The organism is Nonomuraea maritima, from assembly GCF_900100395.1.
Classification (GTDB): domain Bacteria; phylum Actinomycetota; class Actinomycetes; order Streptosporangiales; family Streptosporangiaceae; genus Nonomuraea; species Nonomuraea maritima.
In genome coordinates, this window is the sequence record NZ_FNFB01000008.1 from 172,618 (window position 1) to 286,311 (window position 113,694).

Annotated in this window: 108 protein-coding genes (2 of these 108 cut by a window edge); 67 read left to right on the top strand and 41 right to left on the bottom strand. The window is 72.0% G+C overall.

All coding sequences use genetic code 11. From position 1 onward, the window contains the following. From BLR04_RS16430 to BLR04_RS41350, 4 genes are all read right to left on the bottom strand, one after another. A protein-coding gene (locus BLR04_RS16430; protein ID WP_090765257.1) for a glycosyltransferase crosses the window boundary here: on the bottom strand, positions 1-477 show its 5' end (the start). Its footprint begins 711 nt before the window's first position; 477 of the gene's 1,188 nt are visible here — the first part of the coding sequence; the start codon lies at positions 475-477; its stop codon lies beyond the left edge, outside the window. Further along, complete coding sequence (locus tag BLR04_RS16435; protein ID WP_218129013.1) at positions 474-1,457, bottom strand: glycosyltransferase family 9 protein; 984 nt, start codon at positions 1,455-1,457, stop codon at positions 474-476. The genes BLR04_RS16430 and BLR04_RS16435 overlap by 4 nt, the downstream gene beginning before the upstream one ends. 131 nt (positions 1,458-1,588) lie before the next feature. Beyond that, complete coding sequence (locus BLR04_RS41345) at positions 1,589-2,530, bottom strand: glycosyltransferase family 2 protein (protein WP_218128997.1); 942 nt, start codon at positions 2,528-2,530, stop codon at positions 1,589-1,591. Further along, on the bottom strand, positions 2,527-4,158 hold the full coding sequence (locus BLR04_RS41350) for a carbamoyltransferase family protein (RefSeq protein WP_218128999.1): 1,632 nt from the start codon (positions 4,156-4,158) through the stop codon (positions 2,527-2,529). Before BLR04_RS41350 ends, BLR04_RS41345 begins: the two co-directional genes overlap by 4 nt. A 182-nt stretch (positions 4,159-4,340) precedes the next feature. On the opposite strand from BLR04_RS41350, the gene BLR04_RS16445 reads away from it, so the two are divergent. The 3 genes from BLR04_RS16445 to BLR04_RS16455 are packed head-to-tail and all read left to right on the top strand — an operon-like array spanning position 4,341 to position 6,165. After that, a complete protein-coding gene (locus tag BLR04_RS16445) occupies positions 4,341-4,937 on the top strand; it encodes a D-glycero-alpha-D-manno-heptose-1,7-bisphosphate 7-phosphatase (protein WP_176903116.1) in 597 nt (198 codons plus the stop codon). Further along, positions 4,934-5,854 (top strand): glycosyltransferase, encoded by a 921-nt coding sequence (locus tag BLR04_RS16450; protein ID WP_176903117.1) that lies wholly within the window; start codon positions 4,934-4,936, stop codon positions 5,852-5,854. The genes BLR04_RS16445 and BLR04_RS16450 overlap by 4 nt, the downstream gene beginning before the upstream one ends. Positions 5,855-5,883: 29 nt before the next feature. Continuing rightward, complete coding sequence (locus BLR04_RS16455) at positions 5,884-6,165, top strand: WhiB family transcriptional regulator (RefSeq protein WP_090765566.1); 282 nt, start codon at positions 5,884-5,886, stop codon at positions 6,163-6,165. Here the strand turns inward: BLR04_RS16455 and BLR04_RS16460 are convergent. Next, positions 6,104-6,586, bottom strand: a complete 483-nt coding sequence (locus tag BLR04_RS16460; RefSeq protein ID WP_090765264.1) for a peptide deformylase — start codon at positions 6,584-6,586, stop codon at positions 6,104-6,106. The two genes, BLR04_RS16455 and BLR04_RS16460, sit on opposite strands and share 62 nt — an antisense overlap. 229 nt (positions 6,587-6,815) lie before the next feature. On the opposite strand from BLR04_RS16460, the gene BLR04_RS16465 reads away from it, so the two are divergent. Together BLR04_RS16465 and BLR04_RS16470 are read left to right on the top strand one after the other, a co-directional pair. Then, the gene (locus tag BLR04_RS16465; RefSeq protein ID WP_090765568.1) at positions 6,816-7,982 is read left to right on the top strand and encodes a uroporphyrinogen-III synthase; all 1,167 of its coding nucleotides are present in this window, start codon (positions 6,816-6,818) and stop codon (positions 7,980-7,982) included. Positions 7,983-8,260: 278 nt separating this feature from the next. Continuing rightward, positions 8,261-8,956, top strand: a complete 696-nt coding sequence (locus BLR04_RS16470) for a sirohydrochlorin chelatase (RefSeq protein ID WP_090765267.1) — start codon at positions 8,261-8,263, stop codon at positions 8,954-8,956. Positions 8,957-9,180: 224 nt separating this feature from the next. On the opposite strand, the gene BLR04_RS16475 is transcribed toward BLR04_RS16470, so the two are convergent. After that, complete coding sequence (locus tag BLR04_RS16475; protein WP_090765270.1) at positions 9,181-10,035, bottom strand: PAC2 family protein; 855 nt, start codon at positions 10,033-10,035, stop codon at positions 9,181-9,183. Between the two features lie 483 nt (positions 10,036-10,518). Between BLR04_RS16475 and metH the strand changes: the two genes are divergently transcribed. The 8 genes from metH (at position 10,519) to BLR04_RS16515 (ending at position 21,597) form a co-directional block, all read left to right on the top strand. Then, entirely contained in the window at positions 10,519-13,983 is a 3,465-nt protein-coding gene (gene metH, locus BLR04_RS16480) for a methionine synthase (RefSeq protein WP_090765571.1), read from the top strand. Positions 13,984-14,147: 164 nt separating this feature from the next. Further along, positions 14,148-14,792 carry an HAD family hydrolase gene (locus BLR04_RS16485; protein WP_090765272.1) on the top strand — a complete coding sequence of 215 codons (645 nt, stop codon included), beginning with the start codon at positions 14,148-14,150 and terminating at the stop codon, positions 14,790-14,792. A gap of 106 nt (positions 14,793-14,898) precedes the next feature. Further along, positions 14,899-15,399 (top strand): cellulose synthase, encoded by a 501-nt coding sequence (locus BLR04_RS16490; RefSeq protein ID WP_090765277.1) that lies wholly within the window; start codon positions 14,899-14,901, stop codon positions 15,397-15,399. Between the two features lie 240 nt (positions 15,400-15,639). Further along, positions 15,640-16,632 (top strand): ABC transporter permease, encoded by a 993-nt coding sequence (locus tag BLR04_RS16495; RefSeq protein WP_090765280.1) that lies wholly within the window; start codon positions 15,640-15,642, stop codon positions 16,630-16,632. A 52-nt stretch (positions 16,633-16,684) separates the two neighbouring features. Then, positions 16,685-18,451, top strand: coding sequence for an ABC transporter substrate-binding protein (locus BLR04_RS16500; protein WP_176903118.1), 1,767 nt, complete (start codon positions 16,685-16,687; stop codon positions 18,449-18,451). An 88-nt stretch (positions 18,452-18,539) separates the two neighbouring features. After that, positions 18,540-19,553, top strand: a complete 1,014-nt coding sequence (locus BLR04_RS16505) for an ABC transporter permease (RefSeq protein WP_090765282.1) — start codon at positions 18,540-18,542, stop codon at positions 19,551-19,553. Beyond that, positions 19,550-20,575 (top strand): ABC transporter ATP-binding protein, encoded by a 1,026-nt coding sequence (locus BLR04_RS16510; RefSeq protein WP_090765285.1) that lies wholly within the window; start codon positions 19,550-19,552, stop codon positions 20,573-20,575. Before BLR04_RS16505 ends, BLR04_RS16510 begins: the two co-directional genes overlap by 4 nt. Before the next feature lie 32 nt (positions 20,576-20,607). After that, positions 20,608-21,597 (top strand): ABC transporter ATP-binding protein, encoded by a 990-nt coding sequence (locus BLR04_RS16515; RefSeq protein WP_218129014.1) that lies wholly within the window; start codon positions 20,608-20,610, stop codon positions 21,595-21,597. Between the two features lie 45 nt (positions 21,598-21,642). Here BLR04_RS16515 and BLR04_RS16520 read toward each other — a convergent pair whose 3' ends face one another. From BLR04_RS16520 to BLR04_RS16530, 3 genes are all read right to left on the bottom strand, one after another. Continuing rightward, a complete protein-coding gene (locus tag BLR04_RS16520; RefSeq protein WP_090765292.1) occupies positions 21,643-22,326 on the bottom strand; it encodes a response regulator in 684 nt (227 codons plus the stop codon). Then, complete coding sequence (locus BLR04_RS16525; RefSeq protein WP_090765296.1) at positions 22,323-23,501, bottom strand: sensor histidine kinase; 1,179 nt, start codon at positions 23,499-23,501, stop codon at positions 22,323-22,325. The genes BLR04_RS16520 and BLR04_RS16525 overlap by 4 nt, the downstream gene beginning before the upstream one ends. 84 nt (positions 23,502-23,585) lie before the next feature. After that, positions 23,586-24,446 (bottom strand): RecB family exonuclease, encoded by an 861-nt coding sequence (locus BLR04_RS16530; RefSeq protein ID WP_090765299.1) that lies wholly within the window; start codon positions 24,444-24,446, stop codon positions 23,586-23,588. A 115-nt stretch (positions 24,447-24,561) separates the two neighbouring features. Here BLR04_RS16530 and BLR04_RS16535 point away from each other — a divergent pair, with 115 nt between their 5' ends. Both BLR04_RS16535 and BLR04_RS42355 read left to right on the top strand, forming a co-directional pair. Beyond that, positions 24,562-25,698, top strand: a complete 1,137-nt coding sequence (locus tag BLR04_RS16535; RefSeq protein ID WP_090765302.1) for a site-2 protease family protein — start codon at positions 24,562-24,564, stop codon at positions 25,696-25,698. A gap of 344 nt (positions 25,699-26,042) precedes the next feature. Next, positions 26,043-27,521: an FHA domain-containing protein gene (locus BLR04_RS42355; RefSeq protein WP_090765304.1), complete on the top strand. Its 1,479-nt coding sequence runs from the start codon at positions 26,043-26,045 to the stop codon at positions 27,519-27,521. A gap of 484 nt (positions 27,522-28,005) precedes the next feature. On the opposite strand, the gene BLR04_RS16545 is transcribed toward BLR04_RS42355, so the two are convergent. Next, positions 28,006-29,118 (bottom strand): GNAT family N-acetyltransferase, encoded by a 1,113-nt coding sequence (locus BLR04_RS16545; protein WP_090765307.1) that lies wholly within the window; start codon positions 29,116-29,118, stop codon positions 28,006-28,008. A 55-nt stretch (positions 29,119-29,173) separates the two neighbouring features. On the opposite strand from BLR04_RS16545, the gene BLR04_RS16550 reads away from it, so the two are divergent. The 7 genes from BLR04_RS16550 (at position 29,174) to BLR04_RS16580 (ending at position 37,180) form a co-directional block, all read left to right on the top strand. Further along, the gene (locus BLR04_RS16550; RefSeq protein WP_090765310.1) at positions 29,174-30,025 is read left to right on the top strand and encodes a tRNA (adenine-N1)-methyltransferase; all 852 of its coding nucleotides are present in this window, start codon (positions 29,174-29,176) and stop codon (positions 30,023-30,025) included. 204 nt (positions 30,026-30,229) lie between these two features. Beyond that, positions 30,230-31,993, top strand: coding sequence for a proteasome ATPase (gene arc, locus BLR04_RS16555; RefSeq protein WP_090765313.1), 1,764 nt, complete (start codon positions 30,230-30,232; stop codon positions 31,991-31,993). Positions 31,994-32,113: 120 nt separating this feature from the next. Further along, complete coding sequence (locus BLR04_RS16560) at positions 32,114-33,142, top strand: pyridoxal-phosphate dependent enzyme (RefSeq protein ID WP_218129001.1); 1,029 nt, start codon at positions 32,114-32,116, stop codon at positions 33,140-33,142. Positions 33,143-33,163: 21 nt separating this feature from the next. Beyond that, entirely contained in the window at positions 33,164-34,288 is a 1,125-nt protein-coding gene (locus tag BLR04_RS16565; protein WP_090765321.1) for an acyltransferase family protein, read from the top strand. A gap of 86 nt (positions 34,289-34,374) precedes the next feature. Beyond that, positions 34,375-35,889: a depupylase/deamidase Dop gene (dop, locus tag BLR04_RS16570; RefSeq protein WP_281191484.1), complete on the top strand. Its 1,515-nt coding sequence runs from the start codon at positions 34,375-34,377 to the stop codon at positions 35,887-35,889. A gap of 206 nt (positions 35,890-36,095) precedes the next feature. After that, on the top strand, positions 36,096-36,305 hold the full coding sequence (locus BLR04_RS16575; protein ID WP_090765327.1) for a ubiquitin-like protein Pup: 210 nt from the start codon (positions 36,096-36,098) through the stop codon (positions 36,303-36,305). Between the two features lie 59 nt (positions 36,306-36,364). After that, positions 36,365-37,180: an endonuclease VII domain-containing protein gene (locus BLR04_RS16580; RefSeq protein ID WP_090765330.1), complete on the top strand. Its 816-nt coding sequence runs from the start codon at positions 36,365-36,367 to the stop codon at positions 37,178-37,180. Here the strand turns inward: BLR04_RS16580 and BLR04_RS16585 are convergent. Then, on the bottom strand, positions 37,159-38,196 hold the full coding sequence (locus BLR04_RS16585; RefSeq protein WP_090765333.1) for a DNA polymerase IV: 1,038 nt from the start codon (positions 38,194-38,196) through the stop codon (positions 37,159-37,161). The genes BLR04_RS16580 and BLR04_RS16585 overlap by 22 nt on opposite strands. A 193-nt stretch (positions 38,197-38,389) precedes the next feature. Here BLR04_RS16585 and prcB point away from each other — a divergent pair, with 193 nt between their 5' ends. The 7 genes from prcB (at position 38,390) to BLR04_RS16620 (ending at position 45,536) form a co-directional block, all read left to right on the top strand. Next, complete coding sequence (prcB, locus tag BLR04_RS16590; protein ID WP_090765336.1) at positions 38,390-39,238, top strand: proteasome subunit beta; 849 nt, start codon at positions 38,390-38,392, stop codon at positions 39,236-39,238. Between the two features lie 21 nt (positions 39,239-39,259). After that, entirely contained in the window at positions 39,260-40,054 is a 795-nt protein-coding gene (gene prcA, locus BLR04_RS16595; RefSeq protein ID WP_090765576.1) for a proteasome subunit alpha, read from the top strand. A 788-nt stretch (positions 40,055-40,842) separates the two neighbouring features. Then, on the top strand, positions 40,843-42,201 hold the full coding sequence (gene pafA, locus BLR04_RS16600) for a Pup--protein ligase (protein ID WP_090765338.1): 1,359 nt from the start codon (positions 40,843-40,845) through the stop codon (positions 42,199-42,201). A 262-nt stretch (positions 42,202-42,463) separates the two neighbouring features. Continuing rightward, positions 42,464-43,360: an FKBP-type peptidyl-prolyl cis-trans isomerase gene (locus tag BLR04_RS16605; RefSeq protein ID WP_143022068.1), complete on the top strand. Its 897-nt coding sequence runs from the start codon at positions 42,464-42,466 to the stop codon at positions 43,358-43,360. A gap of 77 nt (positions 43,361-43,437) precedes the next feature. Continuing rightward, positions 43,438-44,328: an FKBP-type peptidyl-prolyl cis-trans isomerase gene (locus BLR04_RS16610; RefSeq protein ID WP_090765344.1), complete on the top strand. Its 891-nt coding sequence runs from the start codon at positions 43,438-43,440 to the stop codon at positions 44,326-44,328. A 28-nt stretch (positions 44,329-44,356) separates the two neighbouring features. Next, positions 44,357-45,025 carry a helix-turn-helix transcriptional regulator gene (locus BLR04_RS16615; protein ID WP_245740288.1) on the top strand — a complete coding sequence of 223 codons (669 nt, stop codon included), beginning with the start codon at positions 44,357-44,359 and terminating at the stop codon, positions 45,023-45,025. A gap of 31 nt (positions 45,026-45,056) precedes the next feature. After that, entirely contained in the window at positions 45,057-45,536 is a 480-nt protein-coding gene (locus tag BLR04_RS16620) for a DUF3291 domain-containing protein (protein WP_090765351.1), read from the top strand. Here the strand turns inward: BLR04_RS16620 and BLR04_RS16625 are convergent. Continuing rightward, complete coding sequence (locus BLR04_RS16625; protein ID WP_090765354.1) at positions 45,482-46,549, bottom strand: DUF3866 family protein; 1,068 nt, start codon at positions 46,547-46,549, stop codon at positions 45,482-45,484. The genes BLR04_RS16620 and BLR04_RS16625 overlap by 55 nt on opposite strands. A 38-nt stretch (positions 46,550-46,587) precedes the next feature. Here BLR04_RS16625 and BLR04_RS16630 point away from each other — a divergent pair, with 38 nt between their 5' ends. The 9 genes from BLR04_RS16630 (at position 46,588) to BLR04_RS16665 (ending at position 56,674) form a co-directional block, all read left to right on the top strand. After that, positions 46,588-47,538: a helix-turn-helix transcriptional regulator gene (locus BLR04_RS16630; RefSeq protein ID WP_090765579.1), complete on the top strand. Its 951-nt coding sequence runs from the start codon at positions 46,588-46,590 to the stop codon at positions 47,536-47,538. Between the two features lie 64 nt (positions 47,539-47,602). After that, positions 47,603-48,583 carry a helix-turn-helix transcriptional regulator gene (locus BLR04_RS16635; RefSeq protein WP_090765357.1) on the top strand — a complete coding sequence of 327 codons (981 nt, stop codon included), beginning with the start codon at positions 47,603-47,605 and terminating at the stop codon, positions 48,581-48,583. Further along, positions 48,580-48,732 (top strand): hypothetical protein, encoded by a 153-nt coding sequence (locus tag BLR04_RS40655; RefSeq protein WP_176903119.1) that lies wholly within the window; start codon positions 48,580-48,582, stop codon positions 48,730-48,732. The genes BLR04_RS16635 and BLR04_RS40655 overlap by 4 nt, the downstream gene beginning before the upstream one ends. Before the next feature lie 70 nt (positions 48,733-48,802). Beyond that, the gene (gene tatA / locus BLR04_RS16640) at positions 48,803-49,111 is read left to right on the top strand and encodes a Sec-independent protein translocase subunit TatA (RefSeq protein ID WP_090765360.1); all 309 of its coding nucleotides are present in this window, start codon (positions 48,803-48,805) and stop codon (positions 49,109-49,111) included. A 28-nt stretch (positions 49,112-49,139) separates the two neighbouring features. After that, the gene (tatC, locus tag BLR04_RS16645; protein WP_090765363.1) at positions 49,140-50,027 is read left to right on the top strand and encodes a twin-arginine translocase subunit TatC; all 888 of its coding nucleotides are present in this window, start codon (positions 49,140-49,142) and stop codon (positions 50,025-50,027) included. 44 nt (positions 50,028-50,071) lie between these two features. Beyond that, positions 50,072-50,959: a diacylglycerol/lipid kinase family protein gene (locus BLR04_RS16650; protein ID WP_090765582.1), complete on the top strand. Its 888-nt coding sequence runs from the start codon at positions 50,072-50,074 to the stop codon at positions 50,957-50,959. A gap of 74 nt (positions 50,960-51,033) precedes the next feature. Continuing rightward, complete coding sequence (locus BLR04_RS16655) at positions 51,034-53,766, top strand: DEAD/DEAH box helicase (protein WP_176903120.1); 2,733 nt, start codon at positions 51,034-51,036, stop codon at positions 53,764-53,766. 534 nt (positions 53,767-54,300) lie between these two features. Then, on the top strand, positions 54,301-55,980 hold the full coding sequence (locus tag BLR04_RS16660) for an ABC transporter ATP-binding protein (RefSeq protein WP_245740289.1): 1,680 nt from the start codon (positions 54,301-54,303) through the stop codon (positions 55,978-55,980). A gap of 133 nt (positions 55,981-56,113) precedes the next feature. After that, the gene (locus BLR04_RS16665) at positions 56,114-56,674 is read left to right on the top strand and encodes a TetR/AcrR family transcriptional regulator (RefSeq protein WP_090765369.1); all 561 of its coding nucleotides are present in this window, start codon (positions 56,114-56,116) and stop codon (positions 56,672-56,674) included. Here the strand turns inward: BLR04_RS16665 and BLR04_RS16670 are convergent. Further along, positions 56,671-58,092 carry an RNB domain-containing ribonuclease gene (locus BLR04_RS16670; RefSeq protein WP_176903121.1) on the bottom strand — a complete coding sequence of 474 codons (1,422 nt, stop codon included), beginning with the start codon at positions 58,090-58,092 and terminating at the stop codon, positions 56,671-56,673. The two genes, BLR04_RS16665 and BLR04_RS16670, sit on opposite strands and share 4 nt — an antisense overlap. Before the next feature lie 48 nt (positions 58,093-58,140). After that, positions 58,141-59,043, bottom strand: coding sequence for a siderophore-interacting protein (locus BLR04_RS16675; protein WP_090765371.1), 903 nt, complete (start codon positions 59,041-59,043; stop codon positions 58,141-58,143). Positions 59,044-59,270: 227 nt separating this feature from the next. Between BLR04_RS16675 and BLR04_RS16680 the strand changes: the two genes are divergently transcribed. Beyond that, on the top strand, positions 59,271-61,334 hold the full coding sequence (locus BLR04_RS16680; RefSeq protein ID WP_090765374.1) for an alpha-galactosidase: 2,064 nt from the start codon (positions 59,271-59,273) through the stop codon (positions 61,332-61,334). A gap of 132 nt (positions 61,335-61,466) precedes the next feature. Here BLR04_RS16680 and BLR04_RS16685 read toward each other — a convergent pair whose 3' ends face one another. Further along, positions 61,467-62,345, bottom strand: coding sequence for a haloalkane dehalogenase (locus BLR04_RS16685; protein ID WP_090765376.1), 879 nt, complete (start codon positions 62,343-62,345; stop codon positions 61,467-61,469). A gap of 123 nt (positions 62,346-62,468) precedes the next feature. Here BLR04_RS16685 and BLR04_RS16690 point away from each other — a divergent pair, with 123 nt between their 5' ends. After that, on the top strand, positions 62,469-63,329 hold the full coding sequence (locus BLR04_RS16690) for a MarR family winged helix-turn-helix transcriptional regulator (protein WP_245740290.1): 861 nt from the start codon (positions 62,469-62,471) through the stop codon (positions 63,327-63,329). Between the two features lie 102 nt (positions 63,330-63,431). On the opposite strand, the gene BLR04_RS16695 is transcribed toward BLR04_RS16690, so the two are convergent. The 8 genes from BLR04_RS16695 to BLR04_RS16730 form a co-directional block, all read right to left on the bottom strand. Next, positions 63,432-64,787, bottom strand: a complete 1,356-nt coding sequence (locus BLR04_RS16695) for an aminopeptidase P family protein (protein WP_090765378.1) — start codon at positions 64,785-64,787, stop codon at positions 63,432-63,434. Then, complete coding sequence (locus BLR04_RS16700; RefSeq protein WP_090765381.1) at positions 64,780-66,069, bottom strand: alpha/beta fold hydrolase; 1,290 nt, start codon at positions 66,067-66,069, stop codon at positions 64,780-64,782. Before BLR04_RS16700 ends, BLR04_RS16695 begins: the two co-directional genes overlap by 8 nt. A 145-nt stretch (positions 66,070-66,214) precedes the next feature. Beyond that, the gene (locus tag BLR04_RS16705; protein ID WP_090765384.1) at positions 66,215-66,841 is read right to left on the bottom strand and encodes a hypothetical protein; all 627 of its coding nucleotides are present in this window, start codon (positions 66,839-66,841) and stop codon (positions 66,215-66,217) included. Beyond that, positions 66,838-67,587 (bottom strand): hypothetical protein, encoded by a 750-nt coding sequence (locus tag BLR04_RS16710; RefSeq protein WP_090765386.1) that lies wholly within the window; start codon positions 67,585-67,587, stop codon positions 66,838-66,840. Before BLR04_RS16710 ends, BLR04_RS16705 begins: the two co-directional genes overlap by 4 nt. After that, a complete protein-coding gene (locus BLR04_RS16715; RefSeq protein WP_090765389.1) occupies positions 67,584-68,288 on the bottom strand; it encodes an ABC transporter ATP-binding protein in 705 nt (234 codons plus the stop codon). Before BLR04_RS16715 ends, BLR04_RS16710 begins: the two co-directional genes overlap by 4 nt. 52 nt (positions 68,289-68,340) lie before the next feature. Then, positions 68,341-69,006 (bottom strand): response regulator transcription factor, encoded by a 666-nt coding sequence (locus tag BLR04_RS16720; protein ID WP_090765392.1) that lies wholly within the window; start codon positions 69,004-69,006, stop codon positions 68,341-68,343. Continuing rightward, entirely contained in the window at positions 68,999-70,099 is a 1,101-nt protein-coding gene (locus tag BLR04_RS16725; protein WP_090765395.1) for a sensor histidine kinase, read from the bottom strand. Before BLR04_RS16725 ends, BLR04_RS16720 begins: the two co-directional genes overlap by 8 nt. 23 nt (positions 70,100-70,122) lie before the next feature. After that, positions 70,123-70,863 carry a GntR family transcriptional regulator gene (locus tag BLR04_RS16730; RefSeq protein ID WP_090765398.1) on the bottom strand — a complete coding sequence of 247 codons (741 nt, stop codon included), beginning with the start codon at positions 70,861-70,863 and terminating at the stop codon, positions 70,123-70,125. Between the two features lie 86 nt (positions 70,864-70,949). On the opposite strand from BLR04_RS16730, the gene BLR04_RS16735 reads away from it, so the two are divergent. After that, entirely contained in the window at positions 70,950-71,723 is a 774-nt protein-coding gene (locus BLR04_RS16735; RefSeq protein ID WP_090765401.1) for an inositol monophosphatase family protein, read from the top strand. On the opposite strand, the gene BLR04_RS16740 is transcribed toward BLR04_RS16735, so the two are convergent. The 3 genes from BLR04_RS16740 to BLR04_RS16750 all read right to left on the bottom strand — a co-directional run bounded on the left by BLR04_RS16740 (position 71,657) and on the right by BLR04_RS16750 (position 74,055). Then, entirely contained in the window at positions 71,657-72,415 is a 759-nt protein-coding gene (locus BLR04_RS16740) for an HAD family hydrolase (protein WP_090765403.1), read from the bottom strand. The two genes, BLR04_RS16735 and BLR04_RS16740, sit on opposite strands and share 67 nt — an antisense overlap. Positions 72,416-72,465: 50 nt before the next feature. Next, positions 72,466-73,221: a hypothetical protein gene (locus BLR04_RS16745; RefSeq protein ID WP_090765405.1), complete on the bottom strand. Its 756-nt coding sequence runs from the start codon at positions 73,219-73,221 to the stop codon at positions 72,466-72,468. A gap of 162 nt (positions 73,222-73,383) precedes the next feature. Next, positions 73,384-74,055 carry a GntR family transcriptional regulator gene (locus tag BLR04_RS16750; protein WP_245740291.1) on the bottom strand — a complete coding sequence of 224 codons (672 nt, stop codon included), beginning with the start codon at positions 74,053-74,055 and terminating at the stop codon, positions 73,384-73,386. A 49-nt stretch (positions 74,056-74,104) separates the two neighbouring features. Between BLR04_RS16750 and BLR04_RS16755 the strand changes: the two genes are divergently transcribed. From BLR04_RS16755 to BLR04_RS16795, 10 genes are all read left to right on the top strand, one after another. Beyond that, a complete protein-coding gene (locus BLR04_RS16755) occupies positions 74,105-75,292 on the top strand; it encodes a CaiB/BaiF CoA transferase family protein (protein WP_090765408.1) in 1,188 nt (395 codons plus the stop codon). Next, positions 75,289-76,116 (top strand): HpcH/HpaI aldolase/citrate lyase family protein, encoded by an 828-nt coding sequence (locus tag BLR04_RS16760; protein ID WP_090765411.1) that lies wholly within the window; start codon positions 75,289-75,291, stop codon positions 76,114-76,116. Before BLR04_RS16755 ends, BLR04_RS16760 begins: the two co-directional genes overlap by 4 nt. A 101-nt stretch (positions 76,117-76,217) precedes the next feature. Further along, positions 76,218-77,609, top strand: a complete 1,392-nt coding sequence (locus tag BLR04_RS16765) for a sensor histidine kinase (protein ID WP_090765413.1) — start codon at positions 76,218-76,220, stop codon at positions 77,607-77,609. A gap of 50 nt (positions 77,610-77,659) precedes the next feature. Continuing rightward, on the top strand, positions 77,660-77,800 hold the full coding sequence (locus tag BLR04_RS40660) for a hypothetical protein (RefSeq protein ID WP_176903122.1): 141 nt from the start codon (positions 77,660-77,662) through the stop codon (positions 77,798-77,800). Then, positions 77,797-78,321: an NADPH-dependent FMN reductase gene (locus tag BLR04_RS16770; protein ID WP_090765597.1), complete on the top strand. Its 525-nt coding sequence runs from the start codon at positions 77,797-77,799 to the stop codon at positions 78,319-78,321. The genes BLR04_RS40660 and BLR04_RS16770 overlap by 4 nt, the downstream gene beginning before the upstream one ends. Before the next feature lie 290 nt (positions 78,322-78,611). Further along, complete coding sequence (locus BLR04_RS16775) at positions 78,612-79,124, top strand: flavin reductase family protein (RefSeq protein WP_090765416.1); 513 nt, start codon at positions 78,612-78,614, stop codon at positions 79,122-79,124. A 70-nt stretch (positions 79,125-79,194) separates the two neighbouring features. After that, positions 79,195-80,013 (top strand): ABC transporter permease, encoded by an 819-nt coding sequence (locus BLR04_RS16780; protein ID WP_090765419.1) that lies wholly within the window; start codon positions 79,195-79,197, stop codon positions 80,011-80,013. Next, the gene (locus tag BLR04_RS16785; RefSeq protein ID WP_090765421.1) at positions 79,989-80,735 is read left to right on the top strand and encodes an ABC transporter ATP-binding protein; all 747 of its coding nucleotides are present in this window, start codon (positions 79,989-79,991) and stop codon (positions 80,733-80,735) included. The genes BLR04_RS16780 and BLR04_RS16785 overlap by 25 nt, the downstream gene beginning before the upstream one ends. Continuing rightward, positions 80,732-81,721: an ABC transporter substrate-binding protein gene (locus BLR04_RS16790; protein WP_090765423.1), complete on the top strand. Its 990-nt coding sequence runs from the start codon at positions 80,732-80,734 to the stop codon at positions 81,719-81,721. Before BLR04_RS16785 ends, BLR04_RS16790 begins: the two co-directional genes overlap by 4 nt. Next, positions 81,718-82,803, top strand: a complete 1,086-nt coding sequence (locus BLR04_RS16795; RefSeq protein WP_090765426.1) for an LLM class flavin-dependent oxidoreductase — start codon at positions 81,718-81,720, stop codon at positions 82,801-82,803. Before BLR04_RS16790 ends, BLR04_RS16795 begins: the two co-directional genes overlap by 4 nt. On the opposite strand, the gene BLR04_RS16800 is transcribed toward BLR04_RS16795, so the two are convergent. Together BLR04_RS16800 and BLR04_RS16805 are read right to left on the bottom strand one after the other, a co-directional pair. Further along, positions 82,796-83,125: a DUF3140 domain-containing protein gene (locus BLR04_RS16800; protein ID WP_090765429.1), complete on the bottom strand. Its 330-nt coding sequence runs from the start codon at positions 83,123-83,125 to the stop codon at positions 82,796-82,798. The two genes, BLR04_RS16795 and BLR04_RS16800, sit on opposite strands and share 8 nt — an antisense overlap. After that, positions 83,122-83,355: a hypervirulence associated TUDOR domain-containing protein gene (locus tag BLR04_RS16805; protein WP_090765432.1), complete on the bottom strand. Its 234-nt coding sequence runs from the start codon at positions 83,353-83,355 to the stop codon at positions 83,122-83,124. The genes BLR04_RS16800 and BLR04_RS16805 overlap by 4 nt, the downstream gene beginning before the upstream one ends. A 163-nt stretch (positions 83,356-83,518) precedes the next feature. On the opposite strand from BLR04_RS16805, the gene BLR04_RS16810 reads away from it, so the two are divergent. The 7 genes from BLR04_RS16810 (at position 83,519) to BLR04_RS16835 (ending at position 91,066) form a co-directional block, all read left to right on the top strand. After that, the gene (locus BLR04_RS16810) at positions 83,519-84,496 is read left to right on the top strand and encodes a sugar ABC transporter substrate-binding protein (RefSeq protein ID WP_090765435.1); all 978 of its coding nucleotides are present in this window, start codon (positions 83,519-83,521) and stop codon (positions 84,494-84,496) included. Positions 84,497-84,512: 16 nt separating this feature from the next. Beyond that, positions 84,513-85,544: an ABC transporter permease gene (locus tag BLR04_RS16815; protein ID WP_090765438.1), complete on the top strand. Its 1,032-nt coding sequence runs from the start codon at positions 84,513-84,515 to the stop codon at positions 85,542-85,544. Next, a complete protein-coding gene (locus BLR04_RS16820) occupies positions 85,541-86,296 on the top strand; it encodes an ATP-binding cassette domain-containing protein (RefSeq protein ID WP_090765441.1) in 756 nt (251 codons plus the stop codon). Before BLR04_RS16815 ends, BLR04_RS16820 begins: the two co-directional genes overlap by 4 nt. Before the next feature lie 608 nt (positions 86,297-86,904). Next, complete coding sequence (locus BLR04_RS40665) at positions 86,905-87,840, top strand: hypothetical protein (protein ID WP_176903123.1); 936 nt, start codon at positions 86,905-86,907, stop codon at positions 87,838-87,840. After that, on the top strand, positions 87,837-88,868 hold the full coding sequence (locus BLR04_RS40670) for a DUF917 domain-containing protein (RefSeq protein WP_176903124.1): 1,032 nt from the start codon (positions 87,837-87,839) through the stop codon (positions 88,866-88,868). The genes BLR04_RS40665 and BLR04_RS40670 overlap by 4 nt, the downstream gene beginning before the upstream one ends. 13 nt (positions 88,869-88,881) lie before the next feature. After that, positions 88,882-90,414, top strand: coding sequence for a PucR family transcriptional regulator (locus BLR04_RS16830; RefSeq protein ID WP_090765447.1), 1,533 nt, complete (start codon positions 88,882-88,884; stop codon positions 90,412-90,414). Between the two features lie 31 nt (positions 90,415-90,445). Further along, positions 90,446-91,066 (top strand): YigZ family protein, encoded by a 621-nt coding sequence (locus BLR04_RS16835; protein ID WP_090765450.1) that lies wholly within the window; start codon positions 90,446-90,448, stop codon positions 91,064-91,066. Between the two features lie 63 nt (positions 91,067-91,129). On the opposite strand, the gene BLR04_RS16840 is transcribed toward BLR04_RS16835, so the two are convergent. Then, positions 91,130-92,359, bottom strand: a complete 1,230-nt coding sequence (locus BLR04_RS16840) for an isochorismate synthase (protein ID WP_090765453.1) — start codon at positions 92,357-92,359, stop codon at positions 91,130-91,132. Between the two features lie 206 nt (positions 92,360-92,565). On the opposite strand from BLR04_RS16840, the gene BLR04_RS16845 reads away from it, so the two are divergent. Then, on the top strand, positions 92,566-93,402 hold the full coding sequence (locus tag BLR04_RS16845) for an SGNH/GDSL hydrolase family protein (protein ID WP_090765458.1): 837 nt from the start codon (positions 92,566-92,568) through the stop codon (positions 93,400-93,402). Positions 93,403-93,405: 3 nt separating this feature from the next. Here the strand turns inward: BLR04_RS16845 and BLR04_RS16850 are convergent, their stop codons facing one another. Next, positions 93,406-94,119 (bottom strand): HNH endonuclease family protein, encoded by a 714-nt coding sequence (locus tag BLR04_RS16850; protein ID WP_090765460.1) that lies wholly within the window; start codon positions 94,117-94,119, stop codon positions 93,406-93,408. A gap of 72 nt (positions 94,120-94,191) precedes the next feature. Here BLR04_RS16850 and BLR04_RS16855 point away from each other — a divergent pair, with 72 nt between their 5' ends. Beyond that, complete coding sequence (locus BLR04_RS16855; RefSeq protein ID WP_090765463.1) at positions 94,192-94,653, top strand: fluoride efflux transporter FluC; 462 nt, start codon at positions 94,192-94,194, stop codon at positions 94,651-94,653. After that, the gene (gene crcB / locus BLR04_RS16860; protein WP_090765466.1) at positions 94,650-95,006 is read left to right on the top strand and encodes a fluoride efflux transporter CrcB; all 357 of its coding nucleotides are present in this window, start codon (positions 94,650-94,652) and stop codon (positions 95,004-95,006) included. The genes BLR04_RS16855 and crcB overlap by 4 nt, the downstream gene beginning before the upstream one ends. Before the next feature lie 52 nt (positions 95,007-95,058). Here crcB and BLR04_RS16865 read toward each other — a convergent pair whose 3' ends face one another. The 4 genes from BLR04_RS16865 to BLR04_RS16875 form a co-directional block, all read right to left on the bottom strand. After that, complete coding sequence (locus tag BLR04_RS16865) at positions 95,059-96,402, bottom strand: glycosyltransferase family 4 protein (RefSeq protein ID WP_090765469.1); 1,344 nt, start codon at positions 96,400-96,402, stop codon at positions 95,059-95,061. A 153-nt stretch (positions 96,403-96,555) separates the two neighbouring features. Continuing rightward, positions 96,556-99,666 carry a S41 family peptidase gene (locus BLR04_RS16870; protein ID WP_090765472.1) on the bottom strand — a complete coding sequence of 1,037 codons (3,111 nt, stop codon included), beginning with the start codon at positions 99,664-99,666 and terminating at the stop codon, positions 96,556-96,558. Between the two features lie 114 nt (positions 99,667-99,780). Beyond that, positions 99,781-99,903 carry a hypothetical protein gene (locus BLR04_RS42360; protein ID WP_281191487.1) on the bottom strand — a complete coding sequence of 41 codons (123 nt, stop codon included), beginning with the start codon at positions 99,901-99,903 and terminating at the stop codon, positions 99,781-99,783. An 87-nt stretch (positions 99,904-99,990) separates the two neighbouring features. After that, positions 99,991-101,985: an elongation factor G gene (locus BLR04_RS16875; protein WP_090765475.1), complete on the bottom strand. Its 1,995-nt coding sequence runs from the start codon at positions 101,983-101,985 to the stop codon at positions 99,991-99,993. 292 nt (positions 101,986-102,277) lie between these two features. Between BLR04_RS16875 and BLR04_RS42760 the strand changes: the two genes are divergently transcribed. Together BLR04_RS42760 and BLR04_RS16885 are read left to right on the top strand one after the other, a co-directional pair. Beyond that, positions 102,278-102,724 (top strand): SUKH-4 family immunity protein, encoded by a 447-nt coding sequence (locus BLR04_RS42760; RefSeq protein WP_245740292.1) that lies wholly within the window; start codon positions 102,278-102,280, stop codon positions 102,722-102,724. A 63-nt stretch (positions 102,725-102,787) separates the two neighbouring features. Beyond that, on the top strand, positions 102,788-103,429 hold the full coding sequence (locus tag BLR04_RS16885) for a class I SAM-dependent DNA methyltransferase (protein ID WP_090765481.1): 642 nt from the start codon (positions 102,788-102,790) through the stop codon (positions 103,427-103,429). Between the two features lie 8 nt (positions 103,430-103,437). Here the strand turns inward: BLR04_RS16885 and BLR04_RS41355 are convergent, their stop codons facing one another. Both BLR04_RS41355 and BLR04_RS16895 read right to left on the bottom strand, forming a co-directional pair. After that, positions 103,438-103,611: a nitroreductase family protein gene (locus tag BLR04_RS41355; protein WP_218129008.1), complete on the bottom strand. Its 174-nt coding sequence runs from the start codon at positions 103,609-103,611 to the stop codon at positions 103,438-103,440. Between the two features lie 218 nt (positions 103,612-103,829). Next, positions 103,830-104,861, bottom strand: a complete 1,032-nt coding sequence (locus tag BLR04_RS16895) for an Rv2578c family radical SAM protein (RefSeq protein ID WP_090765484.1) — start codon at positions 104,859-104,861, stop codon at positions 103,830-103,832. Between the two features lie 134 nt (positions 104,862-104,995). Between BLR04_RS16895 and BLR04_RS16900 the strand changes: the two genes are divergently transcribed. From BLR04_RS16900 to BLR04_RS16910, 3 genes are all read left to right on the top strand, one after another. Next, positions 104,996-105,274 carry a DUF3040 domain-containing protein gene (locus BLR04_RS16900; RefSeq protein WP_090765486.1) on the top strand — a complete coding sequence of 93 codons (279 nt, stop codon included), beginning with the start codon at positions 104,996-104,998 and terminating at the stop codon, positions 105,272-105,274. Positions 105,275-105,596: 322 nt separating this feature from the next. After that, a complete protein-coding gene (locus tag BLR04_RS16905) occupies positions 105,597-106,244 on the top strand; it encodes a PadR family transcriptional regulator (protein WP_090765600.1) in 648 nt (215 codons plus the stop codon). 136 nt (positions 106,245-106,380) lie between these two features. Further along, a complete protein-coding gene (locus BLR04_RS16910) occupies positions 106,381-107,241 on the top strand; it encodes an alpha/beta fold hydrolase (protein WP_176903126.1) in 861 nt (286 codons plus the stop codon). Here the strand turns inward: BLR04_RS16910 and BLR04_RS16915 are convergent. From BLR04_RS16915 to BLR04_RS16930, 4 genes are all read right to left on the bottom strand, one after another. Continuing rightward, positions 107,236-108,837: a penicillin-binding transpeptidase domain-containing protein gene (locus BLR04_RS16915; RefSeq protein ID WP_090765492.1), complete on the bottom strand. Its 1,602-nt coding sequence runs from the start codon at positions 108,835-108,837 to the stop codon at positions 107,236-107,238. The two genes, BLR04_RS16910 and BLR04_RS16915, sit on opposite strands and share 6 nt — an antisense overlap. 53 nt (positions 108,838-108,890) lie before the next feature. Next, entirely contained in the window at positions 108,891-109,550 is a 660-nt protein-coding gene (locus tag BLR04_RS16920; RefSeq protein ID WP_245740293.1) for a lysophospholipid acyltransferase family protein, read from the bottom strand. A 283-nt stretch (positions 109,551-109,833) separates the two neighbouring features. Next, positions 109,834-110,430: an NUDIX hydrolase gene (locus BLR04_RS16925; protein WP_090765497.1), complete on the bottom strand. Its 597-nt coding sequence runs from the start codon at positions 110,428-110,430 to the stop codon at positions 109,834-109,836. 12 nt (positions 110,431-110,442) lie between these two features. Continuing rightward, positions 110,443-112,443, bottom strand: a complete 2,001-nt coding sequence (locus BLR04_RS16930) for a HelD family protein (protein ID WP_090765500.1) — start codon at positions 112,441-112,443, stop codon at positions 110,443-110,445. Positions 112,444-112,508: 65 nt separating this feature from the next. Between BLR04_RS16930 and BLR04_RS16935 the strand changes: the two genes are divergently transcribed. After that, positions 112,509-113,123 carry a TetR/AcrR family transcriptional regulator gene (locus tag BLR04_RS16935; RefSeq protein WP_245740294.1) on the top strand — a complete coding sequence of 205 codons (615 nt, stop codon included), beginning with the start codon at positions 112,509-112,511 and terminating at the stop codon, positions 113,121-113,123. 62 nt (positions 113,124-113,185) lie between these two features. Here the strand turns inward: BLR04_RS16935 and BLR04_RS16940 are convergent, their stop codons facing one another. Continuing rightward, positions 113,186-113,694: the 3' portion of a tyrosine-type recombinase/integrase gene (locus tag BLR04_RS16940; protein ID WP_090765506.1), read on the bottom strand. Its footprint extends 463 nt past the window's final position; 509 of the gene's 972 nt are visible here — the last part of the coding sequence; its start codon lies off the right edge, out of view — the gene reads right to left on this strand; it ends in the stop codon at positions 113,186-113,188.

Here is a 113,694-nt window from a genome sequence, read left to right on the forward strand (position 1 = left end):
CCGCCGGCCGATCTCCCGCTCGGTCGCGACGCGGTGCGCGGGGCTGGTGTCGGCCGCGCCCTGCCAGCGCCGCTTGACCGTCCCGAGCGCGTGGAAGGTCTGCACCACGGGCAGGTCGCGGGCCGCCCGCAGCGCCACCTGGCCGCTCATCCAGAAGTGCGCGTGCACGACGTCCGGGGGCCGCTCCGACCACCGCTGGGCCAGCCGTTCGGTGAACTCCGGCAGGTACGGCGGCAGGTCGTCCTTGGGGACGGGGGCCGCGGGGCCCGCCGTGACGTACTCGACCGTGACGCCGGGGGCCAGGGGCACCGACTCCGGCTGCGCCGGCGAGGTGCGGCGGGTGTGGACGGCGACGATGTGCCCGCGCTCGGCGAGGGCCGTCGCCAGCGCGGCCACGTGGACGTTCTGGCCGCCGGAGTCCACCCCGCCCGGCCTGGCCAGCGGGTCGGCGTGCTCGGAAACGAGATCGACCTTCACTGCGTCAGCTCCCTCACTGCCTTGACCACCTGCTCACTCGTCACCTGGGACAGGCACGGGTGCCCGGGGACCGGGCAGAGACGCGCCCGGCTGCCGCGGCAGGGCGCGTCCTGGTCTCCCAGCAGCACGGACGGGACGCCGTAGGGCGCCCATCGCGCCGCCGGGACGACGGGGGCGAACAGGCTCACGACGGGGGTGCCGACCGCCGCGGCGAGGTGCGCCGGACCGGTGTTGCCCGCCACGAGCACGCCCGCGCCCTCGATCACGGCGGCGAGTTCGGCGAACGTGGTCCGGCCGCCGAGGTCGACGGCGTGCCGGCCGGCCACGAAGGCGGTGAGGTCGCGTTCGTGGCCGGTCACCACCACGTGGTGGCCGTCCTCGGCGAGCTCGCGCACGGTTCGCCGGTGCCGCTCCGCCGGCCAGGCGCGGGCGGGGGCCGAGGCGCCCGGATGGACCACGACGTACGCGCCCACGTTCCGCACGAGTTCCGCGACGTCCGGCAGCGGCCGGCGGACCGCGAGCCTGGCGTCGTCGCCGTCCGGCGGCTCGAACCCGGCCGCCCGGGTGAGCGCCAGCATCCGCTCGGCCTCCGGGACGTCGGCGTCCTCGTCCACCTGGTGGCGGACGTCGAGCAGCGAGCCGGGGTAGTCGTTGCTGATCGCGGCGATCCTGCCGACCCCGGCCAGCCGGAGCAGCAGCGCCAGCGGGAGCGCCGACTGGTGGAAGGAGGTGAGGATCACTGCCTCGTCGACGTCCCGCACCTGGCCGGTCAGGGCCGCCACATGCTCCTGCGAGACGGGTGGCGGGGGATGGGCGATCCACGGCGCGTGCCACTCGGCCACCCGGTCCACGCCGGGCAGCAGCTCGGCGGCGGCCCGGCCGTCCGGGCCGGCGAGGAAGACCACCTCGGCGGCGTGCGCCCGCACGGCCCGCACCGCGGGCCCGGCCAGCAACACGTCCCCCGCACCGTCGAGCCGCACCACGAGCACCCGCCCCCGCCCACGCGCCGCGTCGCCGCGCCCGCGCGCTGCGCCCTTTTGCCCGGGCGCGGTGGCGCGCCCGGGCGCGGGGGCGGGCTCGCGTCCGGGAGCGGTCTCGCGGTCGCGGCGGGTCACCGGCGCAGCTCCCCGCGCAGCCGGTGCGCGCAGGCGACCGGTGGGATCAACACGCTGGTGACCGCCATGCGCAGTACCTCCTCCGGCGTACGCGGCCCCGGGGCCACCCGCCGCCACGCGAACTCGGCGGTGAGCATCGCCCAGGCGGCCCCCGCCACCCCGGCGAGGACGAGCGGCGCCCGCCGCGACCGCGCCGCCCCGGCGAGGAGCGCGGCCGCGAGGCCCGCCGCGGTCGTGACGGCGTGCCTGCGCAACCGCCCGGGTCCGTCGCCGGCCACCGCACGCCACCCCGGCCCGTGCAGCCGCCGCATGAGCACGTCGTCGGCGTTGCCCCGCTGGAAGCGCACGCTGGACCAGAAGCCGTCCGCGCGCACCGGATGCTCGGTCACCCGCTCGCCCCTGACCAGCCGGTGCCCGGCCCGCAGCGCCCGCAGCGCCAGGTCGGAGTCCTCCCGGTACGCCCCGGGGAAGCGCTCGTCGAACCCGCCGAGCGACTCCAGCACCCGCCGCCGGTAGGCCATGTCGGCCGTCACCCACAGCGCGTCCTCCAGCCCGGCCGTGTGCCGCTCGGCGTCGGTGGGAGGGCGGCCCCTGGGCAGCGGCACCACGATGCGCCCCTGGCTGCCGGCCACGTCGCCGGGCAGCCCCGCCAGGTCCGTACGGACCGCCTCGGCCCACCCGGGACCCGGCACCACGTCGTCGTCGAGGAACACCACCCACGGGGTGTGCACCGCCCGCCACCCGGCGTTGCGCGCCGCCGCGGGCCCACGCCCGCCCGACCGCACCACCCGCACGTGCGCGGGCAGCGACTCCAGCACGCCGCTCGCACCAGCGGCCCGCCGGTCGTCCACCACGACCACCGGCACGTCAGGCCCGACGGCCGCCACGGTGTCGCGCAGGCTCGGCCGCCCCACGGTGGGGATCACCACGGTGATCACGACGCGAACACCTCCCCCCGCCGCACCAGGTACGGCCCCAGCGCGAGCACGTCCACCGGCGCGGACCCGAAGCACTCGAGCGCGTCGCGCGGATCGTCCACCATGGGCCGGCCCGCGGTGTTGAGGCTCGTGTTGACCACCACCGGCAGCCCCGTGCGCGCCTCGAACTCGGCCAGCACCCGCGCCATGAGCGGCTGCGCGTCCGGCGAGACGGTCTGGACGCGCGCGGTCCCGTCCACGTGCACGACCGCGGGGATGCGCGGCGCCCAGTCCGGGCGCACGTCGTGCACGAACAGCATGTACGGCGACGGCACCGGACCCCGCCCGAAGATCGCAGCGGCCCGCGACTCCAGCACCATCGGCGCGATCGGCCGGAACTGCTCGCGTCCCTTGACGTCGTTGAGCCGCTCGGTGTTGCGCGCGTGCCCGGGATGCGCCAGCAGCGACCGCTGCCCGAGCGCCCGCGGCCCGTACTCGGAACGGCCCTGGAACCAGGCCACGATGCGGTCGGCCGCCAGCTCGGCGGCCACGGCGGCGGCCAGGTCGGCCGGCCGCGAGTACGGCACCTTCGCCACGTCGAGCCAGGCGCCCAGCTCCTCGTCGGTGAAGCCGCGCCCGAGCGCCGCCCCCGCCATCGGCCCGGCCGGCTCGCCGTACGCCTGCGCCAGGTGCAGCGCCCCGCCCAGCGCGGTGCCTGAGTCGCCGGCGGCCGGCTGCACCCACAGCTCCTCGAAAGGCCCCTCGTCCAGCAGCCGGGTGTTGGCGACGCAGTTGAGCGCCACGCCGCCGGCCAGCGCCAGCCGCCGCTCGCCGGTGCGAGCGTGCAGCCAGCGCACCAGCTCCAGCAGCACCTCCTCCAGCCTGGCCTGGACGCTCGCGGCCAGGTCGGCGTGGTCGGACGTCCACGTGCCGCCCCTGGGCAGCGCCTTGGCGTAGGCGTTCCAGTCGACCGGCTCGACCCGGAACCCGCCGTCGTCGGTGGTGTAGATCGCCTCGCGCAGCGCGTCGAGGTGGCGCGGGGAGCCGTACGAGGCCATCGCCATGACCTTGTACTCGTCGCTGGACCGCAGGAAGCCGAGGTGTTCGGTGACCTCCTCGTACATCAGCCCCAGCGAGTGCGGCAGCTCCTGGGCGGCGAGCACCTCCAGCTCGCCGTCGCGGTAGACGCCGGCGAGGTGCGAGACGTCCTCGCCGCGCCCGTCGCACACCAGCACCGCGCAGTCCCGCCACGGCGAGGCCAGCCCGGCCGAGGCGGCGTGCGCCACGTGGTGCGGCACGTACGCGACCCGGCCAGGATCCAGGCCGGGCAGCGCGGTGGCGAGGAAGGCGGGGGCGCGCACCGCGTACCGGGTGCGCAGGTCCTCCCACTCGCCCTCCGGGCGGCGCAGCACCAGGGACGGGTCGTAGGAGTAGGCCACCGCGTCGACGTCCTCGGGGGACAGGCCCGCCTCGCGCAGGCACCAGGCGGCGGCCTGCTCGGGCAGCTCCCAGGCGGAGAACGCCAGCGGCCGCTTGCCGTGCTTGCGCCGGCTGAAGCGTTCCTCCTCCGCGGCGGCCACGATCCTGCCGTCGACCACCAGCGCCGCGGCGGGGTCGTGGAAGATCGCGTTGATGCCGAGAAACCTCATGCTTCCTCCCCCTCAGGACGCCCCTGCGGACGTTGAGAACCGCTACCGAGAGAAGCGGCTCCCAAACCTGACGTAACCCCGGGAGGTGTGAAAACAGGTCAGCGCTGCTGCGATTGGTCACGCTCAGTAGTTGTTTGCCCGAGGGGGTGCCGGGTAGCTGCCGGACACGCCAACGGAGGTGAATGGTGTTCGACAAGCGACGTCCTGGCGCGGTGCTCTTCGACAGGGACGGAACCCTGATCAGGGACGTGCCGTACAACGGGGATCCCGGCCTCGTCGAGCCCATGCCGGGCGCGGTCGAGGCGCTGTGCCGGCTCAGAAGAGCCGACGTGCCGGTGGCCGTGGTCACCAACCAGTCGGGCGTCGCCAAGGGCCTGCTGTCGCCGGACGACATGGACCAGGTCAACGCCAGGGTGGAGGAGCTGCTGGGGCCGTTCGACGCGTGGGCGATCTGCGTCCACGACGAGGGTGACGGCTGTACCTGCCGCAAGCCCGCTCCGGGCCTGGTGATCAGGGCGGCCGCCGTGCTCGACGTCAGCCCCCGCGACTGCGTGGTCGTGGGCGACATCGGCCGCGACATGGACGCCGCCCGCGCCGCCGGGGCGCGCGGCATCCTGATCCCGACCCCGCACACGCTGCCCGAGGAGATCGAGCAGGCCCCCGCGATCGCGCACGACCTCGGCGACGCCGTGGAACTCGTGCTCGGCGGCGCGACGGAGGCCCCCGTGCCGGCCGCGTCGGGGCCCTGGGCCCGCGCGCTCGGCTGGAGCCGCTGGTGAGGATCCTGCTCTGGCACGTGCACGGCTCGTGGACCAGTGCGTTCATCCGGGGGACGCACGACTACGTGCTCCCGCTCGTACCCGGACGCGGGCCCGACGGGCGAGGCAGGGCGGCCACCTTCGACTGGCCCGAGCGCGCCCGCGAGGTGCCCTGGGACCGGCTGCGCGACGAACCCGTCGACGTCGTCGTCTACCAGCGCCCGCACGAGATCGACCTGGCCGGCGAGTGGCTCGGCCGCGACGTGCCCGGCGTGTACGTCGAGCACAACACCCCCGCCGGCGACGTGCCGCGCACCCGCCACCCGCTCGCCGGCCGCGACGACATCACGCTCGTCCACGTCACCCATTTCAACGAGCTCTACTGGGACAACGGCAGGGCCCCCACCCGCGTCATCGAGCACGGCGTGCCCGACCCAGGCCACCTGTACACCGGAGAGCTGCCCAGGGCCGGCGTCGTGGTCAACGAGCCGGTACGGCGCACCCGCGTCGCCGGGACCGACCTGCTGCCCCGCTTCGCCGCCCGCGTCCCCCTGGACGTGTTCGGGATGAAGGTCACCGGGCTGCCGTACGCCACCCACGAGGACCTGCCCCAGCACGTCATGCACGCCGAACTGGCGAAAAGACGCGTCTACCTGCACCCCTACCGCTGGACGTCGCTCGGCCTGGCCCTGATCGAGGCGATGATGCTGGGCCTGCCCGTGGTCGCGCTCGCGGCCACCGAGGCCGTCGAGGCGGTCCCGCCGGAGGCCGGCGTGCTGTCGACCAAGGTCCACGTGCTGGCCGACGCCCTGGAGGCGTACGTACGCGACCCCGAGACCGCCCGCCAGACCGGCAAGGCCGCGCGGTCGGCGGCCCTCGCCCGGCACGGTCTGGCGCGATTCCTCGCCGACTGGGACGACCTGCTCCGGAAGGTATGACGCCGCTCACCGAGGGTAGGCGCGGGCCCATGACGATGCTCGACTGGACCCGCAGGGCGGCCTGCCTTGACCTGGATCCGGAGCTGTTCTTCCCGATCACCGTGGAAGGGCCGGGCCAGACCCAGGTCGAGCAGGCCAAACGGATTTGCGCCGGCTGCCCCGTCAGGCGGCCGTGCCTCGACTACGCGATCAGCACCGCGCAGGCCGACGGCGTCTGGGGCGGCACCGACCCCGCGCAGCGGCGGGAACTCATCCTGACAGCGCCGCCGCGAGAAACCGTTCCCGCTCGCCCGCCTCGAGGTGATCGCTGAACAGCACCCCGTCGAGGTGGTCGACCTCGTGCTGCAGCACCCTCGCCAGCACGCTCAGCGCGCGCACGGTGACCGGCCGGCCGAACATGTCGCGGCCGCGCGCCGTCACCATGAAGGAGCGTTCCAGCGGCCACCACACGCCCGGGGCGGACAGGCACGCCTCGTCGGCGGTGACGCGCCGCGCCGACAACTCCAGGCGCGGGTTGACCAGATGGCCCGACTTGCCGTCATAGTTGTAGACGATCACCCGTACCGGCTCGCCGATCTGCGGGGCCGCCACGCCCGCGCGGCCGGAGCCCGCGTTCATCGTGGCCGTCAGCCGCTTCACCAGCAGCCGCAACTCCTTGTCGAAATCGCGTACCGGCGCGGACGTCTCGCGCAGCACCGGATCGTCGAACGTGCGGATCAGCCGTACCGTCACCCGTAACTCCCCGATAGGCGGCGTCGTCACGATCTACGTTTCCCGGCGCCGCCGCACGCCAATCCCCGGCTTTTCGCCATGTAGCACAGAGGTAACAGAGCGGACCCAGCGGCGAAACCACCCGAAAGCACTATCGGAGGGTGTTCTCACAAGAGTCATGTACCTCTGTGATGCCCGGCCGGGTGCTCGGGGCCCGGCCGGGCGTCGTGGAGCCCTCGGAGGTGTGGGCATGAGCGAATTCCCTCAGGAGACCGGCTACTCGCCGGAGACGGCCCCCGACGCCCTGGCGGGCTTCACCGTTGGCGTGACCGCGACGCGGCGCCGCGAGGAGTTCGGGGCGTTGCTCGAACGGCGCGGCGCACGGGTGGTGAGCGCGCCCGCCATCAGGCTCGTCCCCCTGGCCGAGGACGCCGACCTGCTCGCCGCCACCCGGCAGACCCTCGAGGCGCCGCTGGACGACGTGGTCATCACCACCGGCGTCGGGTTCCGCGGCTGGATGGCCGCCGCCGAGGGCTGGGGCCTGTCCGGCGAGCTGAGCGACCACCTGGCCAGGGCCCGCCTGCTCACCCGCGGGCCCAAGGCCAGGGGAGCGGTGCGCGCCGCCGGGCTCACCGACGACTGGACGCCCGCCACCGAGTCGTGCGAGGAGATCAAGGTCCACCTCCTCGCCCAGGACCTGCGCGGCCGCCGCATCGCGGTGCAGCAGCACGGCGAGCCGCTGGCCGCGTTCGTGGCCGACCTGCGCGGGGCGGGGGCCGAGGTCATCGAGATCCCGGTCTACCGGTGGCTGCCGTACCGCGACATCTCGCCGCTGCGCCGCCTCATCAACCAGACGCTGTCGGGCGCCATCGACGCCGTCGCCTTCACCAGCGCCCCCGCCGTCAACTCCATGCTGGCCACCGCGCGGGCCGAAGGACTGGAGGACGCGTTGCTGGCCGCGTTCGGCGGCGGCGTCGTGGCCGCCTGCGTCGGCCCCGTCACGGCAGGACCGCTCGCCGCGCGAGGCGTCCCGACGCTGCAGCCCGACCGCTCCCGGCTCGGCGCGCTCGCCCGCGTCCTCGCCCGCCACCTGCCCGAGCACGGCGTCACCCGGGTCAGCGCGGGCGGCCACCGCCTGGAGATCCGCGGCCACGCGGCCGTCGTGGACGACGCCCTGCGGCCGCTGCCGCCCGCGCCGATGGCGGTGCTCAAGCGCCTGGCCGACAAGCCGGGCCACGTGGTCTCGCGCGCCGACCTGCGTACGGTGCTGCCCGGCAGCGTCGCGCGCGAGTCGGCCGAGCACGCGGTCGAGATGGCCGTCACCCGGCTGCGTCGCGCTCTCGGGGCCGGCGAGATCGTCGAAACGGTCGTCAAACGCGGCTACCGCCTCGCCTGCCGCTACGAGGTGGCCCTTTGACCCCACCCCTCCACCCCAGCCCCACTCCGTCCGCGGACGGCCCCGTCCCCCCACCGCCCGCGGACGCCCCCACCCCTCCGCCACCCGCGGCCCGCCCCGGCTCCACACCATCACCGAGCCGCCCCGGCCCAGCCCCGTCAGCGCGCCGTCCCGGCCCCGCGCCGTCCGCGACGCGTCGTGGTCCCGCGCCGTCCGCGACGCGTCCCGGCCCCGCGCCGTCCGCGACGCGTCCCGGCCCTGCGCCGTCGGCGGGCCGTCGTGGTGGGACCCCGACGCTCGTGCTGGCCGCCCACGGCACGCGCAGCGCTGCCGGCGAACGCTCACTCGACGCGCTGGCCGAGGCGCTGCGCAGGGACCGGCCCGGGTGGCGCGTCGAACTCGGCTACCTGGAGATCAGCTCGCCGCCGCTGGCGGAGCTGCTGCCGGCCGTGCGGGGTCCCGTGGTGGTGGTGCCGCTGCTGCTCGCCGGCGGCTACCACGCGCACGTCGACCTGCCCGCCGTCGTCGCCGCCCACCGTCCCGACGCGGTGGTGGCCGGCTGGCTCGGCCCGCACCGGCTGCTCACCTCGGCACTGGTACGCAAGCTGGGCCGCGCGGGCCTGCGCGGCACCGACGCCGTCCTGCTCGGCGGCGCGGGCTCGTCCGACCCGGCGGCCCTGGCCGACGTACGGGCCGCGGCCCACCTGCTCGCCGTGCGCCTGGCCCGCCCGGTGACCGCCGCGTTCGCCTCGGCGGGCACGCCGACGCTGCAGGAGGCCATGGAACGGCTCAGCTCGACACCGGCCGCCCGGGTGGCCATCGCCTCGTACGTCCTCGCACCCGGCTACTTCCACGACCGGCTGGCCGAATGTGCCGGTGCGGGCCTGGTCAGCGAGCCGCTGGGTGCCGACCCCGACGTCGTGAGGCTCATCTGGCACCGCTACGACGAGGCCCTACGCCGCGCCGCGCACCCCTCCACCGCCCGCCACGCCTGACACCTGCCCCGGAGCCGGCCCGTCCCGGAGAGCGCCGCGAACGGCCCGCCGCACAAATCGACGGCGGCCACCCCGCGCAGAGAGCTCGAGACCTGAGCAGGGCGGAAAGCCGAACGCCGGGTTCCGGGCGGGCCTGAGCGTTAGGGGGCGGAGGTCAGTTGGTCCGTGCCGTGGTCTCGGCGGCGGAGGTCAGTTGGTCCGTGTCGCGGTTTCGGCGGCGGAGGTCAGCTGTCCGTGTCGCGGTCTCGGCGGCGGAGGTAGCGTTCGAACTCGGCCGCGATGGCGTCGCCGCTCGCCTCGGGAAGCTCGGCGGCGTCCTTGCGCTCCTCGAGCTCCTTGACGTAGTCGGCCACCTCGCTGTCCTGGGAGGCCAGCTCGTCGACGCCACGCTCCCACGCGCGCGCCTCCTCGTCGAGGTCGCCCAGCGGCATCGGGATCTCCAGCACGTCCTCCAGCCGCCGCAGCAGCGCGAGGGTCGCCTTCGGGTTGGGCGGCTGCGCGACGTAGTGGGGCACCGACGCCCACAGCGAGACCGCGTCGAGGCCCGCCTGCCCGAACGCGTGCCCCAGCACGCCGACGATGCCGGTCGGCCCCTCGTAGCGGCTCAGCTCGAGGTTGATCGACCGGGCGAGCCCGTCGTTGCTCGCGCTGCCGAGGATCGGCACGGGACGGGTGTGGGGCGAGTCGTTGAGCAGCGCCCCGAGCATGACGGCCAGCTCGACGCCCAGCTCGCGGCAGATGTAGATGATGTCGGCGCAGAACGAGCGCCAGCGCATGTTGGGCTCGATGCCGCGCAGCAGCACCACGTCGCGCTCGACGCCCGGCGGGCGGGCGCGCAGCAGCCGCGTCGTCGGCCACACGATCGACTGGGTCAGCCCGTCGCTCATCTCGACCACGGGCCGGGTGACCTGGAAGTCGTAGTAGTCGTCCGGGTCGAGCGAGACGAGCGGCTCGGCCTTCCAGGCGGTCTCGAGGTGGGCGATCACGCCGCTGGAAGCCTCACCCGCGTCGTTCCAGCCCTCGAACGCGGCAATGAGCACCGGGTCGACGAGCTCGGGGAGCCCTTCGAGCTCTATCACGTGTCGCCTCCACTTCCATCGTCCCGCTAAGCCTATGCGCTGCGGAGCCGTCGCCGTCACCGTCTGTCGCCCGGAAAAATGGGCGAGGCCGTACGCGACGCCGCCCGGCGCGCACCTCCCGCCGGCCGCCCGGCTGCCCCGCTCGCCCGGGTGCGTCCGCCTCCGCCGCAGTTCCGCGCGGTGCCGTACGCGGCCCGCCCGCCCCGCGCGGCGCTCCCCGGCCGCGTACGGCACTCACCCCCGTTCGCGTCGGGCGAACCCCGGCATGCCGGCTGCGCGCCGGGGCACGAAGGCCGGATGACCGGTGGCGAAGGCCGCACCGAAGCGGCGTACGTGACGACGAAGGCCCGCGGAACCGCCGCGGCCGCCACTCGCGGCGGGTCCGGTGCGGACGCGACCCGCGGCGAGCCCGGCGCCGGCGCCCCCGAGGGGCCCGCCTGGCGCCCGACGGTCGCCGGGAAGGCAGCGGATAAGCTCTACCCCATGAGCATCTCCCCGTCCTTCAGAGAAGTGTTGTCCCAGCGAGTCGTCGTCGCCGACGGCGCGATGGGCACGATGCTCCAGGCTCAGGAGCCGACCCTCGACGACTTCGAGGGCCACGAAGGCTGCAACGAGGTGCTCAACGTCACCCGGCCCGACATCGTGCGCGGCGTCCACGACGCCTACTTCGCCGTCGGCGTCGACTGCGTCGAGACCAACACCTTCGGCGCCAACCTGGCCGCCCTCGGCGAGTACGACATCTCCGACCGCGTCTTCGAGTACTCCGAGGCCGGCGCCCGCGTCGCCCGCGAGGCCGCCGACCGCTGGTCCACCCCCGACCACCCGCGTTTCGTGCTCGGCTCCATCGGGCCGGGCACCAAGCTGCCCACCCTCGGCCACCTGCCCTACGCCAGCCTGCGCGACGCCTACCGCGACAACGCGGCCGGCCTCATCGCCGGCGGCGCCGACGCCGTCATCATCGAGACCAGCCAGGACCTGCTTCAGGTCAAGGCCGCGGTCGTCGGCGTGAGGCGGGCCATCGACGCCTCGGGCAAGGACGTGCCGATCATCGCGCAGGTCACCATCGAGACCAACGGCGCGATGCTGCTCGGCTCCGAGATCGGCGCCGCGCTGACCGCGATCGAGCCGCTCGGCGTCGACGTCATCGGCCTCAACTGCGCCACCGGCCCGGCCGAGATGAGCGAGCACCTGCGCTACCTCGCCCGCCACTCGCGGCTCAGGCTGTCCTGCATGCCGAACGCCGGTCTGCCGGTGCTGACCTCCGACGGCGCCCACTACCCGCTCGGCGCCGAGGAGCTGGCCGACGCCCACGAGATGTTCACCCGCGACTACGGCCTGTCCCTGGTCGGCGGGTGCTGCGGCACCACCCCCGAGCACCTGCGCCAGGTGGTCGAGCGGGTGCGCGGCAAGGAGGTGGCGGCGCGCCGCCCCCACCCGGAGCCGGGCGCGTCCTCGCTCTACCAGACCGTCCCGTTCCGGCAGGACACGTCCTACCTCGCCATCGGCGAGCGCTGCAACACCAACGGCTCCAAGGCCTTCCGCGAGGCCATGCTGGAAGGCCGCTGGGACGACTGCGTCGAGACGGCCCGCGACCAGGCCCGCGACGGCGCCCACATGCTCGACCTCTGCGTCGACTACGTCGGCCGCGACGGCGTCGCCGACATGAAGGAGCTGGCGTTCCGCTTCGCCACCGCCTCCACGCTGCCGATCATGCTCGACTCGACCGAGCCCGCCGTGCTGCAGGCCGGCCTCGAGATGCTGGGCGGCCGCGCCGCGGTCAACTCCGTCAACTACGAGGACGGCGACGGCCCCGACTCCCGCTTCCAGAAGATCATGCGGCTCGTCCGCGAGCACGGGGCGGCCGTCGTCGCGCTGACCATCGACGAGGAGGGCCAGGCCCGCACCGCCGAGTGGAAGGTGCGCGTGGCGAGCCGGCTCATCGACGACCTGACGACCAACTGGGGCATGCGGGTCGAGGACATCATCGTCGACTGCCTGACCTTCCCGATCGCCACCGGCCAGGAAGAGACCCGCCGCGACGGCCTCGAGACGATCGAGGCCATCCGCGAGCTCAAGCGCCGCTACCCGGGCGTGCAGACCACGCTGGGCCTGTCCAACATCAGCTTCGGCCTCAACCCGGCCGCCCGCATGGTGCTCAACTCGGTGTTCCTCAACGAGTGCGTCAACGCGGGGCTCGACTCCGCGATCGTGCACGCCTCCAAGATCCTGCCGATGGCCCGCATCCCCGACGAGCAGCGCCAGGTCGCCCTCGACATGGTCTACGACCGCCGCCGTCCTGGCTACGACCCGCTGCAGCGCTTCATGGATCTGTTCGAGGGCGTCGACGCCGCCGCGCTGCGCGCCGGCAAGGCCGAGGAGCTCGCCGCGCTGCCGCTGTGGGAGCGGCTCAAGCGGCGCATCATCGACGGCGAGCGCAAGGGCCTGGAGGCCGACCTCGACTCCGGGCTGGAGCAGCGGCCCGCCCTCGAGATCATCAACGAGGTGCTGCTCGACGGCATGAAGACGGTGGGCGAGCTGTTCGGCTCCGGGCAGATGCAGCTGCCGTTCGTGCTGCAGTCGGCCGAGGTGATGAAGGCCGCCGTCGCCCACCTCGAGCCCCACATGGACCGCGTCGAGGGCGAGACGAAGGGCCGCATCGTGCTGGCCACCGTCAAGGGTGACGTGCACGACATCGGCAAGAACCTCGTCGACATCATCCTGTCCAACAACGGCTACCAGGTCGTCAACCTCGGCATCAAGCAGCCGGTCTCGGCCATCATCGAGGCCGCGGAAGAGCAGAAGGCCGACGTCATCGGCATGTCCGGCCTGCTGGTCAAGTCGACGGTCGTCATGAAGGAGAACCTGGAGGAGATGAACTCCAGGGGCCTGGCCGGCGACTACCCGGTGCTGCTCGGCGGCGCCGCCCTGACCCGCGCCTACGTCGAGCAGGACCTCGCCGGGCTGTTCGACGGCGAGGTCCGCTACGCGCGCGACGCGTTCGAGGGGCTGCGGCTGATGGACGCGTTCATGGCCGTCAAGCGCGGCGTACCCGGCGCGGCGCTGCCGCCGCTGCGCGAGCGGCGGGTCAAGACCGGCGCCGTGCTGGAGCGCACCCCCGTCGAAGAGCTGCCGGCCCGCTCCGACGTGGCCGTCGACAACCGGCTGCCGAAGGCGCCCTTCCAGGGCGACCGCGTCGTCAAGGGCATCTCGCTGCAGGAGTACTCCGCCTTCCTCGACGAGCGGGCACTGTTCCTCGGCCAGTGGGGGCTCAAGCCGACGCGCGGCGGCGACGGCCCCGGCTACGAGGACCTCGTCGAGACCGAGGGCCGGCCGCGGCTGCGCATGTGGCTCGACCGCATCCAGACCGAGGGGCTGCTGGAGGCCGCCGTCGTGTACGGCTACTTCCCTTGCGTGTCCGACGGCGACTCCCTGATCATTCTCGACGACGACGGTAGCGAGCGCACCCGCTTCACGTTCCCGCGCCAGCGCCGCGACCGCCACCTGTGCCTGTCCGACTTCTTCCGCCCGAAGGACTCCGGCGAGGTCGACGTGGTCGGCCTCCAGGTCGTCACCATGGGTTCGAAGATCGCCGAGGCCACCTCCGAGCTGTTCGCGAAGGACGCCTACCGCGACTACCTCGAACTGCACGGCCTGTCGGTGCAGCTCACCGAGGCGCTGGCCGAGTACTGGCACGCCCGGGTGCGCGCCGAGCTCGGCATCGGCGGCGACGAGTCGCTCGACGACATGCTCAAGGTCAACGTCCAGGGCTGCCGCTACTCCTTCGGTTACCCGGCCTGCCCCAACCTGGAGGACCAGAAGCAGCTGTTCGAGCTGCTCGCGCCCGAGCGCATCGGGGTGTCGCTGTCGGAGGAGTTCCAGCTCCACCCCGAGCAGTCCACCTCGGCCGTGGTCGTCCACCACCCGGAGGCCAGTTACTTCAACGTCTGACCGCGACCTGCGGTGACGTCCCCGGCGGCGGTCTCCCGCCGCGCCGCCGGGGCCCGCCGCACGACGATCTCGGCCGCTGTTCCGTACGGGTGCGACCCCCCTTCACCCGCGGTTCATCCCGGGCGGCCACCATGGCGGGCGGACACAACCGATCAGGAGCAAGGGTGGAAGCGGTCTTCTTCGACATGGACGGCCTGCTGGTCGACAGCGAGCGGGTCTGGCTGGAGATCGAGACCGAGGTGATGGGCCGGCTGGGCGCGGAGTGGACGCCCGAGCATCAGGCCCACCTGGTCGGCGGGTCCATGGAGCGCACGGTCGAGTACATGCTGGGCGTGTCCGGCGCCGACGTCGCCCCCGGCGCCGTACGCGACTGGATGGTGGCCGGCATGGTGGCGCGCCTGTCGCAGGGCGTGGTGCCCATGCCCGGCGCGGGTGAGCTGGTCGACGCGCTGCGCGACGAGGGGGTCCCGGTGGGGCTGGTGACCTCGTCGCTGGGGGAGATCGCCGACGCCGTACTCAAGGGTTTCGGCCGTGACCGGTTCGACCTGGTCGTCACCGCCGACGACGTCACGCGGACGAAGCCGGACCCCGAGCCGTACCTGACGGCCGCGCGGCGGCTGGGGGTGGAGCCGGTGCGCTGCGTCGTCCTGGAGGACTCCCCGAACGGCGTGGCGGCGGCGACGGCGGCCGGCTGCGCGGTGGTGGCGGTGCCGCACCTGCTGCCCGTGGAGCCCGCTCCTGGCCGGCTGGTGGTGTCGTCGTTGACGGAGGTCGGGGTGGCCGACCTGCGGGCGCTGCTGCGGTCCTGAGCCGGCAGGCTCGGGGTTCCCCCTAAGGGAGAAGTGGTTCTCGAGGACGATGCGCGGGCGAGATCGCGTGCCAGGATGGAGGTAAAGCCACGACGAGGGGCGGCATATGGACACGCTGAATCAGATCGCGCTGCCGTTGTGCGGCGGGCTGGCCATCGCCGGACTGGTGCTGGCGTACATGCTCTTCCGGCGCAGGGGAGTGGCCTCGGGCCTGCGGGCGACCGCGTGGGCGCTGCTGCCGGTGGCGGCCTACCTCACGGGCGCGCTGTCGGCGCTGTGGACGATCGGCGCCACAGTGGTCGGCTTCGTGACCAACCTGGTGCTCAACCCGATGGTGTGGGCAGGCGTCGCACTGGCGGGCCTGTCGGCGGTGCTCTTCATCGTCTCGGGCGTGATGCGCGGCCGCAGACTTCGCAAGAGCGCCGATCCGGCGGTGGCGGCGGAGGCCGAACGCCCGGCCGTGGGGGCCAAGCCGCAGCAGGCTCCCGGAGCCCGGCCGGCCGCCGGCGAGCCGAAAAGGGCCCAGAAGGCCGGCCCGAAACAGGCCGCGAAAGACGACGACTTCTCCGATATCGAAGAGCTTCTCAAGCGCCGCGGCATCAGCTGAACGCGGCCGAGCCGGCGGCCATGTCGTGGTTCTGAGACGGAATCGGTACGCATTCTGGACATCGGTGTGGAGACCAATACGAATCCGTTTCGCATCAATCACAGATTAGCCACATAGCGGTCTGGGGGACTAGTCAGCGCAGCTCAGGCCATAGATTCTGCCTCCTGAGGTCCGCGACAACGCGGTCTGAAGTCACCACGCGTTGAGACAGCGTCGTCTGGTTCCAGGGGGCATTTCGGCATGACCGCACCGCTAGACGTGTCCGGTTCCGCTACAGAAGCGCAACCGGAGTCGGTGCTCGCGGGAGCGGGCAAAGACATTCAGGGCAGATCTCTCACCCGGATCGCCTGGATGCGGCTCAGGCGTGACAAGGTCGCGCTGGCGGGCGGCGGCGTCGTCGTCCTGCTGATCCTCGTCGCGATCTTCTCCTCGCCGATCATCGCGCTTTTCGGGCATCCGCCCCTGGAGTTCCACCAGGACCAGATCGACCCCGCCACACTGCTGCCCAAGGGCGCCGCAGGCGGCATGAGCAGCGACTATCTGCTGGGCGTCGAGCCGGTCAACGGCCGTGACATCTTCAGCCGCATCGTCGCCGGCGCGTGGATCTCGCTGCTGATCGGCTTCCTCGCCACCGTGGTGTCCGTGATCATCGGCACCGTCCTCGGCGTCATCGCCGGCTACTTCGGCGGCTGGGTCGACCAGGTCATCGGCCGGCTCATGGACGTCTTCCTCGCCTTCCCGCTCCTGGTCTTCGCCATCGCGCTGGCCGGCGTGGTCCCCGACCACGGTTTCGGCCTCGAGGGCAACGGCCTGCGCATCGCCATGCTGATCTTCATCATCGGCTTCTTCAGCTGGCCCAGCATCGGCCGCATCGTCCGCGGCCAGACCCTGTCGCTGCGCGAACGCGAGTTCGTGGACGCCGCCAAGAGCCTCGGCGCCCGCCACGGCTACATCCTGTTCCGCGAGGTCCTGCCGAACCTGATGGCGCCGATCCTGGTGTACGCGACCCTGCTCATCCCCACCAACATCCTGTTCGAGGCGTCGCTCTCGTTCCTGGGTGTCGGCATCACCCCCCCCACCCCCACCTGGGGAGGCATGCTGTCCGAGGCGGTCCGCTTCTACACGCTGCCCCACTTCGTGATCTTCCCGGGTCTGGCGATCTTCATCACCGTTCTGGCGTTCAACCTGTTCGGCGACGGTCTGAGGGACGCCTTCGACCCCCGAGCGCACTGACCCACCACCCACGCGCTTCATCCCCCGCATCTCACTCCAAAGGGGTTAGTCAATGAGAAGGAAACACGCACTGGCAGGAGCCGCGACAGCGGTGCTGGCGCTGGCGCTCGCCGCCTGTGGCGGCGGTAGCGGCTCGACCCAGCAGCCCGCCCAGTCCGCGTCCGGCGGCACCGGCGCGCAGGACGCGTTCAACGCTGCTGTGACCGGTGTGTTCAACCCGTCGACCAAGAAGGGCGGGACGCTCAAGGCGGCCCACTCCTCCGACTGGGACAGCCTCGACCCGGGGGACACCTACTACGGCTATTCGTTCGACTTCGGCCGGTTCTACTGGCGGACGCTGACGATGTACAAGCCGGGCCCCGGCCCTGAGGGCAACACCGTCGTCCCCGACCTCGCGGAGTCGCTCGGCACGCCCAGCGACGACGGCAAGACGTGGACGTACAAGATCAAGAGTGGCCTCAAGTTCGAGGACGGCACCCCGATCACCGCCAAGGACGTGGCGTACGCGGTGGCGCGCTCCTTCGACAAGGAGACCTTCCCGCACGGCCCGTCGTACCTCAACGAGCTGCTCGCCTGGCCGAAGGACTTCAAGGGCGTCTACAAGACCCCCGACGTCGACTACTCCTCGGCCGTCGAGGCGACCGACGACACCACGGTGGTCTTCCACCTGAACAAGCCGTTCGCGTCGATGGACTACATCGTCCAGATGCCGATGACGGCCCCGGTGCCGAAGGACAAGGACACCGGCGCGAAGTACCGCGAGAAGGTCGTCTCCTCCGGCCCGTACAAGTTCGAGACGAACGAGATCGGCAAGCGGTTCGCCCTGGTCCGCAACGACCAGTGGGACCCGGCGACCGACCCCAACCGTCCCGCGCTGCCGGACCGCATCGAGGTCCAGCTCAACGTCAACGCCGACGACCTGGACAACCAGATCATCTCCGGTGACATCCAGCTCGACATCCCCGGCACCGGCATGCAGCCCGCGGCGCTCGGCAAGGTCCTGCCCGACCCGGCGCTGAAGGCCCGTACGGACAACCCGACGATCCCCAGGCTCTGGTACGTCTCGGTCATCCCGGACAACGCCCCGCTGGACAACGTCAACTGCCGTAAGGCCGTCATGTTCGCGGCCGACCGCGTCGCCAACCAGACCGCCTACGGAGGCGAGGTCGCCGGCGGCGAGATCGCGACCAACGTGATGCCCCCCGCCATCGTGGGCCAGGAGAAGTTCGACCTGTACCCGTCGGCCGACAACAAGGGCGACCTGACCAAGGCCAAGGAGGCGCTCGCCGCCTGCGGCAAGCCTGACGGTTTCACCACCACGATGGCCTACCGTTCCGACCGCCCGCGCGAGAAGGCGCTCGCCGAGGCCATGGAGCAGGCGCTCTCCCGCGTCGGCATCAAGCTGACGCTGAAGGGCTTCCCGGCCTCGAGCTACTTCTCCGACTACGCCGGAAACGTGAACTACGTCAAGGAGAACGGCATCGGCCTGGCCGCCCACGGCTGGGGCTCCGACTGGCCCGACGGCTACGGCTTCCTGCAGGCCATCGTCGACAGCCGCACCATCCGCGACGCCGGCAACTACAACCTCAGCGTCAAGAACCCTGAGGTCGACAAGCTGATCGACCAGGCCTCTGGCGAGCTCGACGAGGCGGCCCGTGCCAAGCTGTGGGTCGAGGTCGACAAGAAGGTCATGGAGGACGCCTCCATCCTTCCGGTGGTCTGGGCCAAGTCGCTGCTCATGCGCGGCAAGGGCCTGACGAACGTCGCCTACAACGAGGGCCAGAGCATGTACGACTACATCATGCTCGGCGTCGAGTGACCATCAGGCGAGGTTCGGGGAACTAGCGAAGGCAGGTGAAGGCAGGAGTGGCCCGTCCGCTCGCGGGCGGGCCACTCGGCCGGTAGCGGTGCTCACATACATCATCAGGCGTCTGATCGGCGCGTTCGCCATGCTGATCGTCATCAGCATGGTCACCTTCGGCATCTTCTACGTGGTGCCGCAATGGGCGGGGGCGACCCCCGAGGCCATGGCGTCCCGGTACGTGGGCCGGGCGGCCACGCCGGAGACGGTCCACCTGGTGGCCGAACGGCTGGGCTTCTACGACCCGGTGGTCGTGCAGTACGGCAACTTCGTCAAGGGCATCTTCGCCGGCGCCCAGTACGACTACGGGGCGGGCGTCGAGCAGTGCCCCGCACCGTGCTTCGGCTACTCCTTCATCAGCGGCCAGCCCGTGTGGCCCGACCTGCTCGACCGGATGCCGGTGACCTTCTCGCTGGCCATCGGCGCCGCGGTGCTGTGGGTGATCGCCGGCGTCACCGTCGGCGTGGTCTCCGCCCTGCGCCGAGGCAGCTTCTTCGACCGGCTCACCATGGGCACCGCCCTGGCCGGCGTGTCGCTGCCCATCTTCTTCACCGGCATGATCTCCCTGGTCGTCTTCAGCTACGGCCTGGGCTGGACGCCGCCGGGAGGCTCCTACACACCCATCGACGAGAACCCGGCGCTGTGGGCGTACGACCTGCTGCTGCCGTGGATCACGCTGGCGTTCCTGTTCGCCGCCACCTACGCCCGGCTCACCAGGGCCGGCATGCTGGAGACGATGGGCGAGGACTACATCCGCACCGCCAGGGCCAAGGGCCTGAAGGAGAGACAGGTCGTCGTCAAGCACGGCCTGCGGGCCACGCTGACGCCCATCCTGACCCTCTTCGGCATCGACTTCGGCCTGCTGATCGGCGGCGCCATCCTCACCGAGACCACCTATACTCTGCCCGGGCTCGGCCAGTACGCCATTCTGGCCATCAGGACGCAGGACATGCCGCAGGTCATGGGCGTCGTGCTGGTGGCCGCGACCTTCGTGGTGGTCGCGAGCCTGATCGTCGACCTGCTGTACGCCGTGGTCGACCCGAGGGTGAGGTTGTCGTGAGCTTCCTGGACGTCAAAGACCTGAAGATCCACTTCCCGACGGACGACGGCATCGTCAAGTCCGTGGACGGCCTGTCGTTCGGCGTCGAGCGCGGCAAGACCCTCGGCATCGTGGGCGAGTCCGGCTCCGGCAAGAGCGTCACCAGCCTCGGCATCCTGGGTCTGCACAAGGGCGGCCGCGCCCGGCTGTCCGGCGAGATCTGGCTCGACGGCGAGGAGCTCATCGGAGCCAGCGCCGAGCACGTACGCCGGCTGCGCGGCAAGAAGATGGCGATGATCTTCCAGGATCCGCTGTCGTCGATGCACCCCTACTACACGGTCGGCCACCAGATCATCGAGGCCTACCGGATCCACCACGACGTCTCCAAGCAGGTGGCGCGCAAGCATGCCATCGACATGCTCGGCCGCGTCGGCATCCCCGAGCCGGCCAGGCGCGTCGACAGCTACCCGCACGAGTTCTCCGGCGGCATGCGTCAGCGCGCCATGATCGCCATGGCGCTCTCCTGCGACCCCGAGCTGCTCATCGCCGACGAGCCGACCACCGCGCTCGACGTGACCGTGCAGGCGCAGATCCTCGACCTCATGCGCGACCTGCAGCGCGAGTTCAACTCCGCGCTGATCATCATCACGCACGACCTCGGCGTGGTGGCCGAGCTGTCCGACGACATCCTCGTCATGTACGGCGGCAAGTGCGTCGAGTACGGCACCGCCGAGGACGTCTTCTACCGCCCCGAACACCCCTACACCTGGGGTCTGCTGGGCTCCATGCCGCGGCTCGACCGCGAGCCGACCGAGCGGCTCATGCCGATCAAGGGCTCACCGCCGTCGCTGATCAACGTGCCGCCGGGCTGCGCCTTCCACCCCCGCTGCCCGTACGCCGAGCGCACCGGCGACAAGGCCCGCACCGAGGTCCCGGCCCTGACCGAGACCGCGGGCGGTCACCTCGTGCGCTGCCACATGAGCAGGGACGAGCGCCACAGCCTGTGGGAGAACGAGATCAAGCCAGTGCTGGAGATCCAGTGAGCGAAAACGAGCCGCTTCTGTCCGTGCAGAACATGGAGAAGCACTTCCCCATCACCAAGGGCCTGCTCAAAAGGCAGGTCGGCGCCGTCAAGGCGGTCGACGGGATCAGCTTCGAGGTGTTCAAGGGCGAGACGCTCGGCCTGGTGGGCGAGTCCGGCTGCGGCAAGTCCACCACGGGCCGGCTGGTCACCCGGCTGCTCGAACCCACCGGCGGCAAGGTCGTCTTCGAGGGCCAGGACATCACGCACATGAGCCAGGGCGGGCTCCGCCCCCTCCGGCGCGACATGCAGATGATCTTCCAGGACCCGTACTCGTCGCTCAACCCCCGCCACACGGTCGGCGCCATCGTCGGCGCCCCGTTCCGCATCCAGGGCGTGCAGACCGAGAACGGCGTCAAGAAGGCCGTCCAGGACATCCTCGCGATGGTCGGCCTCAACCCCGAGCACTACAACCGCTACCCGCACGAGTTCTCCGGCGGCCAGCGGCAGCGCATCGGCATCGCCCGTACGCTGGCGCTCAAGCCGAAGCTGATCATCGCCGACGAGCCGGTCTCCGCGCTCGACGTGTCGATCCAGGCCCAGGTCGTCAACCTGCTCGAAGACCTGCAGAAAGAGCTCGACCTGACCTACGTGGTGATCGCCCACGACCTGTCGGTCGTCCGGCACATCAGCGACCGGGTCGCGGTCATGTACCTCGGCAAGATCGTCGAGGTCGCCGAACGCAAGCGCCTGTACAGCGTGCCCATGCACCCGTACACCAACGCGCTGCTGTCGGCCGTGCCCGTACCCGACCCCAAGGTCCGCAAGGACCAGGAGCGCATCCGGCTGAAGGGCGACGTGCCGAGCCCGCTCAATCCGCCGCCCGCCTGCCGCTTCCACACCCGCTGCTGGAAGGCGCAGGAGATCTGCAAGAAGGTCGAGCCGCCGCTCACCGAGATGGCCGGCGGCCACCAGGTGGCCTGCCACTTCCCGGAGAACGCCCCCGAGGCGTCCGCCGCCGGCACGTCCGCCAAGGCCGGCTGAACCCACGGTGACGCGCCGCCCGCCCCCACCGGGCGGGCGGCGCTCTCACGACAGGGTGCCCGGCGTGATCAGCCCCGTCTCGTAGGCCAGCACCACGGCCTGGACGCGATCGCGCAGCCCCAGCTTCGTCAGCACGTTGCCGACGTGCGTCTTGACCGTCGTCTCGCTCACCACGAGCTTGGCCGCGATCTCGGCGTTGGACATGCCCTTGGCGATGAGCCGCAGCACCTCGAGCTCGCGCTCGGTCAGCCGGTCGAGCCGCGCCGGCGCCGCCTGCTCGTACGCCGACGGCAGCCGCGCGGCGAACCGGTCGAGCAGCCGCCGGGTCACGCTCGGCGCCACGATCGCGTCACCGGCCGCCACCACCCGGATCGCCTGCACCAGCTCGTCGGGCGGCACGTCCTTCAGCAGGAACCCCGACGCGCCCGCCCGCAACGCCTCCACGATGTACTCGTCGAGGTCGAACGTGGTCAGCACCAGCACCTTCGGCACGTGCGCCGCCGGAGCCGCCTCCCGCACGATGCGGCGGGTCGCCTCGATGCCGTCGACGCCGGGCATCCTGATGTCCATCAGCACCACGTCGGGCAGCAGCGCCCGCGTCTGCTCCTGCGCGTCCTTGCCGTCGCCCGCCTGCCCCACCACCGTGAGGTCGGGCTCGGCCTCCAGGATCAGGCGGAACCCGGTGCGCAGCAGCGGCTGGTCGTCCACCAGCAGCACCCTGATCGTCATTGGCCGTCCTTCAACGGGAACTTCGCCCGCACCTCGAAACCGCCGCCCGCCAGCGGACCGACGCTGAGAATTCCACCATAGAGGGCGACCCGCTCGCGAATGCCCACCAAACCGTGCCCTGACGTCCCTGACAGCTCCTCCTGGGCCGCCCCGCGGCCGTCGTCGGCCACGCCCACCTCGAGCTCGCGCGGGCCGTACCGCAGGGTCACCTCGGCCCTGGCCCTCGCGCCCGCGTGCCGCAAGCTGTTCGTCAGCCCCTCCTGCACCAGCCGGTACGCGGCCAGGTCGACCCCCGCGGGCAGCGCCCGAGGCTCACCCTCCGTCGCCAGCCGGGCCGGCAGCCCCGCCTCCCGCATCTGCTCCACCAGCGCGGGCAGATCGCTCACCCCCGGCTGCGGGCCGAGCTCGGCCCGCGCGCCCGCCCCCGCGTCGGTACGCAGCACCCCCACGATGTTGCGCATCTCCGTCATCGCCAGCCGGCCCGTGTGCTCGACGGCCGACAACGCCTCGCGCGCCAGATCGGGATCGGAGCCCAGCACCCGCCGGGCCGCCGCCGCCTGCACCGTCATCACGCTCACGTGGTGGGCGACCACGTCGTGCAGCTCCCGGGCGATCCGCGAGCGCTCCTCGGCCCGCGCCGCCCGCGTGTCGGCCGCGTGCGCCCGCTCCAGCCGCGCCGACCGCTCCTTCAGCTCCTCCAGGTACGCCCGCCGCAGCCGCAGGCTCCTGCCGGCCCCCCACACCGCCACGAGCAACACCGCCACCATCAGATGCTCGTTCCACCCCGCCGCCCGCACGAGGCCGGCCACGGCCGTCAGCGTGTACGTCAGCGCCGCGAGCACCAACGCCCCCAGCGCCATCGCCAGCCCCCGGTTGGAGGCCACCGAGTACAGCAGCACCAGACCGGCCAGGCCCACCACGCCCATGCCGTACCCGGACACCGCCGGCAGCGTCTCCAGCGCCAGCCCCACGCACAGCGCCGCGAGCGGCCAGCGGCGGCGCGCCGCCACCGGCACGCACGCCAGGGCCACCAGCACGCCGCCCAGCAGGTCGGGCGGCCGCAAGCCGTCGAGGCGCTGCTGCGCGGGGCCGTAGAGCCAGAACAGCGTCACCGAGGCCACGGCCACGATCGCGGCGAGCACCGCGTCGTCGAGCCTGATCCGGTCTGTCCGCACCGCTTCACTGTAGGACCAGGTGAAAGCCCGTAACCTCCTCCCCTGGGAGGATTGGCGCACCCGCCTGCAGCCGGAGAGAGGGCCTCAGAGCTCGTCGGTGGCCGCCCGCCGGCTGCTGCGCACCGTGTCGCCGGGCTGCCGGTCGGGCACGGGCGGGGGAGTGCCGCCGAACTCGGGGCACAGCGCCTGGTGGTCGCACCAGTCGCACAGACGGCTGCGGCGCGCCCGCCACTCACCCGAGTCGAGCGCCCGCTCGATCGCCGCCCACAGCGCCATCACCTTGCGCTCGGTGGCCAGCAGGTCGGCCTCGTCGGGCGCGTAACGCAGCACCTCGCCCCGGCCCCCGAGGTAGACCAGCTGCAGCAGCCGCGGCACCCGCCCGCGCAGCCGCCACAGCACCAGTGCGTAGAACTTCATCTGGAACAGCGCCTTCGCCTCGAACTCCGGGCCGGGCGCGCTGCCCGTCTTGTAGTCGACCACCCGGATCTCACCGGTCGGCGCCACGTCGAGCCGGTCGACGTAGCCGCGCAGCATCAGCCCGCCGTCGAGCACCGCCTCGACGTACAGCTCCCGCTCGGCCGGCTCCAGCCGCGTCGGGTCCTCCAACGTGAAATAGCGCTCCAGCATGCCGCGCGCCTGCGCCAGCCACTCGTCGTGCTCGGCCTGGTCGGCGAACATCTCGGCGTAGAGCGGCTCGTCGTCGAGCAGCCGCCGCCACTGCGGCTCCAGCAGCGCCAGCGCCGCGTCGACCGAACGGCCGGAGGCGGGAAGGTCGTAGAGGCGCTCCAGGACCGCGTGGACCACCGTGCCGCGCACCGCCGGCGGCGACGGCTTCTCGGGCAACTGGTCGATCACCCGGAAGCGGTAGAGCAGAGGACAGGTCATGAAATCGCCCGCCCGGGACGGGGAGAGAGCTCCGATGATCACCGGCTCGGTCAACGTCATGCACCGCACTCTAGGTCAAGACCCCGACAGAATAACCTTCGCGGAACGAGGATCACGTGATCCGGCGCGTAGCATCAAGGCAGCATCGGCACGTAGCGGACGTTCAAGGAGTGCGGTGAGCGAGCAGAGCCCGCGGCAGGATTTCCCCGGTCTGAGGATGGGGAGGCCGTTCGGCATTCCGGTGTACGTCTCATGGACGTGGTTCCTCGTCGCGGCCTTCATCACGTTCCTGTTCGGCCCCCAGATGGCGGCGAAGCTGCCCGACCTCGGCACCTTCGGCGCCTACGGCGTCGCGTTCGTCTTCGCCGTGCTGCTGTACGTCTCGGTGCTGCTGCACGAGCTCGCCCACAGCGTCCTCGCCAAGGTCTACGGCCTGCCCGTCCGCAGGATCACCCTCTACTTCCTGGGCGGCGTCTCCGAGATCGAGAAGGAGCCGCCCACGCCGGGCAAGGAGTTCATGGTCGCCGCGGTGGGCCCGCTGCTGTCGCTCGGGCTGGCCGCGCTCGGCTTCGTCGCCGACGTCTATCTCGTCAACGACGGAGGCATCCCCGAGGTGCTCGTCTGGCAGCTGTGGTTCGCCAACCTCATCGTCGGCGTCTTCAACCTGCTGCCGGGGCTCCCGCTCGACGGCGGCCGGATGCTGCGCGCCGGCGTGTGGAAGGTGAGCGGCAACCCGGGCACCGGCACCGTCGCCGCCGCGTGGGGCGGCCGCGTGCTCGCTGTGCTGCTGGTGGTCTTCCCCCTCGCCACGATGCTGGGGGGCGACGGCGAGCTCGACTTCTCCAACCTCGTCTGGCCGCTGGTGCTGGCCGCCTTCATCTGGATGGGCGCCGGCCAGTCGCTGCGCGTGGCCCGCGTCCGCGCGCGCATCCCGCAGGTCGACGCGCGCGCCCTGGCACGCCGCGCGATCCCCGTGACAAGCGAGACCCCGCTGTCGGAGGCGCTGCGGCAGGCCGCCGACAGCCGGGCGGGCGCGATGGTCGTCGTCGACCACGACGGCAGGCCGGTCGGCATCGTCCACGAGGCGGCCGTCCAGGCCACGCCCGAGCACCGGCGCCCGTGGATCACCGTCGCGTCCCTGGCGAAGTCGCTGGAGCCCGGCATGGTGCTCCCGGCCGACCTGCGCGGCGAACCGCTCATCGACGCCATGCGCGAGGTCCCGGGCAGCGAGTACCTGCTCGTCGAGCGCGGCGGCGAGATCTACGGCGTGCTCGCCACCGCCGATGTGAACCGGGTTTTCACCGGCGTCTGATTTGTCCCACTCGTTTATGGCGCGGCCCCTCGCTAGGGTCGTGCCCAGGCAGTTTCGGTACGCCCGGTCACACCCCCGGGCGATTTCTGCGATGCGACTACTGGCCGATAGTGTGCTGTTTGGCCAGACTTGCCCAGTCAAGGGGTTAGTGACGGTCCGCCGGTTCATCGATTCGAGACGGCGAGGCCGCGACACCGTCCCCTCGGCTGGGTATGCGTATGGCTGGCGGGCCGGCACTGCAGTGCGGGTGCCGTGACATCGCCGGGTTCCGGGGAGGAGAGTTGAGTGACCGAGCGCCGCGAGGGCACCGATGAGCGCAGCACGGTCGTCATGAGGGAGGACGCATGACCGACCACGGCTTCGGAGTGGTGCGTCCGCTTCCCGGAAACGGGCTGGTCGCCTATCTGGGCGGTCTCCTGCTGGTGTGCGACTCCACGGAGGCGGCCGCCGACGACCTGCTCACCGCATTGCGCGAGACCGCCGGGTCAGGAGGCGACGGCAGGGCACTGGCCCGCCGCGCCGCCCAGGTGCTCGCCGCCAACATGACGGGCGACCCCGCCACGTGCGCCGTCGCCGGACCCGTCGGCGGTGGCGTCGCCGTCCTGGTCAGCGGCTCGGCCGCGGCCACCGTCACCACCCCGGGCGGCGAGACGCGCCTGGCCGGCAGCGACTCGCTCACCTGGGCCGACCGGCTCGTCAACGGTCCCGTCGACCGCGTCGAGCTGAGCCTGCCCGGCGCGGGCAGCCCCCACCCCGCCGTCCGCTTCGACGGCGGCGTGGTGCACGGCGGCGGTCTCGTCGGCGACTTCACCGACCTGCCCGCCCCGTCCCGGCCGCTGACCAGCGAGATGCCGAACACGGCCCTGCACTACGAGCCCGACCTCGCCCCGCCGGTCCAGCAGCCCCAGCAGCCGGTGCAGCCGGTGGAACGGCCGCCGTACCCGCTCGCCGACCAGCCACCGGCCCAGCCCGCGCCGGCGCCGCAGCCCGGCCCGCACTCCGGCCCCCAGTCCGGCCCTCACTCCGGCCCGCAGCCGGTGCCGCAGGCGCCCGAGCCGCAGCCCTACCTGAGCGCGCCCGAGCCGCCGCCCTACCTGCCGCCGCAGGAGCCCTCCTACCACGAGCCTGCGTACCACACGCCGGCCGAGCAGCTGCCGTCCGCGCCCGAACAGTACCCGTCCTACGACGAGCAGCCCTCCGGCGCCGACCAGCCGCTCCCGCAGCGCATGGGCCCGTCCGACCCCTACGAGCCGTACGACCAGCAGCCGGTGCACGGCCCGTCCGACCCCTACGACCAGCAGGGCCAGCCGCCCCAGCAACAGCAGGAGCAGCAGGCCGAGCACGGCGACCGCCCGATGGTCTACGGCGTCGACTGCAAGAACGACCACTTCAACGACCCGCGCGCGCCCTACTGCGTGGTCTGCGGCATCGCCCTCGTCCAGCGCACCCTGGTGCCCTACAAGGGTCCCCGCCCGTCGCTCGGCGTCCTCATCCTCGACGACGGCACGGCGCTGCCCCTCGAGAGCGACTACCTGCTGGGCCGCGATCCCGAGCGCGCCCCCGAGGTGGCCGGCGGCAGCGCCCGCCCCGCCAAGGTGACCAGCCCCGACGGCTCGGTGTCGCGCCGCCACCTGCGGGTGGCGCTCGACGGTTGGGACGTCAACCTGGTCGATCTGGGTTCCGTGAACGGCACCCAGATCCAGCCGCCTGGCGACCCCAATTTCTACGACATCCCGCCGAACGAACCGGTCACCATCGCTCCGGGCACCACGGTGCGCGTGGGGGTGTCCCGCACCCTCCGCTTCGAGGCCCATCGCGGCTGACCGTCTCTCCCGGCACGCCCGCGCACCCCGGCAGGGGGCGCGGGCGTCCGCGTGCCCGGGGACGACCCGCCCGCAGCCGTGCTGTCAGGGCTGGGGGAGTGGACGGCGGAGGAATTGCCTGGTGGCGAGGGTGATCGGCGCCGTGAAGGTGGATATATGGCAAAAAATCGGTATTAAGCGGTGCCAGCTGCCTCCGGCGCTCCCGAGCCGTTCACGAAGCCGTCACCGGAACTCTCCCCGGGCCGCCGCGAGCCGGGAACCTCGGCGGGGCCGGGCTTTCCTGACGCGCGGAGGCGGCCGGAAAGCGGCATGACCCGCCCTCGGATAAACCGCGGCGATAAACAATTCATCGCGCCAATGGCACGGCAATCGACGCCGACAGTGTCAGCGAAACAATCCGCGAACAATGCGCGTGAACTCCGTATGACAGGCCGCCAACCGGCCGTCCCATTCGAAGTGATCCGGTCCGTACCGAACAGGCCCGCTAGTGCTTCCACTGCGAGCGCAGCAGCGCCCACTCCACGTGGTCGGCCCGCGTCCCGTCCGGATTCGCGAACAGCTCCCGCTGCATGCCCTCCCGGGCGAACCCCACCCGCTCCAGCACCGCGTGCGAGGCCACGTTCGCGATGTCGGTGCCCGCCACGATCCGGTGCAACGGCGTACGGTCGAACGCCCAGTCGACCAGCAGCCGCACCGAACGCGTCATGAAGCCCCTGCCGCGGTGCTCGGGCAGCAGCGAGTAGCCCACCATGGCCTGCGCCAGCAGCGGCAGCACCTGCATGAGCTGGACGTGCCCGGCGAACTCCCCCGAGCGGGCGTCCCTGATCGCCAGCTCGACCCGCTGCCCCGACACCCACCAGTAGCCCGTGCAGCGGCAGCGCCGCTCGTCGTCCTCCAGCGTCGTGGGCGGGGCCACCGCGAACGCCGCGACGTCGGGATCGGCCATCATCCGGTGGTAGTCGGCGGCATCGGCCACCGCCAGCGGCGTCAGCCGCACCACCCCGTCGCTCAGCTCACCGCCCTCGAAGCCGCCCTCGAAGAACGGCAGGTACGGCTCCGGCGGAAGCACCGCCTCGCCCCGCAGCCTGGCGAACGTCACAAGATCGGCGAAACGCCCGTCACGCAGCCGCTTGGCCTCCCGCCGCCGCCCCTCCTCGCGGAACCCCGCCTTGTACGCCACCCGCAGGCTCGCCACGTTCTCCACCTCGGCCTGCAGCTCGACCCGGCGGACCCCGTGGTCGAACAGCCAGTCGGTCAGCGCCCGCGCCGCCGTGGCGGCCACGTTCCTGTTGCGGGCCCACGGCGCCACCAGGTAGCCCAGCTCCGTCACCCCCCAGCGGTCGGGAGGCCGCACCCCGATCGAGCCGACCACCCGGCCCGCCTCCGTGATCACGTACTCGGCACCGCCGTCCTCCCAGCGCGTCGCCGCCATCTCCAGGTACTCGCGCGCGTCCTGCAGCCGGTACGGCCGCGCGAGCAACGGCAGGAACCTGGCGGTCACCGGGTCGTCGCACATCCGCACGACGGCCTCGGCGTCGGACACCGCCGCGGGACGCAGGATCAGAGCACCGGTGGAGATCACGTCGTCGGGGAGCATCCCCCATAGATATCGCGCGTCCGGACGTGCCCGAAAGCCCTATAACCTTGCCGCCATGGGTTTCCGCAGGCATGGGCCTTTCCAGGTCGGGGATCAGGTGCAGCTCACCGACCCCAAGAACAAGCGTCACACGATCACGCTCAAGGAGGACGGCGTCTTCCACACCCACAAGGGCGCCATCCCGCACAGCGATCTGATCGGGCAGCCCGAGGGCTCCGTCGTGCGCTCGTCCGGCGGCACCCAGTACCTCGCGTTCCGCCACCTGCTGCAGGACTACACGCTCGCCATGCCGCGCGGCGCGGCCGTCATCTACCCGAAGGACGCCTCGATGATCGTCGGCATGGCCGACGTCTTCCCCGGCGCCCGGGTCATCGAGGCCGGCGTCGGCTCCGGCGCGCTCACCTGCTTCCTGCTGCGCGCCGTCGGCCCTGAGGGCCACGTCACCTCCTACGAGCGCCGCGAGGAGTTCGCCGACGTGGCGCGCAAGAACGTCGAGAAGTTCTACGGCGGCCCGATGGACGACAACTGGCGCCTGGTCGTCGGCGACCTGGTGTCCTCGATCGACGAGGCCGACGTCGACCGCGTCATCCTCGACATGCTCGCCCCCTGGGAGTGCGTCGACGCCGCCGCCAAGGCGCTCACGCCGGGTGGCGTGATCTGCTGCTACGTGGCGACGACCACGCAGATGTCCAAGACCGTGGAGGCCATTCGCGATCACGGGTGTTTCACCGAGCCGCATGCGTGGGAGACCCTGGTTCGCGACTGGCACGTCGAAGGGCTCGCGGTACGACCCGATCACCGGATGATCGGCCACACCGGTTTCCTCGTCTCCGCCCGCCGCATGGCCGACGGCGTGACGCCGCCGCCGCGCCGCCGACGACCGAAGGGGACCACCGAAGAACTATGACAATTTGGCCACGAGGGCGCGCTGGTGCGTGACACGGGAACAGTTGGCCGTGTTCATATGCTGGGAGTATTAAACGCCCTATTGGGGATTATTCACCGAATACTGAATGTCACTCTACGAACACTGCCCGGCCAGGTTACGGAGGGGCCCGAGATAGGTAAGGTCCTAAGTAGTCGTTCTCGACTGGGAAGGAGGTGACGGGGCGTGGCAGCTCGCGATGATGCTGAGGCTCGAGCCGCGCAGCGCGAACGGGAGGTCGCTGATCTTTCAACACAGGTCTCCTTCCTCCAGGAGGAGATCACCGCGCTGAGGCGGAAGCTGGCCGAGTCACCCCGTCAGGCCAGGGTCCTCGAAGAACGCCTTCACGAGGCACAGGCGAACCTCGCGGCCGTGACCGGCCAGAACGAGCGCCTGGTCGCAACCCTCAAGGAGGCCCGGGACCAGATCGTCGCCCTCAAGGAGGAAGTCGACCGGCTGGCGCAACCGCCGTCCGGTTTCGGCACCTTCCTCGAGGCCCGAGAAGACGGCACGATCGAGGTGTTCACCGGCGGACGCAAGCTCCGGGTGAACGTCAGCCCCAGTGTCGACGTCGACTCGTTGCGGCGTGGCCAGGAGGTCATGCTCAACGAGGCGCTCAACGTGGTCGAGGCACTCGGCTACGAAGAGGTCGGCGAGATCGTGATGCTCAAGGAACTGCTCGACGAGGGCAAGCGCGCGTTGGTCATCTCGCACGCCGACGAGGAGCGCGTCGTGCGCCTCGCCGACTCCCTGGTGGGCCAGCCCATCAGGGCCGGTGACTCACTGCTGCTCGAACCTCGCTCCGGCTATGTCTACGAGCGCATTCCGAAGTCCGAGGTCGAAGAACTGGTGCTCGAAGAGGTCCCCGACATCTCCTACGAGGAGATCGGCGGCCTCGGCAGGCAGATCGAGCAGATCAGGGACGCCATCGAGTTGCCCTACCTGCACGCCGACCTGTTCCGCGAGCACAAGCTGCGCCCGCCCAAGGGCGTGCTGCTCTACGGCCCTCCCGGTTGTGGCAAGACGTTGATCGCCAAGGCCGTCGCCAACTCCCTGGCCAAGCAGGTCGCGGAGAAGACCGGCCAGTCCGGCAAGAGCTTCTTCCTCAACATCAAGGGCCCCGAACTGCTCAACAAGTACGTCGGCGAGACCGAGCGGCACATCCGCCTGGTCTTCCAACGGGCCCGCGAGAAGGCCTCCGAGGGCACCCCGGTGATCGTGTTCTTCGACGAGATGGACTCGATCTTCCGCACCCGAGGCTCCGGCGTGTCGTCCGACGTCGAGAACACCATCGTCCCTCAGCTGCTGTCGGAGATCGACGGCGTCGAGGGCCTGGAGAACGTCATCGTGATCGGCGCCTCCAACCGCGAGGACATGATCGACCCGGCGATCCTGCGGCCCGGCCGCCTGGACGTCAAGATCAAGATCGAGCGGCCGGACGCCGAGGCGGCCAAGGATATCTTCTCGAAGTACCTCGTCTCCGAGTTGCCTCTGCACCCCGACGACCTGGCCGAGCACAGCGACTCCCGCGCGGCCACCATCCAGGGGATGATCCAGAGCGTCGTCGAACGCATGTACACCGAGAGCGAGGAGAACCGCTTCCTCGAGGTGACCTACGCCAACGGCGACAAGGAAGTCCTCTACTTCAAGGACTTCAACTCCGGCGCGATGATCCAGAACATCGTCGACCGGGGCAAGAAGATGGCCATCAAGCAGTTCCTCGAATCCGGCCAGAAGGGCCTGCGGGTGCAGCACCTGCTCACGGCCTGCGTGGACGAGTTCTCCGAGAACGAAGACCTGCCCAACACCACCAACCCCGACGACTGGGCCCGCATCTCCGGCAAGAAGGGCGAGCGGATCGTCTACATCCGCACCCTCGTCTCCGGCAAGCAGGGCACCGAAGCCGGCCGATCCATCGACACCGTCGCCAACACCGGCCAGTACCTGTAGAACCCTGACGGCAGGGCCGCGCGGACGCACCGCGCGGCCCTGCCGTTCCGGCGTCCGTCCCCGATACCCACCGGGTTTCGCACCACCGCCCCCGGCGCCCACCTGCCTACCATGGCGAGCGTGGAGTTCCCCAACCCCGGCCGTGCGCCCTACAGCGCCCAGGACCGCGAACTCATCGCCACCCGGCACGTCCACCGCGCCCGCGCCCACTTCGCCAGGCGGCGCGACTACCGGCCCACCCCCGTCCACGCCATCCCCGGCCTCGCCGGCACCCGCACCGCCCACCTCAAGGACGAGAGCACCCGCCTCGGCATCGGCAGCTTCAAAGCACTCGGCGGCGGATACGCCGTCCACCGCCTCGCCCAACGCCACCCCGACGGCCCGCCGTTCGTGTGCGCCAGCGCCGGCAACCACGGCCTGTCCGTCGCCGCGGCCGCCGCGGAAGCCGGCGTACCCTGCGTCGTCCACCTGAGCGACGACGTCCCCGAGCCCTTCGCGCGGCGCCTGCGCGCACTCGGCGCCGACGTCCGCCGCGCCGGCCCCGACTACGACACCGCCATGGCCACCGCCCAGCAAGCCGCCCGCGAACATGGCTGGCGGCTCGTCGCCGACAGCTCATGGGACGGCTACACCGAGATCCCGCTCGACGTCATGCGCGGCTACGGCGTCCTGCTCGACGAACTCGCCGACACCTGCGAACCGCCCACCCACGTCTTCGTCCAGGCCGGCGTCGGCGGCCTCGCCGCGGCCACCGCCGCGTACGTACGCGACCGCTGGGGCGAAGCACCGCGGATCGTGGTCGTCGAGCCGCACGGCGCCCCCTGCCTCCTCGAGAGCGCCCGCGCAGGCCGCCCCGTCCGCGTCACAGGAAGCCCCACCACGCTCGGCCGGCTCGACTGCCACGAACCCTCCCTGCTCGCCCACCGCCTCCTCACCCGCCTCGCCGATCTCTACATGACCGTCACCGACGAACAGGCGTCCGGCGCCGCCCACCTGCTCGCCCGGCACGGGATCGCCCTGTCCGGATGCGGCGCCGCAGGAGCCGCCGGACTGCTCGCGCTCAGCCCCTCGGCCCGCGACACCCTCGCCCTCGACCAGGTGTCACGCGTGTTTCTGGTGGGAACAGAGGGACCAGTGGAACCAATGTGATCGAAAAGCCGTCAAAGGAGCGTGCATTCCCTGAACCAGGCGAAGCATGCGCGGGGCAACGGCCGGCTGGCCGAACTCGACCTGCTGCGCTTCCTCGCCGCGCTGGCAGTCGTCGCCTTCCACTACCTCGTCGCCTACGCCTCCGTCTGGGGAGACCGGCCCGCCGAGCTCTTCCCCGCGCTCGCGCCCATCGCCGGGCTCGGTATCCTCGGCGTCGAACTGTTCTTCATCATCAGCGGCTTCGTCATCCTCATGTCCGTCTGGGGACGCGGCCTCGGCGCGTTCGCCCGCTCCCGCCTGGTCAGGCTCTACCCCGCCTACTGGCTCAGCCTCGCCGCCATCGCCGCCCTCTACGGCCTCACCGGCGCCAAACCGCTCGACCCCAAGCTCTCCTTAGGCGACTACCTGGTCAACGCCACCATGTTCCAGCGCCTGTTCAAACTCACCGACGCGAGCGGCGTCTACTGGTCACTGTGGGCCGAACTCCGCTTCTACCTGCTGATCAGCATCCTCATCATCATCGGCGTCACCTACGGACGCGTCCTCGCCTTCGCCGGCATCTGGCTCGCCGCCGTCATCGGCGCCCACTTCCTCGAGGACAGCCTCGTCGACGAGATCGTCATGCCCGCCTACGCCCCCTACTTCATCGCCGGCATGGCCCTCTACCTCATCCACAAACGCGGCAGCTCCTGGCTCCCCTGGATCTACGTCGCCGCCGGATACGCCCTCTCGATCGGCTCCGCGCTCGACCGCGTCCACCGCCGCATCGACCTCGCCGGCTTCAAGAACATGCCCGTCACCGACACCAGCGTGATCATCACCATCACGCTCATCTACGTCATGACGTCCCTCGTCGCCCTCGGCCTGCTCCGCCTGCGGCCCTCCCGCCTCCTCACCGCCCTCGGCGGCACCACCTACCCCCTCTACCTCTTCCACAGCGTGATCGCCGTCGCCCTCGTCCCGCTGCTCGTCGGCGATCTGCCCCCATGGCTGGTAGCCGTGATCACGACACTCGCCGCGATACTCCTGTCATATCTCGTCTACTCCTTTGCCGAACGTCCCATCCAGCGGCTCCTCAAGCCTCGCAGACGTCCGCAGACCCCAACCGCCCCCGCCGCAGAGGTTCGTAAGGCCTCGGTGCCATAACTCTGTGGCCCTGGGGCACTGTGAAGGGCATAGGCTCGGGCATATAAACGGCGGACAGACAGACCCGGACGAACAGAGGGTGTTGCATGACGGTGCGTCGGGTGATGGGCATCGAGACCGAGTACGGCATCTCCGTACCCGGCCAGCCAGGCGCCAACGCGATGGTGACCTCCTCGCAGGTCGTGAACGCCTACCTCGCGGCGTCGGCGGCTCGCGCGCGCAGAGCACGATGGGACTTCGAGGAAGAAAACCCGCTGCGCGACGCGCGCGGCTTCGATCTGGCCAGAGAGGTCGCCGACCCCACCCAGCTCACCGACGAGGACCTGGGCCTGGCCAACGTCATCCTGACCAACGGCGCCCGGCTCTACGTCGACCACGCCCACCCCGAGTACAGCTCGCCCGAATGCACCAACCCACGGGCAGCCGTCATCTGGGACAAAGCCGGTGAACGGGTGATGTACGACGCCGCCACCCGCGCGTCCGCCGTCCCCGCCAACGCCCCCATCCAGCTGTACAAGAACAACACCGACGCCAAAGGCGCCTCCTACGGCTGCCACGAGAACTACCTCATGCGGCGCGCCACCCCCTTCGCCGACATCGTCCGCCACCTCACCCCCTTCTTCGTCTCCCGCCAGGTCGTCGTCGGCGCCGGCAAGGTCGGCATCGGACAGGACTCCCGCGGCGAAGGCTTCCAGATCAGCCAGCGCGCCGACTTCTTCGAGGTCGAGGTCGGCCTCGAGACCACGCTCAAGCGGCCCATCATCAACACCCGCGACGAGCCCCACGCCGACCCCGAGAAATACCGCCGCCTCCACGTGATCATCGGCGACGCCAACATGTCCGAGATCTCCACCTACCTCAAACTCGGCACCACTGCCCTCGTCCTCGCCATGATCGAGGAAGGCTTCCTCACCCGCGACCTCGCCGTGGAGAACCCCGTCCAGGCACTCAGGGCCGTCTCCCACGACCCCACCTGCCGCTACGAGATCCTCCTGCGCGACGGACGCAAGCTCACCGCCATCCAGCTCCAGATGGAATACCTCGAACAAGCCCGCAAGTTCGTCGAAGAACGCGGCACCGCCCAGGACGAGTCGAACAAGGACATCCTCGACCGCTGGGAATCCGTCCTCACCCGCCTCGCCGAAGACCCCATGCAGCTCTCCCGCGAGCTCGACTGGGTCGCCAAACTCGAACTCCTCGAGGGCTACCGCAGCCGCGACGGCCTCGCCTGGTCCCACCCCAGGCTCCAGCTCGTCGACCTCCAGTACTCCGACATCCGGCCCGACCGCGGCCTCTACAACCGCCTCGTCGCCCGCGGCCGCATGCAACGCCTCGTCACCGAGGAAGAAGTCCAGCGCGCCGTCGAACACCCGCCCACCGACACCCGTGCCTACTTCCGCGGCCGCTGCCTGAGCCAGTACAGCGAGTCGGTCGCCGCCGCCTCCTGGGACTCTGTGATCTTCGACATCCCCGGCCGCGAATCCCTCCAGCGCGTCCCCACCTTGGAGCCGCTGCGCGGCACCAAGGCCCACGTCGGCGAGCTCTTCGACCGCTGCGACACCGCCGCCGAGCTCGTCGCCGCGCTCACCGGCGGAGAATGACCCGCGAGCGCGGGATGTGACGACCACCACACGTCGCCCCGCAGGGTGGAGCCGAGGAGCTCCATCCCCTGCGGGCGCGGCGATCCGCGAGCGGATGCCGGGACCATCCGATTCGTGACACAAGATCGCCGGGCGATCCGCGCTCAATGTCGCCCGGTTCGGGGAAAGATATCCGTAGAGGCACGTCCCCCAAGCGGAGGTACGACATGGCAACCAAGGACACCGGCGGCCAGAAGCAGACCGGTCGGCGCGAGAACGAAGTCGAGGAGACCGAGGCTTCGGCGGCGCCCGACGTCCAGGAGCGCCAGGAGAAGCTCACGGACGACGTCGACGCGATTCTGGACGAAATCGACGAAGTTCTCGAAGAGAACGCAGAGGAATTCGTGCGCTCTTACGTGCAAAAGGGCGGTCAGTAGGGCAAAACGGACAGGGGTGGGAGGGTGGAAGGTGGCCGCGGTGAAGCGGTGTCCTGACTGTGGGGAAGAGAAGGCGGTCTCCGAGTTCGGGCGCAATCGGCGGCGACCGGTCGGCCAAGGACGGGCTCATCTCCTACCGCAAGCAGTGCCACGCGATCGTGGCGCGTGAGAACAAGGCCAAGAACCACGGGAGCGAGCGGAACTACCTGCTCCGCTATCGCTACGGCATCACCGAGGACGACTTCGAGCGCATGCTCGCCCGTCAGGGCGGGCTCTGCGCCATCTGCCGCGCCGTTCCCGGCGCGTTCGTCGATCACTGCCATCGGACCGGTCGGGTCAGGGGCGTTCTCTGTTTCCACTGCAACAACGGGCTGGGCCATATCGGCGACAACGTGGTGCTGCTGGAGTTGGCCGCGTTGGATCTCGACGGTGAGGTGCTCTGGCCGGAGTTCGTGGTGCTGCCCGAGCAGGAGGAGAAGGCGGCGCCGGCGCGGACGCGGGCGTATCACCTGGCGCGCCGTTACCGGGTGCGGCCGGAGGACGTCGAGCGGATGGTCGCGGCTCAGCACGGGTTGTGCGTGGTGTGCTGGGACCGGCGGCCCGAGCATGTGGATCATTGTCACCGTACGGGGGCGGTCCGGTACGTGTTGTGTCTGCCGTGCAACACGGGGATCGGGCAGTTCAGGGACGATCCGGCGGTGGTGCGGCGGGCGTTGTCGTACGTGGCGGCGGGGGAGCCGTACGACGAGGTCGAGGTGTCGGACGAGGAGTTGCGCGAGCTGGTGCGGGCCGAGGAGGAGCTGCGGTCGGCGTTCTACGCGAGCGTGAGCAGGGTGGGTTTGAGCGGGCCGGGTCACGGGTCGGGCATGGTGTAGTCGACGCCCACGCCGAGGAGGCGGACGGGGCGGTCGAGGTCGAAGCGGTCGAGGACGGCGAGGGCCGTCCGGGTGACAGTGGCCGGGTCGGTGGTGGGTGCGGGGAGTTTGGTCTGGCGGGTGCGGGTCAGGAACGGGCTGAAGCGGATCTTGACGGAGACGCGGGTGATCTCGCGGCCGGCTGCGGTGGCGTCCTGGGTGACCTGGTCGGCGAGGTCGGCGACGTGGCGGGCGATGGCGTCACGGTCGGTGAGGTCGTCGGTGAAGGTGGTCTCGCGGCTGTGGCCGCGGGCGATCCATGGTGTGGTGACGATCTCGGCTTCGCCTTTGCCGAGGGCGAGGTAGCGGTACCAGGGGCCGTTGGTGGGGCCGAAGTGGCGGGCCAGTTCGGCGGGGTCGGCGGCGGCGAGCTGGGCGACGGTGTGCAGGCCGAGTGCGGCGAGTTTCCTGGAGGTCTTGGCGCCGATGCCCCACAGCGCGTCGGTGGGGCGGTCGTTCATGGTCTCGGCCCAGGTGTCGGTGGTGAGGCGGTGGATGCCGGCGGGTTTGGCCAGGCCGGAGGCGAGTTTCGCCTGGTGTTTGTTGTCGCCGATGCCGATGGAGCATTCGAGCCGGGTGCGGGTGCGTACGGCGTCGCGCAGGTCGGTGGCGAGGGTTTCCGGGTCGTCGGTGATGGCCCCGAGGAAGGCTTCGTCCCAGCCCCAGACCTCGACGCGGACGGGGAATTCGCGCAGGACGGCCATGACGCGTGCGGAGGCGGCTTCGTAGGCGGGTGGGTCGGTGGGGAGGAAGACCGCGCCGGGGCAGCGTCTGAGGGCGGTGCGGAGGGGTGTGCCGGAGTGGACGCCGTGGGCGCGGGCTTCGTAGGTGGCGGTGGCGGCGACGGTGCGGGGCTGGGTGGGGTCTCCGGTGCCGCCGACGACGACGGGCCGGCCGCGGAGCTCGGGGTGGCGCAGGAGTTCGACGGCGGCGATGAACTGGTCGAGGTCGACGTGGAGGATCCAGTCCCTGGACATGTGCTCAGTATGGCTGGGTGGGGGAGGGGCGTCCCGGTGCGGTGGGGCCGCGCATCTGGCTTCACTTGATTCACGTGTCTTGCGGGCGGTCCCGTCTGGGAAGGGTTCGCCGTGAGCTGATCGTGGGAAGTGCAGACAGCAACCCAACATGAGTAGGGTCGCCCTAGGAGCACTGACGTTTGGAGGGAGTCGCGTGGCATCGCACAGGGATCTGCCCGTCGGCTTGGTGAACCAGCTTTTCAGCAACACCGGAAGTTCCTCGTTCACGGAGTTTCTCAGCTCTTATGCGCCTCAGTTGCTGCCGCAGCGGGATGAGGTGCTGGCCACGCCGATCGGCGACCAGGTTCCGCACGCGACCACGATCGTGGCCGCTACCTTCGCCGGTGGTGTGATCATGGCCGGTGACCGGCGGGCGACGTCGGGCAACATCATCTCGCAGCGTGACGTGCAGAAGGTCTTCCGTACCGACGACTACTCGTGCATGGGCATCGCGGGCACGGCCAGCACCGGTCTCGAGTTCGCGCGGTTGTTCCGGGTGGAGTTGGAGCACTACGAGAAGCTCGAGGGTCGCACGATGTCGGTGGCGGGCAAGGCCAACCGGCTGGCCACCATGATCAGGGGCAACCTGGCCATGGCGATGCAGGGGCTGGTGGTGGTGCCGTTGTTCGCCGCCTACGATCCCGATCGGGACGAGGGCCGTATCTTCAGCTACGACGTGGCGGGCGGGCCTTACGAGCGGGAGCGGTTCGACGCGATCGGGTCGGGTTCGATCTTCGCCCGTGGGTCGCTGAAGAAGCTCTACCGTGACGGCGCGTCGGCCGACGACATGACGATGACGCTGATCCAGGCGCTGTACGACGCGGCCGACGACGACTCGGCGACGGGTGGGCCGGATGTCACGCGGAAGATCTGGCCCATCGTGGGTGTGATCGACGCGGACGGTTTCCGCTGCCTGACCGATGAGCAGGTGGCGGGTTACGTCGAGCGGATGCTCGACGCGCGCATGATCTCGCCTGACGGCCCCATCGCCCCGCTGCGCTAGAAAGGACCTCCTCTCGTGTCCATGCCTTTCGGATATGCGTCCCCTGAGCAGATCATGCGGGACAAGGCCGACTACGCGCGCAAGGGCATCGCGCGGGGCCGGTCGGTTGTCGTGCTGCAGTACGTCGACGGCATCCTGTTCGTGGCGCCCAACCCGTCGCGGGCGCTGCACAAGATCAGCGAGATTTACGACCGCATCGGTTTCGCGGCTGTGGGTCGGTACAACGAGTTCGAGGAGTTGCGGCTCGGCGGCATTCGGTACGCCGACATCAACGGCTACACCTACGACCGTTCCGATGTGACGGGGCGTGGCCTGGCCAACCTGTACGCGTCCAATCTGGGGCGGATCTTCACCGAGTCGATCAAGTCGCTGGAGGTGGAGGTCGTCGTCGCGGAGGTGGGCGAGACGGCCGACGGTGACGCGATCTACCGGCTGACGTTCGACGGTTCGGTGTTCGACGAGCACGGGTTCGCGGCGATGGGTGGCCAGGCGGAGGCTGTGGCGGGCCGGTTGAAGGAGCGTTACCGGGAGTCGATGTCGCTGGCCGACGCGCTGGAGGTGGCGCTGGCGGCGCTGACCGAGCCGGGTGGTGAGCGGCCGCCGGTGGGGCAGCTCGAGGTCGCGGTGCTCGACCGAAACCGGGAGCACCGCAAGTTCCTGCGGTTGACGGGGGCGCGGTTGGAGCGGCTGCTGGCCCAGACGCCGGCCCAGCCCGCATCGTCGTCGGAGGCTGCGCCGCCGTCGTCCGGCGGTAAGGCGACGCCGCCCCCTACGGGTCCTGACGGCGATGTGGACGACGGGTCCTCGCCTCTGTAGGGGTGGGGGTTCGGTTTCGACGTAGCGGGGGCTGCCACGGCGGCCCCCGCCGTCGTGTCCGGCCTTGGCTGAGGTGGTGTGGGCGGTGGGTTCTTCCTTCGTAGGGTGGGGGGTGCTGTGGCAGCCCCCGCTGTTGTGTCTGGGCTCGTGGGTCGTGGTGGTGCCGGGGGATGGGTTCTCGCCCTTGTAGGGGTGGCGTTTCAAGTCGGCGGGTTCGGGGTGTGGCGGTCGTCGTGAGTCGGGGTTGTCGCGGGGCCGTAGTGGGACGGTCGGGCGGGCTTGTGTGGGGTCGCGGTGAGCGCCTCCGCAGGGGGCTGTCGCGGAGGCTGGTTCGCTGGGGCGGTGCGGTGGCCTTCGTGCGGTGGTGCGCGCGTTGGTCGGGGTGGTGCGGCGAACGTCGGGTGGTGCCGTGCCGTTGCGGGGCCCAGGGGCGCTCGTGGGGCGCGAAGCGGTGGTCGAAGGGCGCTTGAGTGGGCGGCGCTGATTCGGTGGCCACGCGGGTGCTGTGGCTGTGTAGGGGTGGTGGGGGAGCGGAAGTGGTGGCGGTCCGGAGGCGATGTCTGTGCCGGGGGTAACCGTGCCGGGGTGGTGGCCGCCGGAGGTTGTGGCCGTGGGGGTGTGGTCGTGCGGGGTGGTCCTGTGGGTTCGAGTGGGGGGTGGAACTCGGCGTAAGGGGGTTATTTCGTGCGACGTGGGTGGGTGGGGGGAAACGGTCACGGGGTGGTCCTGATGAGAAAACACCTGGAAGATCTCTCCCGTTGGGCGATCCATAGGCATAGTGTGAGGTGATGGATCGTCGCATCTTCGGGCTCGAGAACGAGTACGGCGTGACCTGCACGTTCAGGGGGCAGCGCAGGCTGTCGCCCGACGAGGTCGCGCGCTACCTGTTCCGGCGAGTCGTGTCCTGGGGTCGGTCGAGCAACGTCTTCCTCCGCAACGGCGCCCGTCTCTACCTCGACGTCGGCAGTCATCCCGAATACGCAACACCCGAGTGTGACAACGTCATCGAACTCGTCACCCATGACAAGGCCGGCGAGCGCATCCTCGAAGGGCTGCTGGTCGACGCCGAGAAGCGGTTGCGCGAAGAGGGCATCGCGGGTGACATCTATCTCTTCAAGAACAACACCGACTCGGCCGGCAACTCCTACGGGTGCCACGAGAACTACCTCGTGGGCAGGCACGGGGAGTTCGGGCGGCTGGCCGATGTGCTGATTCCGTTCCTGGTGACGCGGCAGATCGTGTGCGGGGCGGGCAAGGTGCTGCAGACGCCGCGCGGCGCGGTCTACTGCGTCTCGCAGCGGGCGGAGCACATCTGGGAGGGCGTGTCGAGCGCGACCACGCGGTCGCGGCCGATCATCAACACGCGCGACGAGCCGCACGCCGACGCCGAGCGGTTCCGCCGCCTGCATGTGATCGTGGGCGACTCGAACATGAGTGAGACGACCATGCTGCTCAAGGTCGGGGCCACCGATCTGGTGCTGCGCATGATCGAGTCGGGCACGGTGATGCGTGACCTGTCGCTGGAGAACCCGATCCGCGCCATTCGCGAGGTTTCTCACGACATGACGGGCCGGCGCAGGGTGCGGCTGGCCAACGGGCGTGAGGCGTCCAGCCTGGAGATCCAGCAGGAGTACCTGTCGAAGGCGAAGGACTTCGTCGACCGCCGTGGCGGCGACGCGGTGTCGCACCGGGTGCTGGAGCTGTGGGAGCGCACGCTGCGCGCGGTCGACACGGGCGATCTCGATCTGGTCTCGCGCGAGATCGACTGGGTGACGAAGTACCAGCTCATCGAGCGGTACCGGAAGAAGTACGATCTGCCGCTGTCGTCGCCGCGGGTGGCGCAGCTCGACCTCGCCTACCACGACGTGCACCGCAAGCGGGGTCTGTACTACCTGCTGCAGAAGCGCGGCTCGGTGGAGCGGGTGGCGTCCGACCTGAAGATCTTCGAGGCGAAGTCGGTGCCGCCGCAGACCACCAGGGCGCGGCTGCGCGGTGAGTTCATCCGCAAGGCGCAGGAGAAGCGGCGCGACTTCACCGTCGACTGGGTCCATCTGAAGCTGAACGACCAGGCGCAGCGCACGGTGCTGTGCAAGGACCCGTTCCGCAGCGTGGACGAGCGGGTCGACAAGCTGATCGCGGGCATGTAGCCGGCCGGTGCGACACGCCCGCCGGTCATGAGCCCGCGGGCGATCGCCGGTGGGGTTGCGCGGCGGCGCGGTTCGCATTTTGCGGCGCGTCAAGGTGCGGAAGGCTAGGGGTGCACGCGGGTGACGCCTGGGGTTGCCGGGGAGGTAGCGCTGCGTTTACCTCGGCCCTACTGTGGGTTCGGGTAGTGTGGCGCGAATCTGATGTCTTTCCGAGGGAAATTCGATGCGCCGCGCTTTGGCCGTACTGGCTGCCGTGCCTTTGATGTTTTTCGCCGCCGCGTGCGGGTCCGACGCCGGCACTGGCGCTGCCCCCGCCTCCGGGTCCGGGGCCGCAGCGTTCAAGGTCACCGGGGACGTGGGCGCCAAGCCGACGGTGACCTTCCCCGCGGGTACGCCCGCGACCACGTCCTCGTACCAGGTCGTCCAGCCCGGTGCGGGTGAGGACGTCAAGTCGGGTGACCGGGTGATCGTCAACCTGACCGTGTGGAACTGGGACGGCAAGGGCAACGCCGTGCAGGGTTCCTCCTACGACACCAAGGCGCCGGAGACGATCCCGGTCGACGAGCAGCTGCCCAAGGTGCTGCAGGAGGGCTTCACCAAGGTGAAGCACGGCGGCCGGCTGCTGGCCGTGCTGGCCAACGACGTCGAGGCCGACCCGCAGGCCCAGGCCGCCGCCGAGCCGACGAAGGTGTTCGTGTTCGACGTGGTCGGTACGCAGCCGCCGGTGCTGAAGGTCGCCTCCGGCAAGGAGACGAAGGAGAGCATCAAGGGCGTGAAGGTGGTCAACCCGGGCGGCGAGAAGGCGCCCACGCTGACCACGAAGACCGACCTGAAGCCGTCCAAGGAGCTCGTCGTCAAGACGATCATCGAGGGCACCGGCGCGAAGGTGAAGGCGAACCAGACGCTCACGGTGCACTACACCGGCAAGATCTGGGGCACCGACAAGCAGTTCGACTCCAGCTGGGAGCGCGGGCAGCCGGCGGAGTTCCCGCTCGGCCAGGTGATCCAGGGCTGGCAGAAGGGCCTGGTCGGGGTTCCGGTCGGCAGCCGTGTCGTGATGAGCATCCCGCCGGACCTCGGTTACGGGGCTCAGGAGCAGCAGGGCATCCCCGCCAACAGCACGCTCGTGTTCGTGGTGGACGTCCTGGGCGCCTACTGACGGCGTATGTGACGATTCGGTAGCATCGCGAGGCCCGGCGGCATCTGCCTGCCGGGCCTTTCGCATGGGGAGGGCCGATGCGCCGCCGGATCACCGTGCCGCTGCTGGTGGCGCTGCTGGTGGCGCTGCTGCTCCCGTCGGGTTGTTCGCGGGAGCCGTCGGTGGTGGGGGCTTTCGGTGCGCGGCCCACGGTCGTCCTGCCCGACCGGCCGCCGGCCGGGTCGCAGGTGGCCGAGCTCGTCGCGGGGACGGGGGAGCCGGTCGGCGCGGACGACGTGGCGGTCGTGCAGTACACCGCCTACGGGCGCGGCGAGCGGCCGGCGGGCTCGACCTTCACGCGGGGGACCCCGTCGGCCCTGGCGGTCAGGGAGTTGCCGGTGGCGCTGGGGAGGGCGCTCGTGGGCCACCGGGTCGGCAGCCGGGTCACCGCCGTCGTGCCGACGGACGGCCGGCGGGAGGGCGGGTCCGGCGACGCGGACGGCAGGGGGAACGCCGCGGCGCCGGGGTTCTACGTCGTGGACATCCTCGGCGTGCACCGGCGGGGCGCGTCCGTCGGGTCGCAGGGCGGGCGGCTGGCGGGGGTGCGGGTGGGCGGCGGGCCCGATCCGGAGGTGTCGGTCCCGGCCGGTGCGCCGCCCGGGCGGTTCGCCGCCAAGGTGGTGACGCGCGGGCGCGGGCGTGCGACGCGGGCGGGGCAGCTGGTCGTCGTCCAGTATGCGGGGCTGGTCTGGGGGCGGCGGCGGGTCTTCGACTCGACCTGGCAGGACGGTGTGCCGAGGGCGTTCAAGCTCGGTGACGGCACCATGATCGGGGCGTGGGAGGCGGCGCTGGCCGGGGTTCCGGTCGGCAGCCGCGTGGCGATGGTCGTGCCGCCTTCGCACGGGTACGGTTCGACGGGCTTCCCGGCGTACGGGATCAGGCCGTCGGACACTCTCGTGTACGTGGTGGACGTGCTGGCGGCCTACTGACCCTGCCCGGGGCTCGTAGACTCCGGCTGTGAGTGGTGACCCGGTGGGCGATCTCGAGGCGCTGGCCCTTTTGCACGATCCCGTACGTCGCAGCCTGTACGACGTGGTGGCCTCGCGGGGCGGCGACGTGGGGCGCGGTGAGGCCGCCGACGCCGCAGGGGTGTCGCGTACGCTCGCGGGTCACCATCTGGACAGGCTGGTCGAGGCGGGGCTGCTGGAGAGCGGCTTTCGCGCGCCGGAGCGGAAGGGCCCGGGCAGCGGCCGTCCGGCGAAGGTGTACCGCAGGGCCGGGGGTGAGCGGTCGGTGAGCCTGCCGCCGCGCGACTACGTCACGCTGGCGTCGGTGCTCGCGGCGGTGGTGGACGAGCTGGGCGCCGAGGAGGCGGCGGAGCGGGCGGCGCGTGCGGAGGGGGCGCGGATCGGCGGGCGGCACCGGGGCGAGCCGGTGGAGCGGGTGCTGGCCGGGCGCGGTTACGAGCCGTTCGCGGAGGGCGGGCGGGTGCGGCTGCGCAACTGCCCGTTCCACGTGGCGGCCGAGGAGCGGCCGTTGCTGGTGTGCTCGATGAACCTGGCGCTGTGTCAGGGGCTGTTGGAGGGGCTGGGTGAGGAGCCGGGACGGGCGCGGCTCGATCCGCGGCCGGGGGAGTGCTGCGTCGTCGTCGAGGGGGCACCGGTTTCTAAAACAAATGAAGATTGACATAGAAGGGGCGGGGTGATGTGCTGGCGTCATGCATCTCGCCCAGCTCAACGTCGCGCACATGCGCGCGCCCGTCGACAGCCCTGAGCTCGCCGAGTTCGTCGCCCTGCTCGAACCCGTCAACGCCCTCGCCGACAGCACGCCAGGGTTCGTGTGGCGGCTGAAGGAGAGCGAGTCCGACCCCACCGCGACCGTCGTGCACGACTACGGCGACCACCTGCTGATCAACTTCTCGGTGTGGGAGTCGCGCGAGGCCCTGTGGAACTTCGTCTACCGCAGCCCGCACCTCGACGCGCTGCGGCGGCGCAGGGAGTGGTTCCTGCGCGTCGCCGAGCCGTACATGGTGATGTGGTGGACCCCGGAAGGGGAGATTCCGTCGCTGGCCGAGGGCATGCGGCGGCTGGAACGCCTCCGGGCCGGAGGTCCGGGCCCCGAGGCGTTCACGTTCCAGGACTTCTACGACGCCAGCGAGGCCGCCCACCTGCCGGCCGCCGCGGAGGCCAGGAAGTAGGACAGGTCCTCCTCCAGGCCCCGGCCCATCGTCGACAGCCGCACGGGGGAGGCGCGCAGCGCCTCGTGCAGGCCGTCCACCGCCACCGGAACCAGCCGGTGCCGTACGGACAGTGCCTCGGCCTGCCGCCTGACCAGGTCGCCGAACTCGCCAGGCAGGTCGGGCACCGGCACGTCGGCGGGGGACAGCGCGACCCGGCCGTAGGCGGTGAGCGAGTGGTGCGAGACGCCGTGGTGGCGTTCGCGCTTGTCGCCCTCGCTGACCCGCAGGGCCGCGACCGGGCGGCCCTCCAGCGCGGCCACGGCGTTCACCGCCTCGCCCGCCGACACCCCGGAGAAGCCCCACCGGGTGCCCGTGCCGAGGTTGCCCGGCCCCTGCGCGACCACCGCCACCTCGGCCCCGAGCACGTGCCGGGCCGCCAGCAGCCCCGTGTGGACGGTCACCGCCTCCACATCGCCGCCGAACGCCTGCCCCACGGTCACGACTCCCGCCAGCCAGCCGATCTCGCGCAGCCGGGCCGCCGCCATCGAGAACCAGGCGGGCAGCGCCCCGCCGTCCTGCATGACGTACGCGACCCGCAGGCCGGGGCGGGCGTCGTACAGGCCGCACAGGATCGGCGGCAGGGCGGAGTGCAGGTCGGCGACGATCACCGGCAGGCCGTCGACCGAGTCGGCCTCGCGCAGGACGTCGTGGTGCGGGGAGCCCTGCTCGTCGGCGCCCAGCACCGTGGCCTGCAGCGGCGTGTACCGGGCCTTCACCAGGTGCCCCGGCCCTTGGGGATCTTCCGGCAAACGGTTAGGTACGGCCACCACCATGGCGTAACCTCCCGTACCGAGACCCATCGCGAGTGCGGTCGTGTTGAGCAGCACCTCGTCACCGGGTTCCGGGCGGCCCACCAACGGCGGATACGCCAGCGCCCGGCACTCCCCCTCGGGGACGGAGACGTCCAGCTCCACCGCTCCCGGCCACTCGCGCCGGATCCGTACGACCTCGCCCTTGCGCCATCTGATCACGGGGGCAGGGTAGCGTCGATGAAGGAGGAGTGAGGCAGATGTCGCGCCGTAAGACGGAACGGCTGCTCAATCTGGTGATCTGCCTGCTCGCCACCCGGCGTCCGCTGTCGGCCGAGCAGATCCGCCAGGCGGTGCCCGGTTACGACCGCGACGGCGACGAGGCGTTCCAGCGCATGTTCGAACGCGACAAGAACGAGCTGCGTGAGATCGGCATCCCCATCGACGTCGTGCGCGACCCGTGGGAGGAGGAGCCGGGCTACCGCATCGAGCGTGAGTCGTACGAGCTGCCCGAGATCACCCTCGAGCCCGACGAGGCCGCCGTGCTGGGCCTGGCAGCCCAGGTGTGGCAGCGGGCCAGCCTGGCGGAGGCCGCCTCGGGGGCGCTGCTCAAGCTGCGCGCCGGCGGGGTGTCCACCGACCAGCCCGTGGGCACCGGGGCGCTGGAGCTGCGCGTCGACACCCGCGACCCCGCCTTCCCCGCCCTGTGGGACGCCGTGCGTGACCGCCGCGTGGTGCGCTTCGGCTACCGCGGCGCCGGGAGCGAGAGCGTCCGCACCCGTACGGTCGAGCCGTGGGGGGTGGTCAGCCGGCGCGGACGCTGGTACCTCGCCGGGTTCGACCGTGATCGCGACGCCCCTCGCGTCTTCCGGCTGAGCCGCATCACCGGGCAGGTCACCGCGGTCGGCAAGGCGGGCGTGGTCGAGGTGCCCGAGGGCGTCGACCTGCGAGCCATGGTGGGCTTCCCCGACGAGCCGGTCGAGGAGCGGGTGGCCGTCGTCCGCGTCCGGCAGGGGGCGTGCGAGGGGCTGCGCGGCCTGGCCGGCGCGGTACGGGCCGGGTCCGACGGGTGGGACGAGGCCGAGCTGGCCTTCACCGACCCCGAGCGGCTGGCCGGCTGGATGGCCAGCCTCGGCGCCGACGTCGAGGTGGTCGCGCCGCCGGACGCCCGCGAGGCCGTCATCCGCCGTCTGAAGGGGGCCGTGGCATGACGTTGCGTACGACAGGCACACGCGGCGCCCGGGCGGGCGCCGCGTCCACGACCGGGAGGTCAGCATGAGCGCGTCCGCCGACCGGCTGCCGAGGCTGCTGGCGTTGGTGCCGTACCTGATGTCCCATCCTGGGGCGCAGGTCGGCGAGGTGGCCGCGGTGTTCGGGCTGAGCGAGAAACAGCTCATCGACGACCTGCAGCTCGTGTGGATGTGCGGGCTGCCCGGCCACACCCCGGGCGACCTCATCGACGTGTCGTGGGACGGCGGCGAGATCCTCATCGACAACGCCGACACCATCGCCCGGCCGCTGCGCCTCGGCGTCGACGAGGCAAGCGCCCTGCTGGTGGCGTTGCGCACCCTGGCCGCGACCCCCGAGCTCGCCCAGCCCGTCAGCGGCGGGGCGTCCGGCGACGCGCTGGCCCGGGTGACCGCCAAGCTCGAGCGGGCCGCGGGCGAGGGCGCCGCGACCGTCAGCAGCCAGGTCGCCGTCGACGTGGACGCCGCCCCCGACGCGCTGCCGCGGGTGCGTGAGGCGCTCACCGGCCGCCGCCGGCTGTCGCTGCGCTACTACGTGCCGGGCCGCGACGAGGTGACGCCGCGCGAGGTCGACCCCATGCGCCTCGTGATCGTCGACGGCCGCACCTATCTCGAGGGGTGGTGCTACCGGGCCGAGGCGATGCGGCTGTTCCGGCTCGACCGGATGCTCGGCGTCGACGTGCTCGACGTGCCCGCCGACCCGCCGGAGGGGGCCGAGCCGATCGACGTCGCCCAGGGCGTCTTCCGGCCCTCGCCGACCGACGAGCTGGTGGAGCTCGAGCTGACCGCCGCCGGGCGGTGGGTGGCCGAGCACTACCCGTGCGAGGAGGTCGCCGAGCTGGGCGAGGGCAGGCTGCGGGTGACGCTGCGGGCCCGCGACGAGGACTGGATCCTCCGGCTGGCGCTGCGGCTGGGCGACACCGGCCGGGTCGTCTCGCCGCCCGCGATGGCCGAGGCCGTACGCCGTGAGGCCGAGCGGGCGCTCGCGCTGTACGCTCACCAGTCATGACGTTGTTGTTCGTGTCCCTGGGGCTGGCCGTGGCGGGGCTCGTCGCGCTGGCCGTCGCCGGTACGCGGCTCGTCCGCGCAGCACGTACCCTTAACAGGGAACTCGCTCATGTTCACGAGCAATTCAGGGACAAAGAGGGCCTCAAGTGATGAGGTCGGCCCGATGGCAGCGTACGATCTGCCTGAAGGACAGCAATTCGCTCACCATGAAGGACGTCACATGAACCTGGGAGCTCCGGAGATCATTCTGATCCTGGTGGCATTGGTGCTGCTCTTCGGCGCCAAGAAGCTGCCGGACCTCGCCCGTGGCGTCGGACGGTCACTGCGCATCTTCAAGGCGGAGACCAGCAAGATGGCCGCAGACGACGACGAGAGGCCCACCGTCGTGCAGGCTCAGGCCCAGCCGCAGCCCGCGCAGCCGCAGGAGATCCCCGCCGCGCCGGAGGTCTCGGTCGAGGAGCAGGCGCGACTGCTGGAGGAGCAGGCCGCCCGGTTGCGCGCGAGTGCCAAGGCCGACAAGCGTTCCTGACCCGACTCCCTGACCCCCTGGACTGCTGATGGCGCTGCTGAAGAAGTCGGGCCCAAAGCGGGAGCCGGACCCGGAAGGCCGCATGCCGCTCATGGAGCACCTGCGCGAGCTGCGCAACCGGTTGCTCATCGCGCTCGCGGCCGTGGCCGTTGGCCTGATCATCGGGTGGATCCTGTCCACCCCGGTGTGGGAGCTGCTCAAGGAGCCCTACTGTTCGACGGCCCAGTCGCATCAGCTCAACGGCAGGTGCAGCCTCACCTACAACGGCATCTTCTCGTCGTTCTTCATCACGCTGAAAGTGTCGCTGATGGTCGGCCTGGTGGCGTCGTCGCCGGTCTGGCTCTACCAGCTCTGGGCGTTCGTCACGCCCGCCCTCTATCGCACCGAGAAGCGTTACACGCTGACCTTCCTCGCGCTCGCCATCCCGCTGTTCGCGCTCGGCGCCGGGCTCGCCTACTTCATCATGGACACGAGCTTGGCGTTCCTGCTGAGCTTCTCGCTGGACGACACGGTCGCGACCATCTCGATCGACGACTATCTCAACTACGTCCTGATCATGATGTTGATCTTCGGGGTGTCGTTCGAGCTGCCGCTGCTGATGGTCTTCCTCAACATCATCGGGGTGCTGTCGCGCGCCACGGTCGCCAAGCACCGGCGGCTGGTCATCTTCCTGATGTTCGTGTTCGGCGCCGTGATCACGCCCGGCGGCGACCCGTTCACGATGATGGCGCTGGCGGCGCCGATGATCCTGTTGTTCATGGCGGCCGAGTTCGTCATGTACCTGCGCGAGAGGAACCGTCCGCAGGGCGAGTTCGGTGACCTGGCCGACGACGAGGCCTCGCCGCTGGCCGACGACACCACGCCGGTCGACGATCTGGCCCCGCCGGCCGACGAGCCCGAGGCCGACAGGCGCTGACAGGGGGCATTCCCGAACCGGCCGATAGGCGATAGGTTCCGGGCGTGTCCCCCCAACTGGTTCTGCTCGTCAACCCCACCGCGCGCGGCGGTCGTACGCTGCGCCTGCTCGATCCGGTGGCCCGCCGGTTGCGCGCCGGCGGCGCCGAACTGTCGGTGATCGTCGGCGCCGACCCGGCCGACGCCCTGGAGCGCGCCTGCACCGCCGTGGCCGAGCGGCCCGACGCGCTCGTGGCCTTCGGCGGCGACGGCCTCGTCCACCTGGCCGTCCAGGCCGTGGCCGGCACCGACGTGCCGCTCGGCATCATCCCGGCCGGCACCGGCAACGACATCGCGACCGCGCTCGGCGTGCCCGCCAAGGACCCGATCGCCGCCGCCCGGTCGGTGCTGCGGATGAAGTCGCGTCCGGTCGACGCCGTGAGCGTGCGTACGGGCGAGGGCGAGGAGCTGTTCGCCGGGGTGCTGTGCGCGGGGTTCGACTCGCGGGTCAACGAGCGGGCCAACCGGCGCACGTGGCCGCCGGGGCAGGGCCGCTACCTGGTGGCGATGGCCGAGGAGCTGCGTTCGTTCCGGCCGGTCCCGTTCCGGGTGACGTTCGACGGTGAGGAGGTCGTCGAGCGGGAGGCCATGCTGGTGGCGGTGGCCAACACCGGTTCGTACGGGGCCGGCATGCGGGTGTGCCCCGGTGCGGAGCCCGACGACGGCCTGATCGACGTGGTGATGCTGGAGGCGGTCTCGAAGGCCGAGTTCCTGCGGGTGTTCCCGAGCGTCTACCGGGGCACGCACGTCGGCCACCGGGCCGTGTCGGTGCGGCGGGCGCGCAGCGTGCGGGTGGAGGCGCCGGACGTGGTCGCCTACGCCGACGGCGAGCGGGTGGGCGCGGTTCCGGTGGACTGCGAGGTACGGCCCGGCGTGCTGCGGGTGATCTCCTGAACCCCGAAATCTACAACGTAAAGGCGCCCGCCGGGGGGACCGACCGGAATGACGATTTCGGTAGGCTGACGGCTATGACAACGCCAGCGGAACGCTACGCGGCCTTCCGTCAGAAGCACCAGAACGACGGCGCCGCACTCGAATCGTTCCGAGGTCTCTACGACTTCGAGCTGGACGACTTCCAACTGGACGCCTGCCGCGCGCTGGAGGCCGGAGACGGCGTGCTCGTGGCGGCGCCGACCGGGTCCGGCAAGACGGTGGTGGGCGAGTTCGCCGTCCACCTGGCCCTGGAACAGGGCCTGAAGTGCTTCTACACCACCCCCATCAAGGCGCTGTCCAACCAGAAGTACAACGACCTGGTCAAACGGTACGGCACCGCCAAGGTCGGCCTGCTGACGGGCGACAACAGCGTCAACGGCGAGGCGCCCATCGTGGTCATGACCACCGAGGTGCTGCGCAACATGCTCTACGCCGGCTCGGCCACGCTGGCCGGGCTGGGCTTCGCCGTGATGGACGAGGTCCACTACCTGGCCGACCGCTTCCGCGGCGCGGTGTGGGAAGAGGTCATCATCCACCTGCCCGACTCGGTGCGGCTGGTGGCGCTGTCGGCCACGGTGAGCAACGCCGAGGAGTTCGGCGAGTGGCTGGGCGACGTGCGCGGCGACACCACGGTGATCGTCGACGAGCACCGGCCGGTGCCGCTGTGGCAGCACATGATGGTGGGCAACCGCATCTACGACATCTTCGTGAACGACGACCTGACGCCGCGGGTCAACCCGACGCTCATGCGGGTGACCCGCGACGCCGAGCGGCTGACGGCCGGGCGGGGCAGGCGCGGCTACGGCAGGCCGCAGCGCTCGCGGCCGCCCGACCGGGCGCAGATCATCGACAAGCTCGACGGCGAGGGGCTGCTGCCGGCGATCACGTTCATCTTCTCCCGCGCCGGCTGCGACGCGGCCGTGCAGCAGTGCCTGTACGCGGGCATCCGGCTCACCGACGACCGTGAGCGCCACACCATCCGCCAGCTCGTCGACGAGCGCACCGCGCACCTGCCCGACGAGGACCTCGCCGTGCTCGGCTACCTGGAGTGGCGCGAGTGCCTGGAGCGCGGCCTTGCCGCCCACCACGCGGGCATGCTGCCGGCCTTCAAGGAGGTCGTCGAGGAGCTGTTCACGCTGGGGCTGGTCAAGGCGGTGTTCGCCACCGAGACGCTGGCGCTGGGCATCAACATGCCGGCCCGCAGCGTGGTGATCGAGAAGCTCGACAAGTGGAACGGCGAGACGCACGCCGACCTGACGCCGGGGGAGTACACCCAGCTCACCGGGCGGGCCGGGCGGCGCGGCATCGACGTCGAGGGCCACGCCGTGGTGCTGTGGCAGCCGGGCATGGACCCGCTGTCGGTGGCGGGGCTGGCCGGCACGCGTACGTACCCGCTGCGGTCGAGTTTCCAGCCGTCGTACAACATGGCGGTCAACCTGGTCGGGCAGTTCGGGCGCGAGCGGACGCGGACGCTGCTGGAGGAGTCGTTCGCGCAGTTCCAGGCCGACCGGGCGGTCGTGGGCCTGGCCAAGCAGCTGCGCAAGCACGAGGAGGCGCTGGAGGGCTACAAGGAGGCGATGACCTGCCACCTGGGCGACTTCGCCGAATACGCCGAGCTGCGCCGCCGCCTGTCCGACCGGGAGGCGGAGCTGTCGCGGCAGCGGGGCGCCGCGCGGCGGGCCGCGGCGGTGCGGTCGCTGGAGGCGCTGGAGCCGGGCGACGTCATCAGGGTGCCGGGCGGGCGGCGCGCGGGCCTGGCGATCGTGCTCGACCCGGGCCGCAACCCGCGCGGCCGGGTCGCGGGCGGGCCGAGCCCGCTGGTGCTGACGATCGGCAAGCAGGTCAAGAAGCTCGACCCGGCCGACTTCCCGGTGCCGGTCGAGCCGCTGGAGAAGGTGCGGATCCCGAAGAACTTCAACGGCCGCTCGCCGAAGGAGCGGGCGAACCTCGTCTCGACCCTGCTGGCCAAGATGGGCGACCGTGATCTCGGCAAGCCGCTCAGGGTGCGCGACCACGCGGTGGAGGACGACGAGGTCAACGAGCTGCGCCGGCGCATCAGGCAGCATCCGTGCCAGGGCTGCGACGAGCGGGAGGACCACGCCCGCTGGGGCGAGCGCTACTACAAGCTGCTGCGCGAGACCGAAGGGCTGCGCCGCCGCGTCGAGGGCCGCTCCCATGTCATCTCGCGGACGTTCGACCGCATCTGCACGGTGCTGGAGCAGCTCGGCTACCTCGACGGCGAGGCGGTCACCGACGAGGGGCGCCGGCTGGGCCGTCTCTACACCGAGCTCGACCTGCTCACCGCGGAATGCCTGCGGCAGGGCCTGTGGGAGGCTCTCGAGCCGGCCGAGCTGGCGGCGTGCGTGTCGGCGCTGGTGTTCGAGTCGCGGGCGGCCGACGACGCCCGCCGTCCGAAGATCCCGGCCGGGCGGGCCCAGGACGCGCTGACGGCGATGGTGCGGCTGTGGGGCGAGCTGGAGGGCATCGAGTCCGACCACGGGCTGTCCACGATCCGCGAGCCCGACCTGGGGTTCGCGTGGGCGGCGTTCCGCTGGACCAAGGGTCACAGCCTCGACGCGGTGCTGATGGACGGCGTGAACGGCAACGAGCTGGCGGCCGGTGACTTCGTCCGCTGGATCAAGCAGCTGATGGACCTGCTCGGGCAGCTCGGCAACGCGGCCGCGGAGGGCAGCAAGGTCCGGCAGACCGCCAACAAGGCGATCGACGCGATGCGGCGTGGCGTGGTGGCGTACTCGTCGCTGAACTGAGCGTTCATCGCCGTCGGCCCTCCCCGTCGATCGACGGGGAGGGCTGACGTGTTTTTCCGCCAGGTTTCCGGGCCGGGAGCGTGACGGGTGATGCTGGCGGTGAGAAGCATCCATGACGCGCGCTTGGCGCTCCCATGGGTCTTTACTCATTTGCATCGCATTTAACAGTGGTGCTCAACTGCCTGTCGCGTCTGGGGAGGCCAGTCAAGTCTCTCTGAAATCACCAGTTATCAGCTGCTTTGGTGCCATTCGGGTGCTAATGTCCGTTTTGTGCAAGTCCGTCAACGGGGGAGGAAAGATGGCTGGCACGCGATTCTCCAAGATTGGTTTCCAGCAGGGATGGGGCTGCCGTAGGAGGCGTCGTTGGCGCCGGTGCTGCTACGTTCCCGTCAGGTGGTGGGGGTGCTGCTAGATAGCCCCCGTGAGGGCCGGCGGTCCGTCCGCCGGCTCTCATTGAACGTTTCCGGCCGGGAACTCGCGCCGGCGATTTCCATTCGCCGTACATTTCGCGAGTTCTGGCCGGACACTCGCGGATTGCGCCGGCTGTTCGCGGCCGGAGTGGTGTTCGCTATTCTCGCCGCGCTCTGCGAAGTGGTCGCGATCCGCCTGTTCGGGCACATCACCGACGAGGTGCTGACGACCCGGGAATTGGACGCCTTCTGGGTGCCCGCCTTCATCTGGCTCGGGCTCGCCGCGATCGCCGGGGCGGCGTCGTTCGGCGGGACCTACCTCACCGCGCTGGGCGCCGAACGGTTCCTGCTGGGCCTGCGCGACCGCGTGTACGCGCACATCCAGACGCTCGCGCCGGAGTTCTCGGAGAAGCGCCGGCTGGGCGACCTGATGGCGCGGCTGACCGACGACGTGGAGGCCATCGAGGAGTTGGTCGGGTCAGGGCTCGTCCGGCTCATCACCACGTCCGCCAGCGTGGTGTTCTTCGCAGGAGCGGCCTTCCTCATCCGCTGGGACCTGGCGTTGATCACGATGGCGCTGATCCCGTTGTTCCTGGTGGTCTCGAAGGTCTTCGCGTCCCGGTTCAGGGTCGCGGCGGCGCGCGAGCGCAGGAGTAACGGCGCCATGAACAGCGTCCTGGAGGAGGGGCTGGCCAACCAGCCGCTCGTGCAGGCCTACAACCGGCAGGGCGCCGAGTCGCGGCGCCTGCACGACGAGGGGCAGGGCTGGCTGCGCGCCAACATGACGCAGGCCTGGCTGTCCGGCCTGTACGGGCCCGCCGTGCAGGTCATCGAGACGGTCTGCCTGATCGTCATCCTCGGCTTCGGCGCGTGGGAGATCGCGTCCGGCCGGCTGACGATCGGCGGTCTGCTCGCCTTCGCGGCCTACCTGGCCATGCTGTACCCGGCCGTGCAGAGCCTGGGACAGCTGGCCCTGACGGTCTCCGAGGCGGCGGCCGGCTCCGACCGGGTCATCGAGATCCTGTCGAGCAAGCCGGGCGTCACCGACGCCGACGACGCCGTCGACGCGGGCCGGACCAGCGGCAGGATCGAGTTCGACCGGGTCGGCTTCGCCTATCCGGGACGCAACCGGCCGGTGCTGCGCGACCTGTCGTTCACCGCCGGGCCCGGCGAGGTCGTGGTGTTCAGCGGGCCGAGCGGCGCGGGCAAGTCGACGCTGGTCAAGCTGCTGCTGCGGTTCTACGACCCGGACCACGGCCGCATCCTGCTGGACGGCATCGACCTCAGGCGCCTGACCCGGCGGTCGCTGCGCGAGAACGTCACCGTGCTCCACCAGGAGACGCTGATGTTCTCGGGCACCGTACGCGACAACATCGCCTACGCCCGTCCCGACGCCACGATCGACGAGGTGATGAAGGCGGCGGAGACCGCGGGCGTGCACGAGTTCGCCAAGGCGCTGCCGCAGGGGTACGAGACCCCGGTCGGCCAGCGCGGACGGCTGCTGTCCGGCGGGCAGCGGCAGCGGATCGCGATCGCGCGGGCCATCCTGCGTGACGCGCCGGTGCTGGTGCTCGACGAGCCGATGACGGGTCTCGACGCGGCCACCGCCGCCCAGGTGATGCGGCCGCTGCAGCGCCTCATGGCCGGGCGGACGACGCTGCTCATCACGCACGACATGCGGTACGTGCCGGAGAACGCGCGCGTGGTCGAGATCGAGCCGGTCAGGCAGCGGGATCGGATCCGGCTGAAGAGGGCCGGCGTCCCGTTCCACCCGTTCCGTGGCAACAACTGCAAGAGGCCCTGAGGGGTTTCCACACGACACCCGTCCGATGGCTTTCGTCCATCGGACGGGTGTCGTGTGGTGTCAGGGGCTGTTTGTCCGAAGATTCCGTCGATAGAATTCGACAGATTTCTCCGTTTTTCCGGAAGCGGGTGTCATGGGCGACGACCACGGCGTTGCCAGGCCACTGCGCGCTGACGCTCGCCGCAACCGCGAGCGGGTGTTGCAGGTCGCGCGGGAGGCCATGTCAGGGGGCGGGCTCACCGTCTCCTTCCACGAGATCGCCCGGCGGGCCGGCGTCGGCGTCGGCATCGTCCACCGGCACTTCCCCACCAAGGAGGCCCTGGTCGAGGCGGTGACGCTGGCCCGAGCCGCCGACCTCGTGGCCGACGCGCACGCGCTCGCCACCGCTGAGGACGCGGGCGCGGCGTTCTTCGGCTGGTTCCGCCGGGTCGCCGAACGCGCCTCCGCCGACCAGGCGCTGCGCGACCTGCTCGACGGGGCCGGCACCAGGCTGGAGAACGACCTCGTGGCCGCGCTCGGCCCGCTCCTAGCCAGGGCCCAGCGGGTCGGGGCGGTACGTGGTGATCTCGCCCCCGAGGACGTACGCGACCTGCTGCGGGGTTGCCTGGCGGCCGAGCGGTGGGCGCGCGGCAGGGGCCGCGCGGGCCGGTTGACCGAGACCGTCTGTGACGGGATGCGCCCGCGCCCGAGCTAGGAGGACAGGGTGAAGCGGACCTCGCGGGTGGCGGGGTCGGCCTGGGCCAGGCGGACCACGACCTGCTCGCCCAAGGGGAGGTCGCCGTCGCAGCGGGCGATGACGGCGGGGTCGTTGATCTGCACCTGGCCGCCCCCGCGCCGCCCGTCCACGTCGATCACCACGGCCTCGAACGCCTGCCCGATCCGGTCGCGCAGCAGGAACGCCTCCGCCAGGTCGACGCACGCGCGCTCGACCGCGCCTGCCCGCCGTCCTGAGCCGGACATCAGGCCGGGCAGCGGCGCCAGCGCCGCCCGCACATCGGAAGGCACCGGCTCGCCCGCCGCGACCGCGAGGCACACCTCGGTCGCGTACCGGTCGACCAGGCGCCGCAGCGGCGCCGTGACGTGCGCGTACGGCGCCGCCACCGCCGCGTGCTCGGCCATCCGGGGCGGCGCGCCGTCGAAGGCCACGTAACCGGCGCCGCGCAGCAGCACCTTCGACTCGTGCAGGAACGCCGCCTGCTGGGCGTTCTTCGGGTCGAGGTCGTGCACGACCGTGCCGTAGGAGGCGCCGTCGGGCCAGGGGACGTCGAGCGCCCGCGCCAGCCGGCGCACCGTGTCCAGGTCGGCGGGCCGCGGCCGGGGCAGCACCCGCAGCACCCCGACCTCGGCGTCGAGCATCATCGTGGCCGCGGCCATGCCGGTCAGCAGCGAGATCTGCGCGTTCCACGTCTCGGCGGGCAGCGGCAGCCGGAACTCCAGCCGGTAGCGTCCGCCGTGGTGCACCACCTCCTGCTCGGGGACGGGCAGGGTGACGCCGCCGCGTGCGCGTTCGAGGTCGAGGCGCAACCGGCCGATCTCGGCCAGCAGCGCGAGGACGCCGTCGGCGGTGCCCGTGTCGACGGCCGCCTGCACGTAGGCGTAGTCGAGCCGCTCGCGGCTGCGGACGAGGGCGCGCCGGACGTCGGCGCCCACGGTGCGGCCGTCGGCGTCGAGGTCGACGCACCACACCGCGGCCGGCCGCACGGCGCCGGGCAGCAGGCTGGCGGCGCCCTCCGACAGCACCGGGGGATGCAGCGGCACCCGGCCCATCGGCAGGTAGACGGTCTCCCCGCGGGTGCGGGCCTCGGCGTCGATCACGCCGCCGGGCCGTACGAACGCGCCGACGTCGGCGATCGCGTACCAGACGCGGTAGCCGGCGCGCAGCCGTTCCAGGTGGAGGGCCTGGTCGAGGTCCATCGAGCCGGGCGGGTCGATCGTGACGAACGGCACGTCGGTCAGGTCGGTCGCCGGCAGCCGCGGCACCCGCGCCACCCAGGCGGCCTCGTCGAGGACGGGCTGGGGGAAACCGTCGGGCAGCCGGTGTTCCCGCTCGATGCGCCGGAACCCGTCCGCCCATTTCAGGGGGATCGGCTCGGGGACCGCAATGGTGGGCACGCCGGACAACTTACCGGCGTCGCGCTCCGGCCGGGAGGGCGGTGCCGCTCATTCGTACTGCTCGGCGCGGCCTTCGCGCCAGTACCCCATGAAGGCGACGGAACGGCGGTCGACGCCGCGTTCGGCGACCAGGTGGCGGCGCAGCAGCTTGATGACGCCGGCCTCGCCCGCCAGCCACGCGTACAGCGGGCCGTGCGGGGAGGCGTCCTCCTGCGGCACCTCCCACAGCTCCACCGCGTCGACGTCCAGGTCCTCGAACGTGTCGTCGGCGGGCGCGGGCTGCGACGGCAGGAGGCGGCCGGCGGCGGCCCGGACGGCGGGGATCAGGGCCTCGCCGCGTGGGGCGCCGTTCCTGGCCAGCCAGGTCACCTTGACCGGCGCGTCCGTCAGCACCGGCCACTGGTCGTCGTCGCAGGGCACCTCCATGACCACCTCGCCGGCCAGCCAGGACGGCAGCCGCTCGAGGATGGCGCAGATGGCGGGCACCGCGGTCTCGTCGCCGGCGATCAGCACGCAGCCGGTGCCCTCGGGCGGGTGGAACTCGACGCCGCCGTGCGTCCCCTCGAAGCCGGCGTCCGGGCCGAGCAGCGCGGCGGCGTCGCCGGGCCGCACGCTCTCCGCCCACCGGGCGGCGGGGCCGCCGTCGGGGTGCAGGACGATGTCGACGTCCACCTCGCGCGCCTCGGGGCGGACCAGGCGGGCGGTGTAGGTGCGCATCGGGTTGCGCCTGCCGTCGTCGAGCGCCCGCCACTCGTGGAACCAGCCGGCGCCGGTCGGCAGGTGACGCAGGCCGTGCTGCGGCACCGGGAGGAACAGCTTGATCCGCTGGTCGAAGCCGTTGTCGGCGAACAGGTGCAGGTCGTCGCCGGTGAAGGTGACGCGCAGGAACGACGGGCTCAGCCGCTGGAGCCGGTCCACGCGGACGTCGAACATGCGAAAGGGCTCGGTCATCCCCGAAATCTCCGATCAACGTTAGGTGAGCCTAACCTAACTGATCTCGGGGCGTTCGGCCAGCCCGGGTTCCAGGGCGGTGCCGTGATCAATCGCCGGCCTGGTTCCGGGAGTGCGGATCAGTCGGCCGGCCCGATCCAGGGGGTGCGGATCATGGAGTCCGGCGATAGCGTCGGGCGCGGGAAGCCGTTACGCGCCGGGTCCGGCGCACCGACGAAGGAGCCGATGTGTCCACCGTCATCCTCTCGGCCGCGGGTGCCGCACTGGTGCTCGACGTCTCCGCCCAGGGCCTGCCCCGCGTGCGCCACTTCGGCGCCGAACTGGGCTCCGCTCAGGATCAGGACCTGCTGCCGGTGCTCGCCGCGCCCGCGCCGCCGCTGCTGCCCGCCCAGGGCGACACCTGGTACGGCCGCCCTGGCCTGTCCGGCGTACGGGAGGGCGAGCACTGGCCGGTGCGGTGGACCCTGGAACGGCTGGACACCGACGCCACGCAGGGCGCGGGCGGCACGGTGACCGTCACGGCCGCCGACGAACGGGCCGGCCTGCGCCTGGTGAGCGAGCTGGTCATGGACGCGGGCGGCCTGGTGTCGCTGCGGCACACGCTGACCAACACCGCCGCCTCGCCGTACCGGCTCGGCGGGCTCGTGTGCGCGCTGCCGGTGCCCGGCCGGGCCGGTGAGCTGCTCGACTTCACCGGACGGTGGGCGCTGGAGAAGGTGCCGCAGCGCAGGGCGTTCGGGCAGGGCGTCTGGTCGCGGGAGAACCGGCGCGGGCGCACCGGCCATGACGGCACCGGCCTGCTGGTCGCCGGCACGCAGGGGTTCGGGTTCGGTTCCGGCGAGGTGTGGGCGGTGCACGCCGGGTGGAGCGGCAACCACGTTCACTACGCCGAACGCATGGCCGAGGGCGCCGCGCTGCTCGGCGCCGGCGAACTCCTCGACCCGGGCGAGGTGGTGCTCGGCGAGGGCGAGAGCTACACCACGCCGTGGGCGTACTTCTCCTGGTCGGGGGCCGGCCTCGACGACATGAGCGCCCGGCTGCACGCCCACCTGCGCGCCCGCCCCCTCCCCGCGCGGCCCGTCACGCTGAACAACTGGGAGGCCACCTACTTCGACCACGGTCTCGACCGGCTGCTGGAGCTGGCCGAACGGGCGGCGGCGGCCGGGATCGAGCGGTTCGTGCTCGACGACGGCTGGTTCCGCCACCGCCGCCACGACCGGGCGGGCCTCGGCGACTGGTACGTCGACGAGGGCGTGTGGCCCGGCGGCCTGCACCCGCTGGCCGACCGCGTCCGCAAGCTCGGCATGCAGTTCGGCCTGTGGTTCGAGCCCGAGATGGTCAACCCCGACTCCGACCTCGCCCGCGAGCACCCCGACTGGCTCCTCGCGCGTCCCGAGCGGATGCCGCCGCCGCACCGCAACCAGCAGGTGCTCGACCTCGCCCGGCCGGAGGTGTACGCGTACCTGCTGGAACGGCTCGACACCCTGGTCGGCGAGTACGCGCTCGACTACATCAAGTGGGACCACAACCGTGACCTCGCCGAGCCGGTGCACGACGGCGCGCCCGGCGTGCACGCGCAGACGCTGGCGACGTACCGGCTGCTGGACGAGCTGCGCCGCCGCCACCCCGGGCTCGAGATCGAGTCGTGCTCGTCGGGCGGCGCGCGCATCGACTACGGCATCCTCGCGCGCACCGACCGGGTGTGGACCTCCGACAGCAACGACGCCCTCGACCGGCAGGCGATCCAGCGCTGGACCGGGCTGCTCGTGCCGCCGGAGCGGATGGGAGCCCACGTCGGCGCGCCGCGCGACCACATCACCGGCCGGTCGCTGCCGCTGGCCTTCCGCGCGGCGACCGCGCTGTTCGGGCACATGGGCGTCGAGTGGGACCTGACCTCGGCGAGCGAGGCCGAGCTGGAGGAGCTGGCCGGCTGGATCGCGCTGCACAAGCGGCTGCGTCCGCTGCTGCACGCCGGGCGGGTCGTGCGGGCCGACCACCCCGACCCGTCGGCGCTGCTGCACGGCGTGGTGCTGCCCGACCGGGCGGTCTTCGCGTACGTGCAGCTGACCTCGCGGGTGACCGTGGGAGGCGAGCCGCTGCGGCTGCCGGGGCTCGACCCGCAGGCCGTGTACGAGGTGCGGGTCGCCGGCCCTGAGCCGGACGGGGCACGGCTGCCGGACTGGACGGGCGGGCCGGTGCGGCTTTCCGGCTCGGTCCTGGGCGAGCTGGGGCTGCCCGCTCCGTCGCTGCGTCCCGCGTCCGCGCTGCTGGTGGAGCTGCTACGGGTGTAGCTCGCAGATCTGGACGGCACGTCCCGCCGCGGAGGGCGGGACGTGTCGTCGTGCTGACCTCAGGCTCCGGGCGCAGCCGGAAACCGCCCGATCTGGAGGTGGGCAGCGTGTCGCCCGCTGCGGGGCTGAGGGTCATGTCCGGGACGGGAGGAGGTCGTGGCGGTCCAGCCAGCCGGCGATGGCTTTGCCGATGGCGTCCGGCTGGTCCTCGGGGGCCTGGTGGCCGGCGGGGCCGATGCCTTCGATCTCGAGGGCGGCGACGTTACGGCGGGCCCACTCCACGATCTCGGGGGAGGCGATACCGACACCGTCCTCGACCGTGAGGAGCAGTTTGGGTACCCGAGGGCTGGTGGCGAGCCATTCGCCGTAAGCGTCCATGCGCTCGGCCACATCGGCCGGTTCGCGGTCATAGGGGATCTCGCGCGGCCACTGGAGCAGCGGACGGCGGGACGCCGGGTCAGGGTAGGGCGCGCGGTAGACGTCGTGGTCCTGCGGGCTGAGGCCCGTCCTGATGGCGAACGGGTGTGGCAGGGCGTACTCGATGGCGGCGTGCTCCTCCAGCAGCAGCCGCTCGCCGAGACCGGGGGTGCGCAGCGCCTGGGAGTGCACGATCACGTCCTGCGGCAGCTCCGACCACATCTGCGGCCGCAGGAACGTCTCCAGGAGGGTGACGCCGCGCACCTGGCCGGGGTGCCGGGCGGCGCGGTCCATGGCCAGCGCGCCGCCCCAGTCGTGGCCGACCAGGACGACCTCCTCCAGCCCCATGACTTCGAACCACGCATCCAGGTAGCGGGCGTGGTCGGCGAAGCGGTAGCCGATGTCGGGCTTCCCGGAGGCCCCCATGCCGATCAGGTCGGGGGCCAGGACCCTGGCGCGATCGGCGACGTACGGGATGACGTTGCGCCAGATGTAGGACGAGGTGGGGCTGCCGTGCAGGAACACCACGGGCGACGTCCCCCGCCCGGTCTCCGTGTAGGTGATGTGGGAGTCCAAGACGGCGACAGTGTGCATGATCGTTGGTCCTTCGAACGAGTGGGTGCCTGGACTCTAGGTTCACACTCTCCCAACTGTCAACATCTCAACTATTTTCAGTGCAACCATCAGCTGCTAGCATTGCGCCAGGAGGTGAGGCTCGTGCCCGACCAGGCAGGAGGCGTCGTCGACGACGAGTCCGGACCGCTGCATGCGACCACCGGCCATCTGATGCGCCGCGTGTTCACCGCCATCACCGCTCATGCCGTGCAGGACGGGCCGCAGTCGCGGGAGTTCGTGGTGCTCGACATCCTCGCCGACGAGGACGCCCCCTCCCAGCAGGATCTCGCCCACCGGCTCGGCATCAACCGCACGATCATGGTCAGGCTGCTCGATCGGCTCCAGGAAGCGGGCCATGTCGTGCGCACCCGCAACCCGGCCAACCGCCGCACCTACGTGCTGTCACTGACCGAGGCGGGCCGCAGCGCCCTGGACGACATGCGCCGCGCCGTCGCCGACCGCGACGCCCGGCTCGCCGGCGCGCTCACCGAGCCCGAACGGCTGCGCCTCACCGAGCTGCTGACCAAGCTCGTCGCCGACGACGGCACCTCCGCCATCCGCAGCATCGAGCACCTGATCGCCCAGGCCCACTACCGGCTGCGCCGGCTCGGGGATCATCGGCTCGAGGCGTACGGCCTGCGCACCCGTCACTTCGCCCTGCTGCCCGCCCTCGACCGGCTCGGGCCCTGCCCGCAGGAGCAACTGGCCCGATATCTGCACCTGACAGAACCGGCCACCGCGTCACTCGTCGAGGAGCTGGTCAAGGCCAGCATCGTTTCCCGTGGCCAGGACCCGCACGACCGACGCCGCTATGCCCTTCAGCTCACCGACCTCGGCCGCGCCCGCATTCCCGCGGTGCGTGAAGCCATGGAGAGCATGGAACGCGACCTCGACGACCTCCTCGGCCCGGACGGCGCTCAAGAACTCCGTGACCTTCTTCCCAAGCTCCTGCCGTACGCGTAGGAGGGGCGTTCCCCCCGGCCACGACGGAGCATCGGGGGGCTGACCCACCGGCCCGTACGGCTGCCCGTCCAGCTCGGATGAGGGCAGCCGTACGGGCGCGGGTCAGGTGCGGTCCTTGACCCAGCGCTCCAGGCCGGCCGCGTCGATGGGCAGGGCGGACGAGAGGTTCTCGGCGCCGTCCTCGGTCACCAGCAGGTCGTCCTCGATCCGTACGCCGATCCCGCGCAGCTCGGGAGGGACCGTGCGGTCGTGGGCGTGGAAGTAGAGCCCCGGCTCGACGGTCAGCACCATGCCGGGCGCCATCGCCGCCCCGTGGTAGGCCTCCGGCCGTGACCGGTAGCAGTCGTGCACGTCGAGCCCCATGTGGTGGCCGACGCCGCAGACCAGGTAGCGGCGGTGGTGCTGGCCGGTGTCCGACAGCGCCTCGTCCACCGAGACAGGCAGCAGCCCCCAGTCGTGCAGGCCACGCGCGATGACCTCCATGCACGCGTGGTGGAAGGCGGTGAACGGCCGTCCGGGCGCCACCTCGGCCAGCCCGGCCAGGTGGGCCCGTTCGACCAGGTCGTACACCTGCCGCTGGGCCGCGGAGAAGGCGCCGGAGACGGGGAAGGTGCGGGTGACGTCGGCGGTGTAGTGGCTGCGGACCTCGACGCCCATGTCGAGCAGCAGCAGCTCGCCCTCCAGGACGGGGCCGTCGCAGCGCACCCAGTGCAGGGTGGGCGCGTGCGGGCCGCTGCCGACGATGGTCGCGTAGCCGGGGCCGTTGCCGTACGTCCTGGCATACCGGTCGAAGGTGCCCTGCAGCCAGCGCTCGCCGCCGCCCGCGACGGCGGCGGGCACCTCGGCCATTACCGCGGCGAACCCCTCGACCGTACGGTCGACGGCCTCGCGCAGCTGGGCGACCTCCCACTCGTCCTTGATCATGCGCAGCTCGGCCAGCACCTGCCCGAGCTCCGGCGACGGCTCCGGCCAGCCGGGGCCGACGAGCAGCGCGCCCTCGGGCGGCCCGGCGAACTCCCCGAGCGGCAGCACGGTGACGCCCAGTGCGGCCGACCACTCGGCGAGCGACGGGGACGGGCCCACCCACAACTCCCCGTAGAGCGGGTCGGAGAAGAAGCCGGCCTGGCCGGGCCGTAACGGCGGCGGCAGGTAGAGCGTGGCCTCGCCGTCCGCGACCACGGCCACCGCCTTCTCCTCGGCGCAGCCGGTCAGCCAGAAGAAGTCGCTGTTCACCCGGAAGTCGTAGGTGGTGTCGTAGCTGCGTACCGGCGCATGGCCCGCCGTGACGACGACCGTGCGGCCGGGCAGGGCCTCGGCCAGGCGGCGCCGGTGCGCGGCGGCGGCCTCGGCGGCGCCGGGGACCAGGTCGGGGGTGCGGGCGGGGGAGTCCCAGCCCTGCGCGATGTACTCGGTGAACGCGGGGATGTCCGCGAGCCTGGGCAGTTTGCCGTCACTCACCGGAGATTCCTCCTCCCATCTCACGCACGAGGCCGGCCAGCCGGGTGAACACCCGCTCGTCGTACACGCCGTCGTGCTCGTACTCGTTGGTGACCCACACCTTCGTGTTGCCCATCCGCGAGGCGGTGTCGAGCTGCAGGCCGGAGTCGACGTACATGTCGTCGAAGTAGACGGCCGCCGCCACCGGCACCTCGTTGGCCGCCAGGCGGTCGAGGTCGTACAGCGGCGGCCACGCGGGACGTTCGGCGAGCAGCTCGACGGCGGCGCGGAACGGGCGCAGCGCGCGGATCTCCTCGAACATCCAGGGGTACATCATCTCGCCGGTGAACAGCAGCGGCCTGGCGTCCTCGGCGAAGGCCGGGTGGCGGTCGCGCTCGCGCTGCGCCGCCCACGCGGTCGCGCCCGGCCCGGACCCGTAGATGCTCTCCTGCAGCGCGGCGAACAGCGGGTTGTCGGCGTAGGAGGAGCGGGTCAGCACCTGGTGCAGGAACGTGTCCGGCAGGGCGCCGCCCGCGTCGGGCACCGCCTCCTCCAGCAGCCAGTGCATCCGCTCGTAGCCGGGCTTCATGCCGAAGTCGATGCCCAGCGACTGCAGCCGCCGCACGGTGAGCACGTCGCCGTCGGGCAGCAGCACGTCGCCCTCGGCCAGCCGGTCGGCCAGCCGCCCCACCGTCTCGGCGTGGTGCGGGTAGCGGCGGTAGAACTCGGCGTTCTTGGCCGCGACGCGCGGATAGGTGCGCCGGTAGACCTCGGCGGCGTCGGGGTCGAGCGCGGGCAGCCCGCCGGTCACGTAGCAGGCGGTGAGCCCCTCGGGCGCCGCCGACAGGTAGCGCAGCGTGAGGAAGCCGCCGTAGCTCTGGCCGAGCGTCGACCAGCGCCGCCCGCCGAAGACGGTCGTGCGCAGGTGCTCGGCGTCGGCCACGATCGAGTCGGCGCGGAAGTGTGCCAGGTAGTCGGCGCCCTCCTTGGGGCCGAGCGCGCTCATCACCCGCCCGTCGATGCGCGAGCTGCGGCCCGTGCCGCGCTGGTCGAGCAGGATCACCCGGTACGTCTCCAGCGCGCGTCCCAGCCAGCCCGACCGGTCGAGGGGCCGGGGGCTCTTGCCGCCGGGGCCGCCCTGCAGGAAGAGCAGGCACGGCAGGTCGTCGCCGTCGCGGGCGGGGTCGACCACCTCGCGGGCGAAAACCTTGATCGTCTCCCTGGGGTCGGACCAGTCGAGCGGCACCTCCTCGACGTGCTCGCGCATCCGCAAGCCGGGAACGGTGTAGGTCGCGGTGATCAAAGTTCTCCTCCTGCGCGGGCGCCGGGCACGTACTCCGGCATCTCACATCCGTCACCGTCCCGCAAGGGCCGAAGCCGTCACCGGTGGACTGTGTGACATTGCACCGAACCCTAAGGCCGCCCCTTTCCCGGCGGCAAGACGTATCTCACGCGTCCCGCCGGGTGAAGGCGGCGACGGCCGCCCCGAGCAGACCGGCGGTCCACCCGGCCAGCACCGCCGCGCCCTGGACGGGGGTCAGCGCGTCCGGCGGCCCGGGGCGGAACATCCGCGCCCCGGCCAGGTCGGGCAGGTAGGCGGCGTACTCGGTGAGCGAGGCGAGCAGGGGCGAGACGACGAAGACGAGCGTGAGCACGCCGCCCAGCGCCACGAGCAGCCGTCTGACCAGCAGGGCGACCGCGAACGCGAGCGTGCCGACCAGCACCAGGTAGGCGGCCGCCGCCACCGGCACGCTCGCCCGCCCGGCGAGCAGGCAGGTCACCGCGGCGAACGGCACGGCGACCGCGAGGTAGGCGGCCAGCTTCCCCGCGACCAGCAGCACCCTGCCCGGTACGGCGACCAGGGAGGTGCCGGCGTGCTCGGCGGCCACGGTGAGCACGCCGAGCAGGATGAACCCGGCCTGCGCGTACGTGATCACCTGGACCGGCGTGGCGCCGGCCACGTACGCGAGCCCGGCGGCGACCGCGACCGTCGTGCCCACGGTGAGCGGCACGGCGGGCAGGCTGCGCAGCTTGACCAGTTCGGCGGCGAGGACCCGCCACGGGTGGTTCGTCACGCGTCCCGCCGGGTGAAGACGAGGGCGGCGACGGCGAGCAGCCCGGCCGTCCAGGCGAGCATCACCAGCCCGCCATGAACCGGGCCCTGTGCGGTGAACATCCGCGTCCCTGCCATGTCCGGCAGGTACGCCGCCAGGGGAGTGACCCGGGTCAGCAGGTGGGTGACGGACACGAACGAGGAGTTCACCACGAAGAAGACCATCGGCACGATCCCGCTCCTGGTGACCACGGTGACGGCCAAGGCGATCAGCGGCATCAGCATCCAGTAGACGACCGCCCCGGCGACCCGCGGGCCGAGCGCGTCCCAGGTGTGCCCGTGCTCGCCGAGTGCGGTCTGGGCCAGCCAGATCGTGGCCGGGATGACGACCACGGCGAGCGCGGCGGATACCCCGGCGAGCACGACCGCCTTGGCCAGCAGCAGCCTGCCGCGCCCCGGCACGGCGGTGAGGCTGGTCGTGATCTGCCGGCCGCCGCCGGAGTCCTTGCTGCCCCGCGTGTACTCGCTGCCGATGATGACGACGCCCAGCACGACCGGCCCGAGGACCGCGAAGGGGACGAGTTCGAAGCCGACGGTCAGCGTGGTCACGGTGCCGAGGACGCCGTCGCCGCCCGCGTCGAGCTGGGCCGCGAGCCGGCGCGCGGTCGACGTCCCGAGAGCGGGCATCGCCACGAGCGTGAGGCCGATCGCGACCAGCGCGGACGGCAGGGAGAGGAGTTTGCGCCACTCCGCGGCCACCGCGCTCATCGGCCCCGCTCCTCGGTGAGGGCGAAGAACGCGTCCTCGAGGGACGCGTGCCCGCCGACGACCTCCGGCACCGTCCCGCGGGCGACGACCCGGCCCGCGTCGATCACGACCAGGTCGTCCGCGGTCCCGGCGGTCTCGCCCATCAGGTGGCTGGACAGCAGCACCGTGCGCCCCTCGGCCGCGTACGCCCGCAGGAACCGGCGGATCCAGCGGATGCCCTCCGGGTCGAGCCCGTTGACCGGCTCGTCGAGGACCAGCACCTCCGGATCGCCCAGCAGCGCCGCCGCCAGGCCGAGCCGCCGTCCCGTTCCGAGGGAGTACGTCGAGACGCGCCGCCCCGCGACGTCCGCGAGCCCCACGAGGTCGAGCACCTCCTCCACCCGCGACCTCGGGATGCCGTTGCTGACGGCGAGCCAGGTCAGGTGGGCGCGCCCGCTCCGCGAGCCGTGGGCGCCGCCGCCGTCGAGCAGCGACCCCACCGTGCGCAAAGGGTTCCTGAGCTTCCGGTACGGACGGCCGCCGACCAGCGCCGTCCCCGCGTCGGGGACGTCGAGGCCGAGCAGCACGCGCAGGGTCGAGGACTTGCCCGCGCCGTTCGGGCCGAGGAACCCGGTCACCCGGCCGGGAGAGGCGGTGAAGCTCACGTCGTCCACGGCGACTTTCCCGCCGTGGCGCTTGGTGAGGCCGTTGAGTTCGATCACCGGTCCAGGGTGGCCGTCACCTCCCGCGGCGCGCATCGGCCAAAGGTTGACATCAGCGCAGGGACTCGACGAACCCCGACTCGTAGGCGAGGATGACCAGCTGCGTGCGGTCACGCACGCCCACCTTGACGAACAGCCTGCTGAGATACGTCTTGACCGTCGCCCGGCTGAGGAACAGCGCGGCGGCGATCTCCTCGTTCGACAGCCCCCGCACGATCGCGGCCACGACGTCGCGCTCGCGCTCGGTCAGCGCGTCGAACCGCGCCGCGCCGGTCCCCCGCGCGGGCCGCCGCTCGGCCAGCCCGGCGATCATGCGGCGGGTCACCTCGGGGGCGAGCATGGCGTCGCCCTCGTGGACGACGTGGATCGCCCGCACGATCTGCGCCGGCGGCGTGTTCTTCAGCAGGAAGCCCGCGGCTCCCGCGCGCAGCGCCTCGTAGACGTACTCGTCGAGGTCGAAGGTGGTGAGGACGACGACCCTGGTGGCGGGGTGCCGGGCGCAGATCGCGGCGGTCGCGGCCAGGCCGTCCGTGCCGGGCATGCGGATGTCCATCAGCACCACGCCGGGACGCAACCGGTCGGCGGCCGCCACCGCCTCCCCGCCGTCGCGCGCTTCTGCGACGGTGAGCAGCCCGGGGTCGCTGTCGACGAGTTCCCGCAGCGAGGCGCGCAGCAGATCGTCGTCCTCGGCGATGATCACGCTGACCCGATCAGGCATCGGCGGCCTCCTGCACGCGGACCGGGATCACCGCACGCACCCCGAACCCGCCGTCCGGCCGCGGCCCCGCGGTGAACGTGCCGCCGAGCAACTCGACCCGCTCGCGCAGGCCGATCAGCCCGTACCCGGGCGGGCCGTCACCCGTGCCGCCGCGCCCGTCGTCGTCGACCTCGACGTGGACCGCCCCGCCGCCGGTGACGCGCACGCGGCACCGCGCGCCCGGCGCGTGCCGGCCAACGTTGGTCAGGGCCTCCTGCACGACCCGGTACGCCGCCAGCCCCGCGCCAGGCGGCACGTCGGCGACGTCCGTCATCGTGAGCTCGACCGGCAGCCCGGCCTGCCGCGACCGCTCGACCAGGCCGGGGAGGTCCTGGACGCCGGGCCGCGGGCCGCGCTCGGCCCCGTCGTCCCCGTCGCGGACCGCGCGCAGCACGCCGCGCAGCTCGTCGAGCGCCCGCCTGCTCGCCGACTCGATGCGGGCGAGCCTGCCGCGCATCGCCTCGGCGTCACCGCCGACGTGCAGCGCCACCCCCGAGGTGATCGCGATCGTGCCCAGCGAGTGGGACACGACGTCGTGCACCTCCCTGATCACGCGCAGCCGCTCCTCGGCGACGGCGCGGTCCCGCTCGGCGCGGGTGGCCTGCTCGGCGGCGAGCCTGCCGTGCCGGACCTGGGCGCCGAGCGCCCACGCCGCCGCCGGCGCCGGCAGACTCGTCATCGCATAACGGGTCGCGGCCCCCGCCTCGGCGGGCCCCGCGAGGGCCAGCAGACCGATGCCCACGGCGACGACCACGGGCACCGACGGCAGGAACCTGCGACGGCCCCACCTGAGCGCCACGGGATACAGCGTCCAGGCCGCCGCGAGGAACGGGTCGTCCGTCACGCCCGCCACCGCGCCCGTGAGCGTGGCCGCGGCCACCAGGACGAACGCCGGCAGCGGCCACCACGACCTGAGCAGCATGCCGACGACCACGAGCGCGACCAGAGCCTGTGCCGGAGGGTCGGCCGGGAGCCAGAACACCAGGACGCACAGCAGCGCGGCCCCGAGGTCCTGGCCGACCGCGCCGGCCCGTCGAGGGGTGAAGAAGGCCATGCGCAGGACACTAACCGCCCGGCTCAGCGCTCGATGAGGGTCACTTCCAGGGAGTAGTGCGAGGCCCGGTAGACGTGCGAGCCGTGCTCGACGGCCCGGCCCTGGTCGTCGTACGTGGTGCGGATCATCGTCAGCAGCGGCGCGCCGCGCCGCTCCTCCAGCAGCCGCGCCTCCGTCTGCGTGGCCGCCCGCGCGCCGATGCGCTGGTTGGCCACCCGCATCCGTACGCCCGCCGCGCGCAGCAGCTCGTACAGGCCGCGGCCCTCGAGGTCGGCGGCGGTGAGCTGGGCGAGCGCCACCGGCAGCCAGTTGTGCAGCAGGGCGAGTGGCTCTCCGGCGGCGAAGCGCAGCCGCTCCAGGTAGAGGACGTCGGAGCCAGGCTCCACGCCGAGGATGCCCGCGACCCCCTCCTCCACCGGCCGCGGCTCCAGCGCGAGGACCTGCGTGGCCGGCTCCTGACCGGCCCGGCGCAGGTCGTCGTAGAGGCTCGTCAGCTCGACCGAGCGCTTGACCTGACCGTGCACCACCTGCGTGCCGACGCCGCGCTTGCGGACCAGCAGGCCCTTGTCGACCAGGTACTGGATCGCCTGGCGGATCGTCGGCCGCGACAGGCCCAGCTTGTCGGCGAGCAGGATCTCGTTGTCGAGCCGCGAACCGGGAGTCAGATCACCCCGCCTGATGGCCTCGGCGATCTGCTCGGCCACCTGGAAGTAGAGCGGCACTGGACTGGATCGGTCCAGGGCGATGGAGAGGTCCGCGGTCATGCTGATCAGCTTAACTGAGGTCATAATGTCCAGACAAATGCGTGTTCCAGGTGTTGGACATCCACATGAGAGGTAGGGGAGAGGGCATGGATGCGACCCATCTGCTCGACACCGCCATCGAGGCCGCCAGGGCGGTCGGCCCCCAGCTGCGCAAGGCTTTCAGGTCCCGGCCCGACGTGACCGTCAAGCGTGATTTCCACGACCCCGTGACCGAGCACGACCGGGCCGCCGAGGAGACCATCCGTGCCGTCATCTCCTCCCGCGCCCCAGGCAGCACGATCGTCGGCGAGGAGGGCGGCACGACCGGCGCCGGTGACATCGTCTGGTACGTCGACCCCATCGACGGCACCGCCAATTTCGCCGCCGGATTTCCCTTCTTCTGCGTCTCCATCGCCGCGGCCGTCCACGGCGAACTGGTGGCGGGCGTCGTGTACGACCCCGTACGCGAGCAGGAGTTCACCGCGGGCCAGGACGGCGCGTGGTGCGACGGCACGCCGCTGCGCAGCACCGGAGCCACCCGCGACCAGGAGGCCATGCTGCTGATGAGCTACCCCACCCCGCAGGACCTCGACGCCGACGGCGAGCGGGCGCTGCGGCGCTACGCCGGATGCCTGGGGTCGTTCGCCACCGTGCGCAAGCCCGGCAGCGCCGCGCTCAAGCTCGCCTACGTCGCCGCCGGCTGGGCGGACGTCGCCTACGGCACCCGCTCCAACCCCTGGGACGTGGCCGCCGGGGCGCTGCTGGTGCGCCGGGCCGGAGGCGTCTACCTGGGTGATCCGCTGGTCGCCGGTGACTACCTGGCGCACGTGGGCGGGTTCGACCTCAGTTCGTCGGAGCTCGCCGAGGTGGCGCCGTCCTGATGATCGGCGCGCAGGAGGCCCGCCAGTTCCGACAGTGAGGCGATGCGGGGGAACCCGGCGGGCGGCGGCTCGACGCCGAGCCGGTCGAGCCAGGCCGAGCGCATCCCCGTGGCCGCCGGGCCGGTGACGTCGTTGGGCACGTCGTCACCCACCAGCAGCACCTCATCGGGGGCCAGGCCGAGCGCGGCGGCGGCCCCGGTGTAGGAGACGGGTGAGGGCTTGAAGCCGCCCAGCACCTCGCCCGTCAGCACCGGGCCGACCAGCCCCTCCAGGCCGATCGCGCGGATCTTCGCCTCCTGCATGCGCTGGGCGCCGTTCGTCAGCACCCCGAGCGCGTAGCCGCCGAGCCCCGCCACCGCCTGCGCCACGTCGGGGTAGGCGATCCACCTCGCCCGATAGCGGCTCGCGAACTCCTCGTACGCGCCGTCGAGGTCGGCGGGGAGCGCCAGGCCGAGCTCCCGGCACAGCCCCGACAGCCGCAGGCGGCGCTGCTCCTGCACCGTGCACCGGCCCGCCTGCCACATCGCGAGGTACGGTCCCTCCAGCGCGGCCCAGAGCGCGGCCGTCTCGGCCAGGCGCGGGTGGCCCGGCGCGCGCTCCTCGACCCAGGCGACGATCGCGGCGTCGGCGGCCGCCCGGTGGTCGAACAGGGTGCCGTCGAGGTCGAACAGGATCCCCTTGAGAGGCGTCATCGAAGCTCCGGGTAGGGCGGACTGCGGCGGCGTCCGGCGGGAGGTCAACCCTACTGGGCCGCCGCCTGCCGCACGGACGCCGGCTCGGCGGACGCCGTGACGATGCGCGCGGCCGTCTCCCGCGGAGGGTAGCCCAGCGTGAGGCCGCGGATCGGCAGCGGGGCCCGCGCGAAGCGCTCCTCGCCGTTCTCGGGCAGCACGTAGTGCAGGGCGGGGGAGTGCAGGCGGTGGGCGTCGAGGACCGCCACCGCGGGCTCGGCCAGGTCGCGCGGCAGCGCCTCGCGGTAGTCGGCGATCAGGGCGTCGAGGTCGAACAGGTGGACGTAGCGCTCGGAGGTGCCGGCCACCACCCGGACCAGGTCGCCCTCGACCCGCGCGCGGTAGACGAGGTTGGTGCCGCCGCAGCCGGCGAACCAGTCGAGCGCCTCGGCGGCGGGCAGGCGGAAGGTGCCGTACGGCTTGCGCCCGTACAGCAGGGCCTCGGCGATCCAGCGGTCGCACCACAGCTCGTCGTGGTACGGCGACGGCGCGCCGGGGCCGGCCGTCAGGCCCTGGGCCAGCACCAGGTTCCACGCCGACACCATCGGGCTGGTGAAGCGCGGCATGAAGGGGCCGTGCCAGCGGCTGAGCGCGTAGCCGTACCAGACGGTGACGACCTCGACCTGGCCGCCGGGCAGGGCGCGCTCGTAGGTGCCGTTCATGACCTGCCCGCCGTCGGGGTGCCGCCACGGCCCGGGTGCCGGCCCGGTGCCCGCCGGTACGGCGGGAGTGCGGTAGTCGGGATGCAGGATCCACGCGTCCGCCACGGCGTCAGCCCCTTCCGATCAGCTTGTCACGGCAGGTCAGAGGATCAGAGACGCCATCGTGCAACACGGGTCATGCCCGTGCAAGAGTCCGGGTGCAAACGCTGATGTTTGTCATCACCTCACCGCGGGGGTGTTTGCAAGGGGCGTCGGCGGGCCGCTCGGTCAGTGGTGCCGGCGGTGGTCGCCGGCCTCGCGGACGTGGTCGATCATGACGCGTTCCGCGGTGTCGCCGTCGCCCGCCTCCAGGGCGGCAAGGAGGCGCGCGTGAGCGTCGAGCTGGCGCCCGGCCTGCTGCGGGTCGAGCCACAGCGACGCCTCGGAGGGCACCGGGAAGCTGTTGCGCACCGCCCTCGCGTGCGCGCCGAGGAACGCCGGGCCGCCGATGTCGACGATGCGCAGGTGGAAGCGCCTGCTCCGCTCGCCCAGCCCGTCGTGCCTGCCGTGGGCGGCGTCCTCGGTCATCGCGGCGTGCAGCTCGCGCAGCTCCGCCAGCTCGCCGGGGGTGATCCTGGCCGCCGCGAGCCGCGCGCCGAGCCCTTCGACGACCGCGCGCAGCCCGTAGTACTCGGCCGTCGCCTCGTCGCCGAGGTCGACGACGGTGGCGCCGTGGTGGGCCTCGTAGCTGATCAGCCGGTCCTTCTCCAGCCTGCGCAGCGCCTCGCGGACGGGGGTCACGGACACCCCCAGCCGCTTGGCCACCTCGCCCGCCCGTAGCGCCGTACCGCCGGGGATCCGCGAGGTGCGGATCTCCTCCAGCAGCACGGTGTAGACGTACTCGGCCTTGCTCATGGGCGGCCGCGGCTCGGTGAAGGACATGTCCTCAGTGTCGCGCATGGAGACCCGCCTGTTGACCTATGACATATTTCTTATAACTTACATAACCATGACGAGTCTCGCCGACCTGCGGGTCATCGACGCGGCGACACTGTTCGCCGGTCCCTCCGCCGCGATGATGCTGGGCGACTTCGGCGCCGACGTGATCAAGATCGAGCACCCCCGGCGGGGCGACCCGTCACGCGGGCACGGCGCCTCCCTCGACGGCGTGGGCCTGTGGTGGAAGACGCTGTCGCGCAACAAGCGCGCCGCCGCCGTCGACCTGTCGCACCCCGACGGGCAGGAGATCCTGCGCCGCCTGGCAGAACGGTCCGACGTGCTGATCGAGAACTTCCGCCCCGGCACCCTCGAACGCTGGAACCTCGCCCCCGCCGACCTCATGAAGCTCAACCCGCGGCTGATCGTGGCGCGGATGACCGGCTTCGGGCAGGCCGGGCCCATGGCCGGGCGGCCGGGGTTCGGCACGCTGGCCGAGGCCATGAGCGGGTTCGCGGCCATGACCGGGCAGCCCGACGGCCCGCCGACGCTCCCTCCGCTCGCCCTCGCCGACGGCATCGCCGGCCTGGCCATGTCGTACGCGATCATGGTGGCGCTGCACGCCCGCGAGCGGACCGGGCGCGGGCAGGTCGTCGATCTGGCCATCATCGAGCCGATCCTCGGCCTGCTCGGGCCGCAGATGACCGCCTACAAGGCGCTCGGGGCGGTGCCGAAGCGGACGGGCAACCGGTCCAGCAGCAACGCGCCGCGCAACACCTACCGCACCCGCGACGGGCGCTGGCTCGCCGTCTCCACCAGCGCGCAGCCGATCGCCGAGCGCGTGGTCACTCTGGTGGGCAGGCCCGACCTGGTCGAGCAGCCGTGGTTCGCGACCGGGCACGGGCGCGTCCAGCACGTGGACGAGCTGGACGAGGCCGTCGCCTCCTGGATCGCCGAGCGCGACGCCGACGAGGTCATCGCCCGCTTCGAGGAGGCGCAGGCCGCCGTCGCGCCCATCTACGACGTCACCGACATCGCCGAGGACCCGCAGTACGCCGCGCTCGGCACGTTCGTCGAGATGGACGACGAGGAACTCGGCCCGCTCACCCTGCAGAACGTCCTGTTCCGCCTGTCGGACACGCCCGGCGAGGTGCGCTGGCCAGGACGCCCGCTCGGCCGCGACACCGACGAGGTGCTCGCCGAGCTCGACTACCCGGACGACCTGGTCGCCGCGCTGCGCGAGAAAGGCGTGATCGCATGAGCTGGACGCCCGTGACCTGGCTCTACGTGCCCGGCGACCGGCCCGAGCGGTTCGCCAAGGCGGTGGCGTCCGGCGCCGACGTGGTGATCATCGACCTGGAGGACGCCGTCGCGCCGGCCGCCAAGGACGCGGCCAGGCAGAACGCCGTCGCCTACCTGCGGTCGCGCCCCAGGACGTCCGGCCAGGTGCACGTCAGGGTCAACGACCTGGCCACCGCGCGCGGGCGTGACGACCTGGCCGCCGTGGCACAGGTGGCCGACGCCGTACGCGTGCCGAAGGTCGAGTCGGCGGCCGTCCTCGACACCGTGCCGGCGGCGACGCCGGTGTTCGCGCTGCTCGAGTCGGCCGCCGGGATCGTCGCGGCCCGCGAGATCGCCGCGCACCCGCGCGTCGCCGGAGTGGCGCTCGGCGAGCAGGACCTCGCGGCCGAGCTGACCGTCACGGACGAGCAGGCGATGAACCACCTGCGGATCCAGGTCGTCCTCGCCGCCGCGGCGGCCGGGCTGCCGCCGGTCGCCATGTCCGTCCACCCGGACGTCAAGGACGACGCCGGCCTGCTGGCGTCCTGCCGGTCCGGGCGCGCGATCGGCATGTTCGGCAGGACCGCCATCCACCCGCGCCAGATCCCGCTGATCCGGCAGGCGTTCCGCCCCTCGGAGGAGGAGACGGCCAGGGCCGCCGAGATCGTGGCGGCGGCGGAGCGCGCCGAGGCGGCGGGGGTCGGCGCGGTCGCGCTGCCCGACGGCCGTTTCGTGGACGCCCCGATCGTCAGGCGGGCCCGCCGCACGCTCTCCCTCGCCCGCCGTCTCACCGACACGGCGTGAGACGCGGAACCTTGACGCGCTGTTGCCCCTGGCTGTGCCGGAGCGCGGCCGGCGCGTGAACATCCGTCTGCGTGGCATGTGCTCAACTGGCTGGGGGGCACATGGACACCTGGCGGCGCATCTCGATCACGAAGCGCATCACGCTGTTCGGGGGTGTGCTGGCGGTGTTGCTCTCGGCGGCCCTCGCCGTCGTGGTCCTGTCCGCGGTGCACCGCTACGCCACGGAGTCCCGTACGGAGGAGATCGCCGCGGACGGCGGGCGCGTGGTCACGCAGGTGGAACGGCAGGGGCCGGTGACGCCGCTGGTCCACCACAGCGACCGCAAGGTGCAGATCGTCGACCCCCGGGGCCGGGTGGTCGCCGCCACGCCGCAGCTGAGCGGCAGGCCGGTCATGGCCGACCCGTCCTGGCGCGACATGAGGGACTCCGCCGCGGTCGTCTGCGGCGGCGCCTTCCCGTCCGGCGAGTGCAACATCGTGGTCGCCAGGGCGGCCCATCGCGACGGGCAGGTCTGGACCGTCCTCGTCGCCGCCCCCGTCGTTCCGCCGTATGTCGTCCCGTGGCTGGCCGTGACGGTGGCCGGCGCCGCGGCCGCGCTGGCGGCGGCCGTCACGGTCCTGGCGCACCGGATCGTCACCGACGCCCTGCGTCCCGTCACCCGGATCCAGACCGAGCTCGACCGGATGAACGACGCCGGGGCCGACGACCGGCTGCCGGTGCCGGGCAGCCACGACGAGATCCAGAACCTGGCAGAGAGCGTCAACCGGACCCTCGTCCGGCTGCACGCCGCGATGGCCCAGCAGCGCCATTTCACCTCGGACGCCTCCCACGAGCTGCGTACGCCGATCGCCGCGATCAGGGCCGAGGTCGAGGACGCCATGCAGGCGCCGGAGGAGAGCAGCATTCCCACGCTCGGCGCGAAGGTCCTGAACAGCGTCGACCGGTTGCAGGCGATCGTGGACGGTCTGCTGACCATCGCCCGGCTGGAGTCGGGACGGCCGGTGGAGCGCGAGCCGACGGACCTCGCCGAACTCGTGACGGCCCGGTGCCGGGAGCGGGAGAGCGTCACCGGCAAGGCGTTCACGTGCTCGCTCGAACCCGGGGTGACGGTGCTCGGCGACCGGACGGAGCTGTCGCGCCTGCTGGCCAACCTGATCGACAACGCCGAGCGCTACGCCTGCTCGTCGGTGTCACTGAACGTGCGGCGGCTGCCGTCCGCCGGGCGCGACGCCCAGCGCTTCCCGGACGGCGTGGCGCTGGTGGAGGTGATCGATGACGGGCCCGGCATCGAGCTGGACAAGCGGGAGCTGGTCTTCCAGCGCTTCGCCCGGCTCGACACCGCGAGGGACCGGGACGCCGGAGGCACCGGCCTCGGCCTGGCGATCGCCCGGCAGATCGCGTTCGCCCACGGCGGCACCCTGCTCGTCGAGGACGCCGCCCAGGGTGCGCACCTCGTCCTGCGTCTGCCGCTCCACCCGGACAATTCCCTGTAAAGCGAGTAGGAAATGTTGACTACAGCGGATGCGAGTCGTACGTTACGGACATGGATCAGCATCGCGGTACGGCCGTCCGCCCGGGTCTTCCTGGCGACGTGCACTGGTATGACGTCCCGGACGACGACGTCGAGCCGGGCGAGGAGACCTCGCGCCGCAGGCGGCGGCTGTGGCGGAGGTGGGCGTCGTGAGCGGCGACCGCGTGGTGGCGCTCGTCGGCAACCCGCGCAGCGGCTCCAGGACCCTCGGCGCGGCCGTCGAGGTGGCCGAGACGGTGGCCAAGCGCGCCGGGCACGGCGAGCCGGTCACGGTCGTGGATCTGTCGGCCCTGGGTGCGCATCTCTTCGCACCCGCCCCGTCGCCGCGCGCGGAGATCGCGCGCGAGCTCGTCACGGGCGCGGACGTGCTCGTCGTGGCCAGCCCCACCTACAAGGGCACCTACACGGGACTGCTCAAGGCCTTTCTTGACGGGCTGCCGTCGCGGGCCCTCGCGGGCACGGTGGCGCTGCCCCTGCTGGTGATGGGCGACCCCCGGCACGCGCTCGCCGTCGAGGTCCACCTGCGCCCGCTGCTGGTGGAGCTGGGCGCGCTGGTGCCCACGCCCGGCCTCGCGCTCGTCGAGGCCGATCTGCCCCGCCTGCAGGAGCTGCTGGAGCCCTGGCAGGCCCAGGTCGAGCCGTACGTGACGGCCGCGCCGGCAGATTTCCGGTAAATCGAGTAGGAAATGTTGACTTTTGCGGATCCAGCGCCTAGCTTCGTTCGCATGAGCCAGGGTTACCGCTTGACCAGGCGCTCCCACGTGGACTTCTGCCACGTGGCCAGCGCGCAGTGTCGCTGATCACGAACTGACGGCCGCGGGCCATCGTCGCCCCGCCAGAACTCTCTCCTCTTCTCCTGCCGCTGCCACGCGACCGCCGCGGGCGCAGCGCGTCCCCGTGAGGACCTTCTTGTGATCGTGACACCCGTGCCCACCGGCAACCCCGACCAGGCGGGAGCCCCCGCATGACCGACACGCTTCCCGACCGCGCGCTCGAGGCCGACCAGTTCAGGCACGCCCTGGCCGTGCACGCCAGCGGCGTCGTGGTCATCACCGCGCAGAGCGGCGGCATCCCGGTCGGGCTCACCGCCACCTCGTTCTCCTCGGTCAGCCTCGAACCGCCGCTCGTCTCCTTCTATGTCGACCGTTCCTCGACCACCTGGCCGCGGCTCGGCGCCGCCGACCACTTCGCGGTCAACATCCTGACCAGCGACCAGGCCGGGCTCGCCGCCCGCTTCGCCCGCAAGGGCGTCGACCGTTTCGCGGCGCCCACCAGCTGGCGTCCCGGGCCGCTCGGCGCGCCGCTGCTGCAGGGCGTCTCGGCCCACCTCGTCTGCCTGCCCTACGACAGGGCCGTGGTCGGCGACCACCTGCTGGTCGTCGGACTGGTGGCCCACGCCGACGTGCACGGAACGGGCCGTCCGCTCCTCTACCACCAGGGGCGCTTCGGCCGTTTCCTGGCCCATCCCGACGCCTGAGTCCGGGCCGCCCGGACCGTGTCCGGGCGGCCGTCCGGAAATTTCGTGACTTCTGTCGAAGGACTGCTGCATGACCTCGACTGAGCTGGACCTTCCCGTGGCGTCCCGTGTGGCGCCCGTCAGGTGGCGTCTGCCCGGCACCGGCTGGCAGCGGCTGGTCAGCCCCCTCGCCCTGCTCGCGCTCTGGCAGCTCACCGGCTCGCTGGGGCTGCTGCCAGAACGCCTGCTCGCCGCCCCCGCCACCGTCGCCGCCACCGCGCTCGACCTCGTGACCTCAGGGACGCTGCCCGAGGCGGTGCTCGTCTCGCTGGGACGCGTCGCCGCCGGGTTCACCGTCGGCGCGGTGGCCGGAGTGGGCTTCGCGCTCGTCGCCGGGCTCAGCCGCCTCGGCGAGTACGCCGTCGACCCGCCCATGCAGATGCTGCGCGCCCTGCCGCTGTTCGGGCTCATCCCGCTGTTCATCCTGTGGTTCGGGATCGGCGAGACGCCCAAGATCACGCTGCTGGCGCTCGGCGTCGCCTTCCCCCTCTACCTCAACACCTTCGCCGGCGTCCGCGGGGTGGACGCCAAGCTGGGCGAGCTCGGCGCGGTGCTCCGGCTCGGCCGCGGCGAGCTCGTCAGGCACATCGTGCTGCCAGGCGCGCTGCCCCAGGTACTGGTGGGCCTGCGCCAGAGCCTCGGCGTGGGCTGGCTCGCCCTCATCGTGGCCGAGCAGATCAACGCCGACTCCGGCCTCGGCTACATGATCAACACCGCCCGGGAGTTCCTGCGCACCGACGTCATCGTCGTCGGGCTGCTCGTCTACTGCGCGCTCGGGCTCGTCACCGACTCGCTCGTCAGAGTGGTGGAAAGGAAGGCGCTCACATGGCGACGCGGACTGCTCGGCTGACCCAGGCGCCACCCGACGGCCGGGTCGCCTCCGTACGCGGCCTGGTGCGCAGCTTCGGCGACCGGCGCGTCCTGTCCAACGTCGACCTCGACATCGCGCGCGGCGAGTTCGTGGCGCTGCTCGGCGCCAGCGGCTCCGGCAAGTCCACGCTGCTGCGCGTCCTCGCCGGGCTCGACGGCGAGGCGCGCGGCGAGATCGGCGTGGACGACGCCGTGGCGGTGTCGTTCCAGGAACCGCGACTCGTGCCATGGAAGCGCGTGCTCGCCAACGTCGTGCTCGGGCTGCGCGGTCCCGACGCCACCGATCGGGCCCGCGCCGCGCTCGCCGAGGTCGGGCTGGCAGAACGCGTCGACGCCTGGCCGCTCACCCTGTCCGGCGGTGAGGCCCAGCGCGTCTCGCTGGCGCGCGCCCTGGTCCGCGAGCCAGGACTGCTGCTGCTCGACGAGCCGTTCGGCGCACTCGACGCGCTCACCAGGATCTCGATGCACCGGCTGGTCCTCGACCTGTGGGACCGTCACCGGCCCGGCATCCTGCTCGTCACGCACGACGTCGACGAGGCCCTGCTGCTGGCCGACCGGGTGCTCGTGCTCGAGTCCGGCCGGATCGCCCACGAAAGCCCCGTACCGCTGCCGCGGCCGCGACACCGCGACCACCCCGACCTCGTCGCCCTGCGCGCGGTCCTGCTGCGGCGGCTCGGCGTCACCCCGGAGGGAACCGCATGAAAGCCATCAGAGCCGCAGCCCTGGCCGTGCTGCTCGCCGCCGCCACGGCGTGCGGCGCGGCCACGGGCGCCACCACCGGCGCCACCACCGGCGGCCCGGCCGACGGCGGCCAGGTGACCCTGCGCGTCGGCGACCAGAAGGGCACCGGCCTGCAGGCGCTCCTCGAAGCGTCCGGAGAGCTGAAGGACGTCCCCTACACGGTCACGTGGTCGCAGTTCACCTCGGGGCCGCCCGTCCTCGAGGCCGTCAACGCCGGATCGGTGGACATCGGCGCCGTCGGGAACGCGCCCCCCGTCTTCGCGGCCGCGGCCGGATCGAGGATCACCATCGTCGGCGCGTCGGAGCGAGGGCTCACCGGGCAGGCCATCGTGGTCCCTGCCGGTTCGCCGATCACGTCCGTCGCCGGGCTCAAGGGCAAGAAGGTCGCCGTCGCCAAGGGCAGCTCGGCGAACTTCCACCTGCTCGCCGTCCTGAAGAAGAACGGGATGACCTTCGACGACATCAGCCCGCAGTACCTGCAGCCACCCGACGCGCTGGCCGCGCTGTCCACCGGGCAGGTGGACGCCTGGGCGATCTGGGACCCGTACACCGCCCAGGCGCAGCACCAGGTGAACGCGCGCGTCCTGGTCGACGCCACCGGCTACGCCAACGGCTTCGAGTTCCAGATCGCCGGCAGCGCGGCCCTCGCCGACCCGGCCAGGTCGAAGGCCCTCGGCGACTTCGTGGCCCGCATCCGCCGGGCGCACACCTGGGCCAACGACCACCCGAAGGAGTGGACCGACGTCTACGCCCGGCTCACCGGGCTGCCCCCCGACGTCATCGCCACGGTGGTCGCCCGCAACCGCTACACCGACCTGAAACTCGACGCCGACGTCGTAGGCCGCGAACAGCAGGTCGCCGACGCCTTCGCCGAAGCCGGGCTGATCCCCGGCACCGTCAGGATCGACGACATCGTCGACACCCGGTACAACGAAGGAGCGCAGTGAAATTCCACTGGTTTCTGCCCACGAACGGAGACAGCAGGCAGCTCGTCGGCGGAGGCCACGGCCTGTCCCGTGACCACGGTCACCGGGGCGGTTTTCGCGAGCCCGACATCGAGTACCTCGCCCAGATCGCCCGCTCGGCCGAACAGCTCGGCTTCGAGGCGGTGCTCACGCCCACCGGCACCTGGTGCGAGGACGCCTGGCTCGTCACGGCCGCGCTGACCCGCGAGACAGAACGCCTGAAGTTCCTGGTCGCCTTCCGGCCCGGCCTCCTCTCACCGACCCTCGCCGCGCAGATGGCCGCCACGTACCAGCGGATCTCGCGAGGCAGGCTGCTGCTCAACGTCGTCACCGGCGGCGAGGACACCGAGCAGCGCCGCTTCGGCGACCACCTGTCGCACGACGAGCGGTACGCGCGCACCGACGAGTTCCTCGACATCGTCCGGCACGCCTGGAGCGGGACCCCGTACGACTTCAAGGGCGAGCACTACCGCGTCGACGGCGCGACCGTCTCGATCCCGCCCGACCCGGTGCCGCGGATCTACTTCGGCGGCTCCTCCAAGGCCGCGGGCCCGGTGGCGGCCCGGCACGTCGACGTCTACCTCACCTGGGGCGAGCCGCCCGCCCAGGTCGCCGCCAAGATCGCCTGGATGCGGGAGCTGGCCGCGGCCGAGGGACGCGAGCTGCGCTTCGGCATCAGGCTGCACGTGATCTCCCGCGACACCGACCAGGCCGCCTGGGCCGAGGCCGCGCGTCTGCTGGACGCGATCGACCCCGCCGACATCGCGCGCGCCCGCAAGGTGCTGGGGAACAGCCAGTCGGTCGGGCAGCAGCGCATGCTGGAGCTGCAGTCCGGCTTCGACGGCGACGTCCGGTCCCTGGAGATCCACCCCGGGCTGTGGGCGGGCGTCGGCCTCGTCCGCGGCGGCGCCGGCACCGCGCTGGTCGGCAGCCACGCCCGCGTCGCCGAACTCGTCGAGGAGTACGCCTCGGTCGGCATCGAGGAGTTCGTCCTGTCCGGCTACCCCCACCTGGAGGAGGCCTACTGGTTCGGCGAAGGGGTGCTGCCCCGCTTCGCTACTTGAGCGGGTCGTGGCCCCAGTTCATCAGTGAGTAGCGCCAGCGGCTCTCCTGTACGTCCTGGGAGGGGCGCTGGGCGAGGTGGCGGCGGATGTAGCCGACGACCTTGGCCATGTGCGCGTAGTCCTGGTCGGTCATGGCCGACTTCCGCTTCCTGAGCAGGTCGACGATACGGCGGCCGGAGGCGTGGCCGGTGGACTCGCCGCCGTCGTCCTTCTGGCCGACCGACTTCGACTCCTCGGTCGCCAGCCAGCGCTCCAGCTCGGTGGCGGTCATGTTCACCGCCTCGCCGAACTCCGCGGCCACGTCCTTGTCGCCGCCCGTCACGAAGCGTCCTTGCGCTTGCGCAGGGCCGACGGCTTGTGGACGGCCTTCTTGCCGCTCTTGTCGCTGCGCACGACGTACTGGGGGTCGTCGGGGGAGGCCGAGACCGTGCGGCCGGCCTCCTTAGTCCGCTTGGTGACCTTCTTCTCCACCTTGCCGCGGGCCTCGGACCCGTGGCTCTTCCAGGAGACCTCGTCGCCGGGCGACGGTTCCTTCTTGCGCTTGCCGCTCATGCGACACCGGCTACCCGTGCCATGGCGGGTACGCCGCCGGTGAGGGAAAACCTTCTTTGCCGGCGTGGCACGTACGATGATCAGGTAGTTCGTCCTTATGTCTATACAGCCGATGGACATTGGGATACAACCGGGGCGAGCCCGTTGCTCCTGGAGGTGTCCCATGAGACGTGCCCCGATCGTGCTGGCCCTGCTGGGCGCGCTTGCCGTCACCGGCTGCTCATCCGGAGGGCAGAGCGCGCCGACCGCCTCCCCGCCCGCCTCCTCCGCCGATTCAGCAGGGGGCGGGGAATTCGCCGTGATCACCCACGGGGCCGCCGGCGACTCCTTCTGGGACGTGGTCAAGAACGGCGCCGAGGCCGCCGGCCGGCAGTACGGCGTGCGGGTCACCTACCAGGGCGACGGCGACCCGGCCCGGCAGTCGCAGCTCATCGACCAGGCCGTCTCGCAGCAGGTCGACGGCATCGTGGTCTCCATGGCCAACCCCGACGCGCTGCGCGAGGCCATCGGCAAGGCCGTCGCCGCGAAGATCCCCGTGGTGACGATCAACTCGGGCGCCGACTCCTCCAAGGCGTTCGGCGCGCTCACCCACGTCGGCCAGTCGGAGGACGTGGCCGGGCGCGGCGCGGGCGAGCAGCTCAAGGCCGCCGGCGTCAGCAAACTGCTGTGCGTGGTGCACGAGGCCGGCAACATCGGCCTCGACCAGCGCTGCGCGGGGGCCGAGGAGACGCTGGGCGGCACGGTCGAGCGGCTCCAGGTCGACGTGAGCAACCTCGCCGACGTCACCTCCAAGGTGACCGCGAAACTGCAGTCCGACCAGCAGGTCAACGGCGTGCTCGCGCTCAACCCGGCCGTCGCCGTCGCCGCCAGGGACGCCATCAGGGACGCGGGCTCGCAGGCCAGGCTGGCCACGTTCGACCTGTCGGCCGACGTCGTGACCGCGATCCAGGACGACGAGATCCTCTTCGCGGTCGACCAGCAGCAGTACCTCCAGGGCTATCTGCCGATCACGTTCCTCACCCTGTACAAGGCGAACCTCAACACCGTCGGCGGCGGCCTGCCGGTCAACACCGGGCCCGGCTTCGTGACCAAGGAGAACGCCGCGCAGGTGGCCGAGCTCGCCGAGGCGGGCACGCGATGACCGAGCGTACGGCCCGATGACCGCCCGCGTCGACGAGCGGATCGCCCCGGTCGGGCCGGTCCGCCGTCTGCTCATCAGGCCGGAGCTCGGCGCGGTCGTCGGACTCGTGGCGGTGTTCACGTTCTTCGCCGTGCAGTCGCCGGTGTTCCGGTCGGCGGACGGCATCGCCAACTGGCTCGACCCGGCCGCCACGCTCGGCATCATGGCGGTCGCCGTCGCGCTGCTCATGATCGGCGGCGAGTTCGACCTGTCGGCGGGCGTGCTGACCGGCACCAGCGGGCTGATCCTCGTCACGCTCGCCACCCGCTTCGGGTTCGACGTGTGGACGGCCATGCTGGTCGGCCTCGTCGTGGCGCTGGCCGTCGGGTTCGCCAACGGGGTCGTCGTCACCCGGACGAAGCTGCCCAGCTTCATCGTGACCCTCGGCACGTTCCTCATGCTGCAGGGCGTCAACCTCGGCGTCACCAAGGCCGTCACGGGCACCGTCCAGGTCAGCGGCCTGCGCCGGGCCGACGGATACGAGGGCGCGGCGGCTGTGTTCGCCGGGACGATCGACGTCGGCGGCACCTCGTTCCGGGTGGCCATCCTGTGGTGGATCCTCGTGACCGCCGTCGCCACCTGGGTGCTGGTGCGCTCCCGTCCTGGCAACTGGATCTTCGCGGTGGGCGGCGACGAGCAGGCCGCCCGCGCGGTCGGCGTCCCCGCCACCCGGACGAAGATCGCGTTGTTCATGACCACCGCGTTCGCCGCCTGGCTGGTCGGCTCGATCCTGGCGCTGCGGTACACATCGGTGCAGGCCAACATCGGCATCGGCCAGGAGTTCATCTACATCATCGCCGCCGTCATCGGCGGCTGCCTGCTCACCGGCGGGTACGGCTCCGCCGTCGGGGCCGCCATCGGCGCGGTGATCTTCGGGATGGCCGACAAGGGCATCGTGTTCCTGGGCTGGGACGCCGACTGGTTCACCTTCTTCCTCGGCGCGATGCTGCTGCTGGCCACGCTGGCCAACCGCCTGGTCAGGCGGTACGCCGAGGAGGTGAGGCATTGATCATCGAAACCCGCGGCCTGGGCAAGAGGTTCGGCTCGGTGCTGGCGCTGCGCGACGTGTCGATGGGCGTGGCGGCCGGCGAGGTCACGTGCGTGCTGGGCGACAACGGGGCGGGCAAGTCCACCCTCATCAAGATCCTGTCAGGGATGCACCGGCACGACACCGGCTCCTACCTCGTGGACGGGCGCGAGGTGCGCTTCTCCAGCCCCCGCGAGGCGCTCGACCGCGGCATCGCCACCGTCTACCAGGACCTCGCGATGATCCCGCTCATGTCGGTCTGGCGGAACTTCTTCCTCGGCTCCGAACCGCGCAAGGGCCTGGCCTTCGACGTGGCCAGGGCGCGGCGGGTCGCCCGCGAGGAGCTGGCCGCGATGGGCATCGACATCCGCGACGTCGACCAGCCCGTGGGGACGCTGTCAGGCGGCGAACGGCAGTCGGTCGCCATCGCGCGGGCCGTCCACTTCGGCGCGCGCGTCCTCGTCCTCGACGAGCCCACCTCTGCGCTGGGCGTCAAGCAGGCCGGGGTCGTGCTGCGCTACATCGCGCGCGCCCGCGACCGGGGGCTCGGCGTGGTCTTCATCACCCACAACCCGCATCACGCCTACCCGGTGGGAGACAGGTTCCTGCTGCTCAACCGGGGCAGCCCGCTCGGCCTGTACGCCAGGGACGACATCACCCCGCAGGAGCTCACGCGGCTGATGGCCGGCGGCGCGGAACTCGACGAGCTCGCGCACGAGCTCAGACGCGAGTGAGCTTGGTGGAGATTTGACCGTTTCGGGCGGTCATCGAGATACGGGGTCAGGGAACGACCACCCTCGGCACGCCGAACAGGGAACACCCGGGGGACCACCATGGCCACGACCATCAGCCGGCGCAAGCGGGCGGTGAGACGCGCCGCCGTCGCGGGCGGCGAGCGTCCCTTATCGCTCACGCGTCCGGCATCGCCACAGCCGGGACACCGCCGCCCGCCCGGTGCGGCGCTCACGCCGCATGCCCGGCCGCGGATGTCCCGCGTGCCGTGCTCGCTCACTCCCCGCTCGCTCACGAAGGTGCGCCGAGCGGCCTGCGCGCCCGGCCTGTCCGTACGGGTGCGGCACTGCCCCGACACTTCTGCCCGGCCCGGCGGCAGCACGGGCGCCACGCCGCTCGCCGGCGTGGAGATGTGGCTCGATGTGCGGCCCTCCCCGTTATTACGACCACGCCCGTCCCGGTGTGAACCGGATCGGGTGGACAACAGCTCCGGACCGGCATCCCTGGCGGGTGCGGCACGCCAGGGCGGCCGGTCCGGGCCCCACCGTCGGCGCGACCGTGACGCCGAAGTGCGGGCGGGGGATGTGGCTGGGGACCGGGTGAGGCCGGCGTGATTCTCGGCGTCGTCCTCGGCGGCCAGGCCCCGGTGCTGGTCGCGGTCACGGACGAGGTGCCCCTCTGGCCGGTGGCGCGGGCCGTCGCCCGTACGGCCGAGCGCGCCTGCGTGGCGCTCGACCTCAGCCGGTCGGGTACGGCACCCGTGGCCGCGATCCGCGTCGGCGGACGCTGCCCGCCGGCGCTGCACCCGCGCGTCGGCTCCGGCGTCGCCACGATCGTGCGCGGCGGACACGGCGTGACCGGCCGGCCGCTCGCGCCGCTCGACACCGAGGCGGTACGGCGCTTCGCCGCCACCTGCGGGCTCACCGACTTCGCGGTCACCGCGACCGGCTCACCGATGCTGGCCGACCACGAGCTGAAGGTGGCCGCCGCCATCAGGGCCGAGGTTCCGGACGCGCGCATCACCCTGTCGTACGAGTTCGGGCAGCCCGGCCTGCGCGAGCGGGAGGCCGACACCATCAGCAACGCGGCCCTGTGCCCCGAGGCCGGCCGCATCGCCGACGAGGTGGCCAGGGAACTGCCCGGCGTCCCCGCGTACTTCGCCCGGTCGGGCGGCGGGCTCGTGTCGGCGCACTACTTCCGCCGCTACCCGCAGGCGTGCTATCAGGGGGCGGAGGCGTGCGTGCGACGCGGCAGGGCGGCGCTCGCCGCCGACCCGGCGCGCGTCGTCTCCGACGACCTGGCGGCCGCGTACGGCGCCACACTCGGGCGGCCGGTCGCGCAGGTCGAGCGGATCGTGCAGGCCAGGGGACAGGTCGAGCTGGACCGCGAGCTCCAGCGCGCGAGGGACGAGGCGCTCACCCGCGTGGTCAGCGCGGGCGCGGCGCCCGGCTCGGCCTGGATCGCGGAGACGATGGTCAACCCGATGTCGTACCTGCCCGACGGGCTGTACCGGGTGCGCGTCAAGGGGGAGGGGGTGCCGCCGTGACCCTCATCGACCTGGAGGAGCTGAGCCGGTTCTCGGCGGGCGCGCGGCAGTTCGCGACGGGCGCCGCGGAGTCGTCCTACCGCCTCGCGCTCGACTGGGCGACGTCCGTGGTGGGGGAGGGCGTCGACCTCGTGCAGGCGGAGCAGCTCGAACCCGGCACCCTGTGCGTCGCGGTCAGTTTGGTGGGCTCCACGACCGCGATGGGCGAGCACCTGCCCCGCGGCGACGAGCCGGAACGCGCTGTCCGCGCGCTGGAACGCCGGCTCGGCGAACGGGCCGGGGCCGTGGTGGCGCTGAACCTGTCGGCCGAGAACGCGCTGATCTCGCTGATCGCCGCGGCCACGCTCCGCGTTCCGCTGGTGGACGGCGACGGATCAGGACGGGTGTTCCCGCTGGTGGAGCAGACCACGTACGCGCTGGGCGGCATGAGCCCTGCCCCGCTGGCGCTGGCGGGCGGCTCCGGCCAGCTCATCATGCTGGAGACGGAGGTCGGCCGGGTGGAGGAACTCCTCCGTCCCGTGGTGCTGGCGGCCGGCGGGTGGGCGGTCGTCGCGTGCTACCCGATGGCGGCCGCCGACCTCGCGCGGGTGCTGGTGCCAGGGACGGTCAGCACGCTGATCAGGGCCGGCGCGCCCGGCGCGCCGCGCTCGGCGGCGGCGCCGTTCGGCATGCGGACCCTGTGCCGGGCGCGCATCCTGTCCGTGGAGGGCAGCACGGGGCACGACGCCGAGGTGTCGCTGCCGTCCCTGCCGTCCAGCATCGTGCTGCGCGAGCAGGAGGGGATGCGCCGCCTGGTACGGCTGGAGGCGCACAACGAGATCGTGCTGGCCCTCGCCGACGGGGCCGTGGTGGCGACCGTGCCCGACCTGATCTGCATGATCTGCACGGCCGACGGCATGGTCGTGGACGTCGACGAGGTGAAGCCCGGCCTGGAGGTGGACATCATGGTCGTCAAGGCCGCACCCGCGTGGCACACCGAGGCGGGCCTGGCGCTCGGCGGGCCGCGCGCGTTCGGGATCCCGCTGTGAACCGGGCGCGTCGATGAGCCCGGCGCGGGCGACCGGCTGGGAGGCGCCGGTCACGGTGACCGAGCTCGTCAACGCCGGGCCGCTGGCGGGGGCGCGAATGTACGGCGCGGGCGAGAACCAGGTGCGCGGCGTCCGCATCGTCGACGAGCTGGCGGTGCTCGGCACGGTCGCCCCGCACACGGCGGTGGTGCTGACCGGCACGGTCGCCGGCGGCGGCTGGGCGGTGGAGATGGCCATGCGCCGCGCCTGGGAACAGGCGGCGGCCTGCGTGATCGCGCCCTCGGGCGGGCTGAGCGAGAGCTCCGGCGAGGTCCTCGCGGAACGGCTCGGCGTGACTCTGATCTTCGTGGACGAGGACCCGCTGATCGTCGCCGTCCGGGTCGCCGAGGCGGCCTCCCGCCCTGACGCGGCCCGCATGCAGCTCGTCGCCCGCTGCGCCACCCGGCTCGCCGAGGCGGAGACGTCGGCGCGGCGCGTGCTCGGCATCCTGAACGCCGAACTCCCCGGCACCTCGGTCGCCTTCCTCGACCGCAACGGCCTGCTCCTCGCGGGCCGCCGCGACGCCGCCGGGCGGCCGGAGGGCGGCGGTGACGGTGACGTGGCCGGCGAGCAGGGGGGCGGGTGGACGGCCCACGCGGAGGTGCCCGACCAGGAGGGCGGCCTGCTCGGGACGCTGGTGGCCGCCGGTTCTTCCCGGTCGCCTGGGTGGCCGTACGTGGTGCGCACGGTGCTCACCCTCGCGGTGGCGCCGCTCGCCGCGTGGGCCGCGCAGGAGCGGCTGCGGGCCGCACGCGAGTTCACCGTGCAGGCGTCCCTCGCCGAACGCCTTCTCACCGAGGCGGCGGCGAGCCCGCCAGGAAGCGCCGCCGGGAGCGCCGCAGCGGCCGGGAGCACCGAGCCCGTCGGGGGTGCTGTCGTGAACGCGGTCGCGCTGGGGTGGCCGGTGCACGGTCCTGTCACCGCCTACCAGGTGCGGCCGGTGACGGGAGCCGAGGACGCGACCTTGGCGCAGACGCTCGTCACGGCCGCGCTCGGCCAGGTCCCGGTGATCGCCCGTGGCGGCGGCTGGGCGGGCTGGTCGGGGCTCGGCCCCGGCGAGCTGGTCGCCCGGCTCGAACGCTGCCTGCCCACCCTGCCGTGGCCGTGCTCGGCCGGGATCGGCCCGCAGGTCGCCGACCTGGCGGCGGCCGCGGAGTCGCTGGCGGGCGCCGAGGCGGCGGCGTTCATGGCGGACGCGGGCAGCGTGGCCAGGGCCGACGAGATGGGCCCCGCCGAACTGCTCGGCGCGCTGCCCTCGCAGGCGCTGCGCGCCCCCGCCACCGTCGTGCTGCGCCCGCTGCTCACCATCGACCGCGACGGCACCCTGCTGGAGACGCTGGCCGCCGTCCTGGACGAGGGCGGCGCGCTCAGGGCGGCCGAACGGCTCGGCGTCCACCGCAACACCGTCACCACCCGCCTGGAGCGGATCAAGTCGACGGGCTTCGACCTGGACGACCCGGCCACCCGCCTGGCCCTGCAGCTGGCCTGCCACGTCATGCTTCGATGAGCCGCCGCGGAAAGGGCATACCCTGTCGGATGTGTCTGCGCCGTACCTCACCCTCAAGACCGTCGTCGAGCACGAGACGGAGGCGCGGCGCTCGCGCTTCATCTGCGCCGTCGCCCCGGCGGGCACCGTCGAGGAGGCGCTCGCGTTCATCGCCGAGCGCCGCCGCGAGCACCCGGACGCGACGCACAACTGCACCGCGTACGTGATCGGGGAGCGCGTCCAGAAGGGCGACGACGACGGCGAGCCGGGCGGCACGGCGGGCACCCCGATGGTGCAGGCGCTGGTGGGCCGCGGGTTCAGCGACGTGGTGGCGGTGGTCACCCGCTATTTCGGCGGCACCCTGCTCGGCGCGGGCGGGCTCGTGCGCGCCTACGGCTCGGCGGTGACCGAGACCCTCGACCGTGCCGACCCGGTGCGGATGGTCCCGGCCAAGATGGTGCACGTCACCGTGGCGCACGACCAGGCCGGCCGGGTCGAGAACGATTTGCGCGCCTCGCGCCACGCGCTGCGCGACGTGACGTACGCCGGCCAGGTCACCTTCGCCGTCGCGGTCGGCGTGGACGAGACGGACGCGTTCGCCGACTGGGTGGCCACGCTGACCGCCGGCCGCGCCCGCGTGACGGTCGGCGAGGACATGCACGTCCCCGGCTGAGGCGCGCGACGGTCGTCGAGGGCGCGCACGTCCCCGGCTGACGGGCGCGCGCCCGGGCCGGGCTCAGCCCTCGAGGGCGTACTGCATGACCCGGAACTTCGCCTGGGCCTCGGCCAGCTCGGAGGCGGGGTCGGAGTCGCCCATGATGCCGCAGCCCGCGAACAGCCGCGCCCGGCGGCCATCCACGACGCCCGAGCGCAGGGCGATGCCCCACTCGCCGTCGCCGTGGGCGTCGATCCAGCCGACCGGCCCGGCGTAGCCCGCGCGGTCCATGCCCTCCAGCTCGCGGATGACCTCGATCGCCGTCTTGGTCGGGGTGCCGCCGACGGCCGCCGTCGGGTGCATGGCCGCGACCACGTCGAGCACCGACGCCCCGTCGGCGAGCCGCCCGGTGACGTGGCTGGCCAGGTGCTGGACGTTGGGCAGCGTCAGCAGCTCCGGCTCGTCGGGGGTGGTGAGCGAGGAGCACAGCGGCGCCAGCGTCTCGCGTACGGAGGCGATCGCGCACTCGTGCTCGTGGCGGTCCTTCGCCGAGGCGAGCAGCGCCGCGCCCCGGGCGACGTCGTCGGCCTGGCTGCTGCCCCGCGGCGTCGTGCCGGCGAGCACCAGCGACTCGATCTCCTGCCCCGTACGCCGGATCAGCAGCTCCGGCGTGGCGCCGACCATGCCGGCCACCGAGAACGTGTAGCACTCGGGGTAGCGCCGGGCCAGGCGGGCCAGCAGCAGCCGCACGTCGATCGGGTGCTCGGCGACCGCGACGAGGTCGCGGGCCAGCACCACCTTCTCGAGCTCGCCCTCGCGGATGCGGCGGGCCGCGCGCGCCACGACCCGCTCCCACTCGGGGGCGGTCAGGCTGCCGTCGCCGTAGCTGATGCGGCCGGGGTGGCCGATGGGGGAGGACGTCTCCAGCGGCGCGTCGCCGATCGTGGTGAGCCACGCCTGGCCGTCGCGCCGGACGAGCACCGCCCGCGGGACGACGAGGACCGATCCGTGCGCGTCCTCGTCGAAGGTGAAGCTGCCGAAGGCGACCGGTCCTGAGCCCGGATGGCGCACGGCGTCGTCGACCTGCGCGTCGCCGAGGACGCCTGCCAGCCACTCGCGGGCCCAGGCGAACCGTCCGGGGCCGGGGGGCACGGCGGCTCTGGCGGCCTCACCCCATCCGACGAGTCCTTCACCGTTCCTGATCCAGGCGTAGGGGGCTATGCCCGGCAGCGCTGCCAGCAGGTCACCGGGGTCCCCGACAGGGGTGGTGCGGACCGGCAGCGGGCGGGTCTCTCCGAGCGCGACACTCACTCGACACACTCTATGCGGGAACTGAACACGTTCGACTCGGACCCCCGTGAATGGGAGATTACGGATGGAGCACCCAGAAAATACCCGGTCGTGCGGACCGGTTTGCCAGGCGCTGTGTCAAGCGGCGATAGGAAGTGGGTCCTGAACTGGCAGGCCTTGCCGTGAGGTCATAGTGGGCGGCTGATCGGCTCCCTACTTTTAGGCCCATGATCGTTCGCCTGGGGCCTGTTCTCGCCGCCGTCACCGTCCTGTCCGCCTCCGCCCCTGCCGTGGCCGCCCCGGCCCGGCAGCCGGTGCCCGAGGTCATGGCGGCGCTCGGTGACTCCATCTCGACCGGGTTCAACGCCTGCGGCTTGTTCGTCTCGTGCACCTCCCGCTCGTGGTCGGCGGGTGACCACGCCGACGTCCGCAGCCACTACCTGCGCCTGTCGAAGCTGTCAGCGCCGCTGCAGGAGAACAACCACAACTTCGCCGAGCCCGGCGCCACCAGCGCCGACCTGCTCGACCAGGTGCGCAAGGCGGTCGACGCCAAGGCCGACTACGTGACCATCCTCATCGGCGCCCAGGACGCCTGCGTCCGCACCGAGGCGGCGATGACCCCCGTGCAGACCTACCGGCAGCGCTTCGACGCGGCGCTGGCCGAACTGCGCTCGGGGGTGCCGCAGGCGCGGGTGCTCGTCGCCGGCATCCCCGACGTGCGGCGGCTGTGGCAGGCCGGCAGGAAGAACCCCATCGCCCGGATGTTCTGGTCGATCGGCCGCATCTGCCAGTCGATGCTCGCCAACGCGAAGTCCACCAAGGAGGCCGACGCCGAGCGCCGCACCCGGGTGCGCGAGCGGGTGATGGCCTACAACCGGGCCGCCGCAGAGGCGTGCGCCGCGTACGGGCCGAACTGCCGCACCGACGGCGGAGCGATCTTCGAGTTCCCGTTCACACTCGACCACATCAGCAAGTGGGACTTCTTCCACCCCAACGCGCTCGGGCAGCGAGTGCTCGCCGAGAAGACGTACAAGGCCGGGTTCTCCTGGCTCGACCCGCGCTGACCTTCATCGGCACTGCGCTAACATCGTCCGCTTGTCGGCTCTCGTCACCGGCATGTCGTACTTGAGGGCCACCTGGGCGAAACGGGTGACGTACGCGCATCGGATGGCGCGCCGCGGCGGCAGCCAGCGCGCCGGGCCCGAGGCGTCCTTCTGCTCGTTGGCGTCTCCGTACACCGGCAGCAGGTTGAGCGGGTCGTTGGCGAAGTCGAGCCGCTTGCCCTTCGCCCAGCGCGTCGAGCCCATCCGCCAGCCGTAGTTCAGCGGCGCCACGTGGTCGACCTGCACCCTGCCCGCGTCCGCCACCCGCCAGTGGATGAGCCGTCCGGTGTACGGATCGTTGAGGTCCATGGAGACGACCGTGCAGTCGGAGCCCCGCCGATACTTCACGTTGCGTCCGTCGCGGGCCAGCAGGTCGTCTCGGGTGCGGCACCCGTTGCGCGCGTACGGCACCCCGATCGCGGTGTCGGTCCAGTTCTTTCCGTAGCGGGCGCGCGTGTAGCCGACGTTCGGGCCCATGCTCCTGACGCGGACGCGTCGGATGAGGCCGCGTGCGGCCCTTTTGTCGGCATCGGCGATGATGGGTGCCAGGCCGGGTCGTGTGCCGGTGGCGTTGGCCAGCGGGCTCACCGCGGTAGCCGGCCGGTTCTTGGCAGTGCCGATGAAGGAAACGACGATGATGGCTCCGGCGAGGAACGCGACCGCGTCCTTCGTGCTCAAGCAGTCCTCCGCGTGTTCCCGGTTGTCCGGAGAGATGCCCGGCCCCGGCCGTTCCGATACGGGGAGGATCGTGTGACCGAACGTCCTGTCGATCCCGACGTCGATCTGCGCGTCCCCGCGCAGCGCAGCGAGGTCCGGTGGCAGGTGGTCGCGGTCATCGCCGCCGGCGGCGCGCTCGGCGCGCTGTCCCGGCACGCGATCCAGGCCGCGCTGCCGGCCGGGCCGGGCGACTTCCAGTGGGCGACGTTCCTGGTCAACCTGTCGGGCTGCCTGGTGATCGGTGTCCTCATGGTGGCGATCACGGAGGTGTGGCAGGCGCATCCGCTGGTGCGGCCGTTCCTCGGCGTCGGCGTGCTCGGCGGCTACACGACGTTCTCCACGTACGCGGTCGACGTGCAGCGCGCGTTCAATGCCCACGCGCCGGTCACGGGGCTGGCGTACCTGGTGGCGACCATGCTGGGGGCGCTGGCGGCGGTCACCGTGGGCATGTGGCTGGCCCGGCGCGCCGCCCGCACCTGGACGCGTGCGCGATGACGGTGGTGCTGATCGTGATCGGGGCCATGGTGGGAGCGCCGCTGCGCTACCTCGCCGACCGTGCCGTGCAGGCGCTGCACGACACGGTGTTCCCGTGGGGGACGCTGACGGTCAACGTCGCCGGTTCTGCCGTGCTCGGCTTCCTGTCCGCGCTGTCCCCGGGCGAGGGGACGATGGCGCTGCTCGGCACGGGTTTCTGCGGCGCGCTGACGACGTACTCGACGCTCGGGTACGAGACGATCCGGCTGCTGGAGCAGAAGGCGCGTCTGCAGGCGGTCGCCAACGCCGTGATCAACATCATGGCGGGGCTGGGCGCGGCCTACCTCGGCATGGCGGTCGCCCAGGCGCTGTGACCCCGCCCGCCCAGGGCGGGCCCGGCGGGTGCGGCGGGCGCGGTGGGCGGGCTCACAGGCGTGGCCGCGCGACCTCCGCCGGGGGCGTCGCCGGGGCGTCCTCGGGCGCCGGGGCCTGCGCGGGCACCGGCCCGCGCCCGGTGGCGTGCCTGCGCCGCCGATGCGCCAGCAGATCCTCCAGCAGGGCGTCCCACTGGCGGCCGACGGCGTCGCGGTCGTACGTCCTGGCGGTCTCCAGCGCGCGGGCGGCGAGGTCCCGGCGCAGCCGCTCGTCCTCGATGACGCGGATGATCGCGGCCGCGAGGTTGTCGTTCGTCCTGGGCTTGACCAGCAGGCCGTCCACCTCGTCGGTGATCATCTCTTTGGGGCCGTGCGGGCTGTTGAAGCTCACGATCGCCAGGCCCTTCGCCATGGCCTCCAGGATCGTCATGGGGAAGCCCTCGTGCCGCGAGCTCAGCACGTAGATCGACGCCTTCTCCAGTTCGGCGCCCACGTCGCCGACCGGACCCGGCAGCTCGACCTTGCCCTCCAGGCCCGCCTCGGCGACCTGCTGGACGAGCGCCTCCCGCTGCGGCCCCGCGCCGAGGACGCGCAGCGTCCAGCCGGGGTGGGCGGCCGCGACGGTCTCCCAGGCGGCGATCAGCCGGTGGAAGCCCTTGATCTTCGTCATCCGTCCGACCGCGACGGCGACCTTGGCGTCCAGGCCGGACACGCCGCCGCCCATCGGCGGCACCGCGTTCGGGATGCGGACCAGCCTGCGCGGCTTCTTCGTCAGCGTCTCGCGGTAGTCGTGCAGGTCGGCCTTGGTGAGCGTGACCAGCGCGTCGAGGCGACGGTAGCGCCACTTGATCAGCTTGCGCACCTCCTCGGGCTGCGTGGCCAGGGCCACGTGCTCCTGCCCGACGGTGATGACGCCGGGCCGCGCCAGCTGCGCCGTCGCCAGGTTGAGCCCGGGACGGGTGGCCATCAGCACGCCGGTCTCCAGGGAGCGGATGTAGCGGACGAGCTTGAGGTCCGTCCACAGGGTGAACCGGTGGTACGCCGACTCCGACGCGGGGATCAACCGGCTGGGCCGCCTCGACAGCAGCGCGCGCAGCGGCCCGCCGCGCGGGCGCAGCCGGTCGTCCAGGAAACGGAATTTCACCCGCGGGTCGATGGGGAAGAACGGCTCCTCGGCCTCCTTCAGGATGCTCACGATCTCCACGTCGTGCTCGTCGGCCAGGTACGAGGCCAGGTTGAACACGGTCCTGATCGTGCCGCCCATGCCGTGGGCGTGCAGCAGCAGGATCCGGATCTGCTTCGTGGACGGCTCAGGCGCGTTGCGCGCCCTGCGCCGGTCGTGGCGCCGGTACAGCCGAGCCGCCGCTGACCTGACCTTACGTGCTAGTGCGCGCACCTTGTCCGAATCCCCTCTGAGCGTCTGGACACACGACGCCGGTGACGAAGCGTTGGCGCCTCGCCACCGGCTCTTCGACTCGCCTCGGTGGAGAGCGACATCAACCCCCTGTGCGCTTTCCCCACCTATGATCGTTAGACGCTCTACGGGTGATTAAGGTTGTATCCGCGGCCGATGTCGTGGATCAGGTGTGTGCGGGGGATGTGCGGCCAGCAGCTCCAGCGCCACGTCGATGGCGGTCTCCAGCTGGGTGTCCACGCCTCTCGCGTAGTCCTGCGGGGTGATGTCCACCTCGATGTCGGGGTCGGTGCCGTAGTTCTCCACCTGCCAGCCGACGTCGTCGAAGGCGAACGAGAACTCCGGCTGCGTGGTCACCGTGCCGTCGGCCAGCCGGTGGCGCGGCCAGATGCCGATCACGCCGCCCCACGTGCGCTTGCCCACCAGTGGCCCGAGCCCGCGCAGCTTGAACGTGTGGCTGAAGATGTCGCCGTCGGACCCCGCCCACTCGTTGGTGATCGCCACCAGCGGGCCGCGCGGCGACTCCGGCGGGTACGGCTCCGGATGACCCCACCGCGGGTAGTCGTAGCCGATGCGGCGCCTGGCGAGCTTCTCCAGCAGCAGCGCCGAGACGTGGCCGCCGCCGTTGAAACGCACGTCCACGACCAGCGCGTGCCGGTCGTACTCGGCCAGGAAGCCCCGGTGGAACTCGCCGAACCCCTCCGTGCCCATGTCGGGGACGTGCAGGTAGCCGACGCGACCGCCGGAACGCAGGTGGCAGCGGGCGCGGTTCAGGTTGACCCAGTCGCGGTAGCGGGCGGGCTGCTCGTCGGCCAGCGCGCGCACGGTCACCGTGAACACCCGCTCGTCCCGGCTCAGCGTCAGCTCGACCTCCTCGCCCGCCTCGTTGACCAGCCGCTCGTTCGGGGTGGCGTCCTCGCCGATCGGCGCGCCGTTGATCGCCAGCACGGCGTCGCCGGCCCGGACGTCGAGCCCGGGCCGGTTCAGCGGCGAGGTGGCCCGCGGGTCCCACGGGTCGCCGGCCACGATGGAGCGGATGCGGTAGACGCCGTCGCGGTAGTCCCAGTCCACGCCCAGCTTGCCCTGGCTGTAGTCGGGCCCGGGACGGTACTCGCCGCCGCTCTCGTACGCGTGGCTGGTGGCCAGCTCCCCGTGCAGCTCCCACAGCAGGTCGGAGAACTCGCCCCGGGTGGTCACCCGGTCCACCAGCGGCCGGTAGCGCTCGTACACGGCCGGCCAGTCGATGCCCGCCATGTCCTCGGTCCAGAAGTTCTCCAGCTGCAGCCGCCACGCCTCACGGAACATCTGCCGCCACTCGGTGTCCGGGCAGACCGACACCTTGATCCGCGACAGGTCGACCCAGCCGCTCGCGCGTCCCGTGCCCTCGTCGTCGCCCGGCGCCTCCGCCGCCTTCACCAGCCGCAGCCGGCTGCCCGACCGGTACAGCAGCGTCGAGTGGTCGCGGCTCAGCTCGAAGCAGGTGACGCCCTCGGCGAACGTCTCGGTGCGGCGCTTGGCGAAGTCGAACAGGTGCAGCGTGTTGTCGCCCTCCAGCGGGCTGGCCAGGATCAGCGCCTTGCCCTTCAGCCCGGCAAGCTGCTCGTAGCGGCCCTCAGGCAGCGGGAACGCGGTTACCCTGGCGGGCAGCCCCTCCAGGTCGATCCGCAGCGGCCCCTCTTCGTCCTCTTCGTCCTCGTCGTCCTTGTCCTTCAGCGGGCGCGGCACCGGCACGAACGGGTCGGGCACGTCCGCGCGCAGCGCCACCGCGTACGGACGGGTGCCGAGCGGGAAGCCCAGGTCGAACTGCAGCTGGTCGTAGACGGGGGAGAAGACGCGCTGCCCGATGAAGTACAGGTAGCGCCCTCCTGGATCGAACGCCGGCGCCGAGTCCTTCAGTACCGGTTCGCTGGCCTGCGCCGTGTGCCCGGTCTCGGGGTGGTAGAGCTTGATCGCGCTGGTCTGCGAGTTGAGCGGGCTCGCGAACGCCAGCCAGCCCCCGTCGTGCGACCAGGCCGGATCCTCCGGCGGGCCGTACGGGTTGGCCTCCACCAGCGTCGCCTGGCCCGTGTCGAGGTCGAGCAGGTGCAGCTCGTCGCGGTGGTTGACGATCGCGACGCGGTCGTGCGCCGGGTCGGGCACCAGCGCGTTGACCCGCCCGAGCCTGGCCACCTCCGTGCCTGGCCCGCCCTGCGTGCCCTCCAGGAGCACCACCCGCTCCTCGTCGCCCTCGTCGCTGGCCGCCGCGATCAGCCTGACGCCGTCGTTGAGCCAGGTCAGGAAGCGGTAGCGGACGCCGTCCGGGGAGCCGTGCTGGCGCACCGGACCCTCCCAGCCCGCCATCGCGTACGCCTTGCCGCGCGCCGTGACGGCCAGCGACACGCCGTCGGCGCTCAACGTCGCGCTGTCGAGGTAGTCGTCGGCGTCCACGAACCTGCGGTTGAGCTGCGTCCGCGAGCTGGCCAGCACCACCTCCAGCCGGTACGGCTCCTCGCCCGGCTCCAGCAGGTAGAGGTCGGCGCCCGCGTGGTAGACCAGACGGTGCCCGTCGCCCGACAGGTTGCGCGCGTAGTAATCGTCGTGCCGGGTGTGTTTGCGCAGGTCGCCGCCGCCGGGGTCGCACGAGTAGACGTTGCCGACGCCCTCGTGGTCGGAGATGAAACAGATGCGGTCGCCGCTCCAGCAGGGCGAGGCCAGGTTGCCCGGCAGCCTGATCAGCCGGCGGAACTCCCCGTCGCCGCGCGGGTCGATCCACAGGTCGCCGACCGTGCCGCCGCGGTAGCGCTTCCACCGCGCCGGGTCGGCGGTGTTGCGGCCCAGCACGATCATGCCGCCCGGTCCGTACGCGATCGAGTTGGCCGGGCCGTACGGCAGCCGCTCCGGGACCTCGCCCGGTCTGACCCGGTGCAGCCACTTGCGTCCCTCGAACGGCTGGCCCTGGTCGCTGGCGTACATGATGCGGCCCTGCGGGTCCCAGCCGGTCACGGTGCAGCGCGCGCCGTGGAAGGTCACCCGCCGGGCCGCGCCGCCCGCCGACGGCATCACGTACACCTCTTCCGGGCCCTCCTCCCGCCCGACGAACGCCAGCTGGTCGCCGCGCGGCGAGATGCGGGGGTAGCCGGCCTCGGCCAGGCCGGCGGTCAGGCGGAAGGCGCGTCCGCCGTGGGCGGAGACCATCCAGAGGTCGTCCTCGGCGGCGAAGACCACCACGTCCTGGAACACGGCGGGAAAGCGCAGATATGCCGACATGTGCCGCTCCCCAGTCGATCGGACGGCCGAGACGCGGGGTCCGGCCGTCCGATCATGTCACCGCCGGGCAGCCGGGGAAACGTCCTGAGGCCGCCCTGTCAAGGATCGTCCTGGTCAGGCCTCGTCCGGACTCTGCCGGGTTTCCTTCTTGTTCTCCTTGGCCTGCCGGCTCGACTTGATGGCCTGCTTCTTGGTCTTGCCGGACTTGGCGGCCGGTTTCTTCTTCGCGTCAGCCATGACACATCCCCCTGTACGGATGAGACGCACCTGATTAGTACATCAAGCCCGTTAATACCCATCTACTGATGAAACCCGACATAACGCCTAATGGCTGGTGTGGACGCTGTGTCGTCGTGTGACGGGGGAGCGGACGGGACGGTCGCCGGCCGGCTCCGACCACCACCCGCCCTCGCCGCGCGTCAGACCGGGCAGCCGCCCCTCCATCACGTGCACCACGGCCGCCGGGATCTCGCCCGTGAGGACCCAGCCCTCACCCGCCTGGCGCGTGTCGCACAGCTGACCGCGCAGCTCGGTCAGACTCGCCGTCACCGGGCCGAGCGACTCGCGTGGCGCCTCCAGCTCGAAGCGGTGGCACGGCTCGTACACGACGGTGCCGGCCCGGCGCAGCGCCTCCATGACGACGATCGGCGTACGCCCGCGGAAGTCGGCCGCGACGGTGACGGGCGCGGCGTACCCGGTCCTGGTCACCGTCACGAGGACGTCGGTCACCGGCCACCCGTGCGGACCCTCGCCCAGGGCCAGGCGCACACTCTCCTCGATCGCCCGGTGGAAGGCCAGCGGCAGCGACCCGAGGTCCACCTCCAGCCGGTAGCCCACGCCCGAGCCGCGCGGCCCCGGCTCCACCCGCAGGCCGACGGTCGCCATGAACGGGTTGGGACCGTGCCGCAGGATCTCTTCGACGGCCTCGCCGGTGCCGGCCGGCCGCTCGAAGTAGACGGGACGGCTCGGCTCGAAGTCCGCCTCGACGCCGAACTCCGCCGCCAGCGTTTCGGCGATGACCTCCTTCTGCACCTCGCCGTAGAGCAGCACCGACGTCTCACCGGCGGCCGTCGTACGCGTGCCGATGAGCGGGTCCTGCTCGGCCAGCGCCAGCAGGGCGGCGTGCAGCCGCGGCTCCTGCCCGGGGACGCGGGGCCGTACCACGGTCTCCAGGCTCGGCGCGGCGAAATGGGACCCCACCGGAGGCGGCCCGCCCAGGTGGTCGCCGACCCGGATGCCGGGAACTCCCCACAGCTTGACGATGTCGCCGGTCATCGCCCGCTGCCGGTCCGGGGCGCCGGCGACCTCGATCGCGGTGAGCCGTCCCTCGTAGGTGTGCGCGCCGCCGGGCAGGCTGCGGTGGAACACGAGCCGCTCGCGGGGCCCCAGCTCGCCGCCGCGCACACGCAGCAGGGCCGCCTTCTCGCCGGAGGCGGCCCGCTCGATGGCGAACACCGTCCCCCGCACCTCCTCGGCCGGGCCCGGACGGGAGACGGACGGGGAGGCGACCCCGTCCTTGCCCGGCCCCGGAAGGGCGACGGACGGCAGCAAGGAGGCGACCGCGTCGAGCAGCTCTCCGACGCCTTCACCGGTGATCGCCGAACCGAACACCACCGGGTACGCCACCCCGGCCGCGCACTGGCGCGCGAGGGCCGCGCGTACCTGGCCGGGGCTGGGCGGCACGCCGTCGACGAGTAGTTCGAGCAGCCCGTCGTCGTGCTCGGCCAGCACCTCTGCCGCCTCCAGGAGCTCTGCCGAGTGGAGCTCAGCCGCCTCCCGAAGCGCGGCCGTCTCCCGGAGCCCCACGACGGGACGGGTGACGGCGCCGGGGCCGCCGATGCCGTCCACGGTGTTGAGCGGCACGCAGGACGGCGCCAGCCGCCGCCGGATGCCGGCCAGCAGCTCGCCCTCCTGCGCGCCCATCCGGTCGATCTTGTTGACGAAGATCAGCGTGGGCAGGCGCAACCGCCTGAGGGTCCGCATGAGGACCCGCGTGTGCGGCTGGACGCCCTCCACGGCCGACAGCACCAGCACGGCGCCGTCGAGCACGCCGAGCGCCCGCTCGACCTCGGCCACGAAGTCGGCGTGGCCCGGCGTGTCCACCAGGTTGACCTGCAGGTCACCCAGCGTGAAGGAGGCCACGGCGGACCGGATGGTGATGCCGCGGCGACGTTCGATGGCGTCGGTGTCGGTCTGGGTGGTGCCTGCGTCGACGCTGCCGAGCCGGGCGGTGACGCCGGTCTCGAACAGCAGCCGCTCAGTGAGGCTGGTCTTGCCCGCGTCTACATGCGCGAGAATGCCGATGTTCAGGATGTTCATGGATGCAGGAGCCTTCGAGAACTCTCGTGCCAACAGGACGCTGGGAGATTCCGAAGCGGCGCCGCATCTCAAACTCCTGCCATCAGCTCACCGAACAACCCGCCCATCGTCCCACCCGCACTCCACCCCAGGCCAACCATTTACCCCACCACCGAGCGCCGCGCCCGCACATCACCCCGCCGCGCCGCGCCCGCACAGCACACCGCGCCTGAGCCCGTTCCCGCGCGGTCACCCGCGCCTTTGCCGCGCGGGCCTGCCGGACGACCTCGGCGCGCTGTTCATGCTCGACGCCATGGGCACCTGGTGCCTCTTCCTCGACGGCCGCACCGGGTTGGTGTACGAGGTGCACGAAGGGCTGGAGGCCGGCCAGTTTGCCGGCCATCGCGCTGCCGCTCCTCGGGTCGGCCAGCAGCCGGCCCGCGTCGCCCACCGCAGCGTCGAGTCGTACGCCTACTTCGTGTACGTCGTCCACCGGGAGCGCAGGCTGTGGTGCGAGGGCCGCGACACGCACCGCGAGGCGGCCTACTGGTGCGCCGACGATCTCGCGCTGGAGCTGCACACGTACGAGCCGGAGGCCATGGCGGGCGACGACGCCCTCCGGCCGCCGACGCTGGAGGACTACACGCTCCTCACCGGACGATCGCGCAAGCCGTCAGGCGGCTCGAACGGTTGCGCCCGGCGAGTTGTGCTGAAGCGTTCGCCCGGTGGCCTGCTGCTCGACAAGAAACCGTTCGCGTGACTACATGATCTTTCTGTCCAGGACACCCTTGCGGACCTTGATCGCCCACTAGGGTGTCAGCGCATGAACCCGGACAGCTGGTTGGAGGACACCCGAGCCTCCTATGACACGGTCGCGGTCAGCTACGCCGACCAGATGCGCGACGCGCTGGACGAGCGCCCCTACCTCCGAGGAACTCTGGCGTTGTTCACGGAGTTGGTTCGCAGCGCAGGAGACGGACCGGTGGCTGACGTCGGTTGCGGACCCGGGCATGTCACGGCTCACCTGCACGAGTTGGGCCTCGACGCGTTCGGCATCGACCTTTCTCCCACGATGATCGAAGTGGCCCGACGTGACCACCCCCATCTGCGGTTCGAGGTGGGGTCGATGACCGATCTCGATCTCCCTGACGCTTCGGTCGCCGGCCTGCTCGGTTTCTGGTCGCTGATTCATGTCCCCGACGACGCGGTTCCCACGGCCTTCGGCCACTTCAAGCGGGTGCTACGGCCCGCCGGGACACTACTGCTCGGGTTTCACGTCGGCGACGAGTCACGGCTGAAAACCCGAGGTTACGGCGGGCATCCCATGAACGTTCACGTTCACCTGCGCCGGCCCGCGCAAGTGGCGGAATGGCTGCGCGATGCCGGGTTCACGGTCAAGGCCCACATGCTGCTCGATCCGGACGGGAGCGCTCCAGGGGCAGTCCTCTTCGCGCACGTCGACTGAGACAGGCTTCAGAACACTGACCTGACCGGCGACATCGTCGACCCGCGCACCAAGCCTTCGGCCCGCAGCAACAGCATGACCGTCTGCAGGTACATCCACGCGTCCGCCCACTGCCCAGGCCCCATCGTCTTGTCGAGGTAGCAGAACACGACGACCGGCGCCCCGAACGCCGGCGAGGTCAAGGCGCGATCTTCACGGTGCACGTCGCCGCGGCCGGCACACGTCGCAGTACCTGCTCGGGAACCGGCTGATCGCTGAACGCCCGCACGGCCCGGCTACTGTCGACGGCTTCATGCACCTCCACGCCGTGTCGTCCCCTCACTCCATGGCCGACACCGAGAGCGCCCCGTTTCTCGAGCGCCTTGAGTGGAGACCCACGTCCGTCGGGGTCGGGCGGGGGTTACAGGAGGCGGAGTTGTTCGGGTTCTGGAGTGGGTGGGGTGGGGCGGGGAGGAAGGCGGCGGGCCATGGCGGGGGTGGCTCGGCCTACGCCGTGGCGTTCGGCGTATTCCTTGACCAGGCCGGTCACCTGCTCCTGGTACGCCTTCGGGGCGTACGACCCCCGGCCGTACAGCTCCAGGTAGCGGGGCACCAGGCGGGGGTGTTCGCGGGACAGCCAGCTCAGCCACCACTCGCGCGCCCCGGGGCGCAGGTGGAGGACGATCGGGGCGATGTGGGTCGCGCCCGCGTCGGCGATCTCCTTGACCGTGCGCTCCAGCTGGGCCGGCGAGTCGGTGAGGTGGGGCAGGATCGGCGCCATCAGGACGCCGCAGGCGATGCCGTTGTCGTTGAGCGTCGCGCACGTCTGCAGGCGGCGGCGCGGGTTGGGCGTGCCCGGCTCGACGGCTCGCCAGACCTCCTGGTCGACGAACCCCACCGAGACGCTCGCGCTGACCTCGGTGACGTCGGCGGCCTCGGTGAGCAGGTCGAGGTCGCGCAGGATCAGGGTGCCCTTGGTGAGGATCGAGAACGGGTTGGCGGCGTCGCGCAGCGCGGCCAGGATGCCGCGCATCAGCCGGTAGCGGCCCTCGGCGCGCTGGTAGCAGTCGACGTTGGTGCCCATGGCCACGTGGTGGCCGCCCCACCGGGGTGAGGCGAGCTCCTTGCGGGCCAGCTCGGCGGCGTTGACCTTCACGATGATCTTCGAGTCGAAGTCGGCCCCGGAGTCGAGGTCGAGATATTCGTGCGTCTTGCGGGCGAAGCAGTAGATGCAGCGATGGCCGCACCCCCGGTAGGGGTTGATCGTGTATTCGAACGGGACCCGGCTGGCCGCCGGCACGCGGTTGATGATCGATCTGGCTTGGATCTCGTAGAAGGTCATCCCTCTGAATTCGGGCGTGTCGAACGTGCGCGTCACCGCGCCCCGCGCGAACAGCGGCACCGCCGGATCGTCGCCGTCGGCCCCCGTCAGCCGCAAGTTGTCCCAGCGCATGACTTGATTAGAACAAATTTTCGAGCTTGATCGCAAACCGAAAAGAGGTCGCAATTACATGGTCATCTTGGGGCTAATGATCTTCAGGGTTGGGCAGAAAGACGCGAGAGAGCTTGCGTTCCGGAGGTGCACCCATGGCCTGGTCGCAGGACGAGGAGCGAATGCTGGCCCAGATCGAGCAGCACCTCGTCGACGACGATCCGAGACTCGTCGCACGGCTGGAATCTTTCAACGAGCGAGTACGCCGTAGCGAGGCGAGGTCGAGTGCGCCGGCGGGGTATCGGCGGCCGCGGCGCTCGACGGTCATCATCCTGATCAGCTGGCTGCTCATCGCCACGCTGGTCGCCACATTGCTGATCATGGTCCTCCGCCACGAGGCGGCGGCTGCGATGGCTCTGAGCTCCCTGCTGTGATTCCCCTCTTTCGTTAACTCCCCTTTTTTCCCTCTTTGTCGCCCATGGCCTCCCACAGTGGGGTGTGTCGCCGGCTCGGCTCGTTGCCCTGGATGCGTGGGCTCGCCGTCCGGGCGCGTCGCCGGCCGTCGGCTCCCTGTCCGGGGCGGCTCGCCGTCCGCGGAGGGGCGGTGGCGTCGCGGCGGGGTGTGGGGCTTCGGTGAGTGATCGGCGTGATCCAGCGGGGCAGTGCGCTTTCCGGGGTGTGGTCGCTCGCACTGGCGTTGTCGGCGGCTGCTCGTGGACTTATACTCGCGTACGAGTATTCGTAGAGGAGGATGTGGTGGCCAAGCGGCGTCCGGTCGCCAACCTGCTGGCGCTCGCGGTGCTGACCGTCGCGGTCGAGCGCCCCATGCACCCGTACGAGATGGCCTCCGTCCTGCGCGCCCGCGGCAAGGACGACGACATGCCCATCAAGTGGGGCTCGCTCTACACCGTCGTAAGGAACCTCGAGAAACACGGCCTGCTGGAGGCGGTCGGCACCGACCGGCAGGGCGCCCGGCCCGAGCGCACCCTCTACCGCGTCACCGATGCCGGCCGGCGCGAAGCCGCCGACTGGACCCGCGAGCTGCTGTCGACGCCCGGCCGCGAGCCGTCCCCGTTCGAGTCCGGTCTGTCGGTGATGGGCGGCCTCGGTCCGGACGAGGTCCGCGATCTCCTGCGCCGACGGCTGGAGCTGCTCGAACGACAGGTCGAGGCCGACCGGCGGGCGCTGGAGCGCGAACGGGCCGAGCTGCCCCGGCTGTTCCTCCTCGAGTCGGAGTACGCGCTGGCGATGCGCGAGGCCCAGGCCGCGTGGGTCCGTGAGCTGCTGAAAGAGCTGGACGCGGGCGAGTTCCCCGGTCTCGACGCCTGGCGCGCCTACCACCGCACCTGCGACCTGCCCGCCGACCTGGCGGACCTCGCGGAGAGGGGCCGCCCGGCGCAGTGAAGAAACCGGCGGCGGTGCTGCAACACCGCCGCCGGGAGACCTCGCAGCTAGACCCGCGAAGCGGAGACCCGGCCACGAGATGGCACAGGCAACGATAGCCGGGCTCCCTCGCCGTACCCAAGAACAGGGAGTCCCCTTGAACACGACGACCGTGACGTCGCCGGACGGCACCCCCATCGCCTACCACGAAGTCGGGAGCGGCCCCGGCCTGGTCATCCTGCACGGCGCCATGCAGGCGGGCCGCAGCCAGATCGACCTGGCGCGCGCCCTGGCCGCCGACTTCACCTGCTACCTGCCCGACCGGCGCGGCAGGGGCCTCAGCGGCCCGGCAGGCTCCGCGTACGGCATCCAGCGCGAGGTCGAGGACCTCGGCGCGCTGCTGCGGGCCACCGGCTCCCCGTACGCCATGGGCGTCAGCTCGGGCGCGATCATCACGTTGCGTACGGCGCTCGCCGAGCCGGCGGCCCTGCGCAAGATCGTGCTCTTCGAGCCCCCGCTGGACGTCGACGGTTCCAACCCGACCGGCTGGCTGGAGCGCCTCGACCGGGAGCTCGCCGCGGGACGCGTCGAGGCGGCCCTGGTCACCGGCATGAAGGCGGCCCGGCTGGGCCCGCCGCTCTTCGGCCTCGTCCCGAGACCGGTGCTGGAGCTGCTCACCCGCATGATGCTGCGCAGCGAGCGGCGCGCCGCGGACAAGGCAGAGCCCACGTTCGGCGAACTCGCCCCGACCCTGCGCGAGGACGGGCGGATCGTGGCGGAGACGTCCGGCGACCTGGAGACGTACCGGCAGCTCGGAACGGAGACGCTGCTGCTCGGCGGCACCCGCAGCCCCGCCTACCTGCGTCAGGCGCTCACGGCGCTCGAGGACGTGCTGCCGCGCGCCCGCCGCGCGGACCTGACGGGGCTCGACCACAGCGCGACCTCCAACGCCGACCGGCGCGGCCACCCAGAACGGGTGGCGGAGGAGGTGCGCCGCTTCCTCACAGCGGGCTCATAGGGCCTTGAGGAACGTCGCCGCGACGGGGGCGGCCACCGAGCCGCCTCCGCCGCCGCCCTCGACGACCACGGCGAACGCGACGTCGTTCCTGAACCCCATGAACCACGCGTGGGTGTCGAGCTTCTCGCCGGTGCCGAACTCGGCCGTGCCGGTCTTGCCGTGGGTGCCGGACGGCAGCCCCGCCGACTTGGCGGTGCCCTTGGTCACGACCGCCGCCATCATCTGGTGCAACCCGGACGTCACCTTCTCGGGCAGCGGCCGCTCCTTGGCCTTCTGCTTCATGGACGGCACCAGCGTCGGCGGCCGCCACGTGCCGTCGGCGATCGCGGCGGCCACCGAGGCGATCGACAGCGGGCTGGCCGTGATGCGGGCCTGGCCGAACGACTCGGCGGCCAGCTCGGCGCCGGACTTCGCCTTCGGGAAGCTGGCCTTCGTGGCCGGCACCCCGATGGTGAGCGGCGTGTTGAACCCGACGGACTCGGCCGCGTCGAGCAGCTTGTCGGGGCTCAGCTTCTGCTCGGCCAGCGGCGCGAACGTCGTGTTGCACGAGTACGCGAACGCGTCGAGGAACGACAGCGACCCGAACTGCTCCTTGTCGGAGTTGCGGACCTTCAGGCCGCCGACGGTGGCGTACATGGGGCAGGTCACCCGGCTCTGCGGGGACAGCCCGGCCTTCAGCAGCCCGATCGCGGTGACCGCCTTGAACGTGGAGCCCGGCGGGTAGCGGCCGTCGAGCGCCCGGTTGAACCCGCCCCGGTTGTTCACCATGGCGATGACCTCTCCGGTCGACGGCCTGATGGCGACCAAAGAGGTGGGTTTGTCGATGTCCTTCACCGCGGTCACGGCGGCGGCCTGCGCGCGGGGGTCGAGCGATGTCCGGACGCCCTCGCCGTCGGTGCCCTTGATGGTCTGCAGCGTCTTGTCGCCCAGCCGGATCTCGGTGGTCGGCGTGCCGGCCAGCTGCTTCTGGAAGGTCTCCTGCAGCCCGCCCCGCCCGATGGCCTGCCCGGTCCTGTAGAAGGGGCCGAGTTTCGCGACGTCCTTCTTGGTCGCCTTGTCGAGGTAGCCGACGAGCTGCTGCACCGAGCCGCCCACGGTGCCCGTGTCGATGCGGTCGCCGTCGGCGTCGGTGATCGCGGCCCGCTGCGGCCAGTTCGTCTTGACCGAGAACTCGGCTCCCGCGGCCATGGACGGGTACAGCGTGGACGGCTTCCAGTCGACCTTCCAGGCGCGGTCCTTCACCACCAGGTCGATCTGTCCCTCGTACGACCAGGGCCCGAGGTTCTTCAGCTCGAGTGTCGCGGTGTAGGGGATCCGGGCCCGCCCGTCACCCTCGGTCACCTGCCCCAACCGGACCTTCGTCGACGCGACCCCGAGGGCCTTGCGCTGCTGCCCGTACGCGGCGAGCGACTGCGGCGTGGCCAGCGTCGCGGTCATCGCCCGTTCGTCGCCCGCCTGCCACGCCGCGGCGAACTGCTGCGCGGTCTCGGCCGGGGTGCCTCTGGTGTGCAGCACGTACCAGGCGCCACCGCCCGCGGCCCCCACCGCGACCACGGTGGCTACGGACGCGATCGCGATGGTACGGCCCCGTGCCACTTGATCAGCCCCTTGCTCCTCGACGACAGGTCTCCGAGCCTAGCGAGGACGGGTCAGGCCAGGCCATTGGCCTGCTTGTAACTGGCGGCGTAGGTCGGCACGTATTCCTGCCCCGACAGTTTCTGGATGGCCTCCATGACCTCGTCGGTCACCCGTCGCCGGTCGCGCGCGTTGCGGTGGTCGCCCTCGAACCGCAGCGGCGCCCCGATGCTGATGCCGATGCGCGCGGGCCTTGGCACCTTCGCCCCGAACGGCATCACCTTCTCGGTGCCGCTGAGCGCCACCGGCAGCACCGGTGCGCCGGTCTTCAGCGCCAGCCACGCCACGCCGACCTTGCCGCGGTAGAGGCGGCCGTCGGGGGAGCGGGTGCCCTCGGGGTGGATGCCGAACAGCTCTCCGCTTTCGAGCAGCTCGGCGGCCGCGTCGAGCATGGCCTGGGCGGAGTGGGCGCTTTCACGGTCGATCGGCAGGCTCCGGCCCAGCCGCATGAAGAACCCGGAGATCGGGTTGCCGTCGAAGTACTCGTTCTTGGCGGTGAACGTCACGTGCCGCGGCAGCAGCGCGGGCAGCAGGAACGAGTCGAGCACCGACAGGTGGTTGGCGGCCAGGATCGCGGGGCCCGTCCTCGGCACGTGGACCGCTCCGGTGATGTGCGGGCGGCACAGTGCCTGCGTCAACGGCGTGGCGGCGAACTTGACCACTTGGTACAACAACGAGCTCTCCTGATCATCGGCCGGCCACCCACAATAGGACAGGCGCCCCCGCGTCGTGGGGGCGCCTGGACAAGCTGTTGAGGCCGATGTGGCGGTCGCCTCCTCGGCGAGGTGCACAACACGGCTCCAGCCGAACGGTATTCCGTGAAGGCGGTAATTTGCGGCCCGGGGGACACAGACCACATCGGCAACTCGAGTTAAGCACACCGTCCGCCCGGGGAGGTAATCGTGCCCGTCGCATGGGCGACACGTGACCCGTGCGCGCGGGCGGTCCTTGACCGGCTCAGCTGCGCGTCCAGTGCGGCTGGACGACGTCGAAGACCCGCTGCTCACGGCCACGAAGCGCCACCTCGGCGAACTGCCAAAGGATCGCCCCCGTCGGCGCGTGGATCACGATGGACGGCCCCAGCGGCATCTGCAGCAACTCGCCGCGCCAGCGCGGCACGCCGGGCGCCAGGAACCGCTCCAGCGGCACCGCGTGCACCGACGCGACCTCGCGCGGGTCGGGCGTCGGCTCCTGCCGTCCGCCGTAGGCCACCACCGGCGTGATCACGAATCCCGAGTCGGTGACGAAGTCGTCGAGCAGCCCGAGCACCTCGACACCCGTGACGCCGGTCTCCTCGGCCAGCTCCCGCAGCGCGGCCTCCAGCGGCTCCTCGCCGTCGTCGAGCCGCCCGCCGGGCAGCGCCCACTGCCCCGCGTTACGGCCGGCCGCCGCCCGCTTGATCACGATGACGTACGGGTCGCGCCCGCCGTCCTCCAGCAGGCACACGGTGACGGCGGCCCGCCGGATGCCCGCCGCGGGAGGGACCTGACGGCGTTCGAACGCGGTGAGGCGGGCGGTGATCTCCTCGCGCAGCGCGTCGATCGGGGAAAGCACCCGCCCAGGATCTCACGCCCCGGGCTGACCGGGGAGGCCGAGCGCGGGTGGGAGGGGGCGGGAGTGGATGACGTCGAGGCGGGAGACGGCTCGGGTGAGGACGACGTACAGGCGGTTCGTGCCGCGTGGCTCCGCCTCGACCATGGCGGCCGGCTCCACCGCCACGACGTGGTCGTACTCCAGCCCCTTGGCCGTCGAGGCGGGCAGCACGGTGAGCCGCCCGCCCACCTCGACGCCGTCGGCCCGCAGCGCCGCCGTGAGCGCCGGCACGGCGGCGTCCGTCGCGATCACCCCGACCGAGCCCTCGAACGCCAGCGCCTCGCGTGCCGCCGCCACCACCGCCTTGTCCAGGTCGTCCTCCCGCCGCACCCGCAGCCGCCCGTCGGACCGGTACGAGCGCGTCGCCGGCACCCGCACGCCCAGCGTGGGCAGCAGGGCGTTGGCCAGCTCCACCACGGCGGCCGGCACGCGGAAGCCGGTGGTGAGGGCGACGACCCGGCCCTCGGGGCGGCCGAGCAGCGCCATCCGTTCCGGCCAGGAGGTGGCGGCCCACGGCGTGGTGCCCTGCGCGAGATCGCCGAGGACGGTGAGCGAGCCGTGCTCGGCGCGCCTGGCCACGGCTCGGCACTCCATGGCGGACAGGTCCTGGGCCTCGTCCACGATGACGTGTCCGTAGCCGCGCGGCCGCTCGAGGAGGCAGGCGACCTCGTCGAGCAGGACGAGGTCGGCCGCCGACCAGCGGGCCCCTGCGGGGCTACGGGGCGGACGCGTCCAGGTCACGGCCGCGCGCTCGGCGGGCGTCAGCACACCGTCGGCCGGGTCGGGGGCGCCCGCGGCGGGGCCGCGGAGCACCTCGTACACGATCTCCTCGGGTCGGGCGGCGGGCCAGACGGCGTCCAGGGCGGGGGTGACGGCGCGGCCGACCTTGCGCAGCCAGGCCCCGGTCGCCGTCCTGCCCCGGCTCTCGGCCTGGCGGCGGACCGCGGACACCACGCGGGCGCGGACGCGTTCGCGGCCCACGCCGTACGGGAGGGACTCGCGGCGGGTGTCGTCCACGATGCGGCGCAGCTCGTCCTCGTGGACCCGCCACCGGGTGGAGCCGTCCGGCACCACGACCGGCTCGACGGGTCTGCGGATCCGTGCGTACAAGGCTCGGCGCAGCACCTGCGCCATGCGGACGTCGTGCTTGACGATCGCGGCCTGCTCGCCGTCGACGGCGGTGACCGGGGCCCTGGCGATCAGGCGCTCGAGGGTGGTCTGCTCGGTGTCCATCTCGCCGAGCGCGGGAAGCACGGCCGCGATGTAGCCGAGGAAGGCCGGGTTCGGGCCGAGCACCAGCACGCCGCTCCGCTCCAGGCGCTTGCGGTGGGCGTAGAGCAGGTACGCGGCCCGGTGCAGGCCGACGGCGGTCTTGCCGGTGCCCGGCCCGCCCTGGACGCAGATCGAGGTGTCGAGGTCGGCGCGTACGAGCTCGTCCTGTTCCGGCTGGATGGTGGCGACGATGTCGCGCATGGGGCCGACGCGGGGGCGTTCGATCTCGGCCGCCAGGATCGTGCCGCCGCCCTCCTCGCCGTTCTCCAGCCGTTCGTCCTCGAAGCTCGTCAGCGTGGTGCCGGACCAGCCGAAGCGGCGGCGCAGCGCGACGCCCTGGGGGTCGCGGGCGCCGGCCTGGTAGAACGCCCGCGCGACAGGCGCGCGCCAGTCGATCACCACGGGCGGGCCGCCGTGCTCGCCTGAGATGTGCCGCCTGCCGATGTGGTACGCGCGTCCACCGTGCTCACCGGAGCGCTCGCCGGAACCGAAGTCGAGCCGGCCGAAGAACGGTGGCCCGTCGGGCTCCTCGTCGAGCTCCTTGGCCAGGCTCTTGAGGTGGCGGCCGAGCCGTTCCGCGCTGTAGCGGTCGCCGGCCACCGTCTCGCCGACGATGACGTTCTCGCGGGCACTGTCGAGCATCCGGCGCAGTGCGGCCCGGCAGCGGGCGACATGCAGGCGTTCCTCGTCGAGCGTTCCCATCCGTCCTCCAAATGTTAACTCGGTTAAAAGATTGACCAGGTTAACACTTTGCTAGGATGTCGGCCATGACGGGACTGCGGGAGCTCCAGCGGCGGCAGGTGCGTGAGGCCATCTCCACGGCGGCCATCGCGCTGTTCCTGGAGCGCGGCTTCGACGAGGTGCCGGTCACGGAGATCGCGGCGGTGGCCCGGGTGTCCAAGCCGACGCTGTTCAAGTACTTCCCGGCCAAGGAGGACCTCGTCCTGCACCGCATCGCCGACCACCGCGGCGAGGCGGCTCGCGTGGTGCGGGAGCGGGCGGCGGGGGAGCGTCCGCTGGAGGCGCTGCTGCGGCACTTCCTCGACGGGCTCGCCCGGCGCGACCCCGTGACCGGCCTCAACGACGAGCCCGACGTGCTGGCCTTCCACCGGATGGTGTTCGCCACGCCCAGCCTGCAGGCGCGGCTCTTCCAGCACATGTCCGAGGACGAGCGGGCGCTCGCCGAGGCACTGGACCCCCTCTCAGGTACCGACTCCCGACCGGCCGCCGACCTGCTGGCCGCCCAGGTGCTCGCCACCCAGCGCGTCCTGGCCCGGCGCAACTGGCGCATGCTCGCCCAGGGCCGCCCGATGGCGGAGGCGGAACCAGAAGCGGTGCGCGCGGCACAACACGCGTTCTCCACCCTGCACACCGCCTTCTGAGCCGCGTCCCGCGACCGCGCGGCGAGGAAACGCGCGGCCGTGAAGTGGCGGGGGTGTGGTCGTCAGGCGAGGGGGCGGGCGGCGGGGAGGCGGAGGCGGTCCACCGCTTCGCGGCGGGTGCGTTCGGGGCGGCGGTCGTAGCGGGCGGTGGTGGCCGGGCTCGAGTGGCCCACCAAGGCCTGGGCCGTCGCGAGGTCAACCCCCGCGTCGAGCAGTTCGCCGATGAACGTGCGGCGGAAGTCGTGTGCCGTGCGCCGGGCCGCGCCCGCCGCGCCCAGCCGGCGGGTCAGGATGTCGGCGATGCCCTGCCCGGTCAGCCCCACCGGACGGCCGTCGCGTTCGCGCATCCGTCCCGCCTTGCTGATCGGGCTGAACAGCGCGCCCGGCGTACCGCCCCGGACCGCCAGCCAGCGTTCCACCAGGCCGATCGCCTCGGTGGTCAGGTAGACCATGCGCTCCTTGTCGCGCTTGCCGCGCACCCGCAGCGACCGCGCGCCCGGGTCGTAGTCGGCGAGCTCCAGGCCGCCCAGCTCGGCGCGGCGGCAGCCGGTCGAGTACAGCACCGCGATCA

Excerpts from the sequence above, each read along its gene's own strand:
- BLR04_RS41350 (WP_218128999.1), bottom strand. The coding sequence starts at position 4,158 with ATGAGGTTTCTCGGCATCAACGCGATCTTCCACGACCCCGCCGCGGCG.
- BLR04_RS16445 (WP_176903116.1), top strand. The coding sequence starts at position 4,341 with ATGGTGTTCGACAAGCGACGTCCTGGCGCGGTGCTCTTCGACAGGGAC.
- BLR04_RS16455 (WP_090765566.1), top strand. The coding sequence starts at position 5,884 with ATGACGATGCTCGACTGGACCCGCAGGGCGGCCTGCCTTGACCTGGAT.
- BLR04_RS16465 (WP_090765568.1), top strand. The coding sequence starts at position 6,816 with ATGAGCGAATTCCCTCAGGAGACCGGCTACTCGCCGGAGACGGCCCCC.
- metH (WP_090765571.1), top strand. The coding sequence starts at position 10,519 with ATGAGCATCTCCCCGTCCTTCAGAGAAGTGTTGTCCCAGCGAGTCGTC.
- BLR04_RS16490 (WP_090765277.1), top strand. The coding sequence starts at position 14,899 with ATGGACACGCTGAATCAGATCGCGCTGCCGTTGTGCGGCGGGCTGGCC.
- BLR04_RS16495 (WP_090765280.1), top strand. The coding sequence starts at position 15,640 with ATGACCGCACCGCTAGACGTGTCCGGTTCCGCTACAGAAGCGCAACCG.
- BLR04_RS16500 (WP_176903118.1), top strand. The coding sequence starts at position 16,685 with ATGAGAAGGAAACACGCACTGGCAGGAGCCGCGACAGCGGTGCTGGCG.
- BLR04_RS16515 (WP_218129014.1), top strand. The coding sequence starts at position 20,608 with ATGGAGAAGCACTTCCCCATCACCAAGGGCCTGCTCAAAAGGCAGGTC.
- BLR04_RS16520 (WP_090765292.1), bottom strand. The coding sequence starts at position 22,326 with ATGACGATCAGGGTGCTGCTGGTGGACGACCAGCCGCTGCTGCGCACC.
- BLR04_RS16530 (WP_090765299.1), bottom strand. The coding sequence starts at position 24,446 with ATGACGTTGACCGAGCCGGTGATCATCGGAGCTCTCTCCCCGTCCCGG.
- BLR04_RS42355 (WP_090765304.1), top strand. The coding sequence starts at position 26,043 with ATGACCGACCACGGCTTCGGAGTGGTGCGTCCGCTTCCCGGAAACGGG.
- BLR04_RS16545 (WP_090765307.1), bottom strand. The coding sequence starts at position 29,118 with ATGCTCCCCGACGACGTGATCTCCACCGGTGCTCTGATCCTGCGTCCC.
- BLR04_RS16550 (WP_090765310.1), top strand. The coding sequence starts at position 29,174 with ATGGGTTTCCGCAGGCATGGGCCTTTCCAGGTCGGGGATCAGGTGCAG.
- dop (WP_281191484.1), top strand. The coding sequence starts at position 34,375 with ATGACGGTGCGTCGGGTGATGGGCATCGAGACCGAGTACGGCATCTCC.
- BLR04_RS16575 (WP_090765327.1), top strand. The coding sequence starts at position 36,096 with ATGGCAACCAAGGACACCGGCGGCCAGAAGCAGACCGGTCGGCGCGAG.
- BLR04_RS16585 (WP_090765333.1), bottom strand. The coding sequence starts at position 38,196 with ATGTCCAGGGACTGGATCCTCCACGTCGACCTCGACCAGTTCATCGCC.
- prcA (WP_090765576.1), top strand. The coding sequence starts at position 39,260 with ATGCCTTTCGGATATGCGTCCCCTGAGCAGATCATGCGGGACAAGGCC.
- pafA (WP_090765338.1), top strand. The coding sequence starts at position 40,843 with ATGGATCGTCGCATCTTCGGGCTCGAGAACGAGTACGGCGTGACCTGC.
- BLR04_RS16605 (WP_143022068.1), top strand. The coding sequence starts at position 42,464 with ATGTTTTTCGCCGCCGCGTGCGGGTCCGACGCCGGCACTGGCGCTGCC.
- BLR04_RS16610 (WP_090765344.1), top strand. The coding sequence starts at position 43,438 with ATGCGCCGCCGGATCACCGTGCCGCTGCTGGTGGCGCTGCTGGTGGCG.
- BLR04_RS16620 (WP_090765351.1), top strand. The coding sequence starts at position 45,057 with ATGCATCTCGCCCAGCTCAACGTCGCGCACATGCGCGCGCCCGTCGAC.
- BLR04_RS16630 (WP_090765579.1), top strand. The coding sequence starts at position 46,588 with ATGTCGCGCCGTAAGACGGAACGGCTGCTCAATCTGGTGATCTGCCTG.
- BLR04_RS16635 (WP_090765357.1), top strand. The coding sequence starts at position 47,603 with ATGAGCGCGTCCGCCGACCGGCTGCCGAGGCTGCTGGCGTTGGTGCCG.
- BLR04_RS40655 (WP_176903119.1), top strand. The coding sequence starts at position 48,580 with ATGACGTTGTTGTTCGTGTCCCTGGGGCTGGCCGTGGCGGGGCTCGTC.
- tatA (WP_090765360.1), top strand. The coding sequence starts at position 48,803 with ATGAACCTGGGAGCTCCGGAGATCATTCTGATCCTGGTGGCATTGGTG.
- tatC (WP_090765363.1), top strand. The coding sequence starts at position 49,140 with ATGGCGCTGCTGAAGAAGTCGGGCCCAAAGCGGGAGCCGGACCCGGAA.
- BLR04_RS16655 (WP_176903120.1), top strand. The coding sequence starts at position 51,034 with ATGACAACGCCAGCGGAACGCTACGCGGCCTTCCGTCAGAAGCACCAG.
- BLR04_RS16665 (WP_090765369.1), top strand. The coding sequence starts at position 56,114 with ATGGGCGACGACCACGGCGTTGCCAGGCCACTGCGCGCTGACGCTCGC.
- BLR04_RS16675 (WP_090765371.1), bottom strand. The coding sequence starts at position 59,043 with ATGACCGAGCCCTTTCGCATGTTCGACGTCCGCGTGGACCGGCTCCAG.
- BLR04_RS16685 (WP_090765376.1), bottom strand. The coding sequence starts at position 62,345 with ATGCACACTGTCGCCGTCTTGGACTCCCACATCACCTACACGGAGACC.
- BLR04_RS16710 (WP_090765386.1), bottom strand. The coding sequence starts at position 67,587 with ATGAGCGCGGTGGCCGCGGAGTGGCGCAAACTCCTCTCCCTGCCGTCC.
- BLR04_RS16720 (WP_090765392.1), bottom strand. The coding sequence starts at position 69,006 with ATGCCTGATCGGGTCAGCGTGATCATCGCCGAGGACGACGATCTGCTG.
- BLR04_RS16725 (WP_090765395.1), bottom strand. The coding sequence starts at position 70,099 with ATGGCCTTCTTCACCCCTCGACGGGCCGGCGCGGTCGGCCAGGACCTC.
- BLR04_RS16730 (WP_090765398.1), bottom strand. The coding sequence starts at position 70,863 with ATGACCGCGGACCTCTCCATCGCCCTGGACCGATCCAGTCCAGTGCCG.
- BLR04_RS16735 (WP_090765401.1), top strand. The coding sequence starts at position 70,950 with ATGGATGCGACCCATCTGCTCGACACCGCCATCGAGGCCGCCAGGGCG.
- BLR04_RS16740 (WP_090765403.1), bottom strand. The coding sequence starts at position 72,415 with ATGACGCCTCTCAAGGGGATCCTGTTCGACCTCGACGGCACCCTGTTC.
- BLR04_RS16750 (WP_245740291.1), bottom strand. The coding sequence starts at position 74,055 with ATGCGCGACACTGAGGACATGTCCTTCACCGAGCCGCGGCCGCCCATG.
- BLR04_RS16755 (WP_090765408.1), top strand. The coding sequence starts at position 74,105 with ATGACGAGTCTCGCCGACCTGCGGGTCATCGACGCGGCGACACTGTTC.
- BLR04_RS16760 (WP_090765411.1), top strand. The coding sequence starts at position 75,289 with ATGAGCTGGACGCCCGTGACCTGGCTCTACGTGCCCGGCGACCGGCCC.
- BLR04_RS16765 (WP_090765413.1), top strand. The coding sequence starts at position 76,218 with ATGGACACCTGGCGGCGCATCTCGATCACGAAGCGCATCACGCTGTTC.
- BLR04_RS40660 (WP_176903122.1), top strand. The coding sequence starts at position 77,660 with ATGGATCAGCATCGCGGTACGGCCGTCCGCCCGGGTCTTCCTGGCGAC.
- BLR04_RS16775 (WP_090765416.1), top strand. The coding sequence starts at position 78,612 with ATGACCGACACGCTTCCCGACCGCGCGCTCGAGGCCGACCAGTTCAGG.
- BLR04_RS16780 (WP_090765419.1), top strand. The coding sequence starts at position 79,195 with ATGACCTCGACTGAGCTGGACCTTCCCGTGGCGTCCCGTGTGGCGCCC.
- BLR04_RS16785 (WP_090765421.1), top strand. The coding sequence starts at position 79,989 with ATGGCGACGCGGACTGCTCGGCTGACCCAGGCGCCACCCGACGGCCGG.
- BLR04_RS16790 (WP_090765423.1), top strand. The coding sequence starts at position 80,732 with ATGAAAGCCATCAGAGCCGCAGCCCTGGCCGTGCTGCTCGCCGCCGCC.
- BLR04_RS16805 (WP_090765432.1), bottom strand. The coding sequence starts at position 83,355 with ATGAGCGGCAAGCGCAAGAAGGAACCGTCGCCCGGCGACGAGGTCTCC.
- BLR04_RS16810 (WP_090765435.1), top strand. The coding sequence starts at position 83,519 with ATGAGACGTGCCCCGATCGTGCTGGCCCTGCTGGGCGCGCTTGCCGTC.
- BLR04_RS16815 (WP_090765438.1), top strand. The coding sequence starts at position 84,513 with ATGACCGCCCGCGTCGACGAGCGGATCGCCCCGGTCGGGCCGGTCCGC.
- BLR04_RS16830 (WP_090765447.1), top strand. The coding sequence starts at position 88,882 with ATGAGCCCGGCGCGGGCGACCGGCTGGGAGGCGCCGGTCACGGTGACC.
- BLR04_RS16845 (WP_090765458.1), top strand. The coding sequence starts at position 92,566 with ATGATCGTTCGCCTGGGGCCTGTTCTCGCCGCCGTCACCGTCCTGTCC.
- crcB (WP_090765466.1), top strand. The coding sequence starts at position 94,650 with ATGACGGTGGTGCTGATCGTGATCGGGGCCATGGTGGGAGCGCCGCTG.
- BLR04_RS16870 (WP_090765472.1), bottom strand. The coding sequence starts at position 99,666 with ATGTCGGCATATCTGCGCTTTCCCGCCGTGTTCCAGGACGTGGTGGTC.
- BLR04_RS42360 (WP_281191487.1), bottom strand. The coding sequence starts at position 99,903 with ATGGCTGACGCGAAGAAGAAACCGGCCGCCAAGTCCGGCAAGACCAAG.
- BLR04_RS16875 (WP_090765475.1), bottom strand. The coding sequence starts at position 101,985 with ATGAACATCCTGAACATCGGCATTCTCGCGCATGTAGACGCGGGCAAG.
- BLR04_RS42760 (WP_245740292.1), top strand. The coding sequence starts at position 102,278 with ATGGGCACCTGGTGCCTCTTCCTCGACGGCCGCACCGGGTTGGTGTAC.
- BLR04_RS16885 (WP_090765481.1), top strand. The coding sequence starts at position 102,788 with ATGAACCCGGACAGCTGGTTGGAGGACACCCGAGCCTCCTATGACACG.
- BLR04_RS16895 (WP_090765484.1), bottom strand. The coding sequence starts at position 104,861 with ATGCGCTGGGACAACTTGCGGCTGACGGGGGCCGACGGCGACGATCCG.
- BLR04_RS16900 (WP_090765486.1), top strand. The coding sequence starts at position 104,996 with ATGGCCTGGTCGCAGGACGAGGAGCGAATGCTGGCCCAGATCGAGCAG.
- BLR04_RS16930 (WP_090765500.1), bottom strand. The coding sequence starts at position 112,443 with ATGGGAACGCTCGACGAGGAACGCCTGCATGTCGCCCGCTGCCGGGCC.
- BLR04_RS16935 (WP_245740294.1), top strand. The coding sequence starts at position 112,509 with ATGACGGGACTGCGGGAGCTCCAGCGGCGGCAGGTGCGTGAGGCCATC.